Origin of the sequence: Mesorhizobium sp. M0909 (assembly GCF_040319515.1) — a bacterium.
Classification (GTDB): Bacteria; Pseudomonadota; Alphaproteobacteria; order Rhizobiales; family Rhizobiaceae; genus Mesorhizobium.
The window spans coordinates 1-113,895 of record NZ_JAMYOA010000013.1 but is presented as its reverse complement, the minus strand read 5'-3'; the positions used below and the strand labels follow the sequence as shown (position 1 = coordinate 113,895).

Here is a 113,895-nt window from a genome sequence, read left to right as displayed (position 1 = left end):
CGATCTTGCCGTTGCGGTTGACCTGGACGAAGTCCGACAGCTTGTTGCGACGCACGGTGCCACGCGTGGTGGCAAACATGACGTCGAGCTCGCCCCAACTCGTCTCATCCTCCGGCAGCGGCATGATCGTGGTGATGCGCTCGCCCTGTTCGAGCGGCAGCATATTGATCAGCGCCTTGCCGCGCGATTGCGGGTTGCCGATCGGCAGGCGCCAGACCTTTTCCTTGTAGACGATGCCACGCGAAGAGAAGAACAGCACCGGCGTGTGCGTGTTGGCGACGAACAGCCGGGTGACGAAATCCTCTTCCTTGGTCGACATGCCGGAGCGGCCCTTGCCGCCGCGGCGCTGCGCCCGGTAGAGCGACAGCGGCACGCGCTTGATATAGCCGGAATGGCTGACCGTGACGACCATGTCCTCGCGCTGGATCAGGTCCTCGTCTTCCATGTCCGCCCCGCCCTCGGCGAGCTCGGTGCGGCGCGGCGTGCCGAACTCGTCGCGCACGGCGATGAGCTCGTCCTTGACGATCTGCTGGACGCGGGCGCGGGACGACAGGATGTCCAGGTAGTCCTTGATCTCGTCGCCGATCGTGTTCAGCTCGTCGGCGATCTCGTCGCGGCCGAGCGCGGTCAGGCGCTGCAGGCGCAGTTCGAGGATGGCGCGCGCCTGCTCCTCGGAGAGATTGTAGGTACCGTCCTCGTTGATGCGATGGCGCGGGTCGTCGATCAGAAGAATCAGCGATTCCACGTCGCCCGAAGGCCAGCGCCGCTCCATCAACTGCTCGCGCGCCGTCTGCGGGTCCGGAGCGCTGCGGATCAGCTTGATGACTTCATCGATATTGGCAACAGCGATGGCAAGGCCGACCAGCACATGGGCGCGGTCGCGCGCCTTGCGCAGCAGGAATTTCGTGCGCCGGCTGATCACCTCCTCGCGGAAGGCGACGAACGCCTTCAGCATATCGGTCAGCGTCAGCAATTCCGGCTTGCCGCCGTTCAGCGCCACCATATTGGCACCGAAGGACGTCTGCAGCGGAGTGAAGCGGTAAAGCTGGTTGAGGATGACGTCGGCGACGGCGTCGCGCTTCAGTTCGATGACGACGCGGTAACCCTGGCGGTCGCTCTCGTCGCGAATGTCGGAAATGCCCTCGATGCGCTTGTCGCGCACCAGTTCGGCCATCTTCTCGATCATCGACGCTTTGTTCACCTGATAGGGAACCTCGGTGATGACGATCGATTCACGGTCGTTGCCGCGCGCCTCGACGTTGACGCGGCCGCGCATGACGATGGAGCCGCGGCCGGTCGAATAGGCGCTGTAGATGCCGGAACGGCCAAGCACGATGCCGCCGGTCGGGAAATCCGGTCCCGGAATGATCTCCATCAGCGCCGGAAGGTCGATCGCTGGATTGTCGATGAGGGCAATGGCGCCGTTGCAGACCTCGCCCAGATTGTGCGGCGGGATGTTGGTGGCCATGCCGACGGCGATGCCGCCGGAGCCGTTGACCAGCAGGTTCGGAAAGCGCGCCGGCAGGACTTTCGGTTCGCTGCCCGACGCATCGTAAGTGTCCTGGAAATCGACGGTGTCCTTGTCGATGTCTTCCAGCAACTCATGCGCGACCTTGGTCAGCCGCGATTCCGTGTAGCGCATCGCCGCGGGCGGATCGCCGTCGATCGAGCCGAAATTGCCCTGCCCGTCAATCAGCGGCACGCGCAGCGACCAGTCCTGCGCCATGCGCACCAAAGCGTCGTAGATAGAGGCGTCGCCGTGCGGATGGTATTTACCCATCACGTCGGCGACCGGGCGTGCCGATTTCACATATTTACGATTCCAGTGATAGCCGCTCTCATAGGCGGCGTAGAGGATGCGGCGATGCACCGGCTTGAGGCCGTCGCGCACGTCCGGCAGCGCGCGACTGACGATCACGCTCATGGCGTAATCGAGATAAGAGCGCTGCATCTCCTCGATGATGGATATCGGCTCGATGCCGGTGGGGCCGCCGTCGGCGCCGCGCGGTGTCTTTTGGTCAGTCAAATCGGATCACAATCTAATCAGGAATCACTTGGTGCTTATATAGGAAGCCGGCCCGAAACTCCAACAATCGCGGCAGTTTTCCAATGTGGTTTTTAGCGGCAAATTCAAAAGGATACACCAATTGCGACGATATGGCCGTGGCACCCGTTCACCGGCGTCGCCGGCGGGCGCGATAAGTACCCGGCGCCTCGCCCATCAGCCGCCGGAAACGGCGGTTGAAGGTTGATAGATCGTTGAATCCCGCCGCAAAGGCGATCGCCGAAATTGTGTTATCTGACGTCCGCAGCCGCACGGCTGCCCTGTGCAGCCGCGTTCTCAGCAGGAATTGGTAGGGCGTCATACCGGCAACGTGCCGGAAGGTGCGCAGGAAATGGTAAGGGCTTGTGGCGGTCTCGTCGGCGAGTTCGGCAAGCGAGATCGGCCGGTCGGCATCGACTTCAATGCGCCGCACCGCTTCGGCAACACGCTTCTGGTCACGGCGGCTCGGCGTCCGTCCCCGATCCGTTGCGCTGCAAGCCGCTGTTACCGCGGCACCGGCAATGCGCAGGGCGAGTTCCTCGAACGCGCCGGTGTCGGCCATCTCGCGCGCCGCCTCCGCTTCGGCGAGCAGCGGCACCAGCGCCGGCAAGGGCGGCAGGTGCGGCGTGCTGAAATCGAACGTCTTGGCGCCCGGCACGTCGGCGACGATCCGCTCCATGCAGGCCGGTCCGAAATGGAAGGAGAGGCAGCGGTCGCCGGCGCCATGCTCGTGCCCGCACTCGTAGCATGTGCCGGGATTGCCGAGCAGGAGCGCGCCCGGCGCCAGCATCGCCGTGCCCTGGCGGGCACGATAGCGGAAGGTGCCGCTGGTTACGGCAGCAACGCAGAAATCCCGATGCTCCTCCTCGAATGGCCTGTCAGCGGCGCTGGCGGTGCAGATGACATCCGACACCTGCCAGCCTCGGCCCGACGCCAGCCTATGCGCGCTCGTCGTCATCGCCCAAACATAGCAATTTTTCCCAAGCGCAGAACCCCTGCCGGCCTCTATGCTTGTCGGTCTCCTGACAAGATGAGAGCGAAGCCATGTCCAATTCCTTTGCCAAGGCCCTGCACAGCGATGGGCCCACACCGGCCCTTGCCGAGAAACTGAACCTTTACGGCCGCTTCGTCGGCGCCTGGACGTTCGACGCCACGCGCCATCTCGAAGACGGTCAGGTGCTGACCGGGCGCGGCGAGGTGCATTTCGGCTGGGTGCTTGAAGGCCGCGCGATCCAGGACGTATGGATCCTGCCAGCTCGTGACGCTGGTTCCTCCCCTTCGCTCGGCAAATGGACCTTCTATGGCACGACGTTGCGCGTCTATGACCCAGGCGTCGACGCCTGGCACATCTTCTGGAGCGACCCGCGCAACCAGTATTACAGCCGCCAGCTGGGCCGCGTCGAAGGCGACACGATCGTCCAATTAGGCGCAGACGGCACCGGCCCTTCGGTACGCTGGAGCTTTTCCCGGATCACCGGAGATTCCTTCCGCTGGCTGGGCGAGCGTTCGTATGACGACGGCGCCACCTGGCGTCTCGAAGTCGAGTTTCTGGCGCGCCGCACCGCCAGCCCCTGATCCGCACGGTTTCCACTGGCTTCGCTTTGCTCTACCAATCCCGCTAACCGGCGTTGCCGGCGGGGAGGGTCAGCATGCCGAGCTTCGACAGCCTGTTCAACGCCTTCGTCACCATACTGGTGACGATCGATCCGCCCGGCCTCGCGCCGCTCTTCCTTGCCGTGACCCGCGGCATGAACCGCGAGGAGCGCAACCAGGTCTCCGTGCGCGCCTCGATCATCGCTTTCCTGGTGATGGCATTGTTCGCAATCGCCGGCGCGTCGATCCTGTCGGTCTTCGGCATCACCCTGCCGGCCTTCCGCGTCGCCGGCGGCTTTCTGCTGTTCTTCATCGCCTTCGAAATGGTGTTCGAGCGCCGGCAGGACCGTAAGGAGAAGATCGGCGACGTCGCCATCACCAGGGACATGATCCACAACATCGCCGCCTTTCCGCTGGCGATCCCGCTGATTGCGGGTCCCGGCGCGATTTCGGCGACCGTCCTGCTCTCAAGCTCGTTTCAGGGTTTTGGCGCGCAGACAGCCCTTGTCGGCATCATCGCCATCTGCCTCGTCATCACCTACCTGGTGTTCGTGCTGTCAGAGCGCATCGACCGTATTCTCGGCCAAACCGGCCGTTCGATCCTGACACGGCTGCTCGGCGTCATCCTGGCGGCGCTCGCCATACAGTTCGTCGCCGACGGCATCAAGGCGCTGATGGCGACCTAGGAACTGCCCTACTTCGCTGTCGTTTCAATGACTTCGAAGTCATGGGTAATCTCGGCAGTCTTGGCCATCATTGCCGAGGCCGAGCAGTATTTCTCGATCGAAAGCCCGATCGCCCGCTTCACCTTGTCGTGTGACAGCGCCCGGCCCTTGACGACAAAATGCATGTGAATGCGGGTGAACACCCTGGGATCGGCTTCTGCACGGTCGGCATCGAGTTCGACCACGCAATCTTCGACCGCCTCGCGCCCCTTTTCGAGGATATGGACCACGTCATAGGCCGAGCAGCCTCCGGTGCCGATCAGCACCAGTTCCATTGGGCTCGGCCCCGGCGTCTTGCCCTCCGGCCCGAACGCCGTGCCTAGCACCAGCTTGTGCCCACTGGCGGACTCGCCAACAAAAGTGCGCTCCTCCACCCATTTGACCCTTGCTTTCACTTGATACGTCCTTTCACCGCTCAAACGCATAACGTCCCGAAAATCCAAGACCGATTTTCGGGACGCCATTTCGTGGCCAAGGTGCTGGCGCTTTTCGCCGCAAGGGCAGTCCGCCCCGAGAAATCAGAACGGGATTTCGTCGTCCAGCTCGCGCGATGAACCGCCGCCGCCGCCCTTGTTGGCGCCACCGCGATTGAAACTTTCGCCCGGGCCTGACTGGCCGAAATCGGAACCGCGGCTCGCACCACCACCGGCATAGTTGCCGACCTGGCCGCCGCCCTCGCCCCGTGCGTCGAGCATCTGCAGCTCGCCGCGGAATTTCTGCAACACAACCTCAGTCGTATAGCGGTCATTGCCGGTCTGGTCCTGCCATTTGCGCGTCTGCAGCTGGCCCTCGACATAGACCTTCATGCCTTTCTTCAGATACTGCTCGGCCACCTTGGCGATCTGGTCGTTGAAAATCACGACATTGTGCCACTCGGTCTTTTCCTTGCGCTCTCCAGATGTTTTGTCGCGCCAGCTTTCCGACGTCGCGATGCGGATATTGACGACCGGGTCACCCGAATTCAGGCGGCGGATTTCAGGGTCCGCACCGAGGTTGCCCACCAGAATGACCTTGTTGACGCTACCCGCCATGATACTTCTCCGCGCTCATCCGAAACCAGATTTTCTGTCGCTGCACCTTACAGACTATGGATAATCCCTGCCTGCTGTGGCTGCCTTTTCCCACAAGGTTTTTTGTTCTCTTTTCGTTCTAGGTTAAAGGTCCTGCACTGTCAATAGATGTCAGTAACAGGTAGTGTCTTGGCGTCGAACTTCCACGAACCCGGAGATCGAGGCGAACTCAATGAAGATGGTCGAGCATGACGATCAGCCGCAAGAAGAATGGCGGACGGGAGTAAAGACCCGCATGCATGTCTCGGCCTGCAACGGCGCAACTCAACTTTGCATATTTGAACAATGGGTCGAACCTGCGGTTGGCGCCCCGACACATTGGCACCCGGTCGAGGAAGTGCTTACCGTCATCGCCGGCAGGGCCGAGATGTGGATCGATGACGAGCATCTCGTCTTGACTGCCGGACAGTCGCTTGTTGTTGCCGCGCACAGGCAACATGGCTTCCGAAACGTCGGCTCCGAACTGCTTCATATTCATGCCGTGCTCGCGTCACCAGTTTTTGAGGCAACGTTTAACGGATCTCCAGACATGGTGAGACGCTGGCTTCCGACGCGTTTGTAAAATCTCGCTCGTCGCAAAAAACACTGCCTGTCTTAAAAACGCGACTTGCCAAACCGATAAGTATCGACTTATGCTTTTGGAATGATCGAAGCAGAGATTTTTCGGGCACTGGCCGATCCAACGCGTCGCGCCGTCTATGAGCGGCTCGCCGACGGCGAGATGACGGTATCGGAACTCCGTAATGGCATGCCGGTTTCGCAGCCGGCGGTATCGCAGCATCTCGCGGTGCTGCGAGGTGCCGGCCTCGTGGTCGAACGCCGGGCCGGCCGCAATGCCTATTATCGCGCCGATCCGAACGGGCTTGCGCCGCTGCTCGGCTGGATCGAACGCTACCGCGCGTTCTGGCCAGAGCGCATCGAAAGGCTCAAGACGGTTTTGAAGGACATGGACCAATGACCAGCCGAGGCAAAGAACGCGCGGAAATGGCGGCAGACAAGATCGAGTTCGAGTGCGAGTTGGCCGAGCCGCCGGAAAAAGTGTGGCGGGCGCTGACAGTGCCGGACCTGCTCGCGGCCTGGATGATGCCAAACGACATTGAACCAAAGGTCGGCAACCGCTTTGCCTTTAAAGCGCCGGCTGCGCCGATCGAGTGCGAAATCCTCGACGCGGATCCCGGACGGCTGCTGCGCTATTCCTGGCGGGAGCGGCCGGCGCCCGGCGATACGCAGGTGCCGCCCGACAGCCCGGTGGGCAGCCCAATGAACGATAGCCCAGTGGACAGCATCGTCACCTTTACGCTCGACCGCACCGTTTCCGGCGGCACGCATCTGCGCATCGTCCATGATGGTTTTGCTCGGGCAGCAGTGCCGGAGATCGCGATCGCAGGCGCCGGTTGCCGACTTTCGTTTGAAGCGCGCACTCCCAAGTACAAGCAGAACGCCGCAAACACCCCGCGCCTCTTTATGCGCGCGGCCTGAACGACGACAGTCAAAGGAGATAACGATGAGCGGCCTTGCCAATTTGGTGCCGATGGTGATCGAGCAGTCGAGCCGCGGCGAACGTGCCTTCGACATATTTTCGCGGCTGCTGCGCGAGCGCATCGTCTTCATCAACGGGCCGATCGACGACGGCACCTCGGCGCTGGTCTGCGCCCAGCTTCTGTCGCTGGAATCCGACAATCCCGACAAGGAGGTCTCGCTCTACATCAACTCGCCGGGTGGCGTGGTGACCAGCGGTTTCGCCATCTACGATACGATGCAGTATATCAGCTGCCCGGTCTCCACCGTTTGTATGGGCTTCGCCGCCTCGATGGCCTCGTTTCTCCTGATGGCGGGCACGCCAGGGCGGCGTATCGCGCTACCCAACACCAGCATCGTGCTGCATCAGCCTCTCGGCGGTTTCCAGGGCCAAGCCTCCGATATCCAGCGCCATGCCGAGGGCATCCTTCGCACCAAGCGGCGCATGACCGATCTCTACGCCCACCATTGCGGCCGCACCTACGAAGAAGTGGAACGCACGCTCGACCGCGACTTTTTCATGACCGCCCAGGAGGCCAAGGATTGGGGACTCGTCGACCATGTTTTCGACACTCGCAAGCAGGCCGCATGAACGAGCCGGGCCGGCGGACGCAACCGAGGCGGTTGAGCGCCCGCAATTTCAGCGCCATCGATCTGGTCTTGCCGCCATCACGGCACTATGCACTATAGTGCGGCGATGACCGCCAGCCGTTCATCCAGCCTGTTGTGCCTTGCTATCGCTACTGTGGCCGGCACGAACATGCTGGTGGACATGGCATTTGCCCAAGATAATTCGACGTCTTCGCAAAAGGGCGCCCTGCCCGGCGTGACCAGCGACTATCGCATCGCCGAGCCAGGGCCGCAGCCTGAGCCCGACGACGCGGTTCCAAGCAGCGGCAACGGCACGTTCAAGATCGGCGATACCGACGTTCGGATTTCCGGCAGCATAACCATCGATGTCGCTACCGGCGGAATCAGGCCCCCCAGCCGGTAAGTTCGCCTGGTATGCCCGACAAATGTGCGCTTCAAACGAACAGCCCCGTCATTGCTTGTGCAATTGACGGGGCTTCTTGGATCTAAAATCCAAATCGCCGGGAGTGTACTGCCGGCTTTTTATTTCGGATGCTTCGCGGCGTTCAGCCGACGATCCGACTAGCAGTCTCTGATTGTTGTGGGGATCGGCAGGTCAACGTTGGCAGGTAGCGCAAACGCCTGGCCTAGCCACTTATACCTGCCGCGGCTCCAGCGACACGTGGAGCCTCAAGGAACTGTCCGGTGGAGTCATGCCTCTGCTCTCCTTCTGTTCGTTGCGACTGTCGTCGAAGCGCTCATCGCATAACCCGCGGCGTCTCGCAGGCTAGCCCCAGGCCGCGAGGCCATCGAAAGACGGCCGGCTTCGTTGACGTTTGGAGTCTGCCCCCGTGACAGATGGACGTCAACCTTGAATGGCCGATTACCGAAAAATGTGATCGCGAGACGCTTTGTGAACCCCGGGTGAACCCAGCCGCACGGGCAGCTTTTGTCAGGAGCGTGTTCGGCCTTTGTTCTTTCCGCTTGCCCGTTCGCGCGAAAGGCGGTTAAACGCTTTGGTCGAGAGTTGTGGCGTCTCTCGAAAAGGCGGCGAAATTACCTACATAGGGGATGGTCGGGAAAACCCGCCCATCCCACGAATTCCAGATTCTGAGGCGGCGACCGGCGATGGCCGACCATAAATATCTCTCCATTCGCGGGGCACGCGAACACAATCTGAAGAATGTCGATCTCGACCTGCCGCGTGACAGCCTGATCGTCATGACCGGGCTGTCGGGGTCAGGCAAGTCGTCGCTTGCCTTCGACACGATCTATGCCGAGGGCCAGCGCCGCTATGTCGAGAGCCTTTCGGCCTATGCACGACAATTCCTCGAAATGATGCAGAAGCCGGACGTCGACCAGATCGACGGCCTGTCGCCAGCCATCTCCATCGAGCAGAAGACTACCTCGAAGAACCCACGTTCGACTGTCGGCACCGTCACCGAGGTCTACGATTATATGCGGCTTTTGTTCGCCCGCGTCGGTGTACCCTATTCGCCGGCCACCGGCCTGCCGATCGAGAGCCAGACGGTCTCGCAGATGGTCGACCGGGTGCTTGCAGTCGAGGAAGGCACCCGGCTGTTCATCCTGGCGCCGATAGTGCGCGGCCGCAAAGGCGAGTACCGCAAGGAACTGCTGGAGCTGCAGAAGAAGGGTTTTCAGCGCGTCAAAGTCGATGGCGTCTTCTACGAGATCGCCGACGTGCCGGCGCTGGACAAGAAGTACAAGCACGACATCGACGTCGTCGTCGACCGCATCGTCGTGCGCGGCGATCTGGCGACACGGCTCGCCGATTCCATCGAGACCGCGCTGAAGCTTGCCGACGGACTGGCGGTAGCGGAATTTGCCGACAGGCCGCTCGACGCCAGCCAGACCGGCGAGGATTCGGTCAATAAATCGAAGAACGAGACGCATGAACGCATGCTGTTCTCGGAAAAGTTCGCCTGCCCGGTATCCGGCTTCACCATTCCCGAGATCGAGCCCAGGCTGTTCTCCTTCAACAATCCGTTCGGCGCCTGCCCGACCTGCGATGGGCTCGGCAGCCAACGCGCCATCGATGCCAGCCTGGTCGTGCCCGACGAGAATGTCTCGCTGCGCGCCGGCGCCGTCAGCCCTTGGGCGAAATCGACGTCGCCCTATTATGCGCAAACGCTGGAAGCGCTGGGCGTTGCCTACGGCTTCAAGCTTGGCGACAAGTTCAAGGATCTGAGCGAAGAGGCAAAGCAAGCCATCCTGCACGGCACCGGCGAGCGCGAAATCACCTTCCACTACGATGACGGCCTGCGCTCCTACAAGACGACCAAGACCTTCGAGGGCGTCATCCCCAACCTCGAGCGCCGCTGGAAGGAAACCGAATCCGCCTGGATGCGCGAGGAGATCGAGCGCTTCATGTCGGCCACGCCGTGCCCGGCCTGCCGCGGCTATCGGCTGAAGCCCGAGGCGCTCGCGGTCAAGATCGCCGGCAAGCACATTGGCGAGGTCACCGAGCTGTCGATCCGCAAGGCCGACCAGTGGTTCACCGATCTGCCCGCTTCTCTCAACGACAAGCAGAACGAGATTGCGGTGCGCGTGCTCAAGGAAATCCGCGAGCGGCTGCGCTTCCTCAACGATGTCGGGCTCGATTATCTGACGCTGTCGCGCAACTCCGGCACGCTGTCAGGCGGTGAGAGCCAGCGCATCCGTCTTGCCTCGCAGATCGGCTCCGGCCTGACCGGCGTACTTTACGTGCTGGACGAGCCGTCGATCGGTCTGCACCAGCGCGACAATGCCCGCCTGCTCGATACGCTGAAGCATCTGCGCGACATCGGCAACACAGTGATCGTCGTCGAGCACGACGAGGACGCCATCCTGCACGCCGACTATGTCGTCGATATCGGCCCGGCCGCCGGCATTCATGGCGGCCACATCATCGCCCAGGGCACGCCGCAGCAGATCATGGCGACGCCCGCTTCGATCACCGGCAAATATCTGTCGGGCGAGCTCGAAGTGGCGACGCCGGCAGTGCGGCGCGAGGCCAAGAAGAACCGCCGGCTGAAGGTCGTCGGCGCGCGCAGCAACAATCTGAAGAACGTCACCGCCGAAATCCCGCTCGGCACGTTTACCGCCGTCACCGGCGTGTCCGGCGGCGGCAAGTCGACCTTCCTGATCGAGACCCTGTTCAAGGCGGCGTCGCGCCGCATCATGGGCTCGCGCGAGCATCCGGCCGAGCACGACCGCATCGAGGGGCTGGAATTCCTCGACAAGGTCATCGACATCGACCAGTCGCCGATCGGGCGCACCCCGCGCTCCAACCCCGCCACCTATACCGGCGCCTTCACGCCGATCCGCGACTGGTTCGCCGGCTTGCCGGAGGCCAAGGCGCGCGGCTACCAGCCGGGCCGCTTCTCGTTCAACGTCAAGGGCGGCCGCTGCGAGGCCTGCCAGGGCGACGGCGTCATCAAAATCGAGATGCACTTCCTGCCCGACGTCTACGTCACCTGCGACGTCTGCCACGGCAAGCGTTACAACCGCGAGACACTGGACGTCCTGTTCAAGGGCAAGTCGATCGCCGACGTTCTCGACATGACGGTCGAGGAAGGCGTCGATTTCTTCGCCGCCGTGCCCGGCGTGCGCGACAAGCTGGAGACGCTGAAACGGGTCGGCCTCGGCTACATCCATGTTGGCCAGCAGGCAACGACCTTGTCGGGCGGCGAGGCGCAGCGCATCAAGCTTGCCAAGGAACTGTCGCGCAAGGCGACCGGCAAGACGCTCTACATTCTCGATGAGCCAACCACCGGCCTGCATTTCCACGACGTCGCCAAGTTGCTTGAAGTGCTGCACGAGCTGGTCGACCAGGGGAACACGGTCGTCGTCATCGAGCACAATCTAGAGGTGATCAAGACCGCTGACTGGGTTCTCGATCTTGGCCCCGAAGGTGGTGACGGCGGCGGCGAGTTGGTGGCGTCCGGCACGCCGGAGGACATCGTCCGCGAAAAACGCAGCTATACCGGGCAGTTCCTGAGGGAATTGCTGGAGCGGCGCCCCGGAGGCAAGCGCGAAGCGGCGGAGTGATGGCAAAGAACGGTCTCATCACGGTCCAAAGCCGCTTCGGCGTGACCGAAACCATCGATCGCCTGGTCGAAACTGTCGAACGTGCAGGATTGCTGGTCTTCGCCCGCATTGATCACGCCGCTGGTGCGCGCAGCGTCGAAACATCACTGCGTCCAACCCAGCTCCTGATTTTCGGCAATCCGAAAGGCGGTACGCCACTAATGCAGGACCGGCAGCTTGCCGGCATCGATCTGCCGGTCAAGGCACTGGCTTGGGAGGACGAGCAAGGCGAGGTCTGGCTTTCCTACAATGACGCACACTGGCTCGCTGAGCGCCACGGCTTGGGCGACGCCAGTTGCAATGCCGTCGCGGCGATCGCCGACGGCATGGACAAGGTGATTGCGGCCGCTGCCGGCGCGGGCCAGTTTTGATGATGAGAGCCGCTCGGGCCGATGATCTCCCCACGGTAATTTCGCTCACCACGGACGCCTACGCGCCCTACACTGCCCTGTTCGGAGCGCCGCCGATCCCCGTCACAGAGGGCTATGCGCCGCGCATCCAACGCGGCGAGGTCTGGCTTTTGGAGCAGAACGGACAGCCGGCCGGCTTGATCGTTCTCGAACGACATGCGGACCATACAATGATCTTCAGCGTTGCCGTTGCGCCAGCCTTTCAGGGCAAGGGTTTCGGCATCGGGCTGCTCGACTGGGCCGAGCAACAGACGCGCTGTGGAGCTTGCCTGAGATCCGACTCTACACCAATGCCAGAATGGAACGGAACGTTTCGTTGTATAAGGCCTACGGCTTTCGCGAAACGGGTCGCCGGCCCAATCCATATCGGCCAGGATGGACGGTCGTCGACATGGCGAAGCCGTCGAGACGACCGCCATCGCGTGATCCTTTTCTGCAAACCGGGAGGACGACCATGACTCAATCAGGAACAATCCGCGCCGGCATGGGCGGCTGGACCTTCGAGCCGTGGGACACGTCCTTCTACCCGGACAAATTGTCGAAGGCCAAGCAACTGCATTATGCCAGCCGGCAGGTGCCCACTATCGAGGTCAACGGCACCTATTATTCGAGCTTCAAGGAACCGACCTTCGTCAAATGGGCCAACGAGGCGCCGGATGGTTTCGTCTATTCGCTGAAGGGCAACCGCTTCGTCACCAACCGCCGCGTGCTCGGCGAGGCCGGGGATTCGATCATGCGCTTCCTCGGGTCGGGCGTCGCGGCACTTGGCAACAAGCTCGGGCCAATCCTGTGGCAGTTCGCGCCGACCAAGAAATTCGACCCGGACGATTTCGAGGCCTTCCTCAAGCTGTTGCCGGAAAAGCAGGACGGCGTTGCGCTGCGTCACGCGGTCGAGGTGCGCAACGACAGCTTCGTCGTGCCGGAGTTCGCCGCCTTGGCGCGAAAGCACAAGGCCGCCATCGTCTATGCCGACCACGCCAAATATCCGGGGATTGCCGACGTTACCGGCGATTTCATCTATGCGCGGCTGCAGACCGGCAACGACGACAATCCCGATTGCTACACGCCAAAGGCGCTCGACGAATGGGCGGCGCGCGCAAAAACCTGGGCGGAAGGCAAGGTGCCGAACGACCTGTCGCGTGCCGACCCTTCAACCGAGGCGCCGGTCAAGCCACGCGATGTGTTCGTCTACTTCATCACAGAGGGCAAGGTCCGCGCTCCATTCGGCGCCATCGCCCTGATGAAGCGGGTCGCAGGCTGACGCCCCGCTGTCGGTGGTCCGCCTGGCTTGGTCCTAAACTACCGGCTATGCGGCGCGTTCGTCCGGACGCCGATCAACCCTGACGATCTCGTTAAAGGCATCGAGATCGACATAGAAGACCTTGGTGATCTCCGCGATGAGTTCGTCGTGGTCATACCCCTGCGATTTCAGAATGTTGATGGCTGTCAGGATGTCGACGCGCTCCGTGAGCCGTCGTTTCTGGTAGTCCTCGACATAGCGCTCCATTGACTGGCCCTGGCTCCCAAGCACCCGAAATGTTGGACGACAACAGATCGCTGGAAGGGAACGGCTTGCGCGCAAGCGTGCCGACGCAGCCGCGCCTTCCCCTGATCTGCCAAGTTGAAACTGGTACGGAAAGCGGCCGACTCACCAAGGCCAAGCAAAATCTAGCACGCAATCTGCAGCGCGCCAGAGTTGCAAAGTAATAGAATCAATAAGAATTCAGACGGTCAGGAATTTGCGGACGTCCGCCCGGTCGAGATCCTCGGCCGGGCCGGTATGAACGATCTGGCCACGGTCCATGATGTTGACCTCGTCGGCCAATTCCCGGCAAAAATCGAGATACTGTTCGACCAAGAGCACGGCGATGCCGGCCTGGTCGCGCAGATAGCGAATGGCGCGGCCGATATCCTTGATGATCGACGGCTGAATGCCTTCGGTCGGCTCGTCGAGCACCAGCAGCTTCGGCCGCATCACCAGTGCCCTGCCGATGGCAAGCTGCTGCTGCTGGCCGCCGGAAAGATCGCCGCCGCGGCGCGCGAGCATCTGCTTCAGCACCGGAAACAATTCGAAGATGTGACCGGGAATGTTGCGGTCGGCGCGCTTCAGCGGCGCGAAGCCCGATTCGAGGTTTTCCCGCACCGTAAGCAGCGGAAATATCTCCCTGCCCTGCGGCACGAATGCGATGCCCGACCGGGCGCGATCATACGCCGCGCTCCGGTCGAGCGCCTTCCCCTCGAAGGCAACACTTCCGCTCGTCAGCCGGTGATGGCCGACGATCGATCTCATCAAACTGGTCTTGCCGACGCCGTTGCGACCGAGCACGCAGGTGATCCTGCCGGCGCCGGCTGTCAGCGAGACACCGCGCAGCGCCTGAGCGGCGCCGTAATGCAGCGTGGCATTGGAGACTTCGAGCATGGTCAGCGCTTTCTCCAACGCGTGAAGAACGAAAGGTCGAAATGATGGAACGGAACGCGCCAGACCATGATCATCTCCCCAGGTAGACTTCGACGACGCGCTCGTCGGCCGAAACGAAGTCGAGGCTGCCCTCGGAAAGCACCGAGCCTTCGTGCAGGCAGGTAACCTTGACGCCGAGCTCGCGCACGAAATGCATGTCGTGCTCGACGACGATGACCGAATGGTCGCGCGCGATATCCCTGAGCAGCCGCGCGGTTTCCTCGGTCTCGGCGTCGGTCATGCCGGCAACCGGTTCGTCGACCAGCAGCAGCAGCGGATCCTGCGCCAGAAGCATGCCGATCTCGAGCCATTGCTTTTGGCCGTGGCTCAGATTGGCGGCGAGTTCGTCGCGCTTGTCGCCAAGCCGGATGATACCGAGGATGTCGTCGATCTGCCGCACTTCCGCGGCCGAGCGACGATGGAACAGTGCCGGGAAGATCGAGCGCGGGCCATTCAGCGCCAGCATCAGATTGTCCTCAATCGTGTGGCTTTCAAAGACGGTCGGCTTCTGGAATTTACGGCCGATGCCCATCATGGCGATTTCGGCCTCGTCGTGTTTGGTCAGGTCGACCTCACCGTTGAAGAAAACCTCGCCCGCATCGGGCCGCGTCTTGCCGGTGACGATGTCCATCATCGTCGTCTTTCCAGCGCCGTTGGGGCCGATGATCGCCCGCATCTCGCCTTTGTCGAGCACCAGCGAAAGGTTGTTGATGGCGCGAAACCCATCAAAGGAAACCGAGACGCCGTCGAGATAGAGGATGGTGTTGCTCTTCGACATCACGCCATCACTCCGCCGGCTGCGGTTCGGCGCTGGAGGCCGACCAGTCGCCCGGCCTTCTCGCCGCCGAACGGTCGGTTTTCGGCGGCACCGGCGCATCGGGATCGATCCCGGCTTCCTCGGCAACCGAGGCCGCCCGCAACGCCTTGGCGTTGCCGCGCCAGGAATCCCACATGCCGATGATGCCCTTGGGCAGGAACAGCGTGACGGCGACAAACAGTCCGCCCAGCGCAAACAACCAGAATTCCGGCAGCACGCCGGTGAACCAGGATTTACCGGCATTGACCAAAAGCGCGCCCATGATCGGCCCGACGATGGTGCCGCGCCCGCCGACGGCGGCCCACACCACCACCTCGATCGAATTGGACGGCTCGAATTCGCCAGGGTTGATAATGCCGACCTGCGGTACGTAAAGCGCACCGGCGATGCCGGCCATCACCGCCGACACGGTGAAGGCGAACAGTTTGACGTTCTCCGCCCGCCAGCCGAGAAAGCGCGTGCGGCTTTCGGCGTCGCGCACCGCCATCAAAAGCTTGCCGTATTTGGAACCGACGATTGCCCAGGTGACGAAGACGGCAGACGCCAGCATGACGGCGCTGGCCGCGAACAGCGCCGAGCGTGTCATGTCGGCCTGCACGTTGAAGCCTAGAATATCCTTGAAGTCGGTCAGGCCGTTATTGCCGCCGAAACCCATGTCGTTTCGGAAAAAGGCAAGCAGCAGCGCATAGGTCATCGCCTGGGTGATGATCGACAGATAGACGCCGGTGACGCGACTGCGGAAGGCAAACCAGCCGAAGACGAAGGCGAGCAGGCCGGGTACTGCAAGCACCATGATTGCGGCAAACCAGAAATGGTCGAAACCGTACCAGAACCACGGCAGTTCCTTGTAGTTCAGGAACACCATGAAGTCCGGCAGCAGCGGATTGCCGTAGACGCCGCGCGAGCCGATCTGGCGCATCAGATACATGCCCATCGCATAGCCGCCGAGTGCGAAGAAGGCGCCGTGGCCGAGCGAGAGGATGCCGCAATAGCCCCAGACGAGATCGAGGGCCAAGGCGAGCAGCGCATAGCAGAGATATTTGCCGGTGAGCGCGACGATATAGGACGGCACGTAAAACGCACTTGTCGGCGAGACCGCAAGATTGAGCAGCGGCACGACGATCGCAACCGCCAGCAGGATGAAGATGGTGATGGCGACGCGGCGGTCGGCGCCGGCGGCAAAGAAGCGTCGCGTGATCATGCTTCCACCGACCTGCCCTTGAGCGCGAACAGACCGCGCGGGCGTTTCTGGATGAACAGGATGATCAGCACCAGGACGACGATCTTGCCGAGGACCGCTCCGGCATAGGGTTCGAGGAATTTGTTGACAATGCCGAGCGAGAAGGCGCCGACCAGCGTGCCCCAGAGATTGCCGACGCCGCCGAAGACGACGACCATGAAGCTGTCGATGATGTAGCCGCGGCCGAGATTGGGCGAGACATTGTCGATCTGGCTGAGCGCGACACCGGCGATGCCGGCAATGCCGGACCCTAATGCAAAGGTCAGGGCATCGACCCACGGCGTCCTGATGCCCATAGAGGCGGCCATCCGGCGATTGGCGGTGACGGCACGCATCTGCAGCCCCCAGGGCGTGCGTTTCATCACGTAAAGCAGCACAGCGAAGGCGCCGAGCGCAAAAGCCAGGATCCAGAGCCGGTTCCAGGTGACCGAAAGCTGGCCGATCGCGAACGAACCTGACATCCACGATGGGTTGCCGACCTCCTGGTTGGTCGGCCCGAAGATGGTGCGCACGGCCTGCTGCAGGATCAGCGAGACACCCCATGTCGCCAGCAGGGTCTCCAGCGGCCGGCCATAGAGGAAGCGGATCAGCCCGCGCTCGATGACAAGGCCGACGAGCGCCGCCACCAGGAAGGCCAGCGGCAGTGCGATGACCAGCGACCAGTCGAACAGGCCGGGAAAGGAATTGCGGATAACCTCCTGCACGACGAAGGTCGTGTAGGCGCCCAGCATGACCATCTCGCCATGCGCCATGTTGATGACGCCCATGACGCCGAAAGTGATGGCAAGGCCAATCGCCGCCAGCAGCAGCACCGATCCGAGCGATATGCCGTACCAGATATTCTGGCCGGCATCCCACAGCGCCAGCGTCGAATTGATGTTGGATATCGCCGCAGTCGCCGCGTCCTTCACCGCACCTTCGGAAGTGGCCTCCACCGACGTGAGCAGCGACACCGCATCGCGGTCGCCGCGCCCACCGATGAGCGCGATCGCCGCCAATTTGTCGGCCTCCGGCCTGTCTGAAACGAGAACCGACGCGGCGTGGGCTTGTTCGAGCAGCGCCTTGACGCTTGCCGCGCTCTCATTGGCGATCGCGGTGTCGAGCGGCTCGATGTTTGCCGCGTCCGGCGTCTTGAACATGGTGTCGGCGGCGGCAATGCGCACCGCCGGATCCTTGGAGCCCAGCGTCAGCGTGCCCAGCGCGTCGCGGATGACGCGGCGCAGCGTGTTGTTGACCTTGATCTTGGTGATGTCGGCCTTGGCTGCTTCGCCAGACTTTTCGCCGGTGAGCGCATCGAGCAGTTCGATGCTGTCGCCGCTCTCCTTGCCGACAAAGACTACTGAATCGGCCTTGCGGACGTAAAGGCTGCCCTCCGCAAGCGCGGCAAGCGGCCGTTCGACGGCTGTGTCGCCGGTTGCCGCAAGCTCGCGCACGACGGCTTCGATCGCTGAAAAATTGGAGGCGGTGGCGAGTTTGGCGACGACCGCGCGCAGATCGGATTCGCTGGCGTTCGACGGCAGCAGCATTCCCAGAAGGAGGAGCAGCATCAGGCCAATCGCGCGGATCAGGATCATCGGTTTCCGGTGGCTCTTGGAGGTTGAATGTCGCCTCCGGGCAGGCTGGAGGACGAGCCCGCCCGGAGGCTTTTGCGGTCTGGGAGGACAGACCGGGAGGATCAGTTGGTTCCCTTGCCGCCGCATTTGCCTGTGGCGACATTGAAGTTGCCGCAGGACAGAGGCGCGCGCCAATCGGAGATCAGGTCCTTGGAGTCAGGCAGGTAGTCGGACCACTCGTCGCCCATTACCAGGCCCGACGTCTGCGAGACGGTTTCGAACTGGCCGTCGGCCTGGATTTCGCCGATCAGCACCGGCTTGGTGATGTGATGGTTCGGCATCATGGTTGAATAACCGCCGGTCAGGTTCGGCACCGAGACGCCGACCATGGCGTCGATGACCTTGTCCGGATCGGTGGTGCCGGCCTTCTCGACCGCCTTCACCCACATGTTGAAGCCGATATAGTGGGCTTCCATCGGATCGTTGGTGGTGCGCTTGTCGTTCTTGATGAACTTGTGCCAGTCGGCGATGAACTTCGCGTTCTCGGGCGTATCGACGCTTTCGAAATAGTTCCAGGCGGCGAGATGGCCGACCAGAGGCGCAGTGTCCAGACCGGCAAGCTCTTCCTCGCCGACCGAGAAGGCCATGACCGGGATGTCCTCAGCCTTGATGCCCTGGTTGCCGAGCTCCTTGTAGAACGGCACGTTGGCGTCGCCATTGACGGTCGAGACGACGGCGGTCTTCTTACCGGCCGAGCCGAATTTCTTGATCGCCGAGACTTCGGTCTGCCAGTCGGAGAAGCCGAACGGCGTGTAGTTGACCATGATGTCTTCGGCGGCAACGCCCTTCGCCTTCAGATAGGCCTCGAGGATCTTGTTGGTGGTGCGCGGGTAGACGTAGTCGGTGCCTTCGAGCACCCAGCGCTTCACCGAACCGCCATCCTCGCTCATCAGATAATCGACGGCCGGAATGGCCTGCTGGTTCGGCGCCGCACCGGTGTAGAACACGTTGCGCTCGCTTTCCTCACCCTCATACTGGACCGGGTAGAACAGGATGTTGTCGAGCTCACTGAACACCGGCAGCACCGATTTGCGCGACACCGAGGTCCAGCAGCCGAACACCGCGGCGACCTTGTCCTTCGAGATCAGCTCGCGCGCCTTTTCGGCGAACAGCGGCCAGTTGGAAGCCGGATCGACGACCACTGCCTCGAGCTTCTTGCCGAGCAGGCCGCCCTTGGCATTCTGCTCTTCGATGAGCATCAGCATGGCGTCCTTCAGCGTTGTCTCCGAGATCGCCATGGTTCCCGACAGCGAATGGAGGATGCCGACCTTGATGGTGTCGTCGGCCGCCTTGGCGGGAACGCTCATCAGCAGGCCGGCGGTGACCACGCCGGCCGAAAACATTTTTGCTATTGTCGAGAAACTGCCCCTCATACTTTTAAACTCCCAAGCTGGTTAACTGCATCGGAACAGACCATGCAACGGCTGTGCCAATCACCGGAGCAAGGTCGGAGGATTTGAGATTTCCCAGCTCTGTCAGTCGGTTAATGTATTAGCTGCAGGAGATGAACCTCGCCTGCTATGTTCGAAACGAGAAAGGATCACCCATATCAGCCTAAGTTTTGCTCACATATAGGCCAATGCCTGAATTTTGAGCAGCATCATATGAGTGCTGGCGAGGATTGCAGCGCCGCGGCGAAATGGGCAAGTTTGAACCCCTTTAACGAGCGATCAAATGGCTTTCAGAGCTTCTTGCATTTTCACTGCCATGCTTCTGCTGGCGGCGACGACCGTAGCGCGCGCCGGCTTCAGCGACGGCAAGCTGCCGGACGGCTCCTATCATTGCGAAGTCTACCTGCTTGGCATGTTCCTCAGCCTCGGCGACATCACCATCAAGGGAAACGTCTATAGCGGTCCTGTGAGCTTCGGCATCGCGCCGCAGAGCTACAATTACCAGATGGATGCAGACGGCGTGATCACCTGGCTAGGTCCGCTGGGTGGCTATACCAGTGGCGGCAATTCGATCTCGCTTACGCAGGCGACGCTGGAAAGCGGAACCACCCCGTCCTTCGACATCATCATGAAGCAGCCAGACGGCGCCTTTACCGCCTCGACCTGCACGAAGCGTTGAAAAAAGTACGGAACCTGGCGAGGTTCCGTACTCCGAAGCACAAAGCCGCCTAGCTCTCCGCCGCCAGATCGAGCGCCAGCCGGGTCATATCGGTGAAAAGCCCCTGGCGTTCGGAATAGTCGGTCTGCTCGCCGGTTGCCACGTTGTCGACGACGGTCAGGATCGACAGCGCCCGAGCGCCGAAATCGGCCGCAATGCGGTAGAGTGCGCTGGTTTCCATGTCCACGGCGAGCGCGCCCTGTGCCTGTGCTTCGGCAAAGCGTTCGCGCCCCAGCGGATGATAGAAAATATCGCTGCAAATGGTCAGCCCGGCCCGATGGTCGATGCCGAGTTCCGAAGCTCGGGCCAATGCCTGGGTCAACAATGCCGGATCGGGGCCGGCATCGGCACGATAGAGTCCAAAAACCTGGCCGCTCTCCGCATTTTCGCCACGCACCGATTGCGCGATCACCAGGCTGCGCAGCGCCATCTCGGCGGTCAGGCCACCGCAGGTACCAGTGCGGATCAGTGTTTTCGCACCATAGAAGTCCAGCAGCTCATGCACATAGACCAGGAACGAAGAGACGCCGATGCCGGTGGATTGGATGCTGACAGGTTTGCCGCGAAACAGCCCGGTAAAGCCGAGCGCGCCGCGGCGGCGGTTGACGCAGCGCGGCGCTTCCAGAAAGGTTTCCGCCATCCATTCAGCGCGCTGCGGGTCGCCCGGCAGCAGCACCGTGCTTGCGTAGTCGCCTTTGCTAGCTTCGTTGTGTGGCGTCACGGCATGCTTTCCAAAACCCGTCGCCCGTTTCGCCTGCAATCATGGCAGTCTCACGACATTGCGCAAGCGGAGCGTTGGAAGGGTCAGGATTCCAGCATGTCCTTTACGATCGTGGCCAATTGCTTGAGCGAAAACGGCTTCGGCAAGAAGCCGAAATGCGCGTCGGCCGGCAAGTTCTTGGCGAACGCGTCTTCGGCATAGCCGGACACGAAGATGAACTTGATGTCGGGCTGCCGTTTGCGCAATTCGCCGAGCAGCGTCGGGCCGTCCATTTCCGGCATCACCACGTCCGACACCACGACGTCGACCTTGCCGCCGAGCGCTTCGTAGACCTCAAGCGCCTCGACGCCGGACGACGCCTCGTGGACGGTGTAGCCGCGCGATTTCAGCGCCCGCATGCCGCCCATGCGCACGGCGTCCTCGTCCTCGACCAGCAGCACCGTGGCCGAGCCCGACAGGTCCTTGGCTGAGTCGGCGATCCTGGTAGGTGCGGCCGGCGCCTCTCCAGCCTCGCCCGCCTTCTTTGCCTCCGCAATGTGCCGCGGCAGGAAGATGCGGAACACGGATCCCTTGCCGACTTCGGAATCGCAGAAGATGAAGCCGCCTGTCTGCTTGATGATGCCATAGACCATGGACAGGCCGAGGCCAGTTCCCTTGCCAACCTCCTTTGTCGTGAAGAAGGGCTCGAAGATCTTTTTCAGCACATCAGGCGCGATGCCGCTGCCGCTGTCCTCGACCTCGACCAGCACATAGTCGGCCGGTGTAAGTTCGCGATAGGAAAAGGTCTTGCACTCCCCTGCGCTGACGTTGCGGGTACGTACGGTGAGTTCGCCGCCGGCCGGCATCGCGTCGCGTGCATTGACCGCCAGATTGACCACCACTTGCTCGAATTGCCCGATATCGACCCTGACCGGCCACAGGTCGCGGCCATGGTCGATCTTGAGCTTGACGTCGTTGCCGACCAGCCGGGCAAGCAGCATCCTTAGATCGGCGAGCACGTCGGTCAGGTTGAGCACCTCCGGCCGCAGTGTCTGCTTGCGCGAGAAGGCCAGCAACTGCCGCACCAGCGAGGCCGCCCGGTTGGCGTTCTGCTTGATGTTCATGATGTCCGGGAATGACGGATCGGACGGCCGGTGGTTGGTCAACAGCAGGTCCGAGGCCATGATGATGGCGGTCAGCACATTGTTGAAATCATGCGCGATGCCGCCGGCGAGTTGGCCGACCGCCTGCATTTTCTGGCTCTGCGCCATCTGGCCCTCGAGGGCCTTTTGCTCGGTGGTTTCCACGGCATAGACGATGGCCGATTCCTCGGCGCCCTCGCCGCCGGTGCCGTCAGCGACCGCATTGACGTAGAAGCGTATGTGGCGCTCCTCATTGCCGGGCAGCACCGTATCGATCGGCTCGATGTCAGCCTGTCGCTGGCGTGCCTTTTCAAAGGCCGCGGCGAAAGCCGGCCGGTCGCGCTCGTGGATCACCGTATCCAGCCGCACACGCCGATCGACCGCGTCGCGGTCGACGACCGAGGAAAACAGCGACAGGAACGGCGCATTGGTGCGCAGGATGCGGCCGGCATGATCGACGCCGGCTATCGCCATCGGCGTCGAGTTGAAGAACCGCGTGAAGCGTATTTCCGATGCACGGAGGTCGGCCGAAGCGTCCTCGCCTTGCGTCCGGTTGAGCACGATGGTGCGAGTCGGGCCGTTGAGCCCCTCTCGGCTGGCCGAGACACGATGCATGAAGCGCACCGGCAGCGCCTCGCCGGTCATCGTCGTCAGATCGAGGTCGATAACGGCATTGCGCGTGGTACCAGCGTCGGCCTTGACCGAACGGACCAGCGCCATGCCGTCGCCGGCGACGATCTCCGGCAGCGTGATGGCGCCGGGAGTGAAGCTGGCCAGGTCGATGCCCAGCCACTCCGCAAGGGTCGCGTTGATATAGGTGACGCGGCCTTCCTGGTCGGCCGAAAAGAAACCGGCCGGCGCGTGATCGAGGTGATCGATCGCCTTTTGCAGGTCGAGAAAGAACCGCTCCTGCTCGGCCCGTTCCTGCGAGATATCGGCAAGCTGCCAGGCAAGCATCGGCAGCCGCTGGCCTGGAACGCTGAACGCGCGGGCCCGGACGCGGTACCAGCGCGCGCCCGGTTCGGCGCCTGGCCGAATGGACTGCGCAAGCCGAAACTCGCCGTCGCCCGGCTGGCCGTCGCGCAGGCCGGACGCCAGCCGGTATATGGTCACCGAGGCCTCGGGAACGTCTGAAAGCAAACCTTCGACCGTCTTGATGTCAGCGGCCGACTCGGCACCCGTCATATCGGCATAGGTCCGGTTGGCGTAGATGATACGGCCTTTCGTGTCGGTGACCAGGAGACCTTGTGACATCGAATCGACGAAAGCTTTCGACAGTTCGTCGCTTGTCGAGCGCGGCGTGATATGCACGAAGCCGATCGCAGTGGCGAATAGAAAGCCGACGCCGATCATCGCCAGCACGCCAAGCATGCCGAGCAGGAATGGATCGCCAAGTCGCTCGCGGAAAAGGCCGAAGACGATCGCTGCCCCTGTCAGGACGACGATGAAAACGATGAGCCGGGTGACCGCGCCCGGTCGCGTGTTCTGGTCGACGATAGGTACCGGATAGAAATCGCCGCGCGCTTCCTTGGCCATGTGCCCCCTGCTCGTGAATTCCGGTGTCGGTTGAATCATATTCTCAGGGTCGGGAAAAGGCCCGGCGGCAGATGTCCGCTAAAAATGACGCCGTTCGGCTCCCGGTTTCGAGCTGTTCACGAAGCGTGAAAGGCAACTTGCGGTGGCCTGCCGCAACAGTCTAGTGTCGCCTCTCTTCGAAAGCTGATTTTGGGGGAACCAATGCTGCAATGGCTGGATGGCGTGGCGGGGCCTGGTTATGCCGCAGCAATCCTATGGACGTTTGCAGTACTTGTCCTGCTGCTCATCATTCTTCTTATCATCAGGCTGGTCCGCAGCCTGACATTCGGAACATTCGTCGCCGGCGGCAGGAACCGCAAGACGCGGCTGGCTGTCATGGATGCCACAGCGGTCGACAGTCACCGGCGGCTGGTGCTGGTGCGCCGCGACGATATCGAGCACCTGCTCTTGATCGGTGGTCCGACCGACGTCGTCGTCGAGCGCGACATCAGGCTCTCGGCGCTGCGCCGCCCGGCATTGACCGGAGACAGCAGCCACCAGCCGGCAGCAAGGCCAGCTCAGACCACAGCCGCGCCGGCGAGGCAAGCGCCGCCGCAGCCGGCAATCGCGGCCGCACCCCCTGTCCGAGCTCGCCAGACGGCGACGATGCCGGCAACAATGCCGGCGCCTACGCCGGCGCCGAAACCGGCATCGAACGTCACACCGTTGCCAAGTTATGGATCCGTCAATGCCAATGCGCCGCGGCATGCGCCGCAGCCGGCAAGACAGGACTCCCCGGCAAAATACGAGCCGCCGGCACAGCATGAGTCGATCGACGATGCGCTGATGAAGGAGCTGGAGGTTTCCCTCGACGAGCCACGCTTCAGCCAAACGGCGAGCAAGCCGGTGGCGAAGGCATCGCCCTCTCTCGACGACGAGATGACGAAGCTCCTCGGCGAGTTGTCCAATCAGAAAAGATAGGGCGATAGCGAACGGCCAATGAAAATGGCCGGAAAACCGGCCATTTTGAACGCTTTACCGATGCCGTGTTTTTCCCGCCGGCTCAGTCGTCGCGGTAGACCTTCTCGCGCCGCTCATGGCGCTCCTGTGCCTCGATCGACAAGGTGGCGATCGGGCGCGCGTCGAGCCGCTTCAGCGCGATCGGCTCGCCCGTCTCCTCGCAGTAACCGTAAGTGCCTTCGTCAAGGCGCTGGAGGGCCGAATCGATCTTGGAGATGAGTTTTCGCTGGCGATCGCGGGCGCGAAGTTCGATGGCGCGGTCGGTTTCGGAGGAGGCGCGATCGGCGAGGTCGGGGTGGTTGGCGTTTTCCTGCTGCAGGATTTCGAGAGTTTCGCGCGCTTCGCGCAAGATGTCGTTCTTCCAGGTGACGAGCTTCATGCGAAAGTAGGATTTCTGCCGCTCGTTCATGAACGGCTCGTCTTCGGAGGGTACGTAATCGGCGGTAACGATGTCGTTCATTCGACTCACCCAACAAACCCCAAATTTGGCGCCTATATATTCGCGGACCGAAAACTGCACAAGCGCAATCGACGACAGTTTCACGCATTTGTTTATGTGGGACAAACCGACATTGGCGACATCATTCGCATGAACGGCACGCCCGAATTCGCGCATGATTCATTATGCTTGAGGGGGCATCGGCATTGCGTGCGAAGCACTTCTGATGACTAATTCCTGCGGCCGCATTTGACCGGTCGGTACCCGACATATCGGGGGTTCCGTGACCAGACTTTACCTGCTGAGGCATGCGAAGGCCGGCTGGGCGCTGCCTGGCGTGACTGACTTCGACCGCCCGCTCGATCCATCCGGCTTCGCCGATGCCGAAGCGATGGGCGTGCTGATGCGTTCCCGCAAATACGCACCGGCCCTCACCCTTTGCTCAAGCGCCAGGCGCGCCCGCCAGACGCTGGAAAGCTTGGCTGGCCATACCAACACGGGCCGGGTGCTGTTCTGTGACACCTTCTACAGCGACGATGCCGCCGCGTACCTCACTGCCATCCGGCAGAATGGCGGGCTGGATGCCTTGCTCGTCATCGGTCACAATCCGATGATTGAGGATCTCGCCATGGCGCTGTCGGGCGACGGCAACGAGACCGCGCGGGCCATGCTGAACCACGGCTTCCCGACCTCCGCACTTGCCGTGGTCCGGTTCAACGGCAGACTTGCCGAGGCTGCGCCAGGCACCGGCTATCTCGAAGCCTTCCTGACGCCTGCCGATATCTGAGGCCATTTCAAAGCCGCGCATCAAAGCCTATATCGGAGCCTGACCGGCCCGCGAGAACAGATTTGGCATCATCGCTGACGACCTTTACCGACGAGGCCAAGATTGCCTTGGATACGTTGTCAGGCCGCGCTGCCGGGCTTTTCGCTCCGTCGCTGCGGCTTGGCGTGACCGGGCTGTCCCGCGCCGGCAAGACGGTGTTCATCTCGGCCCTTGTACACAATCTGGTCCATGGTGGACGCTTGCCGCTGTTTGAGGCACAAAAATCGGGGCGCATCGCCCGGGCTTTTCTCGAAGAGCAGCCGGACGACGCCGTACCACGCTTCCAGTACGAGGATCACATCGCGGCTCTTGTCGACGAGCGCGTCTGGCCGGATTCGACGCGTGCGATTTCCGAACTGAGGCTCACCATCGAATACGAATCGGCCTCTGGCTGGAGCCGCATGTTCTCCGCCGGCAAATTGTCGGTCGACATCGTCGATTATCCCGGCGAATGGCTGCTCGACCTGCCGCTGCTCGGCAAGTCCTACGCCGATTTTTCGCGTGAGGCCTTCGAGATGGCCGTGTTGCCGGTGCGTGTCGATCTTTCGCGGGAATGGCGGGCGCTCTCCAATCCGGTCGACCCCAACGCCGACGCCGACGAGATGACGGCGCGCCGTCTCGCCGAGAGCTTCGCGGCCTATCTCAAGGCCTGCAAGCTCGACGAGCGGGCGCTTTCGACCTTGCCGCCCGGCCGCTTTCTGATGCCCGGCGATCTTGAAGGCTCGCCCGCTCTCACCTTCGCGCCGCTGCCGAATCTGGACGGCCGGCGCTCCCGCTCGGGATCGCTGCAGGCTATGATGGAGCGGCGCTACGAGGCTTACAAGACGCATGTCGTTAAACCGTTCTTTCGCGAACACATCACGCGTCTCGACCGCCAGATCGTGCTCATCGACGCATTGCAGGCATTGAATGCGGGCCCCGGCGCGATGGCCGATCTGGAGCGCGCGGTCACCGAAATCCTGTCCTGTTTCCGGCCCGGCCGGGGCAACTTCCTGACCGATCTGTTTTCGAGGCGCATCGACCGCATATTGGTGGCCGCGACCAAGGCCGACCACCTGCACCACGTAAGCCACGACCGCCTGCAGGCCATCGTGCGGCGGCTAGCCGACCGCGCCGTGGCGCGGGCGAATTTCACCGGCGCCGACGTCGACGTCGTCGCCATGGCGGCCATGCGCGCGACCCGTGAAGGCACGGTCAAGCAGGGCCGCGAGACTTTGCCGGTCATTATCGGCACGCCATTGCGTGGCGAAAAAATCAACGGCGAAACCTTTGACGGAAAGACCGAAACAGCCATATTTCCCGGAGACTTGCCGGAGAAAGTTGATGCCTTGTTCGACGTTTCCGAATCGATCCGCCGGCAGAACAATGACGACCCCGCAATCCGCTTCGTGCGCTTTCGCCCGCCGAAGCTCGAGCGCACCGCCGAGGGCGTCACGCTGTCGCTGCCACATATCAGGCTCGACCGCGCGCTGCAGTTCCTGATCGGAGATTATCTCGCATGAGTGCGCCCCGCAGACCGGCGGCCTTTCGCATCGAGCCGGAGCCCCAGCAGAAGGAAGATTCGACGGCTCGCTATGCTGGGTCCGAGGCCGCGCCGGCGCGAAAGCCGCGTACCGTGAAGGCGGATCTGGCCGTGGTCACACCGGCGGAGATCGACGTCTTCGACGAGCCTGATATCGTCGCTGCCGAGCCGCCGCCGGCGATTGCGCCGCGAAAACGTTCGCTGCTTGGCAGCCTGTTCTTCGGCGCGCTGGGCGTTCTGGTTTCGCTCGCCGTCGGCCTCTGGACCGACCAGCTGATTCGCGACCTGTTCGAGCGCGCCGAGTGGCTGGGCTGGCTGGCCGCCGGCATGGCCGCGATCGCCATCCTGGCGCTTCTGATCATCCTCGTGCGCGAGTTCATGGCGATTGCCCGGCTTGCCGAGGTCGAAAAGTTGCAGAAGCGGGCGCTCGATGCGATTGCCCGTGACGATCCGAAGACCGCCCGAGCCGTGGTCGACGAGTTGTCGGTCTTTGTCTCGGCCAAGCCCGAAACCGCGGCCGGCAGGCGCTCGCTGGCCGAATTGCGCGGCGAGATCATTGACGGCGGCAATCTGGTGCGCCTGGCCGAGACCGAGATCCTCGGCCCGCTCGACGCCCGCGCGAAGGTGATGATCCTCGAGGCGGCAAAGCGTGTGTCCCTGGTGACCGCGGTCAGCCCGCGCGCGCTGGTCGACGTCGCCTATGTCGTATTCGAAGCCGGCCGGCTGATTCGGCGGCTGTCGGAGCTCTATGGCGGCCGCCCGGGCACGCTTGGCTTCTTTCGCCTGGCGCGCAGCGTTCTTGCCCATCTCGCGGTCACCGGGTCGATCGCCGTCGGCGACAGTTTCGTCCAACAGATCGTCGGCCACGGCCTTGCCGCCCGGCTCTCGGCCAAGCTCGGCGAAGGCGTCGTCAACGGCATGATGACGGCGCGTATCGGCATTGCCGCGATGGAAACCGCAAGGCCGCTGCCCTTTAACGCCGTCAGGCGGCCAGGATTGGGCGATTTCCTCTCCGCGCTGACCTCCTTTGCGGCAAAGAAAGAAAAAGAAACACCCGTTTCCGGAACGTGACAATTGCCTTGAGGTGATAAAGCATTAACCAATCTTGTTCATGGTCGGAGGCGTCCAAATCAGTCTCTTTGTTGCCGGGTGTCGTCGATGAAAAGCGTTATTCTGTCCAGCGTGCCGCCGGTGGCCCTTGCGCTTGTCGCAACAGTCGGCATTGCCGGAAAGGCTACGGGGGCGGAACCGGACAAGCAGTTCTTTCGATCGGTCGAAGGCAAATGGGTCGGCCCCGGAGAAATCGTCGCCGGCAAATACAAGGGCACGAAATTCACCTGTAGCTTCACCGGCTCGACGCCTGACGGCAAAGTCGGCATGTCACTCGACGGCGGCTGCCGGGTCGGCATGTTCACCCAGCAAATGTCGGCAACGATCGAGCACAAGGGCCGCCAGGGCTACAAGGGCACCTTCATGGGCGGCGCCGGCGGTTCCGGCCTCGACATTATCGGTGGCAATGTCGTCGATGCGCACAAGGTGGTTTTCACCATCAACCGCAATCAGTTGCGCGGCGTGATGCAGGCGCTTGTCCCAGACGACAATTCGATGACGGTGACCGTTGCCGTGCGCGTCGACCAGCAACTGGTCCCGGTCATCGGCATGAAGTTGAAGCGGGTCGATGGGGTAGAAGTTGGCTCCATCGCTCCGAACTGAGCCTCCGGCATGAAAAAGGCGGCAGCCAAACGGCGCCGCCCTTTTGACATGCAATGGGCGCTCAGCCTTTGATCGCCGCAGTCAGCTCGTCATAAGCCTTGCAGGCGTCAGCCGCTGTTGTGCCACCCGGATACTTGGTTGTGACCGCCTGGACCTTGGCTGTGAGATCGGCTGCCTTGGCCGGATCCTTGGTAATCGCAGCCTGAAGCGCTGCAGTCATGTCCTGAGCCTTCTTGGTCAGCATCTCGGTCGTGCACTCCGGTGCCTTGGAACAGGCGGAGCCGGCAAGTGCCGCGATACCAACGGCAACCAGCAAAAACGTCTTCATGTCAGTCATCTCCTCAAAAAGGGCCGCGACGTGATCGTCGCTCACCCTCCACTGGCCGAAGCCGGGCGTCCTTAGCCGGATCGCTGGAACAAGCAACGCCCGGAGGCCCATTATCCTGTGCAGTGCAATATCGCTTCCACGACGCACCGGATTCGCACTGTTCGATCCGCCCCGAAGCCCCTATCTTGGCCGCTTGTTGCAAGAGAGCGGAACGGCAGGCATGGCGGCAGAGGCATCGAACAGCGATCTGATCCAGGTGGTGGCGCTGCTTGCCGCCGGCGTCGTTGCGGTGCCGATCTTCAGGCGCATGGGACTTGGCTCCATCCTCGGCTATTTGACGGCCGGCGTCGTGATCGGCCCGTTTGGGCTGCGCATCTTTTCCGAATCGGAAGCCATTCTTCATGTCGCCGAACTCGGCGTCGTCATGTTCCTGTTCATCATCGGACTGGAGATGCAGCCGTCACGGCTGTGGGGCCTGCGCCGCGAGATCTTCGGGCTTGGCGCGCTGCAGGTCGGCGTCTGCGCGGTCCTGCTGACCGGCGTCGGGCTGGCGGGAGGTTTTCCGATCGCGCAATCCTTCGTCGCCGGCGCCGGTTTCGTGCTCACCTCGACGGCCATCGTCATGCAATTGCTGGAAGAACGCGGCGAACTGGCCACGCCCAAGGGCCAGCGCATCGTTTCGGTCCTGCTTTTGGAAGACCTGGCCATCGTGCCGCTGCTGGCGCTGATCGCCTTCCTCGCGCCGGGCGGCGCCGATATGAGCCTGTCGGATCGGTTGACGGAGGTCGGTATCGGCCTTGCCGCGATCGTCGGACTGGTGCTTGCAGGACGCTATCTGCTCAATCCGTTCTTCCGTATCCTGGCGGATGCGCGCGCCCGCGAGGTGATGACCGCAGCCGCCCTTCTGGTCGTTCTCGGATCGGCGCTCGCCATGCAGCTTTCCGGCCTGTCGATGGCGATGGGCGCCTTCCTGGCCGGTGTACTCTTGTCGGAATCGACCTTCCGCCACCAGTTGGAGGCCGATATCGAACCGTTCCGCGGCATTCTGCTCGGGCTGTTCTTCCTCGCTGTCGGCATGTCACTCGACCTGCATGTGGTCGTCGTCAACTGGCAGCTCATTGCCATCTATGTCGTCGCCTACATGATAATGAAGGCGATCGGCATCTATATCGTTGCCCGCGTCCTCAAAACCGGCCACCGGGAAGCGCTCGAGCGCGCGGTCTTCATGGCGCAAGGCGGCGAATTCGCCTTCGTCCTCTATTCCGCAGCAGCGGCAGTCGGGATCATCGATAGCCAGGCCAATGCGATGCTGACCGCCATCGTCATCATTTCCATGGTGCTGACGCCGTTGGCAATCATAGCCCTGCGGTATCTGACGCCGCGCGACGAGCAGTCGCTTGAAGGCATCGATGTCGCCAACGGCCTGACCGGCAGCGTGCTGATCATCGGCTTTGGCCGGTTCGGCCAGATCGCCAGCCAGCCGCTTTTGTTGCGCGGCATCGACGTATCGATCATCGACAATGAGGTCGAAATGATCCAGGCGGCAGCCGATTTCGGCTTCAAGGTCTATTATGGCGACGGCACGCGGCTGGACATCCTGCGTGCCGCGGGAGCCGGGCGGGCACGCGCAGTGCTGATCTGCGTCGACAAGCCCGATGCCGCCGTGCGCATCGCCGAACTGATCAAGGCGGAGTTTCCCTTGCTGACGGTGCTGGCACGGGCTTTCGACCGCGGTACGGCGTTGCAGCTCATTCGTGCCGGCGTCGACTACCAGCTCCGCGAGACCTTCGAATCGGCGCTTGTCTTCGGCGGCTCGACACTGGAAGCCCTTGGCGTCGACCCAGAAGAGGTCGCCGAGGTCATCGAGGATGTCCGTCGCCGCGACACTGCCCGTTTCGAACTTCAGCTGGCCGAAGGCATCCGCGCCGGGCGACGCTTTCTCAAAGGCAATATCGGCACCCCCATTCCGACGCCGCTCAGCACGCCACGACGCGCGGGCCAGGCGCTCAACGAAGAGACCGCCGGCGTGCTGCAGAAATCCGAACCGGCCGATTAAACCTTGGAATGACGCGAATGATGAACGAACTGGACGAGCGCGCTCTCTCCGTCACCAGATTCTGGCGCGACGCCGGGGAGGAGGCATGGTTCGAGAAGAACGACGCCTTTGATGCCGACTTTCGCACCCGGTTTTTCGATCTGCACTTCGCCGCCGCCGGCCGCGAATGTGACGGCTGGTCTGAACACGCCGAAGGGTCTCTGGCACTGATGATCCTGCTCGACCAGTTTCCGCGAAACTGCTTTCGCGGCACCGGCCACATGTACGCCACGGACCCGCTGGCGCGGCATTTCGCCGGGAAGGCGATCGCAGCCGGCCATGACCTGGCGCTCGACGAGGAACTCCGCGTCTTTCTCTATCTGCCTTATGAGCATTCGGAGGACCTCGCCGACCAGCTCAAATCGGTGGAGCTTACCGCCGCCAAGGCGCCGTCCTACCTGAAATATGCGATCGAGCATCGCGACATCATCCAGCGCTTCGGCCGTTTTCCGCACCGAAACAGGATGCTTGGCCGCGAGACGACAACGGACGAACAAATGTTCCTCGACGGAGGTGGGTTTTCCGGCTGATTTCGGGCACCGATGGCGGCAGCCTCAGGCCTTCCACCAATCCCGGCCTGAGGGCAGCCGTTCAATGCCCGATGTGTCGACGGCGGCCAGCCGCTCCGACACGCTCTTGCCGTCGACCACAAGCTCCGACGCAATTTCTGCCAGCGGTGCCAGCACGAAGGCGCGCTCCAGCATGCGCGGATGCGGCACCTCCAGCCCGGTCTCGTGGATAACGCGGTCGCCGAACACGAGAATGTCGATGTCGATCAGGCGCGGACCCCAGCGCTCCTCGCGCACCCGCTTCAGTTTTCGCTCGGCATCAAGGCAGAGATCCAGCAAGTCTCGCGGTGCGAGCGCGGTCGAGATTTCGGCCGCCGCATTGAGGAAATCCGGCTGATCGAGCTTGCCCCAGGGCGGCGTGCGGTAGAGCGACGAAACGGCAACGACGCGCGTGCTCTCATTGGCATCCAGAATTCCCAGTGCCGCAGCCATCGACCTCGCCGGATCACCGAGATTGCCGCCGAGACTGAGATAGACGGTATTATTCTGGCCAGACAACGGTCACCTCGACATGATCGAGCACACCCGGCACCGGGGCATTCGGCTTGCGCACGGTGATCTCGGCCTTTTTGATCTGCGGAAACCGCGCCGTCAGCGCCCTCGCCACTTCGAGTGCCAGCGCTTCGATCAGAAAGCGCCGCTCGCCTGTAATGATCTTCTCGATGACCGCAAAAGCGATGCCGTAATTGACGGTGTCCTCGATGGAATCCTCGACCAGCGCCCGCCCGGGATCCACCGTGAGTGCCGCATCGACATAAAAGCGCTGGCCGAGCGTCTCTTCTTCGTCCAGCACACCGTGCCGAGCGAAGAAGGCGCAGTTTTTCATGCGGATGACATACATGGCTCAGCTTTCCCCGATCTCACGCGCCAGCATAGCATCGGCAATGGCCAACACATCCACGTTGATTGCGACATCGTGGACGCGAAAAAGATGCGCGCCTTTGAGCCTCAGGATGACGCTGGTGGCCGCGGTTCCGGCGCCCCTTGCGGCTGCATCGCGGCCGGTGACGGTGCCGATAAAGCGCTTTCGCGATGTGCCGGCCATCAGTGGAAAACCCAGCGCACGAAGCTCGGAAAACCGTGCCATCAGGTCAAGATTTTCGGCGGCCGTCTCCTTGGCGAAGCCGAAGCCCGGGTCGAGCACGATATGGTCGTCGGCAACACCGCTCCGTCGCGCAACTTCCAGCGACTTCCTGAGGAAGAAGAGCTGATCGGCAATCACGTCGGGCAGTTTCTGTCGATCCCGTCCCGTGTGCATGATGACAAGCCCGGCGCCGGTTTCGGCCGCGACGCGGGCAATGCCCGGTTCGCGCTGCAGGCCCCAGACGTCATTGACGATATGTGCGCCGGCCTGGACGGCGAGCCGGGCCGTATCCTCGCGATAGGTATCGACCGAGATCAGCGTTCCGCCAGACGTCGCGAGCGCCTCGATGACCGGCAATATGCGAGCCTGCTCTTCCTTTGCGGAGATCGCAGACGCCCCGGGACGTGTCGATTCTCCGCCGATGTCGATGACGGAGGCCCCCTCCCCGACCATGCGGCGCGCCTGGTCAACTGCTCTTTCAGGCGCATCGAACAGGCCGCCGTCGGAAAAACTGTCCGGCGTGATGTTGAGGATGCCGACGACCACGGCCTTGCCACCAATGTCGAGATGGCGTCCGTGGGCTAACTGCCATCGCCCTGTCATCATTGCCCATCAACCATGTCCGATCCCGCGGCGTGGCCGGGGATCAATTCCGTTGCGCCGGAGACGGCGGTAAAGCAAGGTGGGCAAAGAGGCAACACGATGAAACGATCCTTCCTTTGCGCCCTGATGCTCGCCCTGACCGCATTCCCGGCCAGCGCTGCAACTCTCGTCAAGACATATAGTTATTTCCCGATCGGCGGCAGGACGCTCGACGACATCGAGACCCAGCTGTCGAAACTCGGGCCTCAGGTGAAAAGCACCGGGTCGCGGCATCCAGGCGCTACCCAGATGGCGTTCACCACCCGCGTCAGCTATGCGCAAAAGCCGGGCTCGTGCTGGATTGCCGACGCTGTCGTCACCGTCAAGGTCAAGGTGATCCTTCCGCAGTGGCGCCGCCCGCGCAAAGCCGATGCAGGCGTCAGGCTGTTCTGGGATACGTTGTCCGCCGACATCAAGCGCCATGAGGAACGCCACGTCGAGATTGCCAAGAACCATGGCCGCGAACTCGAAGACGCCTTGAAGGCGAGCTACCCGGAAAAGACCTGCGAACTGGCCAAGGCCAAGGCCGCAAAAATAACGGCGGCCATGCTCGCCAAGCACGACCAGGAGCAGATGCGCTTCGATCGTGTGGAAAGCGTCAATTTCCAAAGCCGCATCCTGCGGCTCTTGAATTACCGCATCGAGCGCATTGAGAACGGCCGACTCGCTCCCGGCTGAACTCCGCGTCGTCGGACAAAGCCAATTTTGCCGAAACATGGTGCCAGCTTCGAAAAACTTTCGAGCCGCTGTCGAAATCGGCCTATAGCGAACGACATATATCGAGTTCGCAGGGCTCATCTCAAGGCACGAGAACACGGCCAATCTGTACACTCGACGCAGTCCAGCGCCTCGCGGACGTGCACCCAAGCGTAATGGGATGAATGGATATGGACCAGGCTATCGACAAGCAAGCGATGGTGGAAACCAGCACGCCGCTGACCGAAACCGAGAAAAACGCCATCATCGGCGGCGTGCTTTTGTCGATGCTGCTGGCAGCGCTCGACCAGACCATCGTCGCGCCGGCGATGCCGACGATGGCACGTCTGCTCGGGCATGCCGAGTATCTGCCGTGGATCGTGACCGGCTATCTTCTGACCGCGACCGCCGTGGCGCCGCTCTACGGCAAGATCTCCGACATTTATGGTCGCCGGCCGACCGTCTATGCTGCAATCCTGATCTTTCTCGCCGGCTCGCTGGTCAGCGCCACCGCGCCCAACATGCTGGTCCTGGTTGTCGGCCGGGCGATCCAGGGCGCCGGCGGCGGCGGGCTGTTCGCCCTGACGCAGACCGTGATCGGCGACCTCGTGCCGCCGCGCGAGCGGGCTCGCTACGCCGCCTGGATCTCGGGCACCTGGGCCGTCGCCAGCATCGCCGGGCCGCTGCTCGGCGGCACCTTCGCCGAACATCTGCATTGGTCGCTGATCTTCTGGATCAACATTCCGCTCGGCCTGCTGGCGATGGCGATCATCAACAACCCGCTCAAGAAGCTGCCGATCGCCGCAAAACATCACCGCATCGACGGCCTCGGCGCGCTGCTTCTGGTCGCGGCCACCTCGCTGCTGCTGCTTGCCTTGAACTGGGGCGGCAGCGAGTATCCCTGGCTGTCGCCTGAAATCCTTGGACTGCTCTTCTGCTCAGCGGTGTTCTGGAGCGCGTTCGCGCTGAGGCTGCTGCGTGCGGCCGAACCGCTGATCTCGCTCGAAGTGCTCGGCAATCCGATCGTTCTCGCCGGGACGCTGTCGATGTTCCTGCTGCAGGCCGCCAATGTCGGCTTGTCGGTCTATCTGCCGGTCTACCTGCAATCGGTCGTCGGCCTGTCGGTCAGCGAATCGGGCACCGCGTTGCTTGGGCTGATGCTCGGCACGGTGGCCGGTGCGACCTTCAGCGCGCGAATGATCCCGCGCTTTTTCCACTATAAACGCATTGCCATGATCGGAACGGTTTTCTCGATCCTGTGCCTCGGCGTGCTCAGCCTGGTCGCCGGGCATGCCTCACTGTTGCTCGTCGAGGTGTTGACGACCTGCGTAGGCCTGGGCACAGGCACGACCTTTCCGGTTGCCACTGTCTCGGTCCAGAACGCCGTCGATCGTATGCACCTTGGCGTGGCGACCGGCGTTCTCACCTTCCTCCGCTCGCTGGGCAGTGCGCTTGGCGTCGCCATGCTTGGTGCCGTCGCCCTTGGCTACGGCCTGCCGCTGGCCAGCGAAGGCACGCAGCCGGCCGGCCATGTTGCCTCGGCCATGCCGTTCGTGATGATCTTTCTTGCAGCGGCCGCAACCTTGCTGTTGTCGTTCATCACGCTCTGGTTGATGCCGGAAAAAACGCTTCGCGGCCACGCCGAGGCTGTGGCCCCAGCGTTGGCGGAGTAGACCGGCCCCACGAAAATACAGCGAGGTTCAGTCGACCACGCCGAGCTTCTTCTGCAAGCTGGTCGACGAGGTCGTATACTGGAACACAATGCGCTCGCCGGGGCTGACGATGCGCTTGGCTGCTTGCGCCATCAAAGCGACCTCATGGAAGCCTGACAGGATCAGCTTCAACTTGCCGGGATACCAGTTGATGTCGCCTACGGCGAAGATGCCAGGCACCGACGTCTGGAATTTTTCGGTGTCGACCGGGATCAGGTTCTCGTGGAGATTGAGGCCCCATTCGGCGATTGGGCCGAGCTTCATCGTCAGGCCGAAGAATGGCAGCATCCGCGTACACGGTACTTCGATATCGCCCTCCGGTCCCTTGATGATGGCGGAGGCGAGCTGGCCGTCGGCGCCGGTCAGGCCAGTCACCTGTCCAACCTGGAATTCCAGCTGCTTCATCTCCTGCATGGCATACATCTTGTTGACGCTGTCGGGCGCTGCACGGAATTCGGGCCGCCGGTGCACCAGTGTCACGCTCTTGGCCACCGGCTGTAGATTCAGCGTCCAGTCGAGCGCCGAATCGCCGCCGCCGACGATGACGAGGTCATGGCCGCGAAAGTCCTCCATCCGGCGCACCGAGTAGAACACGCTCTTGCCTTCATAGGGTTCGATGCCCGGGATCGGCGGCCGCTTCGGCTGGAAAGAGCCGCCGCCAGCGGCGATCACGACGATTTTGGCTTCGAACACCTCGTTTTCGTCGGTAGTGACGCGGAAGCTGCCGTCCTCCAGTCTTTCCAGGCCCGAAACCATGCGGTTATAGGTGAATTCGGGCTTGAACGGCGCGATCTGCTCAAGCAGCTTGTCGACCAGACCTTGCGCCGAGATTGAGGGCCAGCCCGGAATGTCGTAGATCGGCTTTTCCGGGTAGAGTTCGGCGCACTGCCCGCCGGGCCGGTCGAGTATGTCGATCAGATGGCACTTCATGTCGAAGAGGCCGAGCTCGAATACCGCAAACAGACCGACAGGCCCTGCCCCGACAATGAGTACGTCTGTCTTGATGATAGCGGTCATGAAGCATGCGCCTTTATGGGAAACGGCGCGACACTGCATGACCATTGGTCCGCTGCCAAGCGGCAGCGGCAAAAATCGGCTTCAGCCCTGGCGGGCCGGCACGCGCACGACCAGCCCGTCGAGGGCGTCGCGCACCTTGATCTGGCATGACAGCCGCGAATTCGGCTGGACGTCGTAGGCGAAATCCAGCATGTCCTCTTCCATGGCTTCCGGCTCGCCGACCTCCGCCGTCCAGGCTTCGTCGACATAAACATGGCAGGTCGCGCAGGCGCAGGCGCCGCCGCATTCCGCTTCTATTCCCGGCACCGCATTGCGGATCGCATTTTCCATGACGGTCGAGCCGTTTTCGGCATCCACGTCAAAACGCGTGCCGTCATGGGCGATGAAGGTCAGCTTGGTCATTTGTCACCTGAAGGGAGTCTGAGCCGACATAATCACTCTGCCGGACAAGTCAACTGCGGCGCCAAAGCGCCGCTGTGTGGCGTTTCGGGAATAAGTGCTATCGGCTGATGGCGGCGACGAAGTCGCGCACTTCTTCGATCAGCGAGCCAAGCCGCTTCAGCGTGCCGGCGTCTTCGGGCCGGCATTCGATCGCACTGGCGCAATCGGCGATGGCGAAGGCGCCGACCCCGCGCGCCGAGCCTTTGAGCCCGTGTGCCAATAGCAGCCGCTGCCCGACATCCGCATCGACGATCTTGTCGCGCACCGACAGCGCCTGCTGCACGAACAGAGCCAGCACCTCCTGCTCGAGGCTCCGATCGTCCATCGTCTGGCGCGCAAGATGCGCCAGGTCGATCGGCCGCGCCCCGGCTGTCCCCGACACATCGCCGCCGGGCATCGAGAAGGCAATGCCGTTTTCGCCACGTATCACTTTGAGACTCCGTTCTTCGACCGCCGCAAAAACTAGGCGTATCCGGTGGACAACGGGTTAATGATTGGCCCCGAAAAATGTCGCGATAACGGCGCCGGAATCACGGCTGTGTTAACCTTATATTTAAAGTTTTACGTATCGGGCGGAATGCATGTTTTCTTTACCCGGCTGTGTCATTACGATACGACAGGGTCCATTTTCAGCCTCCTGCGCGGGACACGCTAGGCAGAATCAATAAGCAGAACCATAAGTCCCGCCGCAGCTTGTACAGGGTAGCGAAGGCATGGCGAAGAAACCAACGACGACAAGAACGCTCGACAGCGACGTAGCCAGAGAACTCGAAAAGGCACTCGATATCGACCTGAGCGGCGATGCCGGCGGCGACTTCGACATGGCGGCATCCATGGAAGATCTGGAAGCGCAAATATCGCAAGCCGCCGACGAGCTGGCGCGCGAAGGTCGCAGCCAGAACGAACCGCCTGCCCCGGACCAGACCCAGAGCGCGGCACAAGCCGCCAATCAAAGCCAGAACGCAAATTCCGCGCCAAAGGCCAAGCCGGCTGAGTTGCGTCCTGTCGCAACGCGCAATGGCTCGCAGCCGGCAGCTTTCTCGCCGGCCAACGACGATCGTCAAAAAGACTATAAAACGCTCCTGCACACCCTCAATCGGCGCGCCTCGAACACGATCTATTGGGTCGTGGCTTTCGTTTCGCTGGCCTGGATCGCCGGCGCTGGCGGCCTTGCGAACCTGTTGTTCGGACCTGGCATCTGGAACATCCGCACCTTCGATCAGTTTTTCGCCCGTCCCGAGCTGATCGGCCTGGCGGTCGCGGCAATCGTGCCTGTCATCCTGTTCTGGGCATTCGCAGTGATGATTCGCCGCGCTCAGGAGATGCGCCTTGCCGCGCAGTCGATGACCGAGGTGGCCTTCCGTCTGGCCGAGCCGGAAAATCTTGCCCAGGATCGCGTCATGATGATCGGCCAAGCGGTTCGCCGCGAGGTGGCAGCCATGGGCGAAGGCATCGAACGCACGCTTGCGCGTGCCGTCGAGCTCGAAACGCTGGTTCACAGCGAGGTGAACCAGATCGAGCGCTCCTATTCAGAGAACGAGTCCCGCATCCGCTCGCTGGTCGATGGGCTGGGCAGCGAGCGCGAAGCAGTCGTCACCCATGCCGAGCGCGTGCGCGCCTCGATCACCGGCGCCCACGAGACACTGAAAGACGAGATCAACGCCGCCAGCGATATCATTCGCGACAGCATTCTCAACGCCTCGACCAAGCTGTCGATGACGATCAACGAATCCGGCGACACGCTGATCGACAGGATCAACGGAAGCTCGATGTCGATCTTCGATTCGGTGGAAGGCCGGCTCGAATCGATCACCGATCGCCTGTCGACGTCGGGCGAGGCCTTCGCCAGCCTGCTCGACACCCGCATCGCCAAGCTGACGGACACCACCGATGGCCTGACGCGGTCGCTGACCGACCTGCTCGACGACCGCACGAGCGGCATGGTGTCGCTGCTCGGCGGCGCCGCCCGCACACTCAATTCGGAATTCGAAGCCAGCCTCAACGGCATCGAGCGGACGCTTGCCGAACGTGGCCAGGCGCTGATCAGCGAGTTCCAGACCCGCGCCGAGGCGCTCGACACCGGCACGCAGAAGCTCAACGCCGCGCTGGAGGCTCGCGCACGCCAGATCAACGAGACGCTGGTCGAGCGCGCGCGCGAAATCGCCCACACCTTCCAGGATAGCAAGGAGACGCTGTCGGCAATGATCGATCAGGGCAAGACCCAGATCGGTGCCGACATGGCCGACATCATTTCATCGACCTCGACCATGCTTGAAGCCCGCGCCGGCGATTTCGCCGGGCGCATGGAAGCGGCACGCCATGTCGTATCGCGTTCGTTCGACACGGACATCGAGCGGCTTGCCGATGCTCGCGCCGGCATAGAGGAAGCCGTCGAAAACCATAGCCGCAAGCTTTCCGAAAGCCGCGACCGGATGGCGGCGGCAATGCAGGCCGATTTGGCGAAGTTCGCCGAGGGTCGCGCCGAAATCGACGCAGCGGTGGCCAACCAGGTGCAGAAGCTTGCCGAAGGCCGCAGCCTTATCTCGCGCGCCCTTGAGGAGGATCTGCGCAAGGTCAACGAATCGCGCGCAGCGATCGACGCTTCACTGGGCAGCCATCTCGAAAGCCTTGAAGAGGGTCGCAACAGGCTGGCCCAGGCCCTGAACGAAGACTCCGGAAAACTCGTGCAAGCTCGTACGATAATTGATGAAATGGTTGCCGGGCACGTCGGCAAGCTCGCCGAAGGCCGCAGCATCCTTTCGCGCGCGCTCGAGGCCGACCTCGGCAAGTTGGCAGAGAGCCGCGCCGCCATCGACGGCCTCGTCGCCGGTCAGGTCGAAAAGATCGCCGAGGGTCGCGCCATACTCGCCAGTGCGCTGGAAGCCGACATCGCCGGCATCAATGGCCTCATCGAGGCGCATTCGGCGAAATTGGCGCAAGACCGCAGCGGTCTTTCCCAGTCACTCGATAACGACCTCTCCGACATCAGGAGTCTGATCGCTGATCATTCCGGCAGGCTCGCCGATGACCGCAGCCTGCTTTCGAAGACGCTTGAGGACGATCTTGCCAAGCTGGCCGAAAGCCGGTCGAGCATCGATGGGCTGGTTGCCGGCCAGGTCGAGAAGCTGGCGGAAGGCCGCGATATCCTCAAGCGCGCGCTTGAATCGGACCTGAACGCTATCAAGGGCGTCATCGCCAGCCAGTCTGAAAAGCTGGCGGAAGACCGTGGCCAGTTGTCACGGGCGCTGGAGAGCGACCTGGAGGCTGTGCGGGGCGTTGTCTCCGATCACATGAACAAGCTTGCCGAAGACCGTTCGACGCTTTCGAAGGCGCTCGAGGACGATCTCGCCAAGTTGGCCGAAAGCCGCTCGAGCATCGATGTGATGGTTGCCGGCCAGGTCGAGAAACTGGCGGAGGGCCGCGACATCCTCAAGCGAGCGCTCGAAGCCGATCTGAGCACTGTCAAGGGCGTCATCGCCAGCCAGTCCGAAAAGCTGGCGGAAGACCGTGGTCAGCTGTCGCGGGCACTGGAGACCGATCTCGAGACCGTGCGGGGCGTCGTCTCCGAACATATGAACAAGCTTACCGAAGAGCGTTCGGCCCTCTCGAAAGCGCTCGAGGACGATCTTGCCAGGCTGGCAGAGAGCCGTTCGAGCATCGACGGGCTGGTCGCCGGCCAGGTCGAGAAGCTGGCCGAGGGTCGCGACATCCTCAAGCGCGCCTTGGAAGACGATCTTGCCAAGCTGGCCGAAAGCCGCTCGAGCATCGACGGACTGGTTTCCGGCCAGGTCGAGAAACTGGCCGAAGGCCGCGATATCCTCAAGCGCGCCTTGGAGGCCGATCTCAACACGATCAGGGGCGCCATCGCCGATCAGTCGCAGCTATTGACCGATAATCGCGCGCAGTTTTCGCGTGCGTTGGAAGCCGATCTCGGCAACGTCAACAGCCTTGTCGCAACCCACGCAGAGAAGCTCGTCCAGGACCGCTCGACCCTGTCGAAGGCGCTCGAGGACGATCTCGCCAAGCTGGCCGAAAGCCGTTCGAGCATCGATGGGCTGGTTGCCGGCCAGGTCGAGAAACTGGCGGAAGGCCGCGACATCCTCAGGCGAGCGTTGGAAGCCGACCTGGAGAGGCTTGCAATGAGCCGCAGCGAGGTCGACGAGATCGTCGCCGGTCATGTCGGCAAGCTGAGCGAGGGCCGCGACATGCTGACCCGCGCATTGCAGGACGATCTCTCCAGGCTCGCCGAAACGCGCAAGGATGTCGACCGTTCGCTGTCCGGCCATATCGACCAGATCGCTGCCAGGAGCACCGACATCTCCGATGCAATCGCTGCCGACGTAGAAAAGATCGAGCAGGCGTTCAGCCGGCAGACAGGCATCATCGAGGAGCGCGCCAGCACCATGGAGCGGGCGCTGTCGACGGGTGTCGACAACGTTCGCAGTGTGCTCGAAAAAAGCGCGGTCTTCGTCGCCGGGGCGCTGCGTGAGAAGGTCCTGGAAGTCACGAGCGCGCTGCATGAGCAGGCGGGCGCGGCATTCAGCGATGCCGACCGCAAGATCGCTGAGCGCGCCGAGCAGACCTCCGCTGCCCTGCTCGCCAGGGCGGAGGACATCGCCCGCACCTTTGAAGAGGCGGATCGTCGCCTTGCCGCGCGCGCCGAGGATACGTCGAGCGCACTGATTGCCCGCGTCGACGACACGTCGAACACCCTGCTCGCGCGCGCCCAGGAAACGGCCGATCAGCTGGCAGCCAGAGCAAGTGAGATTGCCGGCACCTTCGACGCGGCGGACCACAGGCTGGTCTCTCGCGCCATCGAAACGGCCCAGTCGCTGGCGGCACGTGCCGGCGACATCCTGCGCAATTTCGAAACGGCCGACGAGCGGCTGGGCGTGCGCATCGGCGAATCCGCCGAAGCGCTCGCGGCACGCGCGTCGGATCTGGGTCGCATTTTCGATGCCGCCGACCAGCAACTTATTTCGCGCATTGCCGAAGGCTCCGAAGCACTTTCGGCCCGTGCGGCTGAGATCGGCCGCATCTTCGAGGAGGCGGATCATCGCCTGGTATCCCGTATCGCCGACAGCAGCACCGCCATCGGCGAACATGCCGACACCATTGTCGGCGCCTTCACCAGCACCGAGCAGCGGGTTGCCGAGCGCGCCAGGCAGACTGGCCAGGAACTCGCCGTCCATGCGCGTGAAATCGAGCAGGTGCTTGCCGGCGCCGACCAACGCCTGGCATCGAGTGCGGCTGCCACAGCGGCCCGCGTCGAGGAGCAGGTCGCCGGCGTCGAGAACCGCCTCGCCTACTCCGCCGAGACAATGGGCCAAAAGCTCAACGAGCAGGTTGCGAACGCCGAGGCGCAGTTGGTCTCGCGTGCCAACACGATCGCCGAAACCTTCACCGCGGTCGGCCAGCATATCGGCCAGAGCACCAATGACGCTGCAAAGACCATCGGTGCCAATACTCGCGAGCTCAATACGATGCTTGCGGCACGTTCGGCTGAAATATCGAAAATCCTGGACGAGACGGCACGGCCTCTGGTCGAGCGCTTTGCCCAGGGCGGCTCCGAGCTGCAAAAGAGCATGGAAGAGGTCACAGAACGTGCGACCGAGAAGCTGCGCACTCAAAACGCCGCCCTCGTCGACGCCCTCGCCAGCCGCACGGCCGAAACCCTGTCGGCCGTCGAAGGCGCGCGCTCGACGCTTGCCGACAGCGTTGCCGACCTCATCGGCCGCATGACCACCTCCAGCTCGCAGCTCGGTCAATTGATCGAGCAGGCGGCGGGCAATCTCGGCCAGGTTGAAGAACGCCTGACCGGGAGCACGCAAAGCTTCGCAGCGACCACGGAAAAGACCGCGCAGACCTTCGCCAGTTCGGCGCGCCTGGTCGATTCGAACACGACGCGGCTCACCGAGCTGTCGTCCTCGACCTTGCGCGAGGTTGCTTCTATCGCCACCAAGTTCGACGAGCACAGCCGGTTGCTTTCCAGTGCCTCGGACCTGTTGAGCTCGGCCCAGAGCAATCTCGAGCACACGCTCGAAAGGCAATCGTCGCTGGAGGACCTCGCCGTCGGCCTTGTCAAGAAATCGGAAGATCTCGAAAGGGTCATGCGCTCGTTCGAGAATCTGGTCGGCCAAACGCTGCAGAACGCCGAAGGCAAGACGCTGGAATCCGCCGACAAGATCCGTACCGCGATTTCCGAAGTGGTCGATTCGGCCACCAAGCGCTTTGCCGATGCGACCGAAGAGATGCGGCGTACCGCCGGCTCGATCAAGAGCGAGCTCGACCTCACCCGCGCCGAGCTCAAGAAAGGCGTCATCGAGATGCCGGAAGAAGCAAAGGAATCGACCACGGCTATCCGCCGTGCCGTTTCAGAGCAGATCAACGCGCTGAAGGAACTTTCTGAAATCGTTGCGAAATCTGGCCGTAGCGCCGACAGTTCGGAACAGCGCAACCTGCGTCCGGCGCCGCAAGCGCCTGCCGCACGCGCCGCTGAGCCGCCACGTCGCCCGGCTCCGGCTCCAGAACAGCGCCGTCCCCCGCAGGCGCCTTCGGGCGAGGCGGCGCTGCGCGGCACGCTCGACCTCGAACGTCCCGCAGACCAAGCGCCACGCCAGCGCGACCCCAACGGCCGCACGCCGCAAGGCGGCTGGGTGCGCGACCTCCTGACCGGTGCATCGCGCGAAGACGACGCCAAGCCGGCGGCGCCCGCCGAAGCGCCGCGCCCTGCTCCCGCTGCGCGTTCGCCGCTTCATGTCGTGGAATCGCTGAACTCACTCTCGGTCGATATCGCGCGCGCCATCGATCACGACGCCTCGATCGAGCTGTGGAACCGCTACCGGCGCGGCGAGCGCGACGTCTTCACGCGCCGACTTTACACGCTGAAGGGCCAGCAGACGTTCGACGAGATCCGCCGCAAATATCAGTCGGAGGCGGAGTTCCGAGCTGCTGTCGATCGTTACTGCGACGATTTCGAAAAGCTGCTCAAGGACGTGTCGCGCAACGACCGCGACAACATCATGGCACAGACCTACCTGACCTCGGATACCGGCAAGGTCTACACGATGCTGGCACACGCCAGCGGCCGCCTTCACTAGAGCGGGCGATAGAGAATAAACGAAAAGGCGGGATTTCCCGCCTTTTTCATGCCGTACTGAATTCCATTGGCGCTGTAGAGTGCCGTGCCAGCAGTTCCGGCCGCGTCAGATCACAGTGTCGGTCCAGCGGACGATTTGCCCGGCCGCATCGCCGAACGCGGCATCGAGCGCGCCGACATAGGCCTGGTTGCCATTGCCCGAAACGGGCGCGATGGCGCTAAACGTCTTCGAAGCGCGCACTTCACCGTTGCGGTCGTTCAACAGGCGCACGAACAGCTCGACCTCGGCATGTTCGCCGCCATCGACACGCACCTCGAACGAGCGGATCTCGACGATCACCTGATAGTCGATCGCCAGCCCCTCGCCTGGCTTGCCGACGCCGGTGAAGCTGCCCGAGCGCTGGAACGTCTCTGCCAGCCGCGCCTGTACGATCATCGGCAGCCGGTCGGCCCATTGCGCGCCCTTGAGATACTGGATCGATCGCGGTGATGGCTTGATGACGATGTTCTGGCTATCCAGCGCCTTGAGCGCCGAAGGCTGGGCGATGAGTATCTGGCGCCGGCTGCGGGCACGCGCTTGCAGCGACGGCGCCGAAAGCTCGAACGTATCCAGCGGCGCCGGTCTGCCGCCCGGCAAGGCTGCGCAGCTTGCAAGCGAAAGCGCCAGCAACATCGCCCCGACCTTAGACCCGCCCGATGTGATGCTGCCTGAACTGATCGACTTCAAACGCGATCCCCCCCGGATCGTGGAAACAATGCGCATCTGCCAGCTATGTTCTTGCGGTGGTCGGGGATCGAAGTCAACGGCGCACCCTGCCGTCGAACTGTCGGACCTCGCCCTCGCCGCCGGACAAGATCCTTTGTGGGTTGCGGCTGAGATCGGTTACCGCCTCTTCGATGCGGTTGATCGAACGGCGGCTGTCCTGGACCAGCGCTTCGACGTTTTGCAGCCCTTGTCCCGAGAACCGCGCCAAATTGTCGGTAATGGTACCGAGACGGGCGTTCAGCGTGTCGGCGACCTGCTTGAACGATTTCAGCGTCGCTCTGGCGTCGGCCATGACGCCGTCGGCCTGGCCGGAGCCAAGCAGTTTGTCGACCTTGGCAAGGATACCGTCGACTCGCACCGAGGCATCGTTGAGGCGTCCTGCGAGTTGGTGCGCGTCTTTGATGGTTTCATCGATGTCATCGGCTCGGTTGGCGAACTTGTTGGTCACCTTGGCGATGTCGGCGGCAGCCTCGTTGGCGTTTTCGCTGGCCTTCTGGATATTGGCCAGCGCGGTGCGCACCTCAGCCGGATCGATGCCGTCGAGAACGCCGTCGACCTTGGCCAGCGTGCCTTGCGTCTTCTGGGCGAAGTCGTTGATCGAGCCGACCGCGGTGTCGACGTTCTTGATGACCGTGTCGAACTGCTTGCTGGTTTCCTTGAGATTGGCGGTGACCGTGTCGACATTGGCGACGATGCTCTTGATCTGGTCCTTGTTGACGGCGTTGAGTAGCCCTTCCGCCGCCTTCAGGGTGCCGTCGAGCTTGCCCGAAACACCTTTTAATTCGTCCGCCAGCGAGCTGACGCTGGCCAGGAACTTGTCGACGCCGTCCGCATTCCTGGCCAGTGCATCGGAGAAGGTCTGGACATTGTTGACGGTCTGCGTCAGCGGCCCGCGAACATCCTTGGTGAAGCCTTCGAGCTCCGAAAGGACCTTGTAGGCCCGGGTGAAGATGTTCTGCGCCGTCTGCAACAGGTTGGTGACGGCCGACGGGTTGGCAACGATCTCGGCGACGCGGCCTTCCTTTTCCGCCTCGTCGAGGAGTTTTGGCTCCTTGGGGTCGGCGCCCTTGAGCTCGATGTTGGCCTGGCCGGTGAGGCCGGCAAGCCCGATATCGGCCTGCGTCGACTTGGTGATAGGCGTATTCCGGTCTATTTCGGTGTCGGCGATAGCAGCAGTCGGATTGTCGACGTCAATATAGACACGGCGCACGTCGCCGACTTTGACGCCATTGAACAGCACGAAACTGCCACGGCCGAGCCCCGAAGCGGAGCCTGGAATGCGCACGCGCAGCACCGCCGTCTCGCCCCTTTCGCCGATAGCCGCCGTCCAATAGACGAAAGCGAAAGCCGCGAGGATCGCGGCCAGCGTGAAAATGCCGACAATGACGTAGTTGGCCCTGGTTTCCATTGCTCACTTATGGCTATGCGCGCGCCGCAAGATCAAGTTGCCGGGCGCGTTTTCCGCGGAAATAGGATTTTACCCAGGGTTCCTCGCTCCTGAGCATGTCGTCGATCGTGCCCTCGACCAGCACCTTCTTGTTGCCAAGCACCGCCACGCGATCGCACGCGGTAAACAGCGTGTCGAGATCATGCGTGACCATATACACGGTCAAATCCATCGTATCGCGCAGCTTGACGACCAATTCGTCGAATTCAGCCGCACTAATTGGATCGAGGCCGGACGTCGGCTCGTCGAGGAAAACGATGTCCGGATCGAGCGCCAGGGCGCGCGCCAAGGCGGCACGCTTGATCATACCGCCGGAGAGCTCGGAGGGGAATTTCTGCGCCGCCTCCGGCGGCAGTCCGACCAACTCGACCTTGAGCATGGCAAGTTCGTCCATCAGCTTCTTCGGCAAATCGAGATATTCACGCATCGGCACCTGGACGTTTTCGAGGACCGTCAGCGCCGAAAAAAGGGCGCCATGCTGGAACAGCACGCCAAGCCGCATGTCGATTCGAAGGCGCTCCCTTTCGGTTGCCTTCTCGACGTCGACGCCGAACAGTTTGATTGTGCCCGATTGCTTGCGCGTCAAGCCAAGGATGGTGCGCAAGAGAACAGATTTGCCCGCACCGGAGGCACCAACAAAGCCGAGAATCTCCCCGCGCCAGATATCGAGCGACAATTTGTCGAGAACGACCTGGTCGGCGAACGATACGGTGATGTCGTGTGCCGACAGCACGATCTCGTCTTCTTTGACCTTCGTCGCCACCTTGGTCGTGTTTGTGCCCGGCAGCGCCATCTCAGAACTCGATCGCTGCATAGAACATGGCGAAAAGCCCGTCGAGGATAATGACCACGAAGATCGACTTCACCACTGAGGCGGTCACATGCTGGCCGAGCGATTCGGCGCTGCCGCCAACCTTCATGCCCTCGACCGAGGCGATTATGCCGATGATCATGGCCATGAACGGCGCCTTGATCAGGCCCGCAAAGATGGTGCTGAGGTCGATTGCGACACGCAGCCGGTCGATGAACGCTGCCGGTGCAATATCAGAGTAGAGCCACGCAGCCAAAATGCCGCCGCCCAGTGCTGCAAAGTTGGCGATGATCGTCAGGCAAGGCAGCGCGACGACCAGCGCGACCAGCCGCGGAAACACCAGCACGCCGATTGGATTAAGACCGATCACCTTCAGCGCATCGACCTCCTCGCGCATCTTCATCGAGCCGATCTCGGCGGTGATCGCGCTACCGGAGCGGCCGGCGATCATGATCGCCGTCATCAAAACGCCGAGCTCGCGCAGGATCAGCACGCCGACCAGGTCGACGACGAAGATGTCGGCGCCGAAATAACTGAGCTGATAGGCGCCTTGCTGGGCAACGATCGCACCGACGATGGCCGACATCAGCACCACCACCGGTATGGCGCCGACGCCCATGCGATCGATCTGGTTGAAGATCGCCGCCATATTGACGGCATGGCCACGGCCAAGCTTCATCTGAGAGCCGCGTATCGTAGCGCCGAGGATGTTCATTGCGGCCAGGAAATCGTCGCGCATCTCATAGACGCGACGGCCTACCGCCTCGAGCCCCCGAATGATGAAGTTGGGCGGCTTTGCCAGACCGGATCCGGGCTCGCGTCGAACCGCATCGCCGACGGCGCCAAGCAGGATCGAGGCAATCTCGCTTTGCCCCTGCATCTTGATCTCGACGCCCTTCTTTTCGAAGCTGCTCACCAGGCGATCGATCAGCCAGGCGCCGGCAGTGTCCATCTTCTCGATCTGCGACAGATCGAGCGCCAGCGTCTTGAAGCCGCCGCGCTTCTCGATCTTGCGCATCTCGGCATCGACCAACGCCACGGTGCGTGTCGTCCAGCTTCCCGAGAAAGCGCAGCCGAGAACGCCGCCCTCCTCGCCGATCGCGATGCGCGGCTGGTGGTCGGGCTCCTTGGCAGGGCCGCTTGCGTCGCGTTTGCGGATGGTCAACATGGCGTCCTGTTTAGCCTGACGGGGCCGAGCTGTCGATTTGCCGACATCCTCCTTGTGCACAGCCGGAGCAGAAAAATATGGCGCGTGTCATTTCGGTCGAGGCCGAGCGCTTTCCGATAGCCGGAACCTTTACCATTTCGCGCGGCTCGAAGACCGAAGCGGAGGTGATTTCCTGCGCCATCACCGAAAACGGCCGTACAGGACGCGGCGAATGCGTTCCTTACAAGCGCTATGGCGAGACCATGGAGGGTGTGCGTGGCGCGATAGAGGCGATGCGCAGTGAGATCGCGCACGGCATCAGCCGCATCGCCCTGCTCGGTGCCATGCCTGCCGGCGCGGCACGCAACGCCATCGACTGCGCGCTCTGGGACCTGGAAGCGAAGATCAGCGGAACACCGGTGGCGCATACGATACGAACCGTTCCGTTACGACCGCTTGAGACGGCGTACACATTGTCGCTCGCCGAGCCGGAAGCGATGGCGGCGCAGGCCCGCGCCAACGCCCAGCGCCCGCTGCTCAAGGTCAAGATCGGCGGCGACAACGACATCGCCCGCATCCGCGCAGTGACGGCGGCGGCACCCGACAGCCGAATCATTCTTGATGCCAACGAAGGCTGGACGAACGACAACATCGTAGAAAACCTCGCCTTTGCCGCTGCGCAAGGTATCGCCTTGATCGAACAGCCGCTGCCGGCGGGACATGACGGTATTCTTCGCCACATCGCGCATCCGGTGCCGATCTGCGCCGACGAAAGCGTGCACGAGGCGAAGGATATTGGAGCGCTTGTCGGCCTCTACGACGCCATCAACATCAAGCTCGACAAATCCGGCGGCCTGACCGCAGCACTCGTGCTTCGCGACCGCGCCCGCGAACTGGGTCTTGGCGTTATGGTCGGCTGCATGGTCGGCACATCGCTTGCGATGGCGCCGGCCGTTCTGTTGGCGCAGGATGCCGATTTCGTCGATCTCGACGGTCCGTTGCTGCTAGCCCGCGACCGCATTCCCGGTCTCGTCTATCAAGGGTCGCTGGTGTCACCGCCCGAGCCGGCGCTGTGGGGCTGAACGCGCCGCAAGTCCGATCAGCGCCAGGCCCGTCAGGGTGATCGGGATCATGGCAAAGAAGCCGTTCGCGCCGAAGCGGTCGTAAAGAGGACCGGAAATGAGCGTCGCCACCGCCATGAAGAAGCCGTTGGAAAAATAGGCGATGCCTTGCGCCGCCCCGGTGCGTTCTTCCACGACCGTCTCACCGATCATCTTTTGCAGGCCGATCAGCACCAGCGCCACCGAAACCGCGTGCAGCGTCTGGATCGCGAAAAACCCGCCAACGCCAAGTCCAAGCGGCCAGATCAAAGGGAAGGCGATCCAGCGCACGATAGCGCCTGTCCCGGCAATCAGCATGATCGACACGATCGAGAAGGAGGCGAAAGCCCGAGTGAAGACGACGAACATGCATATCTCGGCGACGACGCCCCACCCCCAGAGCAGCCCAACAACCGAATCGCTGATGCCGATCGACTTCCAGTAGATCGACACGAAGCCGTAGAGAAACGCGTGGCTGGCGGTGATGACGCCGACCCCGGTCGAAAAATAAAGAAAATACGGGTTGAGGAGTTTTGATGCCGATTGCTGGATGTCGGCAGCCGAAAGCGGCGAGGCGCGGCGCGGGCGGCCGAGGCGCGGCGCAATCAGCCCGGCGGCTAGCGCGGCGCATAACGACACGAAGATGATCACCGGGACAGCCTGAGCACCGCTCGCCGACAAGATGAAACCGCCGGCGAGATTGGCACAGAGATAGGAGATCGAGCCCCATTTGCGCATGCCGGCGTAGTTCGAGCCGAAGCGGCGAACACCAGAAAGGGCGAGTGAATCGGCAATCGGCGAATGCGGCGTCCAAACGACCGTCAGCGCCAGGGATACGGCAAGTACCATTGCGTAGGTCGGCGGCAGGAGGTAGCCGGCGGACAGGATCAGCGATGCGGCGACCAGCGCAACATAGACATTGGCGCGATCGCTCGCTTTGTCTGCCAGCGCGGTAAGAAAAGGCGTCGTTGCCACACGCAGGAACATCGGCGCGGCGAGGATCACGGCTATCTGCTCGGCGTGGAACCCCTTGGCCTGCAGCCACAGGGGAAAATACGGCACATGCGTTCCGAGCGGCACGAAGAGCGTGAAGAAGATCAAGCTCATGCGCAGTTCGAAATGGCGTGGCTTGACGAGCTGTTCGGGCGAAAGCGGCGGCAGCGAGGACATTGACAGGCGATCCGTCGGCACGGCATTCAGCCGGGTCGGCCCACCACACCTGCCGCTGCATAACACGGCGAAAAAGTCGATGAAACCGCTGGACTAACCGATTGAAGCGAGGGGGGCCGGGTTTTGGTCAAGCCGCCTGGACTGCCCTGCCCTTGATGTCGATCGGCACGAGCACCTCGCCGCCGACCGGAGTCTCCGGCAGGACATGCGCCCAGTGCAGGATCTCCATCCGGCCGTCAAAATGCTCGACCACCGCCGTGCAGCTCTCCACCCAGTCGCCGGTGTTGATGTACTGCACGTCCTCGTAGCTTTCGATCGCGGCGTGGTGGATGTGCCCGCAGATGACGCCGTCGACGTGCGAGCGGCGCGCCTCCTCGGTCAGCACGGTCTGGAACGAGCCGATGAAATTCACCGCCTTCTTGACCTTGACCTTGGCCCAGGACGAGAACGACCAGTAAGGCAGGCCGAGCACCTGGCGCAGGCGCGTGATGACGCGGTTGACCAGCATCGCCGCGTCATAGGCGTAATCGCCGAGATAGGCGAGCCAGCGCGCATTGTGGACGACGGTGTCGAACTGGTCGCCATGAATGACAAGAAGGCGTTTGCCATCGGCAGTCTCGTGGATGGCGCGGTCGGCGACGACAATGCCGCCGAAATGCACGCCCTGGAACTGGCGCGCGAACTCGTCGTGATTGCCGGCGATGTAGGTGATGCTGGCGCCCTTGCGCGCCTTGCGCAGCAATTTCTGGACGACGTCATTGTGGCTCTGCGGCCAATGCCAGCTTCGTCTCAAGCGCCAGCCGTCGACGATGTCGCCGACGAGATAGATGATATCGGCATCGTGATGGCGCAGGAAATCGATCAGGAACTCGGCCTTCGCCGCTTTCGATCCGAGATGGACGTCGGAGATGAACATGCTGCGGAAAGTGCGGGGCTCTGCGCCGGACATCATTTGTCACCGTTGCTTTCGCGTGAGGCTATGCCCCGATTCATGCAACAACCGTATGACGGTTGCGATTGGTCCAGCCATCCGGATAGGTTGCCGCGGCAATCAGAGGAGAAAATCACCATGGATCTCGGCATTCGCGGCAAGAAGGCCATCGTCTGTGCTTCGAGCAAAGGCTTGGGACGGGGCTGCGCCATGGCACTGGCGGAGGCAGGCTGCGATCTGGTCGTCAATGGCCGCAGCGCCGACGTGCTGGCCAAAACCGCCGCTGAACTGCGGGAGAAATTCGGCGTCAAGGTGACCGAGATCGTCGGCGACATATCCAAGCCCGATGTCCAGCAGGCGCTGCTTGCCGCCTGCCCCGATCCCGACATCCTCGTCAACAACAATGGCGGTCCGCCGTTTCGCGATTTCCGTGCGCTCGACCGCGAAAAGATCCTCGAGGGCGTCACCCAGAACATGGTAACCCCTGTCGAACTGGTTCAGGCCGTGATCGACGGCATGGCGGCGCGCGGCTTCGGCCGCATCGTCAACATCACCTCACTGTCCGTCTATGTGCCTATCCCCGGCCTCGACCTGTCGTCCGGCGCCCGCGCCGGCCTCACCTCGTTCCTCGCCGGCGTCGCGCGGACGGTGATCGACCGCAATGTGACGATCAACAACATGCTGCCGGGAAAACTAGACACCGACCGGCTGCGCGGCCCGCATGAACCCGGCAGTGTCGAGGATCCGGCGGCCGCTGCCGCGCGCAAGGCGCAAGCAGCAGCCAATGTTCCGGCCAAACGGCTCGGCACGCCGGAGGAGTTCGGCCAGATCTGCGCCTTCCTGTGCTCGGTCCATGCCGGCTACCTGACCGGGCAGAACATACCGGTCGACGGCGGCCTCTACGTCAGCGCGTTCTAGTGGTAGAAATCCAAACGCTTGGTTACCCTCTGGACGGCGGAAGAACGACCCTTTGCGGTTGTTGGGTGCGAGCGCCGCATGATGCGATCTGACCTTTCCTGACATTCGCAGAAGGGAGAATTCCTTTGCCAATGGATGCAACCTAGCGAGCGAATCCGATACTCGCGATCCCAATTCCGCCCACCAGGATCAGGCTCACGGCCCACACAGTGTCGAGATTGAACCAGCTTTGTGAGATGAACTTGGGTCCGAGCCATCGATAGACGGCAATGGCGATAACACCGCCACTTACAATCATCGCGGCCGTATGGACCACGGAGACGGCGGTGGCGGTGATCAGATTACCGGCCATGAGCGTGGTAGCCGCCTGGTGTCCAACATCGAGATCGCCTGCCTGGCACAGGCCGAGATAAATCGGCACCAGCATCAGTCCGGCGCCATGCGCGGTGGCGGCCGCGAAGGACCACAAGGCCAATTGCGCCGGCGGGATACGGGCAAGAACACGCGGGTGGCGCCGGTTGATCAGGAGATAGATCCCGGCTGCGATCACAATCAACCCCGCCGCGATGCGAATCTGTCGTTCCCAGACGATGAGCGTCAGCATCGCGCCGAAGGGCAGCAGGATACCGATCATCGCCACAAAGTGGCCTATTGCCAAAAGGCCGAGCGCCCGAAACAATTCGCCGGCACGTCTGTCCAAAAGGCCGGCCGAAACGGCCAACGGCCAGCCCATGCCAGGATTGATGCCGTGATAAATGCCGCTGGCGACGACGGCCAGCCAGAGACCGGCCGTCGTCCACTCGCTCATCGCTTCATTGACCCGGGCAGTCGGTTACACCGACGGATAGCAGAACGAATCCGTCGAGCAATCGCCGCCTTCCAGACGAATCTGGTGCGAGCGATACCCCTCGGGGAACTCGACATAAAAGTCCTTGTCCAGGGTGATTCCACCGTTCTCGCCGACATTGGCCTTGACCATGGCTGCCGGAATACCATCGCGATAGAACTGGTCGTCCCAAGTCGAATACAGGGAGTTGGTCCAGTAAACGCGTTTGCCGTCGCGGCTGATCTCGACCATTTGCGGTCCGCCCCTGTAGTCGCCGCCGCCGGGATGCTTGGTCTTGCGCGTGATGCCGCCAATATGGATGGACCCTGCAAGCTTAGGCTTCATCGGATCGGTCACATCGTATTGGCGCATCTCGCCGGTGCCCCAGCAGGATACGTACAGGAATCGGTCATCGAGCGACAGGTCGATGTCCGTTACTAGCGGCGGCACCGCCTCGAAGCCCTGAAGCAATGGCGGCAGGTCATCCTTGGCGGCTGCCTCGGGCGGGATGGTCGCCGTCTTTTCGCAGTGGAATTTGCCGCCCTCGCGCCACCAGGTCCAGATCGATCCCTCGAGGTTTGTCGTGTCGACGACCACTCCAAGGAAACCGTATTCCTTGACCGGGTCATGGGCGGGGCGGACTTCCAGCGCCATCTGGTGGTTGGCGCCCAGATCGATGGTCTGCACGTTCCTGCGTTCGCGCAAATTCCAGAAATGCACCCGGTGTCCATATTTGTTCGACAAGAGGTCTTCAGGCACGATGCCCTGCTCGAACTGGGGCGGAAGGGCCCACTCGCTCGACACCATGTAGTCGCGTGGCAGGTTCCACCAGAAATCATACTGCTTGTCCTGCGGCCCGCGATCGATCTCGTAGCGCCCGATGACGTCGAACGTCTGGCAATCCATGACGAAGATGCCGGGAGGTCCGTCGGTGCCGTCAGGGCCACCGCCCCCAAGCGTCGAGACATAAATACCTTCCGGACCGCAGTGAATCGTATGAGGCCTGGAATAGCCCGTCTTGGCAAACACTTCTTCTGGCTCGATGACCTTGTGGATCTTGGCCTTGGTCGGTCCGCCCTTGGTGTCTATGACGTAAATGCGCGAAGATCGAATACCGGGAATGATCAGAAAGCGGCGCTCGAGAAACGGGTGACCATTCAGCGGCGAAAGGGCCGAAGAGCACGCGTTCCAGCCGAAATGGTGAAACTCGTCGCCCTTGTTCGGCATTGTCACGCTATTGACGACCTTGCCGTAGTCCTTCGACTTCGGGTTTACGTCAATTATGGCTAGTCCATCTGGCTGAGAGAAGTCGGGACTCAACATCAAAGTGTAGGCAAAATTTTCGACTGGCGCCTGCATTGCGAGCTTGGCAGTCGCGTGGAAAGTCGGGTCTGGCCGTACAGTCATTGTCGTCCTCCCTTGGCAGGTTAAGCAGTCCGACCGACAATCAGGGGCACGATCTGTGATGCGTTTGGATGTCCGCCGAAAACGTCGGGGCGCTTTGTTGTTCGCACGCTATTTCGTGCGACTTTTCGAAGAATCTCACGGATTTTGGAGAACTGCAATGTCGACTTGTTTCGCCGCGGGGCCTCTGTGAGCGACGAGCGCCACAAGACATTCGAACTGGGCGGCGTACCTCGCCGCAGCACCCCGCCTATCGCCCCAACATCTCAATGGCAGACCGCACAGGAGGGCAGGGTGCAAGCCGCAAGCTCGCGCTTGCGACATATCACCTCTCGAAAAGCCTCGGCTGCATGCTAAGAGACTCAAAACACCAAACGGACTGAACTGAGGAGGCGGCCGTCATGACAGGCGAAAGCAAGAAGGCGGCCCGATCCGACCTCGACGAAGCGGCGCTCTATTTCCATAAGCACCCCCGTCCCGGAAAGCTTGAAATCCAGGCGACGAAGCCGCTGGGCAATCAGCGCGACCTGGCGCTTGCCTATTCGCCGGGCGTCGCCGCCCCCTGCCTTGAAATCCGCGACGACCCGGCAACCGCCGCCGACTATACAGCCCGCGCCAATCTGGTCGGAGTTGTCACCAACGGTTCGGCGGTGCTGGGCCTCGGGAATATCGGTCCGCTCGCCTCCAAGCCGGTGATGGAAGGCAAGGCGGTGCTGTTCAAGAAGTTCGCCGGCATCGATGTCTTCGACATCGAGATCGACGCACCGGGCATCGAGCGCATGGTCGAAACGATCTCGGCGCTGGAACCAACCTTCGGCGGCATCAACCTGGAAGACATCAAGGCGCCCGAATGCTTCGAAGTCGAGGAGCAGTTGAAAGCCCGCATGGGCATACCAGTCTTCCATGACGACCAGCACGGCACCGCCATCATCGTCGCCGCCGCCGTGCTCAACGGGCTGGAATTCGCCGGCAAGTCCATCTCGGACATCAAGATCGTCACGTCGGGCGCTGGTGCTGCGGCGCTTGCCTGCCTCAACCTGCTGGTCTCGCTCGGCGCGCGGGTCGAAAACATCTGGGTCACGGACCGGTTCGGCGTCGCCCATAAGGGCCGCGTCGAGGAGATGGACCGCTGGAAAGACCCTTATGTGAAGGACACCGAGGCGCGTACGCTGGCCGACGTTCTGCCCGGCGCCGACGTGTTTCTCGGCCTGTCTGCCGCCGGCGTGCTGAAGCCGGAATTACTCCACCACATGGCGCCAAAGCCGCTGATCCTGGCGCTGGCCAATCCCAATCCCGAAATCATGCCGGAAGCAGCACGGGCGGCGCGGCCCGACGCGATGATCTGCACCGGCCGCTCCGATTTCCCCAATCAAGTCAATAACGTACTCTGTTTTCCTTACATCTTCCGTGGCGCGCTGGATTGCGGCGCAAGCGCCATCAACGAAGAGATGAAGATGGCTGCTGTGCGAGCGATTGCAGCGCTCGCCCGCGAAGAGCCGTCCGACGTTGCCGCGCGTGCCTATTCCGGCGAGACGCCGATCTTTGGTCCGGAGTTCCTGATCCCCTCGCCTTTCGATCCGCGGCTGATCCTGCGCATTGCCCCTGCTGTCGCCAAGGCAGCTTGCGAGACCGGCGTCGCGACCCGGCCGATCACCGATTTCGCCGCTTATATCGACAAGCTGAACCGCTTCGTCTTCCGCTCCGGCCTGGTCATGAAGCCGGTGTTCTCGATGGCCAAGACGTCGAGCGCCAAACGCGTCATCTATGCCGACGGCGAGGACGAGCGCGTGCTTCGCGCCGCCCAGGTCGTGCTCGAGGAAGGCATTGCCGAACCGATCCTGATCGGCCGCCCGCATGTCATCGAGGTGCGGTTGAAACGATACGGGCTGCGCATCAAGCCGGGCGTCGATTTCGGCTTGATCAACCCGGAAGACGATCCGCGTTACCGCCACTATGTCGACCTTTTGATCGAGCTTGCCGGCCGGCGTGGGGTGACGACGGAAGCCGCGCGCACCATGGTGCGCACCGACAATACGGTGATCGCGGCCCTTGCCCTGAAGCGCGGCGACGCCGACGCCATGGTCTGCGGGCTCGAAGGCCGTTTCGAGCGCCATTTGCGCAACGTAACGCTGATCATCGGGCCGCGCCCCGGCATTAGGGATCGCGACCTGTCGACGCTGTCCATGCTGATCTCGCAGCGCGGCATCATTTTCCTCACCGACACCCATGTCTCCGTCGATCCGACCGCCGAAGAAATTGCGGAAATGACCGTTTTGGCGGCCGAGGAAATTCAGCGTTTCGGCATTGAGCCCAAGGCAGCGCTGCTGTCGCATTCTGATTTCGGCTCCCGCGATTCGCCAAGCGCCATGAAGATGCGGCAGGCGGCGGCGATCCTGGCGCGCATCGCGCCCGACCTGCAATGCGACGGCGAGATGCATGCCGACTCGGCACTATCGGAGCAGCTGCGCCAACGCGTCTATCCGCATTCGCGGCTGAAGGGCGAAGCCAATCTGCTGGTGTTTCCCAATCTCGATTCGGCGAACATCACGCTGACCGCGCTGCGCACGATGATGGACGCGCTGCATGTCGGCCCGATCCTGCTCGGCACCGACAGCCCAGCGCACATATTGACACCGTCGGTCACCTCGCGCGGCGTCGTCAACATGACGGCACTGGCAGTGGTCGAAGCCGCGCATAAGGCGCAAGCCATCGTCGATCTGGGCTAGCGATGGGCCTTCTCAGACTGGCTTGAACCGGAAATGCCCTGTCTGCCTGAAGGCAAACAAAGTGTCCTCTTCTCTGGCGCCGCCGCCGATGTTGTGAATAACCAGCCTTCTTGTCGGCACCACAGTGGAGTGATTGGACGACACGATGGCAATATGCGACAGATTGCTGGGCAGCATCTGGGCGACGAGATCCCCAGGCCGATAATCGGCGGGGTCTTGGCTGACGGGCAAGGCAGCACCGCGCCGCTCGAAATAGACCGCAAGATTAGGCACACGGCGGTGGTCGATGTTGCGGTCGGGCGCCTTCAAGCCCCAAGCCTTCGGATAGGCGGCGAAATTGACCCGCATATCCTCATGCACCAATTCTTGCAGGTCGAGATCGAAGGCGCGGCGATAGGCACGGATCACGACATCCGTGCACACACCCCGCTCTGGCTCAACGTCCCCGCCCGGATAGGCCAGGCGCGTATAGGTCGGATCGTAGAGCGTGGTGACGCCGATCTGCTCACGAGCGGCTTCGACCAATCTGGTGCCCCAATCCGGCGTGACGAGCTTTTCCTGCGCCATGGCGACCGGCATCGCCAGGCATAAAAGACCAAATTGCACCGCGGCTCGACGGGTAATCGAGGTCATCCCAAGCCTCCGGGCATTACTGAATCCAGGCATTCTTCTCGGCGAATACGCCTTTTTCGTGCAACGCCAGGATGTCGCGGTACTGGCTCTGTCCGAAAAGGCCGTGGGGGGTGGTCGGCATGACAGCCCTCGTCGTGATCGCGCACAGGCGCAAGCCATCGCCGATTTGAGCCGAAGCCGGAATCGGCGGTATGCTAAACGAACGGTTAACCGCGAGCGCGGTAGTTCTGAATGACAGGCAGGTGGAGGTCCGGAGGGATGACGGGCGCACATTGCAAGCTGACGCGGGCAGCCGCGCTGCTCGGCGTCCTGCTACTGTGCGGCATTGCCGTCACTCAGTCGCAGGCCGCTTCGCGCCTCTGCCGCCAGCTTGAAGCCGATCTTGGCGCCGCTTCTCGTGGTGGCGGCGGCAAGCCGGGCCTGCTCAGGAAATACGACGACGCGATCGTCCGGCAGCGCCAGCAGATTTCAAAAGCCGTCAGCCAGTCCAGCAGCGCCGGCTGCGGCTTCTCGCTGTCTCGCCGCAACGCCAACGCATGCGCGGCACTCGACGCCACCATCGATCGCATGGCTGCCAATCTCGACGCCTTGCAGGCCAAGCGCAGTGAGCTTGCCGGCGGTGGTTCGCGACGCGATCGCGCGCGCATATTGGCCTCGCTTGACGCCAATGGCTGCCGCGATGATGCGGCGTCGACGCCCACACCTGACCGCGAAGCCAGCCGTGAAAACGGCAACCGAAGCCTGCTCGACCAGCTTCTGGGCAGTGAACCTGGTGCGCCCGACCAGCCCGAAGAGCTCGACCAGGCTGAAGAGCTAAGTCAGCCGCGCAACATCCGCAGCATCCTCAACAACGCCGACGAGTTGGGCCAGCCGCGACGCGAATTCCGCACCATGTGCGTGCGGACCTGCGACGGCTATTTCTTCCCGATGTCGAATGCTGCCTCGCTGGGCGATTTCGAGCGCGACCAGAAGAACTGCGAATCGAGCTGCCCCGGCACCGAGATGCAGGTTTTCTACACGCGCGGCATGAACGACGATTCGGCGTCGATGACGTCTTCAGTGACCGGCAGGCCTTATATCGAACTGTCGACGGCCTACCTTTACAAGCAATCCGACACGCCCCGGCCGCCGACCTGCGGCTGCAATGCCGTGCAGAATTTCCAGATCATCGCCGGCAACCCGCCAACCCCGGCACAATCCAAGGCGAGCGTGGAGACCACCCCGTTCATTCCGCTGCCGGTTGCCAAGCCTGATCCGGGCGCCGACCCGGAGACCTTGGCCAATTCGCAAGGCGGCCTCAACCGTGAGGCGATCAGACGGCTTGCCGCCAAACCTGTGCCCTCGCCGACGTCGCTGCCGCCGCCGGAGCAGCGCAAGGTCAGGGTCGTCGGGCCAACGTTCCTTCCCGACCCAGCAGCGGCAACAGATCTGCAAGCTCCGGACCGGAAGACTGTCCCGTAAGCGCCAGCCTGAGCGGCATGAACAGGGCCTTGCCCTTGCGGCCGCTCGCCGCTCGGATCTTGCCCGTCCAGTCCTTCCAGACAGTGCCGTTCCAAGGCTCTTCCGGCAGCAGCTCGAATGCCTGGCGAAGAAAGTCGCGGTCCTCGTCGGAAAACTCCGCCGGCTCCTCTGGACCGTCTCGAAGCGTACGCCACCAGATCGCCGCATCGGCCAGCCTGTCGAGATTGCCGCGCACCGCCAGCCAGAAAGGCTCGGCCTGTTCGCCGGAGATGCCGAGCACGATCAGCCGGTCGCGTGCCTCTGAAAACGGCATGTGGTGCAGCAGCGTGCGGTTAAGCACGAAGAGCTCGTCCGGGTCGAATTTGGCGGCGGATTTCGATGTTGCAGCCGGATCGAAGCGCTCGGCCAGCTCGGCCATCGCCGGCACCGCTATGACGTTTTCCGAGGTACCGACGAGCACCGCCAGCGAAGCCACCGCCATCGGCTCGATGCCGCTCTCACGCAGGCTCTGGATGGACAGCGCGCCGGTGCGCTTCGAAAGTCCCTCGCCTGATGCCGTTGTCAGGAGATTGTGGTGGCCGAACGCCGGCGGCTCCGCGCCAAGCGCTCGGAACAGGGCTATCTGAACGCCGGTATTGGTGACGTGGTCGTCGCCGCGAATGACATGGCTGACGCCCATGTCGATGTCGTCGACAACCGAAGGCAATGTATAGAGGTAGGTGCCGTCCTCACGCCGCAGAACCGGGTCTGAAAGCGAGGCGAGGTCGACGGTTTCTTCGCCGCGCACCAGGTCGTTCCAGTGGATTTCGGTGCGCTCCGGCTGCAGCGGATCACCGGTGAAGTTGGGCAGCAGAAAGCGCCAGTGCGGCCGCCGCCCATCGGCCTCATATTCCGCCACCTGCTCAGCTGTCAGCGTCAACGCCTCGCGGCCATAGACTGGCGGCAGGCCACGCGTGCGGCGCACCTTGCGCCTCAGGTCGAGCTCTTCGGGCGTCTCATAGCAAGCATAGACGAGGCGCGCCTCCTTCAGCCTCTCCAGTGCGGAATCGTAGATTTCCACGCGCCGCGACTGGTACTCCGTGGCGTCGGGGAAGATGCCCAGCCAATGCAGGTCATACAGGATAGCGTCGGAAAACTCCTGCGTCGAACGGGCAACGTCGGTGTCGTCGAAGCGCTGGATGAAGCGGCCTTTGTTCTTGATGGCGAACAGCCAATTGAACAAAGCGGTGCGCGCATTGCCGATATGGATGCGGCCGGTCGGTGACGGGGCGAAACGGACGGTAACTGTCATGAGGGGGGCGTACCGGATGGTTTTGCTGTTGACAAGACGCGCCCCCGCGCTCGGCGGCAGACATAGAACATGACAAAGGCGAAGAAAAGACTGCAGCGCCGCTCGTATATCAAGACGTGGGGCGCCGCAACCGTCAGATCACCAGGCCTTTGGTCAGTTCAAGCGCCTGGCGTTCGAACAGCCGGCGGTAGATGCCGCCTTGCAGCCGGATCAGCTGGTCATGCGAGCCCTCTTCGACGATGCGGCCGCGATCGAACACCAAAAGCCTGTCCAGCGCCCGCACCGTCGACAGCCGGTGGGCAATTACCAGCGTCGTGCGGCCGACCATCAAGCGCTCCATCGCCTGCTGGATCAGCACCTCCGATTCCGAATCGAGGCTCGACGTTGCCTCATCCAGGATGAGAATGCGCGAATCGGCAAGGAAGGCGCGTGCGATTGCAACACGCTGACGCTCGCCGCCCGACAGCTTTACGCCGCGCTCGCCGACCAGCGTGCCATAGCCTTTCGGCAAATTGGCGATGAAGTCATGCGCGCTGGCCAACCGCGCCGCCTGCTCGATCTCGGCCTGCGTGGCGGCCGGCCGGGCATAGGCGATGTTTTCGGCCAGCGACCGGTGAAACAGGATCGGCTCCTGCTGGACGATTGCGATCTGTGCGCGCAGCGACGCCTGCGCCACCTTGGCAATATCCTGGCCGTCGATCAGGATATTGCCCGCAGTCACGTCGTAGAGGCGCTGGATCAGCTTGACGAATGTCGTCTTGCCGGAGCCCGAATGGCCAACCAACCCAACCCGTTCGCCCGGCGCGATATCCACCGAAAAGTCGCGATAGAGCGGCAGGCGGTGGCTGCCATAATGGAACGTTACATTGTCGAAGGTGATACGGCCATCGGTGATCCGGATCGGTTTGGCTCCGGGCCGATCCTCGATGCCGAGTGGTTCGGACTGGAAGTCGACCAGTTCCTCCATGTCGTTGATCGAGCGCTGCAGATTGCGGATATGCGTGCCGATGTCGCGCAGATAGCCTTGCAGCACGAAGAATGAGGTCAGCACGAAGGCGACATCGCCGGCGCTCGCCTGCCCCCACGACCACAAAAGCAGGGAGAAGCCGATGACAGCTGCCCTCAAAAGCAGCAGCATCGTTCCTTGCGTGGTGCCGTTGACGGTGCCGCGCATCCAGGTGCGGCGCGTGCGACCGCGCCATTTGGCGACGACCTCGGCAAGCCGCGTCTCCTCGCGTTCCTCGGCGCCAAAACCCTTGACCACGGCGTTGCAGCTCACCGCATCGGCCAGCGAGCCGCCAAGCCGTGTATCCCACGCATTGGCAAGCCTTGCCGCAGGCGCGACATAGCCAAGCGACAGCATCGTCGTCACCGCGATGAACAGAACCGAACCGGTGGCGACGACAGCACCCATCAGCGGCCAGAACCAGCCAAGCAGCAGCGTCGAGCCGACGAGCATGACGACCGATGGCAGCAGCGCGATCAGGATCGTGTCGTTGAGCAGGTCGAGCGCCCACATGCCGCGCGTTATCTTGCGCACCGTCGATCCGGCGAAGCTGTTGGCGTGCCAATCGGTGGAGAAGCGCTGTACGCGGTGGAAGGCGTCGGCGGCGATATCCGCCATCATCTTCAACGTCAGCTCGACAATGGCCATGAAGGCGAGATTGCGCAGCACGACACCGGTGAGCGCCAGGGCAACCAGCATCGAAAAGGCCGCCATCGCCGCGTTCCACGCAACATCGTCGGCCGCAGCACTGCTGGCGACGGCATCCACCAGCCGGCCGGAATAGAGCGGCGTCAGCACGTCGGCCAAGGTCGACAGCAGGAACGTGCCCATAATGCCGGCAAGCCGCCACGGCTGACGCCGCCAATGGCTGAGCGTGAAGCCAAGAACGCTGCGAAAGGCGCCCGCGCGCAAATCTATTCGAAAACGAGCCATGATGTCATTCGGGCACAAACGAGCCCGATCCCACGAAAGTAGAAATTGAAAAACCGCGTTGGCGCCGTTTGGCGCCCGGAGATGCGGAGGTTTGGCGTATTTGGCGGCCCTGTAGAGGGCGGCGACCGGCAGCGGCAAAATACCTGCCTTGGGTTCAGCCTTGCCGCGAGGCTATGTCGCGGCGCACTGACCAAGACCTAGGCTTCGCGGCCTCGCATAACGATCTCAAATCCTGGCATTCGGTTCCTCCTGAAGGGGAATCGCGGAGAGGCGTTTATAGAGACGCCTCAACGCCGCGCCAAGTCAGTAGATAGCCCAAAGCGCATCTGGTCCAAGCAGTGAGACGATTTTGCAACAACGGCCGGTTGTACGCCGCGTCTGTTCAAATTGCCGGCATACGGTCGAGGCGCATATAGCGGCCGTCGGTGGAAGGCCTGAAGCCGAGCTTCTCGTAAACCGCATGGGCGCCGTTGGTCGACAGGCTCCAATGCGTGACAGTCTTGCAATCGGGATGATCGATAAGCGCCTGGACAAGCCGGGTTCCGATGCCTTGCCCGCGATACCCGGGCCAGACAATGATGTCGGCGAGATAGGCAAATACCGTACGGTCGGTGATCGCCCGACCAAAGCCGACCTGATTGCCGCCGACATAGGCGCCGACGCACAGTGAATTGGCAAAGGCGCGGCGGTGCAGTTCATCGCTGCGGCCGCTGCCCCAATAGCTCTCCTTCAAGATGTCGGACGTCGCCCGGAAGTCGATCTGCGACATGTCAAAGCTGATCTCAAAGTTGGCCATGGCTAAACCGTTATGCAGCCAATCGCCTACCCGCCATCCCTGAACCGGTTGGTAATGGGATAGCGGCGGTCGCGGCCAAAATTCTTCCTGGTGATCTTCACGCCGGGCGCCGCCTGCCGGCGCTTGTATTCGGCGACATAAAGCAGGTGCTCGACGCGCGTCACCGTCGCCCGGTCATGGCCGCGTGCAACGATCTCGTCGACGCCCATCTCGTTCTCGACCAGGCACTCCAATATGTCATCGAGCACCGGATAGGGCGGCAGCGAATCCTGGTCGGTCTGGTTCTCTCGCAGTTCCGCCGAGGGCGCCTTGTCGATGATATTATTCGGGATCACCTCGCCGGACGGGCCTAGCGCGCCCGGCGGCACATGCGCGTTGCGCCAGCGCGATAACGCATAGACCTGCATCTTGTAGAGGTCCTTTATCGGGTTGAAGCCGCCATTCATGTCGCCATAGAGCGTGGCGTAGCCGACCGACATCTCGCTCTTGTTGCCGGTAGTGACCACCATCGAGCCGAACTTGTTGGAAATCGCCATCAGGATGGTGCCACGGGCCCGGCTCTGCAGGTTTTCCTCGGTGATGCCTTCCTTGGTGCCCTCGAAAAGCTGCGTCAGTGTGTGCAGGAAGCCCTCGACCGGCTCGAAGATCGGCACGATATCGTAGCGGCAGCCGAGCGCGCGGGCGCAGTCCTCGGCGTCCTTGAGCGAGTCCTTCGAAGTGTAGCGGTAAGGCATCATCACGGCGCGCAGCCGCTCCTCGCCCAGCGCATCGACGGCAAGTGCCGCGCAGATCGCCGAATCGATGCCGCCGGAAAGGCCAAGCACGACATTCTTGAAGCCGTTCTTGTTGACGTAGTCGCGCAAGCCCAACATGCAGGCGCGATAGTCGGCCTCCTCCTTTTCAGGGATTTTCGACATCGGTCCGTCAGAGCAGACCCAGATGTCATTCTTTCGCTTCCAGGTGGTGACGTTGACCGTCTCCTCGAACTGGCTCATCTGGAAGGCCAGCGTCTTGTCAGAACCGATGGCAAACGATGCGCCGTCGAAGACCAGTTCGTCCTGGCCGCCAAGCTGGTTGGCATAGATGATCGGCAGTCCGCATTCGATGACCTGGCGGATGACGATCTGGTGGCGGACATCGACCTTGCCGCGATAGTAGGGCGAGCCGTTCGGCACCAGCAGGATTTCGGCGCCGCTTTCGGCCAGCGTCTCGCAGACGGCAACTTCGCCCCAGATGTCTTCGCAGATCGGCACTCCCACGCGCACGCCGCGGAAATTGACCGGCCCCTGGATCTCGGGGCCGGCCTGGAAGACGCGCTTCTCGTCGAACTCACCATAATTCGGCAGATCGAGCTTGTAGCGTTCGGCAAGGATTTTGCCGCCATCAGCAAAGATGATCGAATTGTGCGTGCCGGTCTTGCGCTTCAACGGCGTGCCGATGATGAAGCCCGGGCCGCCGTCGGCGGTATCGCCGGCGAAATCCTCCGCCGCCCGCTCGCACGCCTTCAGGAATGCCGGCTTCAGCACCAGATCCTCAGGCGGATAGCCGGCAAGGAAAAGCTCGGTGAACAGCACGAGGTCGGCGCCTTGGCGGGCGGCATCCGCCCTCGCCTCGCGCGCCTTGGCGAGATTGCCGGCGACGTCGCCGACCGTCGGATTGAGCTGGGCGACGGCGATGCGCAATATGTCTGGAGCGGTCCTGTCTGTCATGCCCGTGGGTTTAGCGCGGCAAAATTCGTCGGGCAATGGCGTTCGTTTGGACCAAACAATCGATCCTATTCGCCCATATATTCGCGCAAGGCTTCCGGCGGATGGTTCTCGCCGATCGACATTGCCAGAATGCGTGAAATGTGTCGGTGCGGCAGCCCGGTTTCCGCCGCCCAGGCGTTGATCTGCGCCTGGATCCTGCCCAAATCCCTCTTCGACGTCGGGCTCTCCGCAATGTCGAATCCGGCATCGCGCAGTGCGGCCGCCATATCGGCCGAGACAACAAAAGCGTCCCACTCCAGCCAGCGCAGAAAATACTGACCGGTATTGCCGCCGAGCCGGCTGCCGTGCTTGCCGAGATAGGCCATCAACCCGACCTGGTCATCCGCCGGCCAATCGGCCAGGAACTTGCCGAAGCTGCCGTGCTCCTTCGACACACGCTCGACGAAGGCCGCGTTGTCGCGTACGGATTTGATCTTCTGCGGATTGCGCACGATGCGCTTGTCGGCGGTGAGATCGTGCCAGAAATCGTCAGGCTGGAACAGCAGCCGCTTCGGCTCGAAGCCAAGAAATGCTTCCTCGAAACCCGGCCATTTCTGCTCGATGACGCGCCAGACGAAGCCGGCGGCAAAGACCCGCTCAGCCATGGTCGACAGGATCCGGTCATCCGCAATCTTTGCCACCGCGGCATTGTCAGGCATTGGACCCAGCAGCGACGTAAGGGCTGCCTCACCGCCTTTGCGTTTTGCTGCACGGGCGCGAATTTTCTGAAAATCCACCATTGTTTCCTGATCCCATCGCGTCAATCTACCACTTCCCGTATGAACCGGCAGCTTCTACCTCATCGCTGACGACGGAGGCGACGATGAACAAAACGATCGAGGACCTGGCAAGCCGCTGGCTGAAGCGAAAGCCGGACGGCCTCAGCGCGCTCGAAAGCCGGGTACTGCAATCTACGCTCGAGCGCACCACGATCTCCAAGGACACCAACAAGGCCGTCGCCTTTCACCAGACGTTTGGAGATCGCCTGGCCGACACCATCGCCCGGATCGGCGGCTCGTGGTCCTTCATCCTGGCATTCATTGGCTTCCTGATCCTGTGGACGGCAGGCAATGTCTGGCTCTTGTCGAGCGCGGCCTTCGATCCCTATCCATTCATCTTCCTCAATCTCGTGCTTTCCATGGTTGCCGCCCTGCAGGCGCCAGTGATCATGATGGCGCAGAACCGCCAGACCGAGCGCGATCGAATCGACGCCGCCCACGACTATGAGGTTAATCTCAAGGCCGAGATCGAGATCATGGCGTTACACGAAAAGCTCGACGAACTGCGCCACAGCCAGATCATCGGCATGCGAGACGAGATCGCCCGGCTGGCCGAGCAGGTGAAGCGCATCGACGACATTCTGTCGAAGCAGCGAACGTCTTCATGACGGAAGCCATCCATCGTCTCATTGAGCAATATGGGTTGGTCGCGGTTTTCCTGGGCTGCGTGGCCGAGGGCGAAAGCGCCGCCATCCTTGGCGGTTTCTTCGCGCATCAGCATGTCTTCGTCCTGTGGCAGGCTTTCCTCGCGGCAGCGCTCGGCGCCTTCGGTGGCGACACGTTCTTCTTCATCTTGGGGCGGAGCTTCGCCGACCATAAATTCGTGATCAGGCTCCGTGCCCGGCCGGGCTTCAGCCACGCCTATCGTCTCGTCACCTCTCATCCCAACATCTTCGTGCTGTCGAACCGCTACATCTATGGCCTGCGCCTGGTCGGTGGTATCGCGGCGGGGCTGTCCGGCATCGCCGCGGCGCGTTTCGCCATCCTCAACGCCATCTCATCGGTGGTCTGGGCGGCGCTGTTCTGCACGGTCGGTTATGTGTTCGGGCTGGGTGCCGAGCGCATCGTCGGCCAGGCGCTGGCCCGCCACGAGCGGCTGCTGATCGCTCTGGCAATCGGCCTCGTTGTGGCTATCCTCGGCTGGCTGGCGTCGCACTTCCTCGCCAAGAAGGAGCTTCGCAAGGGAAGCTGATCGTCAATCTATGCCGAGCGCACGGTCACCCTTTTCCAGGATCAGCGGGATGATCAGGTCTTCCTCGTCGGCAAGATGCCTGGTCAGCATGGCGATCAGCCGGCTGTTCTCGTCGGCATAGGTGTCGGCGGCGAAGCGCTGCTTGACCTCGCTCTCCTGAAGCGTGCGGATGAAGGCATTTGCCGCCTCGGCATTGCGCTCCAGTCCCTCATGGATTGTGTGGTGATCGGCATCGAGAATCTCGAAGCCGCGCTTCAGACGGGTCTCGGCCCTGGCGAAGACCGGGAAATAATGATGGTCCTCGACATTGTGATGGCCGTCGAGATTGCCGAGGAAATGGTTGAGGCGCGGCGCGAACCAGCGCGCGAATTCCGGCGCGTTCAGCCTACCTTCTCGATAATCGCCGATACCACTGGTGAGCATGTCGCCAAGCTCGCGGAACATATCGTGCCGCCGCAGCCACATATTGGCCACGCCGTGAATGTTGGCATGCGCCTGCCAGATCTCGCGCGGATATTTTTCGGCCAGCCAGCACAGATCGTCCGGCAGGCCCTCACGTTCAAGCAGCAGAAATCCGGCGGTATTGGCCATGTCGGTCCCCTCAGACCATGATCCCGAAAAGTGGTACCGGTTTTTCGGAAGAGATCATGGTCAAAACGAGAAATGCAGTGACGGCATGTAGTGTCTGAAACGTCAGATCGGTACCCCGAGGATCCGCTCGACGATCGCGACGCCCCAGACGCCTGCAGCGATTACCACCGAAATCAGCACCGCCAGCGAACCGCAATCCTTGGCCAGTTGGATATCGATGTTGAATTCACGGCTGAACGCGTCGCATGCCGCCTCGATGCCGGTGTTCAGCACCTCGATCATGATCATGAGCAGCACCGCGCCGATCAGCAGCGCATAGCCGCGCCACGATTCCGAAAGGAACCAGCCGAGCGGCAAGGCAAGCACAAGCAGCGTCAGCTCGAGCTGGAAGGCCTCCTCGCTGGCGGCCAGTTTGCGAAACGCCCGCACCGAGTTGTAAAAAGCGTCGATCAGCCGCTGCATGCCAAAACCCTTCGGAATCACCGGCAGGGGATTAGCGCAATGGCTGGACCAAGGGAATAAGGCGACCTCTTCAAAAATCAGTCGCCTGCCACCTTGATCGACGGCGTTGACTTCTCGAACTGCGGCAGCCCGTCGTCGACCGCGTAATAGTCGCCCTTGTCGCCGACGAAGATGTGACATTCCCCTTGAAGTCCGGTTGGCGCGTCGAACAGCCCGGCCAGGACTGAAACATAGCCATCATCCGTCGGCTTCCAGAACAGCAGCGAGCCGCATATCTTGCAGAAACCCCGTCTGGCAAACGAAGATGCCTCGTACCAGGTGATGCTGTCCGCGCCCGTGATTGTGATGTCGGGGTCGGCAACATTGGTTGCAGCATAAAAATGCCCGCTCTGCTTCCGGCACTGCGAGCAATGGCAGTAGATAACACCGCGCAGCGGTCCTCGTGTCTGGAACCGCACTGCCCCGCACAAGCATGATCCGGTGTGACTGTCAGCCATATCGGCCTCCCGATGCAATTGCCGTCGCTTCGCAGGATTCCAGTTTTGCGTGCGTTAGGCACGAGCAAATGCGACACCGGCCGGACGCGTTTCGCTGACCACCTCGATGATCGAATACGTTCTAATCAGCCGTTGACGGCCTGCTTGTGCTGGACCGGATGGCTCTTCTTGAGCAGATCGGACACCAGGAACGCCAACTCGATCGCCTGGTCGGCGTTGAGGCGCGGATCGCAATGGGTGTGGTAGCGATCCTGCAATTCTTCGGCGGTGATGGCGCGGGCACCACCGGTGCATTCGGTGACGTTCTTGCCTGTCATCTCGATGTGAATGCCGCCGGGATGCGTGCCTTCGGCGCGGTGCACCTCGAAGAACGTCTGCACCTCCTTCAGGATGCGGTCGAACGGCCGTGTCTTGTAGCCGGCGGCCTCGATCGTATTGCCATGCATCGGGTCGGAAGACCACACCACACTGCGGCCTTCCTTCTGTACCGCTCGCACCAGCTTCGGCAGATGGTCGGCGACCTTATCGGAGCCGAAACGAGCGATCAGCGTCAGCCGGCCGGGCTCGTTCTCCGGATTGAGCAGATCGATGAGCTGCAACAGGCCGTCGGGCGTCAGCGACGGCCCGCATTTCAGCCCCAGCGGGTTCTTGATGCCACGGCAATATTCGACATGCGCATGGTCGGGTTGGCGCGTGCGATCGCCGATCCAGATCATGTGGCCAGAGGTGGCGTACCAGTCGCCCGAGGTCGAATCGACGCGAGTCAGCGCCTCTTCATAACCGAGCAGCAGCGCCTCATGGCTGGTATAGAAATCGGTCTCGCGCAGCGCATAATTGGTCTCCGAGGTGATGCCGACGGCCTTCATGAAGTCCATCGTCTCGGTGATGCGGTTGGCGAGCGATTCGTATTTCTCGCCCTGCGGGCTGTCGGAGACGAACCCGAGCATCCATTGATGCACGTTCTCCAGGCTGGCGTAGCCGCCCTGGGCGAACGCACGCAAAAGGTTGAGCGTCGCCGCCGACTGGCGGTACGCCATCTCCTGTCTTGCAGGATCGGGAATACGCGACTTGGCATCGAACTCGATGCCGTTGATGATGTCGCCGCGATAGCTGGGCAGCGTCACACCGCCCTTGGTCTCATTGTCGGACGAGCGCGGCTTGGCGAACTGGCCGGCGACACGGCCGACCTTCACCACCGGTTGAGCGCCGGCGAAGGTCAGTACCACCGACATCTGCAGGAAGACGCGGAAGAAGTCGCGGATGTTGTCCGCGCCATGTTCGGCGAAGCTCTCGGCGCAATCGCCGCCCTGCAGAAGGAATGCGTCACCGGCAGCGACGGCTGCAAGCTGCTTCTTCAGCTTGCGTGCCTCACCTGCAAAAACCAGCGGCGGAAAGGTGGCGAGCTGGGCTTCCGTGTTCCTCAGCGCGGCAAGGTCCGGATAGGCAGGAACCTGCTGGATCGGCTTAGCTCTCCACGAATTCGGCGACCATTTCGTCATCGAAGCACCTAACGCTCTTTCACGCGGACGCCATCGCCCGCCAATCCGGCCCATATGGGGTCGCGGCTGCATACACGAAGCCGAATTCCTATTCTAGACCGGAATCTCAGCGCTGGCGAATGGCACGGCGGGGCGAAAGTACCAGCGCCGTCATGGTCCAGAGCACCAGCGATACCTTGCTACGCAGCCTTCTCCACCAGCCGTGCCAGCTGCGTCATGACAACCGCTGAGCCTGCCAGCCGCTTTTCGGGCGTCGGCCAGTCGCGGCTGAAGACGACGCTCTGGTCCGGCCGGATCTTGGCCAGCGAACCCTGTTCGCCGATGAGTTTGACCAGCCCGACCGGATTGGGGAATTCGCGCTTGCGGAAATGGATGACGACGCCTTTCGGTCCGGCATCGAGTTTTTCGACATTGGCCTTGCGGCAAAGTGCCTTGATGAAGACGATCTTCAATAAATGCTTCACCTCTTCCGGCAGCGGCCCGAAACGGTCGATAAGCTCGGCGCCAAAAGCGTCGATCTCTTCAGTGTTTTCGAGATCGCCAAGGCGGCGATAGAGCGCCAGCCTGAGCTGCAGATCCGGGACATAGCTTTCCGGGATCATCACCGCCGTGCCGACGGCGATCTGCGGCGACCAGCCGCCGTCCTGCACCTCGCCGGAATCCTTCACTTCGGCAACTGCCTCCTCCAGCATCTGCTGGTAGAGCTCGAAGCCGACCTCCTTGATGTGGCCCGACTGCTCTTCGCCAAGCAGATTGCCGGCGCCGCGAATGTCGAGGTCGTGGCTGGCCAGCTGGAAACCGGCGCCTAGCGTATCGAGCGACTGCAGCACTTTCAGCCGGCGCTCGGCTGTATCGGTGAGCTTGCGGTTGGCGGGCAGCGTGAACAGCGCGTAGGCGCGCACCTTAGAGCGGCCGACGCGCCCGCGCAGCTGATAGAGCTGAGACAGGCCGAACATATCGGCGCGGTGTACGATCAGCGTATTGGCAGTCGGAATATCGAGGCCGGATTCGACGATTGTGGTCGACAAAAGCACATCGTACTGGCCGTCATAGAAGGCGTTCATGATGTCGTCGAGTTCGCCGGGCGGCATCTGACCATGGGCCACGGCAACTTTCAGCTCAGGCACGGATTCGCGCAGGAAATCATGGATTTCCGCGAGATCGCTGATGCGCGGTACGACATAGAAAGAATGGCCGCCACGGTAGCGCTCGCGCAGCAGCGTCTCGCGGATGACCAGCGGATCGAAGGGGGAGATGAAGGTACGCACGGCCATGCGATCGACCGGCGGCGTGGCGATCAGCGACAGCTCACGCACCCCGGTCAAGGCAAGCTGCAGCGTTCGCGGGATCGGCGTCGCAGACAGCGTCAGAACGTGGACGTCGGTCTTGAGATCCTTCAGCCGCTCCTTGTGCTTGACGCCGAAATGCTGCTCCTCGTCGATGATCAGCAGGCCGAGATTCTTGAACGAGATCGAGGAGCCGAGCAGTGCGTGCGTGCCGATGACAATGTCGACTTGGCCTTCGGCGACGCCCTTCTTGGCCTCGGCCAGTTCCTTGGCGCCGACTAGCCGCGAGGCCTGGGCGACGCGGATCGGCAGGCCGGAGAAGCGCTGCGAGAAGGTCTTGAAATGCTGGCGCGACAACAATGTCGTCGGCACCACCACCGCGACCTGAAAGCCTTCCATCGCCGCGATGAAGGCAGCACGAAGCGCGACTTCGGTCTTCCCGAAGCCGACATCGCCGCAGATCAGCCGGTCCATCGGCTTTCCTGCGCCCAGATCATCCCTGACCGAATCGATCGCCGTTTGCTGGTCGTCGGTTTCCTCATAGGGGAAACGCGCTGCAAACTCGCCATAGAGGCCTTCCGCCGGCAGCAGCGCCGGTGCGGCCCGCATTTGTCGCTCGGCGGCGATGCGGATCAGCTGCCCGGCCATGTCGAGCAGGCGTTTCTTCAGCCGTGCCTTGCGCGATTGCCAGGCGCCGCCGCCAAGCTTGTCGAGTGTCGCCTCGGCCGAATCCGAGCCATAGCGCGACAGCAACTCGATGTTTTCCACCGGCAAGAACAGCCGATCGTCGCCGGCATAGTGGATTTCGAGGCAATCGTGCGGCGCACCGAGCGCCTCGATGGTGCGCAGCCCGATGAAGCGGCCAATGCCATGGTCGGCATGGACGACGATATCGCCTGAGGACAATGCCGAAGCCTCTGCGATGAAGTCGGACGCGCGCTTCTTGCGCTTCGAGCGCCGGATCAGTCGGTCGCCGAGAATGTCCTGCTCGGCGACGACGATCAGTTTCTCCGTCTCGAAGCCGGATTCGAGCGGCAGCACGGCCAGTCCCGCTTGCCCTGGCTCAAGCTTTTCGGCTTCGGCAAGCGTCGCCACCGGCCTCAGATTGCCAAGATGATGCTCGGCCAGGATTTGGCCGAGCCGGTCGAGCGAACCTTCAGTCCAGCCGGCGACGATGACACGGCGGCCTACAGCGCGCTCGTCGGAAATGTGTTTTACGACGACGTCGAAGACGTTGGCGTTAGGGTCGGCGCGCTCCTCGACGAAGCTGCGACCATGGCGCGCGCCGGCATGGAGCACCTTTTTCGCACCGGCATCGGGCGCATCGAAGGACGTGAAGTCTATCGCTTCGCGCGGGCCAAGCGAAGCAATCAGGTTCTCGGGCGACAGATAAAGCAAATCCGGCGACACCGGCTTGTAGGGCACGGCATCCTTCAAGGCGCCGTCGGCCTGTTTTTTGCGCGCCTCATAATGATCGAGGATCAGCGCATGGCGCTCGGCCAGTGCCTCATGCGCCAGATGATCAAACACCACGGGCGCATCCGGCAGGTAATCGAACACGGTTTCCAGCCGCTCATAGAAGAACGGCAGCCAGTGCTCCATGCCGGCAAACCGCCTGCCCTCGCTGACCGCCGCATAGAGCCCATCGTCGCGCGAGGGCGCGCCAAAGGCTTCGATGTAGGCGCGGCGGAAGCGGCTGATCGTCTCTGGCGTCAGCGCCACCTCGCTCATCGCCTGTAGCGCCATCGACTTGCGCTGGCCGGTGGTGCGCTGTGTTGCGGTATCGAAGACGCGGATCGATTCCAGCGTATCGCCGAAGAAATCGAGGCGCAGCGCCTCAGTCCAGCCGGGCGCGAAGAGATCGAGAATGCCGCCGCGCACCGCGAATTCGCCGATACCGCGCACCGTCGGCACTCGCTCGAAGCCGGAATTCTCCAGCCGCGACACCAGCACGTTCATGTCTATCTGGTTGCCCGGTTTGGCGTGGAAGGTCTGCGCCTCGACGAGTTCAGCCGGCGGAATGCGTTGCAACAGCGCATTCGCGGTGGTGAGGACGACGGCGCGGTGCGGCTTCTTCACCAGCGCAATCATTGCAGCCAGTGCATCGAGCCGCCTTGCGGCGGCATCGGCGCCGGGCGAGACACGGTCGTAAGGCAGGCAATCCCAAGCCGGCAGTTCCAGCACCGGCAGGCCCGGCGCGGCAAAGGCAAGCGCCTCGACGATCGCCGGCAGGCGCTGGCCGTCGCGGGCCACGAACAGCACCGGCTTGTCCGGTGCGATCTCGCGCGCAGCCTGCACCAGCGCAAAGGCTTCGTAGCCGTCGGCGACGCCATCGACAATGAACTGGCCGGCGCGGCCTTTCGGCAGACCGATCGTAGGAATAAGGCTCATGGCTACACGTTGTTCAGAAGGTCAGGGGCCGGCGCGAGGCCAGGATTTTTTGCAGGACGGCACAATCGATAGTCGCCGGGATCGGGCGCTCGCCGGTGACGATGGGCAGGAATTCGGTGTCGGGAATGTCGAGGAGCCTCTCATATTGGTCGATTTCGTCGCCGGTCAAGGCGCCGATCTCGGCATCGGCGAAGCTGCCGAGTATAAGGTCCATCTCACGCATGCCGCGGTGCCACGAACGAAACAGAAGCTTGCGCCGGCGGGCATCGAGGCCCTCGCTGGATCGTTTCGTTCCGGTCATCGTGCAACATCCTTGCCCAGGCGGCGCATATAGCGTGGATAGAAGTCGGTGTCAGCCTTGCGCTACGGCCGGCGCAACATAAGCTGACATCATGCGTCCCTCCCTCCTCGACCCTTTGTTTGTCCCGATCACATCGCTTGCCGGCGTCGGGCCGAAGGTTGGTGCGCTGATCGAGAAAGTCGTGACGGCCGACGTCGGCGACCGGACCGCGCGCGCCGGGGACCTCTTGTTCGTGCTGCCGCATACTGTCATCGACCGCCGCAACCGGCCGGGCATCGCTGGTTCGGCCGAGGGCGCCATTGTCACACTCGACGTACGCATCGACCGCCACCAGCCGCCCCCACGCGGCAACAGGTCGGTCCCGTACCGGGTCTACGCCCATGACGACACTGGCGAGATCGCGCTGACTTTCTTCCATGCCCATGCCGCCTATCTCGAAAAAGCAATGCCCGTAGGCGAGCATGTCGTCGTCTCAGGCCGCATGGAATGGTTCAACGGCCGCCCGACCATGGTTCACCCCGACCATATCGCACTTGCCGGCGACGCGGAAAACCTGCCGTTGGTCGAGCCGGTCTATCCGCTGACCGCCGGGCTCTCGGCCAAGGTGCTGCGTCGGGCCATCGGCCAGGCGCTGGGCCGCCTGCCGGTGCTGCCCGAGTGGCAGGACGGCGAGTTCTGGCGCCGCCACGCCTTTCCCGCTTTCGGCGATGCGCTCAACCGCATCCACCATCCTGCCGACCCGATCGACGTCTCTGTCGACGGCGCGGCATGGCGGCGCCTTGCCTATGACGAGTTCCTGGCCAGCCAGGTATCGCTGGCGCTGGTGCGGGCCAAGGTCCGCCGATTATCGGGCCGGCCACTCGTCGGCGACGGCCGCATAGTCGAACAACTGCGCGTGGCACTCCCCTATTCGCTGACCATGTCGCAGGAAATGGCGCTTGCCGAAATCAACGCCGATCTCGGTGACCCCGAACGCATGCTGCGTCTTTTGCAGGGCGATGTCGGCTCCGGCAAGACGGTGGTCGCGCTGCTTGCCATGGCGCGTGCCGTCGAGGCCGGCGGCCAGGCGGCATTGATGGCGCCGACCGAAATCTTGGCGCGCCAGCATCTGGCAACTATTGCGCCGTTGGCGGAACGGGCCGGCCTGCGCGTCGCCATCCTCACCGGCCGCGAAAAGGGCCGCGAGCGCGCCGACACGCTGACCGGGCTGGCCAATGGCGACATCGACATCGTCGTCGGCACCCATGCGCTGTTCCAGGAGACAGTGACGTTCCGTGACCTCGTGTTCGCCGTCGTCGACGAGCAGCACCGTTTCGGCGTCCACCAGCGCCTTGCCATTACCGCCAAGGGCGATGCGCCCGACATGCTCGTAATGACAGCAACGCCGATACCGCGAACGCTGGTGCTGACTGCATTCGGCGACATGGATGTGTCGAAGCTGACGGAAAAGCCGGCCGGCCGCCAGCCGATCCGCACCGTCACCTTGCCGCTTGAACGGCTCGACGAACTGATCGGACGCATGCTCGACGCTGTCGCCGATGACCAGAAAATCTACTGGATCTGTCCGTTGGTCGAGGAATCCGAGGAGATCAAGCTGATGTCGGCCGAGGACCGTTTTGCCTCGCTGAAGCCGCTGTTCGGCGACCGCATCGGCCTGGTGCACGGCCGCATGAAAGGCACCGACAAGGACGAGGCGATGCGCGCCTTTAAACAGGGCGACACCCGTATCCTGATCGCCACCACGGTCATCGAGGTCGGCGTCGATGTGCCTGATGCGACGATCATGGTCATCGAGCATGCCGAGCGCTTTGGCCTCGCCCAGTTGCACCAATTGCGCGGCCGGGTCGGGCGTGGCGACAAGCCTTCATCCTGCGTGCTGCTCTACAAGGACCCGCTTGGCGAGACGGCAAAACGCCGTTTGTCGGTGATGCGCGAGACCGAGGACGGTTTCCGTATCGCCGAAGAGGATCTGAAGCTGCGCGGCGAAGGCGAGTTGCTCGGCACCCGCCAGTCCGGCACGCCGGGCTTCCAGGTGGCGCGCATCGAGGTGCATGCCGACCTGCTCGAGGCCGCTCGCGACGATGCGCGGCTGATCCTGTCGCGCGATCCGGAACTGCAGTCCGAACGCGGCACGGCGCTGCGCCTGTTGCTCTATCTGTTCGGCCGCGACGAGGCCGTGCGGCTCCTGCGTGCCGGCTGAGGCATCGTGTCGAGCGGAGGATTGGCAAGCGCGCCGTGGATCTGCTCGCCGTTCACCGTCATCATTTTGACCGCTGGCGCCACCAGGCCGGCCGACACGATCAGCTTGGCTCCGTCCTCGATCGTCATGTCGAGCGATACGATGTCGGATTTCGGCACATACATCAGAAAGCCTGTCGTCGGGTTGGGCGTACACGGCATGAATACGGCAATCAGCGGATCGCCTTCCCGGTCGAGCTTCTGGTTGATCTCGGTTTCCTTCTCGCTGGCGACGAAGACAAGCGACCAGACCCCTTTGCGCGGATATTCGACCAACCCGACCTGGCGGAACATGTCGCCCTTGTTCGACAGCACGGTCTCGAAAATCTGCTTCAGCGAACGGTAGATGCCGCGCACCAGCGGCATGCGACCAAGCAGGCGCTCGCCGAAGTTGACGATGGCGCGGCCAACGATATTGGCGGTCATAAAGCCGATGAAAGTGATGAGGATCAGGGCAACGATCAGCCCAAAGCCCGGCACTGGAAACGGCAGGTAGGTGTCCGGATTGTAGCGTACCGGAATGTAGGGTTTGACCCAGGAATCGACCCAGCCGATAAGCGACCAGGCAATGTAGGCGGTAATCGCGAGCGGCGCGCAAACAACGAAGCCGGTCAGGAAATAGTTTCTCAGCCGGGTCATGCCTGAGGTCTTGAGAGCATCCGACATGGTTCACCGCAGCGTGTGTTTGCAGCGCGACACTACTGAACCCGAAGGCGCTTTGGAATGGCGAAGTTTTTAAACGAGACCTATTCCACCGTTACCGATTTCGCCAGGTTGCGAGGCTGGTCGACGTCCGTACCCATGAACACGGCGGTGAAGTAGGCGAGCATCTGGATCGGCAGCGCGTAGATGATCGGCGAGATGATTTCCGGCACGTCCGGCAAAACGATCGTCTCCATCGTCTTCACCGTAGCGTGCGCCGCGCCCTTGCCGTCAGTGATCAGGATGATCTTGCCGCCGCGCGCCGCCACCTCCTGCATGTTCGACACTGTCTTTTCGAAGATGCGGTCATGCGGGGCGATGACGATGACGGGCATGTTCTCGTCGATCAGCGCAATCGGCCCGTGCTTCAGCTCGCCGGCAGCATATCCTTCGGCATGGATATAGGAAATCTCCTTGAGCTTCAGCGCACCTTCCATGGCCAGCGGAAAATTGGTGTCGCGGCCGAGATAAAGCACGTTCTTGTAGTGCGAGAGGTCGCGCGCGATCTTTTCAATCTGCCCGTCGAGCTTTAGCACCTGGTTGGCATAACGCGGCGCTTCCGACAACTCGCGTATCAGCGTTTTCTCGTGCTCATGCGAAATCGTTCCGCGCGCCACGCCGGCCCGCACCGCCAGCGAGGCCAGCACGGAAAGTTGGCAGGTGAACGCCTTGGTCGAGGCGACGCCGATCTCCGGGCCGGCCAATGTCGGCAGGATGACGTCGGATTCGCGCGCCATGGTCGATTCGCGCACATTGACGACCGCGCCGATCTTCATGCCAGCCTTGCGGCAGTAGCGCAGCGATGCCAGCGTGTCGGCGGTCTCACCCGATTGCGAGATGAAGAAAGCGGCATCGTTCTTCGACAGCGGCATCTCGCGGTAGCGGAACTCCGAAGCGACATCGATGTCGACCGGCAGCCGCGCATAGCGCTCGAACCAGTATTTGCTGATGAGCCCGGCGAGATAGGCGGTGCCACAGGCCGAAATCGCCAGCCGGTCGATCTTGGCGAAATCGAACGGCAGAGCCAGCGGCTTCGAGGCGCAACCGACGAAATCGACATAATGCGCCAGCGTGTGCGAGATCACTTCCGGCTGCTCATGGATTTCCTTTTCCATGAAATGGCGGCGGTTGCCTTTGTCGACCATGAAGCTCGTGCTGAGCGACTGTTGGCGTTTGCGGTCGACCTTGTTGCCGCCCATGTCGAAAATATCGACCTCGTTGCGGCGCACTACCGCCCAGTCGCCGTCTTCCAGATAGGTGATCGAATTGGTGAACGGGGCAAGCGCGATGGCGTCGGAGCCAAGGAACATCTGGCCGTCGCCGTGACCGACGGCGAGCGGCGGGCCATTGCGCGCGCCGACGATCAAATCCTCGTCGCCCTTGAACATGATGGCGAGCGCAAAGGCGCCTTCCAGCCGCTTCAGCGCCTTATGCGCCGCCTCGACCGGCTTCAGCCCCCTGGCCAGTTCGCGCGCCACCAGATGCGCGACGACTTCGGTATCGGTCTGTGAGGCGAAGCTGTAGCCGTCGCGCATCAGCTCGTCGCGCAATTCGGCGAAATTCTCGATGATGCCGTTATGGACGATGGCGACGCCGTCGGAAAAATGCGGATGCGCATTGCTCTCGTTCGGAACGCCATGCGTGGCCCAGCGCGTGTGGCCGATGCCGATCATGCCGTCGAGCGGTTCGTCCTTCAGCCGGCGCTCGAGATTGACCAGCTTGCCCTCGGCGCGGCGGCGGTCAAGCCTGCCGTGCTCGATCGTGGCGACGCCGGCCGAGTCATAGCCGCGATATTCGAGCCTTTTCAACGCATCGACGATAAGCGGCGCGACCGGCGAGTTACCGACAATTCCAACGATACCGCACATCGCGCCTGCCCCCGATTCCGACCTCAAACCCGGCGCCATTTAGAGACTGCCGGGCCGTCGCGAAAAATCACATTCCATTTCGTCCGGTATCAGCCGGACTGTCCTGCACAGATGCACCATGACAGGGCGCACTTGCAATCCGGTTACTGCAATTGCTCAGTTTCTCCGCTTCTGTATCCTATTTCGGCCCAACGGCTCCAGAAATCAGTCAAAGACATGATCCCGCTCGTCGCGCCTACACTTTTTTACGGGCCGCCGCCGCCGAAGCAAACCGTTCGCGCAACTCCTTGCCCTTGCCGGGCAGAGTCCGCTGACGGGCGCGGCCGAAGGCCAGCGCATCGTCGGGTACGCTTTCGGTAATGACGCTGCCCGAGGCGATGTAGCCGCCCTTGCCGATCGACACCGGTGCCACCAGCGAAGAGTTCGAGCCGATGAAGGCACCCTCGCCGATATCGGTGAAGAATTTCGAATAACCGTCATAATTGCACGTGATGGTGCCGGCGCCAATATTGGCGCCTGCGCCGATGCGGGCATCGCCGACATAGGTCAGATGGTTGACCTTCGCGCCCTCCTCGACGATCGCCTGCTTCACCTCGCAGAAATTGCCGACCTTGGCCTTGTTTCTCAGATCGGCCCCGGGCCGCAGCCGCGCGAACGGCCCGACATCGCAATTCGACGCGATGGTGGCGCCTTCGATATGGCTGAAGGCATGGATCTTGGCGCCCGTCGCGATTTTCACGCCTGGGCCGAACCAAACATTGGGCTCGACAATCGTGTCGGCGCCGATCTCGGTGTCGTGCGAGAAGAACACGGTTTCGGGCGCAACCAGTGTCACCCCGGAAAGCATCGCTTCCTGCCGTCGACGCGCCTGCCAGATACCTTCCGCCTGGGCAAGCTCGGCACGGTTGTTGATGCCGAGCGCATTCTCGAAACTGGCTTCGGTGGCTACGACATCAAGTCCCTGCGCAGCGGCGATCTCGACGATGTCGGTGAGATAATACTCACCCTTGGCGTTCTTGCTGCCGACTTGATCGAGCAGCTTCAGCGCGTGCCTGCCGGCGACCGCCATCAGCCCGCCATTGCAGAAGGTGATTTTCTTCTCCTCGTCCGAGCAGTCCTTCTCCTCGCGGATGGCCACGAGCTTGCCGGCCTTTTCGATAAGCCGGCCGTAGCCCGAAGGATTTTCCGTACGGAAGCCGACCACGACGACGGCCGCACCTTCGGCCAGCTTCAGCCGCGCCGCCGCGAGCGCTTCCGGATCGATCAACGGCGTGTCGCCAAACATCACCAGGATGTCGTCATACCCCTTTGATATTGCTGCGCGCGCGGCAAGCACGGCGTGCGCGGTGCCGAGACGTTTCTCCTGGACGAAAGCTTCGGCCTTGGGCGCAAACTTGAGTGCGGCCTTGCGCATGTCATCGGCGCCATGGCCGATCACCAGCGCCAGATCGCCGCTGCCGGCGGCTTCGGCCGCCTTGACGACATGGGCAACCATTGGCAGGCCGGCGATTGTGTGCAGCACTTTCGGCACGGCACTCTTCATGCGCGTGCCTTCGCCGGCAGCGAGGATGATGGACAGGCAGGATCTCTGGCTCATGGGGACAGCAACCGTTGAAAGGGATCTGGAATCGGAGCGTTAGTAGCACCGGCGCCATGCTGCACCAATGCGGTTAAATTCCGGTGAGACGGTGGAACCTCCAGCCCGCGGCACGCTCAGGCCGATCGGCTCAGGCGGCTTCCGCCTCGTTGCGTGATGCGGAGCTGGGGGCTCGGCCACGGCCGTATTGCCGTGGCGAACAGTTCATGACCCGCTTGAAAGCAGTGCTGAAGGCGCTTTCGGATTCGTAGCCGAGCGACAGCGCGATGACTGCGACGGGATCGCTGGAATTCGTCAGCCGATCCCCGGCCAGCAGCATTCGCCAGCGCGTCAAATAGTCCATCGGCGACGCGCCGACCGTCTCCTTGAATCTGAGCGCAAAGGTCGATCGCGACATGCCGGCCCGTTCCGCCAGTTCCTGTAACGTCCAGCCATGCGCCGGATCGTCATGCATGGCGCTGATCGCCGCGCCGATCTGTTTGTCCGCGAGAGCAAAGAGCCAGCCGATGCCGCCTTTCAATCCTTCCGAAAGATGCAGCCGCAGCGCCTGAACCAGCATCATGTGGGCGAGGTGCTGGATCACCAGAAAGCCGCCCGGCTGCGGCTCGCGCAGCTCCTGCATCATCCGCTCCACCGACCAGCGCAGCGCCGACTGGTCCGACTCTTTGCGGATATGCACAATGGCTGGCAGCATCCGCAACAGGATGCCGGCATGATTGCCGCCAAGCGCGAAGCGGCTGCTGACCAGAAAGAAATCACCGCCGCCATTGTGGGTCACGACACCGCCGGCTCGCGCAGGCGGAAAAATCTTGATGGCTTCAACAGGCGACAAACTCATGTCGCTTGCAAGGCGGAAAGGCCGCCCACTCGGCAACAGGAAGCAGTCCCCCGTCTCAAGGCGCACTGCGTCGGCAACGCCCTCTACTGACAGCCAGCACCGGCCGGAGACCACCGCTCCGGTCTTGATGCTTTGCTGCTGGTCGGGGAACTGGATCGACCATTCACCACCTGCATCGAAGCCGGCCGACATATAGTTTCGCGGCTTCAGCAGCGAGAGCACATCTGAAAGAGGATCCACGTGTCATTCCGGACGATTGCGAAGATAATACGGACTTTACCGCATAGATCGTATTTCCTCAAGCGCCTATCACTACGTCACCGGGCCGCGAAAATGGTCGTGGTCAGAAACGAACAAGGACAAGTCGTGATGCGTGTTTTCGTTACCGGAGCGACCGGATTCGTCGGTTCTGCCGTCGTTCAAGAACTCATCGGCGCCGGCCATCAGGTGCTCGGCCTCGCCCGCTCGGAGGCATCGGCCAAGTCGCTCGCCGCCACTGGAGCCGAGATGCATCGAGGCGACCTCGAAGACGTGGAGAGCCTGCGCAGGGGCGCGGCAGCCGCCGATGCGGTTATCCACACCGGGTTCAACCATGACTTCTCGAAGTTCGCGCAAAACTGCGAGATGGACCGGCGTGCCATCGAGGTGATGGGCGGAGCACTCGAAGGCTCCGAGCGCCTCCTGCTCGTCACCTCGGGGACCGCGCTCCAGGCGCGGGGCCGTATCGCGACCGAGGAAGATGCGCCTGTCCCCTCTTCCGCTTCATATCCCCGCGCCTCCGAAGCGACAGCCGCCGCGCTGGCGGCACGCGGGGTGCGCGCATCGGTTGTCCGCCTTCCTCCGTCGGTCCATGGCCAGGGCGACCACGCCTTTGTTCCTATTCTCATCGACCTCGCTCGCAAGAAGGGCGTGTCGGCCTATATCGGCGAAGGGCTCAATCGCTGGCCTGCCGTGCATCGGTTCGATGCCGCCCGCGTCTACCGCCTTGCGCTCGAGCATGGAGCCGGTGGCGCGCGATATCACGCGATCGCCGAAGAAGGCGTGCCGTTCAAGGACATCGCCGGCGTGATCGGCCGGCGCCTGAACGTGCCGGTCCTCGCCAAGTCCGCCGAAGAAGCCGCCGATCATTTTGGCTGGTTCGCGATGTTCGCGGCGATGGATGTCCCGACCTCAAGCGAACGGACCCAGGCGCTGCTGGGGTGGCAGCCGAGCGGACCTGGGCTGATCGCTGATATCGACCAGCCGGGCTATTTCGAAGGCTGAACAGACCACGTCGGGCGGCAAACCTAGCCCAATTGCCCCAGCACCGGAAAATTCTCGAGCAGCCAATATGACATCGTCTGCACGCCGCCGGTCAGGAAAAACACGCCGGCGACCACCAACAGCGCGCCGATGGCTTTTTCGACGCGGCCGAGATGGACGCGGAATTTCGAGAGAAAGCGCATGAAGGCGCCGGAAAACAGCGCAGCGATCAGGAACGGGATACCGAGGCCGAGCGAGTAGGCGGCAAGCAGCAGCGCGCCCTCGCCCACCGTCTCGCGACCGCCGGCGAGCGTCAGGATCGGCCCCAGCACCGGGCCGATACAGGGCGTCCAGCCAAAGGCGAAGGCCAAGCCCATGACGTAAGCGGCGATCAGGCTGGCCGGCTTGCCTTGTGACTGGAAGCGCGCCTCGCGTGAAAGCAAAGGGATACGCAGTACGCCGAGGAAATTCAGCCCCATCAGGATGATCAGCACACCGGCCGCCATTGCCAGCGGCTCCTGCCAGACCCGTAACAAATGGCCGATGGTCGAGGCGCCAGCGCCGAGCGCGACGAAGACGGTCGAGAAGCCGAGCACGAAGGCGATGGAGGAATTAACCAGCGCGCCTCGCGCACCGGCCTTTGCCGTAATGCCGGCCTCGCCGCGGAAATCGTCGACGGACACGCCGGCCATATAGCACAGGTAAGGCGGCACCAGTGGCAGCACGCAGGGGGACAGGAACGAAATTGCTCCCGCCCCGATCGCACTGACATAGCCGACGTCCAACGCCATTTCCGTCTCCAGATGACTGCACAGCCATATAGCCGCGACAACGTCCGTCCGCCAATCACCATCGCGTGGCCCCCATCACATTGGGTAGCAAGTCGACGCCGTCGCCTGGATCAATGGAAAACAGTGCGGGAAGAAAGGGCAGCCGGGCAGCGTTGACCAGAAGAAGCCGCGGTTCCGCGCGCTTTTCGAACATTCAGGGAGAGGTCCATGAAAACAATCGCAATTGGCATGGCGGCGCTTTTGCTCGGCACTGCCGGATCCTTCGCCGCCGAGGCGTGGAAGGAAGCGGAGGTCGGCGGCACCAAGATCTACACCGACGCCAGCGGCATGACGCTCTACACCTACGACAAGGACGAGGCCGGCAAGTCGAACTGTTACGACAAATGCGCCGCCAATTGGCCGCCGCTGAAGGCTGACGCCAACGCCAAGGCCGAGGGCGAATGGACGATCGTCGACCGCACCGACGGCACCAGGATGTGGGCCTACGAAGGCAAGCCGCTCTACACGTTCATCAAGGACAAGAAGGCCGGCGACGTCACCGGCGAGGGTGTCGGCGGCGCCTGGCATATCGCCAAGGCCGACTAAGCCTTGAGCTTCTGATCCGCTGTAACAGGCGGTAACACGGCTGGTCGCTAGGAGCTTGACCCAACCGCCCCGGCGGCCAACTTTTCAGCACGCCAGTTCCTTGCAACTATCCGGGCAAATGCCGGGCTACCGATTGCGCGCTTCACAGCATCTGTTCAAGCGGGGCTGGCGCGTGCTCGATGTTTCTCTTATATCCGCGGGAGAGTTTGTCCCGTTCTCCAGGATCAATTGCCGGGTTTGTCCAGCGATAGGCTGCTCATTTCCCTTGTCCAGGATTGCGGAAATCGCATGGCGCGCCGCTGGGTTGCGCATTCGGTGCAGGGCCGCATTTTGACTGCTTGGCCTTGACCGGATGCAAAAGCGCGGCCATGTGAGCGACACATTGAACGAGATTTCGTCGCGCGCAGCGGAATTCTTCTGCCGCATCACAACTGATATGAGACCGTATGGACGTCGTCGTCGTCGAATCGCCGGCCAAGGCGAAGACAATCAACAAGTACCTCGGCAAGAACTACAAGGTTCTGGCTTCGTTCGGCCATGTCCGCGATCTGCCGGCCAAGGATGGCTCGGTGCGTCCGGATGAGGACTTTGCCATGTCCTGGGCCGTCGACACCGCGTCTGGAAAGCGTCTCGCCGATATCGCCAAGGCGGTCAAGGACGCCGACGGGCTGATCCTCGCCACCGATCCGGACCGCGAGGGCGAAGCGATCTCCTGGCATGTCCTGGAAGTGCTGAAGCAAAAGCGCGCGTTGAAGGACAAGCCGGTCAGCCGCGTCGTCTTCAACGCCATTACCAAGGCGTCGGTGCTGGAGGCGATGGCCAATCCGCGCCAGATCGATGCGCCGCTGGTCGATGCCTATCTCGCCCGCCGTGCGCTCGACTATCTGGTCGGCTTCACGCTGTCGCCCGTGCTGTGGCGCAAGCTGCCCGGCGCCCGGTCCGCCGGCCGTGTCCAGTCGGTGGCGCTGCGTCTGGTCTGCGACCGCGAATCCGAGATCGAGCGCTTCGTCCGCGAGGAATACTGGCAGGTCGCCGCCATTCTCGGCACGCCGCGCAAGGAAAATTTCGAGGCGCGGCTGACCACCTTCGAGCGCAAGAAGCTGCAAAAGCTCGACATTTCCAACAAGGTGCAGGCCGACGACATCAAGGCGATGCTCGAAGGCGCCAGCTTCAAGGCGGCGTCGGTCGAAGCCAAGCCGACCAAGCGCAATCCCGGGCCGCCCTTCACCACTTCGACGCTGCAGCAGGCAGCCTCGTCGGGTCTCGGCTTTTCGGCCAACCGCACCATGCAGGTGGCGCAGCGGCTCTATGAGGGCATGGAGATCGGCGGTGAGACCACCGGCCTGATCACCTATATGCGGACCGACGGCGTGCAGATGGCACCGGAGGCGATCTCTGCCGCACGCGATGCGATCACCAAGGAATTCGGTGCCAAATACCTGCCTGAAAAGGCGCGCTACTATTCCGCCAAGGCCAAGAATGCCCAGGAGGCGCACGAAGCGATCCGTCCGACCGATTTCATGCGCACGCCGGCTTCCGTCAGGCAGTATCTCGACGCCGACCAAGCGCGGCTTTACGAGATGATCTGGAAACGCGCCATCGCCAGCCAGATGCAGCCGGCCGAGATAGAGCGCACCACGGTCGAGATCGAGGCCATCAACGGTTCGCGTACCGCCGAGCTTCGTGCTGTCGGCTCCGTTGTTCGTTTCGACGGCTTCCTTGCTGCCTACATCGAGCAAAAGGAAGAAGATTCGGAAGACGAGGAAAGCCGCCGCCTGCCCGAGATCCGTGCCGGCGAGCAGCTCACACGCGAGGCGATCAACGCCACCCAGCACACCACCGAGCCGCCGCCGCGTTATTCGGAAGCTTCGCTGATCAAGAAGCTGGAAGAGCTGGGCATCGGCCGGCCGTCGACTTATACGGCGATCCTGAAGACGCTCGAGGATCGCGATTACGTCGCCATCGACAGGCGCAAGCTGGTGCCACAGGCCAAGGGCCGGCTATTGTCAGCCTTCCTCGAAAGCTTCTTCGAGCGTTATGTCGAGTACGACTTCACCGCTTCGCTCGAGGAGAAACTCGATGAAATCTCCGACGGCAAGCTCGCCTGGAAGGACGTGCTGCGCGATTTCTGGAAGGATTTTTCCGGCGCCGTCGCCGACATCAAGGAGCTGCGGGTCACCGACGTCCTCGATGCGTTGAACGAGGAACTGGCGCCGCTGGTGTTTCCCGCGCGCGAAGACGGTTCGAACCCGCGCATCTGTCCGAAATGCGGCACCGGCAACCTGTCGCTGAAGCTCGGCAAGTTCGGCGCCTTCGTCGGCTGTTCGAACTATCCCGAATGCTCCTTTACCCGCCAGCTTGGCGACGCCGCCAATCCCAATGGCGAGAACGGCGGTGGCGAAGACGGCACCAAATTGCTCGGCAAGGACCCCTATACCGCCGAGGAGATCACGCTGCGCAATGGCCGGTTCGGCCCCTATATCCAGCGCGGCGACGGTAAGGATGCCAAGCGCTCCAGCCTGCCCAAGGGCTGGACTGCCGATTCGATCGATCATGAAAAGGCGCTCGCCTTGTTGTCGCTGCCGCGCGACGTCGGCAGGCATCCGGAATCCGGCAAGATGATTTCGGCCGGGCTGGGGCGCTACGGGCCGTTCGTGCTGCATGACGGCACCTACGCCAATCTCGACAGCATCGAGGACGTGTTCTCGATCGGCCTCAATCGCGCCGTCTCGGTGATCGCCGAGAAGCAATTGAAGGGCAAAGGCGGCCGCAATGGCGGCACAGCCGCTGCGCTCAAGGAACTTGGCGAGCATCCTTCCGGCGGCGGCAAGATCGTCGTGCGCGACGGCAAATACGGCCCTTATGTGAATTTCGGCAAGGTCAATGCGACGCTGCCGAAGGGCAAGGATCCGCAATCGGTGACGATCGACGATGCCGTGGCGCTCATTGCGGAAAAGGAAGCTAAGGGCGGCAATGGCGCCAGGAAGCCCTTCCGCAAAGCGGCCGCGCCTGCCAAGAAACCAGCTGCAGCCAAAAAACCGGCGGCCAGGAAAAAGGGATAGGACGGGTTGGCGCGCAAAGTCTCCGGAAGAAGCCACGGCGATCTGCGCACCGCCGATACCCGCGCCAAGGTCAGGGACAATTACCGGCCGTCACGCGACGAGATACTGCGTTACATCGCCGAAAATCCGGACCGCGCCGGAAAACGCGACATCGCCAAGGCGTTTGCGCTACGCGGCGAAGACCGTATCTGGCTGAAGGACGTCTTGCGCGACCTGCAGGATGAAGGCCTGCTGACCAAGGAGCGCAAGCGGCTCGCCCGTGTCGGCGCCCTGCCCCACGTCGCGGTGCTCGACATCTTCGGCCGTGACGCCGATGGTGTGCTGCTGGCGCACCCGACCGAAGCGATCGGCAATGGCGAACCTCCGGTCATAGCGATCCGCGTGTCGCGCGGCGGCAATGGGCCGACGCCTGGTATCGGCGACCGCGTGCTGGCCAAGACCTTTCCGACCGACGACCCGGCGGGCCCCGCCTATACCGGCCGGGTTATGAAGATATTCGAGAAGCGCACCGATGCGGTTCTCGGCGTTTTTCGCGTGCTGAAGGACGGCACGTTCCGCATCGAGCCGGTGGAAAGGCGCCAACCGGAGCTGGTCGTCGACAAGGAATTCCAGAACGGCGCCAAGAACGGCGACCTGGTCGAGGTCGAGCCGGCGCGGGCCTCCCGCTACGGGCTGCCGAGAGCCAAGGTTCTGGCGGTGTTGGGCTCGCTGACCAGCGAAAAGGCGGTCTCGATGATCGCCATTCACGCACATGACATTCCGCATATTTTTCCCGCCGACGTCATCGCCGAGGCGGAGGCGGTCAAGCCGGCGACGCTTGCCGGCCGCGAGGATTGGCGCGAGCTGCCGCTGCTCACCATCGATCCGGCCGACGCCAAGGATCATGATGACGCGGTGTTCGCCATGCCCGACACCGACGAGAAGAACGCCGGCGGCGTGGTTGTCACCGTCGCCATTGCCGATGTCGCTGCATACGTGCGCTATGGCACGGCGCTCGATCGCGAAGCGCTGAAGCGCGGCAATTCTGTCTATTTCCCCGACCGCGTCGTGCCGATGCTGCCGGAGCGCATCTCGAACGACCTCTGTTCACTGCGCGAGGGCCAGGATCGTCCGGCGATAGCGGTGCGGATGACTTTCTCGGCCGATGGCCACAAACTCAGACACTCGTTCCATCGCGTCATGATGAAGTCGGCGGCGAAACTCGCCTATCAGCAGGCGCAAGCGGCGATCGACGGCGCACCGGACGACACGACTGGCCCGATCCTCGATGCGGTGCTGAAGCCGCTATGGGACGCCTACGGGATCCTGAAGCGCGGCCGCGACACGCGCCAGCCGCTTGAACTCGATCTGCCCGAGCGCAAGATCCTGCTCAAGCAGGACGGCACCGTCGACAAGGTCGTCGTGCCGGAGCGGCTCGACGCGCACAAGCTGATCGAAGAGTTCATGATCCAGGCCAATGTCGCCGCAGCCGAGACACTCGAGGCGAAGCGGCAGGCGCTGGTCTACCGCATCCACGATGCGCCTTCGCTTGCCAAGCAGGAATCGCTGCGTGAATTCCTGCAGACGCTCGGCCTGTCGCTGGCGCGCGGCGCGCAGATGCGGCCGAACCAGTTCAACGGCATCCTCGCTCGCGTGCGCGGCGCCGACAATGAGGGACTGGTCAACGAAGTGGTGCTGCGCTCGCAGAGCCAGGCCGAATATTCGCCCGCCAATATCGGCCATTTCGGCCTCAACCTGAAGCGCTACGCGCATTTCACCTCGCCGATCCGTCGCTATGCCGACCTGATCGTGCATCGCGGGCTGATAGCCGCACTCGGCCTTGGTCCGGGGGGCCTGACGCAGGACGAGGCGGAGCGGCTGGAAGAGGTCTCGGCGCTGATTTCGGCGACCGAGCGGCGCGCGATGGCGGCCGAGCGCGACACGGTCGACCGGCTGATCGCCGCCTATCTCGCCGAGCGCATCGACGACCGTTTCGACGCCCGTATCTCGGGCGTCACCAAATCGGGCCTGTTTGTCCAATTGCCGCAGTATGGCGCGGATGGCTTCATTCCGGTTTCAACCCTGGGCGGCGACTACTATATATACGACGAAACTGCTCGATCGCTTTTCGGAGAACGCACCGGCAAGGGCTATCAGCTTGCTGATCGCGTCGAGGTTCGCCTGATCGAGGTGGCGCCGATGGCCGGCGCGATGCGTTTCGAGATGCTGACCGAGCCAAAGCCGCTGCCCGGCTCCAAACGGTCGTTCCACAAGGCCAAAGGCCGCGCCCGGGCGTCGCAATCGCGTCCAGGCTCCCGCGGCAGGAGACGGTAATGCCAACAGAACTGCAGGTGGAAGAACGGGTTTTCGGCGGCGAACATCACTCGGGCCGGACCGCCCGGCCGCTATGGACGGCAATGAAGCGCGGCATGCTCGGCCGCTGCCCGCATTGCGGTGAGGGCAAGCTGTTTCGCGCGTTCGTCAAGACGGTCGACAAATGCGATCATTGCGGCGAGGAGCTCCACCACCATCGCGCCGACGACCTGCCGGCCTATCTTGTGGTGGTCATTGTCGGCCACATCGTGCTTGGCGCTTTCATGGGTGTCGAGGCGACCTCGACGCTGTCGACCTGGCAGCACATCGCCATCTGGGTGCTATTGACCATCATTCTCGCCGTCGTCCTGCTGCAGCCAGTCAAGGGCGCTGTCATCGGCTTGCAATGGGCGTTTTATATGCACGGCTTTGGCGGTGACGAAGATCTGATCGAGTCGCATCCCGAGGCTTGAAACCGAGGCTGGCGCAATCGGCATGGCTGGACGCCACTTTCGCATCGGAGAAGATTCCGCTAGGTCGAGCGCATGGACGTTGTGACCAAGGCGGAAGTCGACAAGGTTGAGCGGGTCGCGCTCGACGCCAAGCCTATACGCCCGCGCGACGCCGCGACGCTGATCCTGCTCGACGGCAAGGGCGACGAGATCCTGGTGCTGATGGGCCGCCGCCACGCCCGTCATGCCTTCATGCCGGGAAAATTCGTGTTTCCGGGCGGCCGCACCGATCCGGCCGACAGCCACATCCCGACAGCCACCGCACTTCATCCCGACGAAGAAGCGAGATTGACCGCTGGCATCGGCCGCACCAGCCCGGCCCGCGCCCGCGCCATTGCCCTGTCGGCAATCCGCGAAACCTATGAGGAGGCTGGCCTGCTGATCGGCCAAAAAGGGGTCTTCGCAACCGCCAAGCGCGACTGGCAGGGCTTTGTCGAGCACGGCGTCATCCCATCACTGCAAGCGCTGCGCTTCGTCGCACGCGCCATCACCCCGCCCAACCGGGTGCGCCGGTTCGATACGCGCTTTCTCGCCGCATGGCGCGACGATGTCGCCGTGGAACTGCCGGATGGCGGTCCGACCAACGAATTGGAGGACGTCGTTTGGCTGCCGCTGGCCAAGGCCAGGCAAGCAGATATCCCAGACATCACGCGCACGGTCCTGGAGGGACTGGAAACCCGCCTCGCCCAGGATCCGCTGCTGAGCCCCGGCGGTCGCGTGCCGTTCTACCGGCTTGTCCGCAATCGCATCGTCCGCGAAATTCTCTAGAGCAGCCAGGCATTCCATGACAGTCGACATCCAGCCGCAGGGCAAGGAACGCGTACACTGGCTGCCGATGGTCGCGGCGATCTCGTCGATCAGCGTCGTCGGCATTGCCATCGGCCTCGGCATGCCGCTGCTCAGCGTGATTCTTGAAACGCGCGGCCACTCCGCGTCGATGATCGGCCTCAACACCGCGGTCGCCGGCCTCGCCTCGATCGCCGGCGCACCGCTCGCCACTCCGCTTGCCATGCGGTTCGGGGTCGCCTGGACAATGCTTGCCATGATTGCGGCCGGAGCGCTGGCCTTTGTCGGTTTCCATTTCGCGCCAGCTTTCTGGATGTGGTTTCCGCTGCGGGTCCTGCTGCATATCGCGCTGACGGTGCTGTTCATCCTGTCGGAATTCTGGATCAGCACCTCGGCGCCACCACACCGGCGCGGACTGGTCCTCGGCATCTATGCCACCGTGCTGTCTCTCGGCTTTGCCGCCGGGCCTTGGCTGTTCGCCCACCTTGGCAGCAGCGGTTTCCTCCCTTTCGGCGTCACCATCGCGCTGGTTACGCTGGCTGCCATACCGGTGCTGGCGGCACGCAACGAGAGCCCGACGATCGTCTCGGACGGCGAAACCAGCAATTTCCTGCGTTATATCTGGCTGGTGCCGACGGCGACCGCCGCCGTGCTGGTGTTCGGCGCGGTCGAGACCGGCGGCTTTGCGCTGTTTCCCGTCTATGGTAGCCGCATCGGCTACTCAGAGGCGGACGCAGCCCTTTTGCTCACCATGATCGGCCTCGGCAACGTGCTGTTGCAGATCCCGATCGGCATGATCAGCGACCGCGTCAGCGACCGCCGCTATTTGCTGATGGCTTGTGCCACCGTCGGGCTTGCCGGCACAATCTTCATGCCGTTCTTCGCGCAGAACTGGCATATGATGGCAGCGCTTCTGTTCGTCTGGGGCGGTGTGGTCGCTGCCATGTACACAATCGGCCTGGCGCATCTCGGCTCGCAGCTTTCCGGCCATGAATTGGCCTCCGCCAACGCCGCCTTCGTGCTCTGCTACGGCGTCGGCATGGTGCTTGGCCCGCAGGCAATCGGCATCGGCATGGACGCTTTCGGGCCGTCGGGCTTCGGTTGGGCGCTCGGCCTGTTCTTCGCCTGCTATATCGTGCTGGTCGGCACCAGGCTGCTCCGCAAAATCCTCTGAGTCGGTCCAGCTTCCGACATCGCTCCCACTGCTGACCAACTACTGACATAACCATGTCAGGAGGGCTCGAGTATATGCTCCCCCAAAGTGCATAAGCAGGGAGACCTCGGATGATCGATAGTGGCTTTGAAACGAAATCGCTGCGGATGGAATTGCTGCTGCTGGTGACCTTTCAGGCACCGGCAGCTGATGTCGATCGCATCATGGAAGCGGTGGTCGCGATCGCGCCGCTCAGAATGGGCAAATATGACAGCAATGCCTTTCAGTCGGCGGACGGCATCGAACGCTACCGGCCGCTTGAAGGCGCCGCCGCCGGCGCCGAGACGGAATTGCGCAGGCGGCCTGGGACTGTCGAGGTGTCGTTCGAACTGCCCGATGATCAGAAGCTCGCCGCTCGCGTCGTCGAAGCGATTTACCAGGTTCACAGCTATCAGGAGCCGGTGATCCGCATTCAGCCACTGCTTGCCAGCCGCTCCAAGGGTCTCGACGACCGCGCCAACCCGAACCGCTGGTGGAACACGACGGGCGATTGGAAGAAGGTGTTGCCAGTCACGGAAGACGCATGAGCCTGGACAAGGGTTGACTTTCCGGGCGCGTTCTTTATGTGTCGCGGCAAGTTTCCCGCGTCCGGGTGTTTCCCGTGCTCCAGCGGCCAAAACTCCACGAACATTAACGGACGAACATCATGGCCAAAGCCGCAAACATCAAGATCAAGCTTCTGTCGACCGCCGACACCGGTTTCTTCTACGTGACCAGCAAGAACAGCCGCACCAAGACGGACAAGCTGTCGTTCCGCAAATACGACCCGGTCGCCAAGAAGCACGTCGAATTCAAGGAAACCAAGATTAAGTAATCGGGTTTCTCTCGCAGTACTGAAACGCCGCCTTCCGGGCGGCGTTTTTCGTTTCGGGAATTCAGGACTACAGCATTTTGCAGCCAAATGGAATCATTTGGCGTCCGCATAAATGCGGCAAAACAGATAGTTAGAGCGAGTTACCGGTTCCAAGAGAACCGGAACGGCTCTAGTCGATGCGATCGCCGCTTGCCGGATCGAACAGATGCAGCGACGCCGGATCAGCCGACAGGCGCACACCCTCACCCGGTTTCACGCTGGCCCGGCCCATGGCAAACACGCAGACCTGCTGGCCGGCAAGCCTGGTATAGAACTGGGTCGACAAGCCGAGCGGCTCCACCACGCCCACCTCGCTTTTCAGCGCGCCATTGTCGGCGAGCCGGATATGCTCGGGCCGCAAGCCTACGGTGATCGCATCGCCATCCCTGAGCGGCAGGCCGTCGGGCAGCCTCAGCTTCTGGCCGTCGGCCAGGATGGCATCCGGCCCGGCGCCCTTTTCAACCACGGCAGGCAGAAAATTCATGCCGGGCGAGCCGATGAACCCGGCGACGAACATGTTGACCGGCCGGTCGTACAGATCGAGCGGCGCGCCGACCTGCTGGACTAGGCCGTCATGCATGACGACGATACGGTCGGCCATTGTCATCGCTTCGGTCTGGTCATGGGTGACATAGACCGAAGTGGTCTTCAATTGCTGGTGCAGCGCCTTTATCTCGGCACGCATGTGGACGCGCAGCTTGGCGTCGAGGTTCGAAAGCGGCTCGTCGAAGAGAAAGACCTTCGGGTCGCGCACGATGGCCCGCCCCATGGCGACGCGCTGGCGCTGGCCGCCGGACAATTGCCGCGGCAGGCGTTGCAGAAGGGCATCGAGCCCGAGCCGCTTGGCGGCGGCGTCCACCCTTGCTTCGATAGCTGGCTTGCCGGCCTTCCTCAACATCAGGCTGAAGCCCATGTTCTTCGACACGTCCATATGCGGATAGAGCGCGTATGACTGAAACACCATGGCGATGTCGCGGTCCTTTGGCGCGATGTCGTTAACCAGGCGCTCGCCAATATGGATCTCGCCGCCGGAGACCTCCTCCAGCCCGGCGATCATGCGCAGCAGGGTCGATTTCCCGCAGCCGGACGGGCCGACCAGGACCACGAACTCGCCGTCGGCGATTTCGAGATCGACCGCGTGCAGGACGCGCACGGCTCCATAGTCTTTGCGGACTTTGTCGAGTGTGACGGAGGCCATCGATCTATCCCTTGACGGCGCCGGCGGTAAGGCCGGTGACGAGGTAACGTTGCAGGAAGGCAAAGAAGACGCAGACGGGGATCAGCGCCAGGATGGAAGCCGCCATCATTTGTCCCCAGTCGACCGCGAATTTGCCGATGTAGGTGAGCAAGCCGACCGCGAAAGTCTTCTGCTCGTCGCTGGAAATCAGCATCAGCGCAAACAGCAACTCGCTCCACGCGGCGGTAAAGACGAAGCCAAGCGTCGCCCCCATGCCGGGCAGCGTCAGCGGCACGATCACCTTGCGCATCGCCTGCAGGCGCGTGCAGCCGTCGATCATCGCTGCCTCTTCCAGGTCTCGCGGGATGCCGTCGAAGAACGACTGCATCAGGAAGGTTGCAAAGGCTGTATTGAAGGCGGTGTAGATGATGACGAGGCCGGTCAGGCTGTTGATGAGACCGATCTGCCCCATGATGCGGTAGATCGGCGGAATGACCATCACCAGCGGGAAAGTCTGGGTGAGCAAAAGCAGGATAGCCAGGGTCGCCTTGCCGCGGAACGAAAAACGCGACATGGCGTAGCCGGCAAGCGTGGCAATGACCGTTACGAAGGCAGCCGTCGACACCGAAACGATAACGCTGTTTAGGAAATAGCGCGGAAAATCGGTGGCTTCGAGCACGGTGACGAAGTTCTGCAGCGTCGTTTGCGACGGCCAGAAAGTGATGCCTTCGGAATAGAGCAGCCGCTCCGGCGTGACCGAGATCTTCAACGTCCAGAAGATCGGGAACAGCGCGAAGGCCATGTAGGCTCCGATCGCGCCGTAAAGGCCGATGCCGCCGAGAACGCGCGAGGAGACGGAGCGTCCGGCAATCATCAGACGTGCCTTACCAGCGAACGGCGGATGCCGATCAGCGCAACCGCATAGACGATGAGCAGCACAAGCAGCAGCACCGCCACAGCGGAGGCATAGCCCTTGTCCAGCGACTTGAACGCGCTGACGTAGATATAGACCGGCACCGTGGCCGTCGAACCGGCAGGCCCGCCTTCAGTCATGACGAAGATCAGGTCGGCGAAGGTGGCGATCCATATCGTGCGCAGCATGACGGTAATGACGATGGTTGGCGCCAGGAACGGCAACGTCACCTTGGTAAAGCGTTGCCACGGCGAGGCGCCGTCGATGGCCGCCGCCTCATGCAGTTCTGACGGGATCGACTTCAACGCCGCCAAAAGCGTGATGGCAAAAAAGGGAATGCCGAACCAGACATTGGCGACGATCGGTCCCCACATGGCTGTCGAGGGATCGGAGAGCACGTTGGTTGGCTCGGTCTTCAGCCCCGAGGCGTAGAGCCAATGCGGCAGCGGCCCGATGATCGGGTTGAACAGCCAGGCCCAGGTCAGGCCCGAGAGGAAGGACGGCACCGCCCAGGGCAGGAACACCACCGCCTGCACGATCTTTCTGCCCCGGAACGGCGTGTCTAGCAGCAGCGCCAGGCCAAGGCCGAGGAAGAACTGGAAGAACAGGCTGGCTGCCGTCCACCACAGCGTGTTGACGAGCGCCTGCCCGAGCACGGGATCCGACAGCATCGCCTGATACTGCCCAAGTCCGACATATTCGGATTTGAAAGCGGAGAATTTGCGGAACGAGTAACCGATACCGATAACCAGCGGCACCAGCAGCACGACGACCAGCAGCACGATCGCCGGGCTGAGATAAAGCCAGGGCTCGATTGCGGCATGGGATAGCCGCTTTTTTCGCGGCCTGCCGACGGATCGTATTTCGGACACGGCGTAGGTCATGGGTGCTGGATTGTCTCCTGGGGCAAGCATGGGCTGGCGACAGCGCCTTTCCCGTTTACGGGGAGATGCCGGTCCACCCTCCGCAGCTGCAGCGCAGCTGCTGCGGGGGACGGGCAGGCAGATGAGAGGCAACACGAGCCACGACGGGTTGGCGCCGCCCCTCATCCGTCACTTTGTGATACCTTCTCCGCGTGAACGGGGAGAAGGGAGGAAAGCTATTTCTTGTTCTTGGCCATCCAGTCCTGCTGTTCCTTGGTCAGGAACTTGGCCCATTCGTCGGCCACGTCCTTTGCCGCCTTCTGACCAAGCAGCACTTCCTGAAAATTCTTGATCGCTACCTGGTCGACGAAATTGCCGAGATTTTCCAGATGCGTCGGAGGCGTCACCATCTCGTATTTGTCGCCGTTGTTCAGTTCCTCGAACCAGCCTTTGAACTGCTCGGTCCTGAAGTGAGCATCCTGGTCGGCGCCATTGTGGATTGGAATGACTCCGACTTCCTTTGCCCATTCCAGATTGTCCTTGGGCGACAAAAGCGTTGCCATCAGCTTCCAGGCATCGTCCTTGTGCTGGGAATTGGCGAACATCGCCCAGCCGGCATAACCGAGCGTCGGATAGGATTTGCCGCTCGGCCCGACTGGCATCGGCGCCACGGCGAAGTCGTCGGCGCTCATCTTGTCGGCGATGCCGAGCAGCGCGTCGGGATCCTGGTTCAGCATGGCGCAGGTGCCGCTATAGAACCCGGTGACGGTCTCGTTAAAACCCCAGCTCACCGCGTCCTTAGGCGCCAGGCCGTTCTTGTACATGTCGGCGAGCATCTGCAGGCCCTTGACCGAGCCTTCCTCGTTGATGGTCGAGGTGCCGTCCTCGTTGAAATAGCCGCCCTTGCCCGCGGCAATGTTCATGAACATGTGCATGCCGTTGAAGGCGCCAGGGCCGCCGCGCAGGCAGTAGCCGTATTTGCCTGGTATCGCGGAGATCTTCTTGGAGTCCTCGACGAACTCGTCGAGCGTCGCCGGCGGACCGTCCAGACCAGCCTCCTTGAACAGCTTCTTGTTCCAGAACAGCGCGTTCAGGTAATAACCGTAAGGGATCATGTACTGCTTGTTGTCGACCGTCGAGCCGAACTGCTTGGCACGCTCGCCCAGCGTTTTGGCATCGTCCCATTTGGCCATGTATGGCCCGAGATCCTCGAGCTGGCCATTGGTCGCATAGAGGCCCATCCAGCGTTCCGGCATCTCGACGATGTCGGGCGTGTCGCCGGCCTGCACCATGGTAAGGAACTTCTCGAACGCCTGGCCCCAGGGCAGCGATACCAGCTCGACCTTGACACCCGGATTGGCCGCCTCGAACTCGGCGATCTGTTTCTTGAGGAATTCGGTACGCGGCGGGCTGGTGATGACCTCGACCATCTTGACCGTGGAATCGGCCAGCACGCTGCCGGCGGAAATCGCCAGACCTGCGACGGCACCAAGAAGGATGCTCAGTTTTTTCATGTTCAGCACTCCCATTTTGAACGGCTCCATTTATCTTTTTGCTTTGTCGAACGCCTGGGCAACGTCAGCCCACAGGTCTTCGACACTTTCCAATCCGACACTGAACCGGATGGTTCGCGGGCTGACGCCGAAGCGCGCCATCGAATTCAGGCCCGGCGTCTGCTCGAGCGAGGCCTTTGCTGGAACGACCAGGCTCTCATGGCCGCCCCAGCTGACGCCGATGCGAAAGAGTTTCAGCGCATCGACGAAAGCCGGGATGTCGACGTCTTCCGTCACCTCGAATGAGAACAGCCCGGCATAGCCGGCAAGCGTCGCCTTGCCCGGATGGTTGGAATAGGCCGGGTGGTTGACCCGCTCGACATGGCCATGCGCTTTCAGCCGTTCGGCGATGGTCAGCCCGCTCTTCATGTGATGCGGCAACCGCAGCGGCAATGTGCGCAGCCCGCGCAGCAACAGCCAGGCCTCGAAAGGCGAAAGTTTGCCGCCGAGGTAGGAATAGGTCTGCTCGTTGATATGTCGGATATGGGCAGCCGAACCGGCCACCACACCGGCGACGGTATCGCTGTGGCCGCCGAGATATTTCGAGGCCGAATGCAGCACCAGGTCGACACCGTGCGAAATCGGCTTCTGGAACACCGGCGTCGCCCAGGAATTGTCGATCGTGGTGACGATGCCCTGCCCTTTGGCCAGCCGCGCCAGGTAGGTTATGTCCTGGAGCTCGAACATCATCGACGTCGGGCTTTCCAGGTAGAGCAGCTTGGCGCCGGGGAGTGCCGCGGCGACCGCGTCCGGATCGGAACCGTCGACATAGTCGACCTTGATGTTGAGCCGAGGCAACAGCCGTTCGAACAGCCGGTAGGCATCGCCGTAGCAATTGCGCACGACAACCATGCGCTCGCCGGCACCGACGAAAGCAAGCACCGTGGCGCTGATCGCCGCCATGCCGCTGGAAAAGCCGCGCGCGGCCTCCGCGCCTTCGAGAGCGGCGACACGCGCCTCGAACTCCATGACCGTCGGGTTGTCGCCGCGCGAATAGATCGGCTGGCGTCGCCTGCCGGCGAATGTATCGGCCATCTCCGAATAATTGGAGAAGGTGAAGAGCGAAGTCTGGTAGATCGGCGGCACCACGGCACCGCCGGGGAAAGGCTCGTCATGGGCGAGAAGCGTCGCTGCCTCGGCGAGATAGTCGTTTTCGAAACCGGCGGGATGATCGCTCATTTCTGGCCTGAAAGTTCGAGTTTGGCCGCGCCGCGCTTCAGATCGTCCTCGACGGTGGCGATCAGCTTGAGCGCCTCGGCCCGGGCCCCCTCCGGATCGTGCGCGGCAATGCGTTCGTAGATGGTGCGGTGGTAAGGAAAGCTGGCGTGGCCGAAATCACGCACGCCGAGCGGATGTTCCCAGAAACGGTGGAACAGTTCGTGCATGGCGGCGATGATCTGCTCGAAGAGCGGATTGCCGGAACTGCGGTAGATCGACTGGTGGAATTCCCAGTCCTCCTCCGCCGACATGCCGGCGCGCATGTGGAAGGCCTGCTCCATAGTGTCGAGCTTGCGCCCGATCTCGGCGATCTCGGCCTGGTCCGCGCGAACGGCGCACAGGGCGGCGGCTTCCGCTTCCAGTGCCCGGCGGATTTCCAGCGTCTGCATCAGGCTTGTGAAATCATTGCCGCCGGCCAGCGTCAGCGGCATGTGCAGCATGTCCAGCGAGACCACTCCCTTGAGATAGGTGCCGCTGCCTTGCCGCCGTTCGACCAGGCCGAGCCCCTCCCAGCGCGTCAGCGCCTCGCGCACGGTGTTGCGGCTGACCTTGAGGCGCTCGGCCAGGATGCGTTCGGTCGGCAGTCTCTGGCCGGGCCCGAGAGCTTCCCGCATTACAAAGCCGGCCAGCGCCTTGAGCACCGCGTCGTCGCGAGCAGTTGCCTGTATGGGGGAAAGGCCGAATTCGGTCATGCCAACGGGTCACCAAATGGCTCAATGGTCCAACCAATTTCTGCATAGAAGACAGGCCCTGTCAACCGACTGCGGGCGCATACGCTCTGCCCAGCCGGCTATTTCAAAGGGCGCTGTCGCTGCCGCAACAAAACCAAAGCGTTTTCCGGGTCTTGGCGCAGAATCCTGATGTGTTTTGAAATTGGGGGCCGGCCGGCGTTTGGCAGCGGTACGAGGAGGCCACTATGTGCCAGCGCCGGCCAGCCGACCCCACGGACCCAGGAGATGCGGCGGACCTGAGCATCATGGGGTATTCTTTGGGTCGAACCGGCGATCTAGACCTCGTGCCGGTTACGTCTAAGGGCTGCACATTTGCGCAACAACTTATGAAAATCAACAGTTTCTTAACCAAGCCTCGCAACTCGCTTGGATTAAGGTAAATTCGTAACCTTGTCGGGTTGACTGGCTAATTCGTCTATGGTGCTACGCCGCCTTGGCGACGACGCGATTGCGGCCGCCGCTCTTGGCCTCATAGAGCGCGAGGTCGGCTCGTTTCATCAGCGCCGCGACCGTGTCCACGCCTTTCAGCACCGACGACACGCCGACGCTGACGGTGACTTCGATCGCTTTGCCCTCGCTGCCAACGGCAAACGGCAGTTGGGCGATTTCGGCGCGAATGCGCTCGGCGACCTTTTCGGCTACCGCGCCGTCCGTGTCCGGCATCACCACCACGAACTCCTCGCCACCGAAGCGGCAGGCTAGATCGATGCCGCGCACATTCTTGCGCAGCCGCCGCGCGAATTCGCGCAGCACGTCGTCGCCGCCGTCATGGCCATGCGCGTCGTTAATGCTCTTGAAGCGATCCAGATCGGTGATCATCACCGACAGCGGCCGGCGCCGTGCCACGGCGCGGTCGAACAGCGTCTGCAGATGGCTGTCGAGATAGCGGCGGTTGTGCAGGCCGGTCAGGGCATCGGTCACCGCCATCTCGATGGTCTGGGTGACGCTGGCGCGAAGCTGGTCGTTGTAGCGCTTGCGGCGAACCTGCGTACGCAGCCGCGCCGTCAGCTCCTGCTGGTCGATCGGCCGCATCAGATAGTCGTTGATGCCGAGTTCGAGGCCGCGGATGATGCGTCCCTCTTCGCCCTCGTCCGCCAGAAGGATGATCGGCAGGAAACGGGTGCGATCGAGCGAGCGCAATTGCGAGCAGAGCCTCAGCGGGTCGAAATCGGCGAAGGCCGTCGAGATCATCACGCATTCGTAGGGCAGCTCGGCGGCCTGGAAGAAGCCGGCGTGCGGATCGTTGGCGACGTCGAGAGCGGCACTGCCGCGCAGCATCTTCTGGATGCGCTCGAACGAGGATTTGCGCTCGTCGACCAGCAGCACCTTTGGCACCGCGTCATCGGTAGCGAAGTTGCGGCTCAAAAGCTCCTCGATGCCGATATTGCGTGTCGTCGAGGCGCGCAGCCGCAGCTCGTCGGTCAGCGACTTCAGCCTGACCAGGCTCTTCACGCGCGTCATCAGCTGCAGATCGTTGACCGGCTTGGTCAAAAAATCGTCGGCGCCGGCCTCGAGGCCGCGCACCCGGTCCGAAACCTGGTCGAGCGCGGTGATCATCACGACCGGGATGTGCGATGTCGCCGGGTCGCCCTTCAGCCGCCGGCAGACCTCGAACCCGTCCATATCGGGCATCATCACGTCGAGCAGCACGACGTCGACCTTGCCGTTCTCGCAGATCTCGATCGCGTCCGGCCCGTTGGTGGCGGTCAGAACCTCGAAATATTCGGCGAGCAGCCGAACCTCCAGCAGCCTGACATTGGCTGGGATGTCATCGACGACGAGGATCCGCGCGGTCATTTCACAAAAGCTCCGGCTCGGCTGGAAAAATACATCAGGCATCGCCCAGGTAGGATTTGATGGTTTCGATGAAACGCGGCACCGAGATCGGCTTGGAGATATAGGCTTCGCAGCCGCCCTGGCGGATGCGTTCCTCGTCCCCCTTCATGGCGAAGGCGGTGACCGCAATGACCGGGATGACGTGGAGATCGTCGTCCTCCTTCAGCCATTTGGTGACCTCGAGGCCCGACACTTCCGGCAGTTGGATGTCCATCAGGATGAGGTCCGGCCTGTGCTGCCGCGCTAGATCCAGCGCTTCGAGGCCGTTGCGTGTGCGCACCGTCTCGTAGCCGCTCGCTTCGATCAGGTCGCGAAAGAGCTTCATGTTGAGCTCGTTGTCTTCGACGATCATAACCTTCTTTGGCATCGATTTCCCGTCCCGGCCGGCCTTCCACTCGAAGGGTGCCGTCATGCGCCCCTTGTCGGCACGCACCAAACCTGTTCCCACTATACGGCAATATGATTGACGAAACGGAAACCGGCGGCCCTAAAAGCTTTCGGATTCCAGGTCGGCGAGCTTGCTGCCGACGACACTTGCCACTACTGCGAAAACAGAACGATTCCGCCCACGAAGGAAGGTAGCGATGGCAAACGCAGCGTCAATGCGCGAGGAAGCGGAAACCATTGCCGTAAAGGCACTGGGCTTCGTCGCCGCCGATCCGGAACTTCTGCCGCGCTTCCTGGCGATCACCGGCATCGAAGCCCATTCCATCCGCCAGGCGGCGGGTGAGCCGGGATTCCTGGCCGGCGTGCTGCAGTTCATCCTTGCCCACGAGCCGACGCTGATGCGTTTTTCCGAGGAGACCGGAACGCCGCCCGCCGCAATCGGTAAGGCATTGCGGGCGCTGCCGCTCGGCGACGACAATCATGAGCGTTCGATATAAGGGACGATCCCGAGACAGATCGCCGCGCCGAAAATCGTGAGTGCACTCGGGCTTTGACGCCAGCCGCGTGGAGAGCAATTCCAGGAAAAGGGTGAAACGGTTTTCCGTCTGGAATTGCGCAAAAACAAAGACATGGAGCGGATCGGCGTTTTCGTGAAACGATGAACCGCTCCAACCTCGGCATTTAGGGTTTCAACTTCGCCCCTGCCCCGCCATCGTCATTCTCGCCCGAGCCATGATCCGGAACGGTAACATCGCTTGGGTCCATGATGGGGTTGTCCTGAACGGCATCGGCCGGCTTCAGCATGGCGCCGTTGACCGTGACCGAGCCGTCTGCCTTGGCGTTGATGATCCATTCCAGTCGACCATCCGGCAGTGCCTTGCCGAACCCTTTGACGGCGAGTGCGAACGGAAAATACTGTGCCGCTTCCGGTTCGGTCTTGGCCGCCGTCTGCAGAGCCTCCACGATCTTGTCATAGCCCGCGACATCGATGGTCATGCTCGTCTCGGGCTTCTTGCCGGGGAACGTCATTTCACCTTCCATCGCAATCTCGATGTTGCCGTTCTTGATCGTGCTGTGTCCGAGAATGGCCTTTGGCGTCTTGGCCAGGAAATCGGCGAAGATCTGCTTGCCGAAATCTGCCGGCAGCGGTGGATCCTTGCTGAAATCAAGGGTTTCGATGGTTTTCTTCGCCATGCTGTCCAGATCGATGTTGGTGCCGTCGAAGTTGAGGTCGATATCTGTCGGCAGCAACGCAACGCTCCAGCTGGGCAGCACCTGCTGTGGCATTGTCAGGCCGGAAACCTTGAACGAGTAGTTGATCTTGCCGTCCTTGGCGATGCCGTCCATGCCGACGGCGGTCTTCAGTTGCGTCGCACCGAACTTGCCTACCGGGCTCTCCACCACAAAGTCCTTGAAGCCGTAGGTGCCGTCGATCCGCTCCCACAATGGCAGTGCTGCCGTCAGAAGCGATTTGAACTCCGCCTCATCCGCCTTGAATTTGGCTGCATCATCAGTCGCCACGATGAAAGCAAGCAGGTCGAGCAGCGGCTTTGTCCGCAAACCCTTGCCGGTCGCGTCCACGGAAAGTTCAGGCGCTTTTACAGCAGCCGGAAAACTCAACCCATTTTTGGGATCGTTGACTTTGATCGTTTCGGCGAAGTTTGTTATTTTTTCCGTCACCGTGAAATCGATGCCGCCATTTGCGGATTTGGTCGAAACTATTGCGGCAGTGCCAGCGCCGACCGTGACATCCGCCTGCTGCTTAGGCTCTCGGGTGGTCATCGTCATGCCAGCCATCGAACCGGTTGCGCTCGCGAAAGCGGCCAGGTCAGGGTCATAAACTCCGGTGAACTTGTTGTCCGACACGGAGAAGTCGATGTGCTGCGCCCCCTCAGGGCCAACGAAATCGATAGACCCCTTCGGAGACACGTCCGCCGAAACGTCCCAGTGTCCATCTTTGCGTGGCTTGACCAAGATGAAATAAGGCGTGACGTCGAATTTTAAGGCTTGCTGCTTTGCCATCAAATCCGTGACTGGCTTGAAGTCGAAAGCGAGCTTGTAGGCATCGCCGTCGACTGAAATTTTCACGAACCCAATGTCGAACGGCTTCTTGCCGATGTAGTGCGCCAGATCGTCTGAAAGCTGCTTTGCGCCTTGCCTGTCGACCGCTTGGCCGAAGGCCGGTGCGCTGCAGGCAAGAAGTAAAACAACTGGCAAAACGCGCTTCATGTCGATCCTCACTTAATCGCGGCCCTCAAGCCGTTCTATCACTGGTAGGCAAATACCATCGCAGCCGCAAGACAAGGTCTATGTGTTGCGGCGGCTGTCACAGCACCAGCCGCACCAGCGGTCGGCCTGGCTTGCGTTCGACCAACCGCTGGAACCCGGCCTTTTCGAAGACCCGCGACGAGCCGACGAACAGCCCGATCGACCGCGAATCCTTCGACAGGTCGATGGGGCAGGCCTCGATCAGGCGCGCGCCGTTCTGGCGGGCGAACTCGATGCCGCCCGCGACCAGGCGGTGCGACAGGCCCCTGCCGCGTGCCTTGGTGCGGATGAAGAAGCAGGAGATCGCCCAGACGCCCGGATCGGCGGCGTCGGCGGGATCGATCGGCGCCGACCCCCTGCCCTGGTTGTTCCATTCGGGCACGTCGGCACGCGGGCCGATCTGCATCCAGCCGACCGCCTGGCCACCCTCGAAAGCCAACAGGCCGGGCGGCGGCCCGGCCTCGATTCGCGCCTTGATGTGGTCCTTGTTGCGCTCGCGATTGCTCGCGCGGCGCACCGCAGGCGCTAACCGGAAATGCGTACACCAGCAGCCGTAACAGGCGCCCTGCTTGCCGAAAAGATCCTCGAAATCCGCCCAAAGCTCAGGCACTAGCGGCGCTATGGTCGTATTCATGAGCTCTCTCCCGGCCCACCGCCTTGTCGTGGCGTCCGTCCTGACGTACCATTGCATTTGTTCTCTTTATGTTCGCAGCGATGGCGGCTCCTGTCAACAACCCCGAACACGGTTTTTGCCGCGACTGCCTGAATTTTCAGCGCAGCGAGGCACGCCGTTGCGAGCGCTGCGGCAGTCCAAGGCTCGCCCGCCATCCGGAGCTCTACCGGTTGCGCCTTGCCCATATCGACTGCGACGCGTTCTACGCGGCGGTCGAAAAGCGCGACAACCCGGCGTTGAAGGACCGGCCATTGATCATCGGCGGCGGCAAGCGTGGCGTCGTATCCACCGCCTGCTACATCGCCCGGATCCATGGCGTGCGCTCGGCAATGCCGATGTTCAAGGCGCTCGAAGCCTGTCCCGAAGCGGTGGTCCTGCCGCCGGACATGGAAAAATACGTGCGCGTCGGCCGCGAGGTGCGCGCCATGATGCAGGCGCTGACGCCGCTGGTCGAGCCGCTCTCGATCGACGAGGCCTTTCTCGACCTCGCCGGCACCGAGCGCTTGCATGGCCTGCCGCCTGCGGTGGTGCTGGCGCGCTTCGCACTCGGCGTGGAAAAGGAGATCGGCATCACCGTTTCGGCCGGCCTTTCCTATTGCAAGTTCCTGGCCAAGGTGGCATCGGACTTCCGCAAGCCGCGCGGCTTTTCGGTGATCGGCGAGACCGAGGCTATCGGCTTCCTGGCCGAGCAGCCGGTGACGCTGCTCTGGGGGGTCGGCAAGGCCTTTGCTGTCACGCTCGAGCGCGACGGCATCCGCACCATCGGCCAGTTGCAGCGCATGGAACGCGGCGATCTGATGCGCCGCTACGGCGTTATGGGTGACCGGCTCTACCGGCTTTCGCGCGGCGAGGACGACCGTCGCGTCGTTCCCGACCAGGACGCGAAAAGCGTCTCGGCGGAAACCACTTTCGACACCGACATCGCCTCCGTCGACGACCTGGTCTCGGTGTTGAGGGCGCTGTCGGAAAAAGTCTCGGCCCGGCTGAAGAAATCCGGCATTGCCGGACGCACCGTCGTCCTCAAGCTGAAGACCCAGGATTTCAAGATCCGCACGCGCAATCGCCAGCTCGGCGATCCGACCCGGCTGGCCGACCGCATTTTTTCGACCGGGCTCGAACTGCTGCGCAAGGAGGCCGACGGCACGAAATACCGGCTGCTCGGCATTGGCGTCAGCGACCTCTCCGACGATGACCGGGCGGACCCGCCCGATCTGGTCGACGTCCAGTCACGCAAGCGCGCCATGGCCGAAGGCGCTATCGATACGCTGCGCGGCAAGTTCGGCCGCAGGGCGGTGGAAACCGGCTATACCTTCGGCAAGGGCCGCGATGCCCATCCGCCCGAACCGGTCGAGGAGTGATAGTCAGGTGCGCCGCAGATCGATCCTGCTGGTCACCACACTCTTGCCGGTTTTCGGATCGGTATCGACGACGGTCAGCCGCATGCCGTCCTCGCCGGTTTTCTCAACAGTCATTTGCGCCCTGCGATCGCCATTGACCTCCTTGGCCCAACGGATGCCGAGATTTATCGCGTTGCCGGAGCGGCTGCCGCTCAATTGCGCCGGCCCGGTGCGCGATCCGACATAGGTGCCGGTGTATTTCGTCCCGCTCGATTTGAGATCGGCGCTGATGGCGCGCGTCACCACGATAAGACCGCGGCAGCTGCCGTCGAGCGATAGCGAGCTCGATGTTGCGTCGGAATTGAAATGACAGGAGACATTCACCGTCGGCGCATCGGTGGTGACCTTGACGGTGCCTTTGCCGGCGAAATTCCCCTGGAATGAGCGAAGAAAATCCGGATCGTCGGCATGCGCTGCGCCGGCCCCGGCCGTCAGGCACCCGGCAAGTATAAATCGTGCAAGTGATTTCATCGGACCGCTCCTCGTTGGTATCCAAAACACAGCACGCAAACACTGAGGGACCAACGCTTCCCTCAGCAGCGGGTTCCGGCTTCAACATCACTGTTTGCAACGCTTCACGGCTGGCCCAGTCGAATGCGCCGGCTAGCGGTTGCGATGAAAGCGCCGGCTTGCGACATAGCGCCCATGGCACCCGCACCCTCGATCCCCAAGGCCGCGTTCTGGATGGCGCTGTCGATCGCCTCGTTCCTGGCGATGTCGGTGGCCGGCCGCGCCACGACGGCAGAACTCAACGTCTTCCAGGTGCTCGAGCTGCGCTCGGTGATCGGCTTTTTCATCCTGCTGCCGCTGGTCATGATGTCAGGCGGTTTTCCGGCGATGCGCACCGGGCGTCCGCTGGCTCATATCGCCCGCAACGTCGTCCATTATACCGGCCAGGCTGCCTGGCTTTATGCCTTGACGCTGATCCCGCTTGCGGTGCTGATCTCGATCGAATTCACGACGCCGATCTGGACTGCGCTGCTGGCGGTAGCTTTCCTCGGCGAAAGGCTCTCCCGGCCAAGGCTGGCGGCGATCGTGCTGGGGCTGATCGGCGTGGTGATCATCGTGCGTCCGGGCGTCGGCGCGGTCAATCCGGGGCATGTTATCGTGCTGGGAGCAGCGGTCTGCTTCGGCGTCTCGGTGGTTCTCGTCAAGTCGCTGACGCGGACGGACAGCGTCGTGCGCATCATCTTCTGGATGCTGATCATCCAGTCGGTGCTTGGCCTCGTCCCGGCGCTGTACGAATGGCGCAACCCGCCGCTCGAGCTCTGGCCGTGGATCCTGCTGATCGCGTTTACGGGCATGTCGTCGCATTTCTGCATGGCGCGCGCACTTGTCTACGCCGATGCGACGGTCATCTCGCCAATGGACTTTTTGCGCGTACCGCTGTCGGCGATGATCGGATGGCTGCTCTATCACGAGCAGATCGACGCCTTCACCGCCGGCGGCGCCCTGCTGATCCTGCTTGGCAATCTGCTCAATCTGCAGAAAAAAGCCGCCAAACCTGCGGAAGTGGCGGCAGCGTAGCCCTGCGTTTCAATCGCCGTCGTCGGGTATGTTCAGAACGTGCCCACAGGCCTTGCAATGAACGGCGTCGGGCTCGTGCCGCTGCAGCCCGCATTGCGGGCAAGGAAAGAACACCTTGGTGGGACGGAAGAGCGCCTGTGCAAGCCGGACGAACAGCGATATGCCAATGATCATGGTGGCGATCGCGGTGAGCTTGCCGGCCACACCGGGCAGGACGATGTCACCGAAACCGGTCGTGGTGACCGTGGCGACCGTGAAATACAGCGCATCGACATAGCCCTCGAGACCACCCACGGTGCGGAAGAAGAAGGTGTAGACGAAACCCGTGATGACAAAGAGGAATGTCAGGAAATTGATGACCGCACGGCTCGCCTCGCGCCATTGCCTGAAGCCGCGCATCTCGAGAAATCGCCACAGCGCGCCGCTACGCGACAGCGACCACAGCCGCAGGATGCGCAAAAAACCGAGATTGGCCAGCGCCGTAGGCATCAGCAGAGTCAGCAGGATGAAGGCATCAATCCACGACGCCGGCTGTTTCATCAGGCGCAGCATGTCGTTGGAGGCAAGCAGCCGGGCAATCATGTCGGCGGCGACAAGTGCTGCCACGGAGTAGTCCAGCCAGAGGAACGAAGACGACTTCTGGATCACCGGCGTGGCGATGAAAAAGGCAATGATGGCAAGGTCGATGACAACGGCCGCAAGCTGAAACCGGAACGCCGCCGCTGTGCGCCCGTGATACAGCTTGCGCAACATGTCGCGCAGCCGGGCCAAGGCTGACATATCTTGGGCTCCGTTCTTGTCAGCTACCTTCATGACGATCGCGATAGCCTTCGCTGCGACAGCCGTCCAGTCGACAAGGCAGGCGGAAGCTTGCGCCATCCGACCGATCCCGGCGGTTGCGGCAAATGGCGCCAGCCGCGATCAAACCGGCCTTGCCTCTACAACGCTGATGCGTGGCCCCGCCTGGATGATCTCGGTCACCTCGAAGCCACCCTTTGCCAGCAGCGACTTGAATTCATCGGCCGTCCGCTCCTGGCCATCGGGCGCGACCAGCATGTTGAGGTCGGAGAATTTGGCATTCGCCCCCTGATTTGGCGGCTCAAGCACGGCCTCAAAAACCAGCAACTTGCCGCCCGCACGGATCGCCTGGCGACAGTTTTGCAGGATCGCGACGTTGGTCTCGTCGTCCCAGTCATGCAAAATCCATTTGAGCAGCAGCGCGTCGGCCGCCACGGGCAGCTCGGCAAAGAAATCGCCTCCGACGATCTCACAGCGATCGGCGACACCTTTCGCCGCCAGCACCGAGGCGGCCGGCGCTACCACATGCGGCTGGTCGAAAAGGATGCCGCGGCTGCCCGGGGTCGCGGCCAGGACTTCGGCAAGCAGCGCGCCCTGGCCACCGCCGACGTCCATGATGACCGGAAACGACGAAAAATCATACGCCGCCAGGATGGCTGCCGCCACGCCGCGCGAATTCGCTGCCATGGCGCGATCGAAGATAGCGGACTCCTCTGGATGCTCTGCCCGGTATTCCCAGACGCCCTTGCCATGCGCGTGGCGAAATGCGTTCTTGCCGGTTTGGATGCTGTAGAGCAGTTCGCTCCACGCTTGCCGGTAATAGGGCCTCCCGACGAAGGCGGCCCAGGGTGCAGCGGAAAACTCCGCATCGGAGCGCAAGGCGGCGCCAAGCGGCGTTAGCGAGAACTGCCCGTCCTCGGCCTCGTGAAATATGCCGACCGCCGCAAGCGCCCGCAGCAACCGATAGAGCGCGCGCGGATGTGTGTCGGTCAGGCTTGCCAGATCTGCTGCGGAGCGCTTGCCGTCCTTGATGTGGTCGGCGATGCCGAGCGTCGCGGCGACCGAGATCGCCTGCGAGACGCGGTACCCGTTGACCATCCGTGTTAGTTCGAAAGCGGCTGCGCGTTCATCCATGGCGCCCCCCAATCGCCAAAACCCGAAGGTTTCGGTATTTTAAACCAGCTCCACTTCAACCACGCCCGGCACCGCGCGCATGGCTGACGCGATCTGAGGCGAGATACGATAACGACTGGGCAATTCGATCTCGACCTCCCCCTGGCCGTCATCCTTTATCAGCACAAAGCTTACCTGTCCCTCGCCCTTGACGGCAAGCTGGCCGGCAAGCGTGCCGATCGGTGCTGCGTCGCGCACGAAGATGCGTAGCGCTTTCTGGACGCGGCTTGCCTCGTCCTCCAGCGACTGCACGGTCTGGATGCGCAGATTGACGCCTTCCGGCCTGTCCTCGGCCGAAACGGTGATGACCACCGAGCGGCCGGGCTCGAGCAGGTCGCGATATTGCGCCAGTCCCTCGGAAAACAGCACCGCTTCATACTGGCCGGACGTGTCGGAAAACTGCACGACGCCCATCTTGTTGCCGGTGCGCGTCTTGCGTTCCTGCTTGGTGGTGACAGTACCAGCGAGCCGGCCGGCGGCCGCACCGCGTTTGACGGCGGCCGAGAATTCGGCCCAGGTCTGCACCCGCATTTTCTGCAGCGCCGCCTTGTATTCGTCGAGCGGATGCGCCGAGAGATAGAACCCGACCACCTGGAACTCGCGGTGCAGGCGGTCGGCGGCGAGCCAGGGGTCGGTCGCCGGCAAGTTGAGTGCCTGCGACTGTGCGCCCAGCGAGGCGCCAAAGATGTCGTGCTGGCCGGTGACGGCATTCTGCTGCGCCAAGGACGCCAGCCCCATCATCCGCTCGACGCCGGCCATCATCGCCGCCCGGTCGAGACCGAAGCAGTCGAGCGCGCCGGCCATGATCAGGCTCTCGAAGACGCGTTTGCCGACGATCTTCGGATCGACCCTTTCGCAGAAATCGGCGAGGCTCTTGAACGGTTTTTCGCCGCGCGTGGCGACGATGTGCTCGACTGCGGCATCACCGACGCCCTTGAGCGCGGCCAGCGAATAGAAGATGCGGTTCTCGCCGACCTCGAAATCCCGGAACGACGTCATCACCGACGGCGCCACCACTTCGATGCCGAGGCGCAGCGCATCCTGGCGGAAATCGGCGAGCTTGTCCGTATTGCCCATGTCGAGCGTCATCGATGCCGCCAGGAATTCGACGGGGTAATGCGCCTTCAGATAGGCGGTCTGGTAGGAGACGACGGCATAGGCGGCGGCATGCGATTTGTTGAAACCGTAGTCGGCAAACTTTGCCAGCAGGTCGAAGATGAAGTCGGCTTGCGGCTTGCCGACGCCGCGCTCGACCGCGCCAGAAACAAAGCGCTCGCGCTGCTTGTCCATCTCGGCGCGGATCTTCTTGCCCATGGCGCGGCGCAGCAGATCGGCTTCGCCCAGCGAATAGCCGGAGAGCTCCTGCGCAATCTGCATCACCTGTTCCTGGTAGACGATGACGCCTTGCGTCTCCTTGACGAGATGGTCGATCTTCGGGTGGATCGACGCCATCTCCTCCTCGCCGTGCTTTCTGGCGTTGTAGGTCGGGATGTTCTCCATCGGTCCCGGCCGGTAGAGCGCAACCAGCGCGATAATGTCCTCGATACAGTCGGGCCGCATGCCGATCAGCGCCTTGCGCATGCCGGCACTTTCCACCTGGAACACGCCGACCACTTCGCCGCGCGACAGCATGGCGTAGGTTTCCGGGTCGTCGAGCGGAATGTGGGCGAGATCGATCTCGATGCCGCGGCGGCGGATCAGCTTGACCGCCCTGTCCAGCACGGTCAGCGTCTTCAGGCCAAGGAAGTCGAACTTCACCAGCCCGGCCTGCTCGACATATTTCATGTTGAACTGGGTGACCGGCATGTCCGAGCGCGGATCGCGGTACATCGGCACCAGTTCCGACAGCGGCCGGTCGCCGATGACGATGCCGGCGGCATGAGTCGAGGCGTGACGGTACAGACCTTCCAGCTTCTGCGCCGTGTCGAGCAGCGTCTGTACGATCGGCTCGCGCTCGGCCTCCTCGGCAAAGCGCGGCTCGTTGGCGATGGCGTCGGCGAGCTTGACCGGATTGGCCGGGTTCGACGGCACCATCTTGCTCAGCTTGTCGACCTGCCCGTAAGGCATCTGCAGCACGCGGCCGACGTCGCGCAGCACGGCGCGCGCCTGCAGGGTACCGAAGGTGATGATCTGGCCGACCTGGTCGCGGCCGTATCTCTGCTGGACGTAGCGGATGACCTCCTCGCGCCGGTCCTGGCAGAAGTCGATGTCGAAGTCGGGCATCGACACGCGATCGGGATTGAGGAAGCGCTCGAACAGCAGCGAAAAACGCAGCGGATCGATGTCGGTGATGGTCGTCGAATACGCGACCAGCGAGCCGGCGCCTGATCCGCGGCCCGGGCCGACCGGAATGCCTTGCGCCTTGGCCCATTTGATGAAGTCGGCAACGATCAGGAAATAGCCGGGATATTTCATCTTCTCGATGACCCCGAGCTCGAAATCCAGCCTCTCGCGATATTGCTCGACTGTATAGCCGGGCGTCGGCCCGTGCGCCGCCAGCCGCGCCTCCAGTCCTTCATGCGCCTGCCTGGCAAGCTCCTGCGCCTCCGCCTTGACCGCCGCATCGGCGTCGGCGACATCGCGGCCGGCAAAGCGCGGCAGGATCGGGTTTCGTGTCTTCGGATAGTAGGAGCAGCGCAGTGCGATCTCGACGGTGTTGTCGATCGCTTCCGGCAGGTCGGCGAACAGCCTCGCCATGTCGGCCTGGCTTCTCAGGAAATTGTCGGGCGACAGGCGGCGGCGATTATCGGCCGCAACCACGGAGCCTTCGGCGATGGCGATCAGGGCGTCATGCGCCTCATAGTCTTCACGAGAGAAGAAAAACGCTTCGTTGGTGGCAACCAGCGGCAGATCGTGGCGGTAGGCGAGATCGACCGACGACTGCTCGATCGCGCGGTCGTAGCCGGAGACCCGTTCCAGTTCGACATAGAGCCGGTCGCCGAACAGGCCCTTGAGCGCCAGCAGCCGGGTCTCGGCGAGTTCACGGCGGTCCTCTTTCAAGGCATTGCCGATCGGACCGCGCGGCCCGCCGGTAAGGCAGATCAGACCGTCGGAATGGCCTTGCAGCATCTCGCTCGTCAGATGCACCGCCTCGCCGGGCGGTGTCTCAAGGTAGACGCGGCTGACCAGCCTGACCAGATTGCCGTAGCCGGCCTCGGTGGCGGCGATCAGGACCACCGGCCGCATCTCCGGCCCCTGCCGCCTGCGGTCGCGCTGGCTGTCGTTCGCCTCACCGGAAAAGGCGAGGTCGATCTGGCAGCCGATGATCGGCTGGATGCCGTCCTTCACAGCCTTTTGCGCGAATTCCAGCGCACCGAACAGATTGTTGGTGTCGGTGACGGCGATTGCCGGGCATTCGTCCTGCACCGCATGGCCGACGATCTTCCCGAGCTGCAAGGCACCTTCGAGCAGCGAATAGGCCGAGTGCACGCGCAGATGGATGAACCGACGCGCCGTCGCCTCCGCCCGCGACGCCTTTGCATAGGCCTCTCGCAGCAAGGGGTCGCGTGGAAGTCTCTCATCCGTCATGGTTTTTTCGCGCCGCCTCACAGGGACTCAGTCGATCAAGATGTATTGTCCGGCACCGGGTAACACGAGTCCAGCAGAAGCGATTGGAGCTTTGAACGTTTAGAGCAACCGCCGAAGCTGCCGATCTCCCCCTCGTGGGCCTGTTGCGCAGTAACCGGGGATGTTTGGATGGGGCGGGATCGCAGGGATTTCGCTCGTCTTTGTGAGCTCCGCCCCCTTGTTTGGGGTTTCGGCGGCGGTTTCGGCCCGGGCGGCCGGGCGGCGGGCGCACCTATCCCGTGATGGCGGCCCATCGGCGCATGTTGAAGGCGATCGCCGCCAATGTCACCTGGGCGGTGGCCTTCGC

General features: G+C 62.5%; 100 protein-coding genes and 1 pseudogene (1 of these 101 only partly in view). 41 read left to right on the top strand and 60 right to left on the bottom strand.

The genetic code is table 11. The features are described from left to right. Positions 1 to 2,026, bottom strand: partial view of a DNA gyrase subunit A gene (gyrA, locus tag NKH83_RS20520; RefSeq protein WP_352806995.1) — the 5' portion only. It extends 782 nt beyond the left edge of the window; the window shows 2,026 of its 2,808 coding nt (coding positions 1–2,026); its start codon is at positions 2,024 to 2,026; its stop codon lies beyond the left edge, outside the window. A 148-nt stretch (positions 2,027 to 2,174) separates the two neighbouring features. Further along, positions 2,175 to 3,002, bottom strand: a complete 828-nt coding sequence (locus NKH83_RS20515) for a helix-turn-helix transcriptional regulator (RefSeq protein ID WP_352478970.1) — start codon at positions 3,000 to 3,002, stop codon at positions 2,175 to 2,177. Positions 3,003 to 3,088: 86 nt separating this feature from the next. On the opposite strand from NKH83_RS20515, the gene NKH83_RS20510 reads away from it, so the two are divergent. Both NKH83_RS20510 and NKH83_RS20505 read left to right on the top strand, forming a co-directional pair. Next, positions 3,089 to 3,619, top strand: a complete 531-nt coding sequence (locus NKH83_RS20510; protein ID WP_352478971.1) for a hypothetical protein — start codon at positions 3,089 to 3,091, stop codon at positions 3,617 to 3,619. 74 nt (positions 3,620 to 3,693) lie between these two features. Continuing rightward, positions 3,694 to 4,323, top strand: coding sequence for a MarC family protein (locus tag NKH83_RS20505; RefSeq protein ID WP_254817370.1), 630 nt, complete (start codon positions 3,694 to 3,696; stop codon positions 4,321 to 4,323). Between the two features lie 8 nt (positions 4,324 to 4,331). Here the strand turns inward: NKH83_RS20505 and NKH83_RS20500 are convergent, their stop codons facing one another. After that, the gene (locus NKH83_RS20500) at positions 4,332 to 4,757 is read right to left on the bottom strand and encodes an OsmC family protein (protein WP_352455706.1); all 426 of its coding nucleotides are present in this window, start codon (positions 4,755 to 4,757) and stop codon (positions 4,332 to 4,334) included. 123 nt (positions 4,758 to 4,880) lie between these two features. Beyond that, positions 4,881 to 5,393 (bottom strand): single-stranded DNA-binding protein, encoded by a 513-nt coding sequence (locus NKH83_RS20495; RefSeq protein WP_023674867.1) that lies wholly within the window; start codon positions 5,391 to 5,393, stop codon positions 4,881 to 4,883. Between the two features lie 211 nt (positions 5,394 to 5,604). On the opposite strand from NKH83_RS20495, the gene NKH83_RS20490 reads away from it, so the two are divergent. The 9 genes and pseudogenes from NKH83_RS20490 to NKH83_RS20450 all read left to right on the top strand — a co-directional run bounded on the left by NKH83_RS20490 (position 5,605) and on the right by NKH83_RS20450 (position 13,280). After that, positions 5,605 to 5,994: a cupin domain-containing protein gene (locus tag NKH83_RS20490; RefSeq protein ID WP_352478972.1), complete on the top strand. Its 390-nt coding sequence runs from the start codon at positions 5,605 to 5,607 to the stop codon at positions 5,992 to 5,994. 81 nt (positions 5,995 to 6,075) lie between these two features. Further along, positions 6,076 to 6,390, top strand: coding sequence for an ArsR/SmtB family transcription factor (locus NKH83_RS20485; protein ID WP_352478973.1), 315 nt, complete (start codon positions 6,076 to 6,078; stop codon positions 6,388 to 6,390). Then, positions 6,387 to 6,911 carry an SRPBCC family protein gene (locus tag NKH83_RS20480; RefSeq protein ID WP_352478974.1) on the top strand — a complete coding sequence of 175 codons (525 nt, stop codon included), beginning with the start codon at positions 6,387 to 6,389 and terminating at the stop codon, positions 6,909 to 6,911. The genes NKH83_RS20485 and NKH83_RS20480 overlap by 4 nt, the downstream gene beginning before the upstream one ends. Before the next feature lie 25 nt (positions 6,912 to 6,936). Then, the gene (locus NKH83_RS20475) at positions 6,937 to 7,542 is read left to right on the top strand and encodes an ATP-dependent Clp protease proteolytic subunit (protein ID WP_254817374.1); all 606 of its coding nucleotides are present in this window, start codon (positions 6,937 to 6,939) and stop codon (positions 7,540 to 7,542) included. A gap of 105 nt (positions 7,543 to 7,647) precedes the next feature. Then, the gene (locus NKH83_RS20470) at positions 7,648 to 7,944 is read left to right on the top strand and encodes a hypothetical protein (RefSeq protein WP_352479042.1); all 297 of its coding nucleotides are present in this window, start codon (positions 7,648 to 7,650) and stop codon (positions 7,942 to 7,944) included. Positions 7,945 to 8,648: 704 nt separating this feature from the next. Continuing rightward, positions 8,649 to 11,570 carry an excinuclease ABC subunit UvrA gene (uvrA, locus tag NKH83_RS20465; protein ID WP_352806990.1) on the top strand — a complete coding sequence of 974 codons (2,922 nt, stop codon included), beginning with the start codon at positions 8,649 to 8,651 and terminating at the stop codon, positions 11,568 to 11,570. After that, a complete protein-coding gene (locus NKH83_RS20460) occupies positions 11,570 to 11,980 on the top strand; it encodes a DUF302 domain-containing protein (RefSeq protein ID WP_352801768.1) in 411 nt (136 codons plus the stop codon). The genes uvrA and NKH83_RS20460 overlap by 1 nt, the downstream gene beginning before the upstream one ends. Next, positions 11,977 to 12,419, top strand: a pseudogene (locus tag NKH83_RS20455) (GNAT family N-acetyltransferase); the annotation flags it as partial. The gene NKH83_RS20460 and the pseudogene NKH83_RS20455, both read left to right, overlap by 4 nt. A gap of 54 nt (positions 12,420 to 12,473) precedes the next feature. Beyond that, the gene (locus NKH83_RS20450; protein WP_352807106.1) at positions 12,474 to 13,280 is read left to right on the top strand and encodes a DUF72 domain-containing protein; all 807 of its coding nucleotides are present in this window, start codon (positions 12,474 to 12,476) and stop codon (positions 13,278 to 13,280) included. Positions 13,281 to 13,325: 45 nt separating this feature from the next. Here NKH83_RS20450 and NKH83_RS20445 read toward each other — a convergent pair whose 3' ends face one another. The 6 genes from NKH83_RS20445 to urtA form a co-directional block, all read right to left on the bottom strand. After that, on the bottom strand, positions 13,326 to 13,526 hold the full coding sequence (locus tag NKH83_RS20445; protein ID WP_023674857.1) for a hypothetical protein: 201 nt from the start codon (positions 13,524 to 13,526) through the stop codon (positions 13,326 to 13,328). A gap of 216 nt (positions 13,527 to 13,742) precedes the next feature. Next, a complete protein-coding gene (gene urtE / locus NKH83_RS20440) occupies positions 13,743 to 14,438 on the bottom strand; it encodes an urea ABC transporter ATP-binding subunit UrtE (RefSeq protein ID WP_352478978.1) in 696 nt (231 codons plus the stop codon). Positions 14,439 to 14,508: 70 nt separating this feature from the next. After that, positions 14,509 to 15,255 carry an urea ABC transporter ATP-binding protein UrtD gene (gene urtD, locus NKH83_RS20435; protein ID WP_254817380.1) on the bottom strand — a complete coding sequence of 249 codons (747 nt, stop codon included), beginning with the start codon at positions 15,253 to 15,255 and terminating at the stop codon, positions 14,509 to 14,511. A gap of 7 nt (positions 15,256 to 15,262) precedes the next feature. After that, on the bottom strand, positions 15,263 to 16,495 hold the full coding sequence (urtC, locus tag NKH83_RS20430) for an urea ABC transporter permease subunit UrtC (protein WP_352806986.1): 1,233 nt from the start codon (positions 16,493 to 16,495) through the stop codon (positions 15,263 to 15,265). After that, positions 16,492 to 18,108: an urea ABC transporter permease subunit UrtB gene (gene urtB / locus NKH83_RS20425; protein WP_352806985.1), complete on the bottom strand. Its 1,617-nt coding sequence runs from the start codon at positions 18,106 to 18,108 to the stop codon at positions 16,492 to 16,494. Before urtB ends, urtC begins: the two co-directional genes overlap by 4 nt. A 101-nt stretch (positions 18,109 to 18,209) precedes the next feature. Then, a complete protein-coding gene (gene urtA, locus NKH83_RS20420; protein WP_502895595.1) occupies positions 18,210 to 19,520 on the bottom strand; it encodes an urea ABC transporter substrate-binding protein in 1,311 nt (436 codons plus the stop codon). Between the two features lie 301 nt (positions 19,521 to 19,821). On the opposite strand from urtA, the gene NKH83_RS20415 reads away from it, so the two are divergent. Further along, on the top strand, positions 19,822 to 20,217 hold the full coding sequence (locus NKH83_RS20415; protein ID WP_023674851.1) for a hypothetical protein: 396 nt from the start codon (positions 19,822 to 19,824) through the stop codon (positions 20,215 to 20,217). 49 nt (positions 20,218 to 20,266) lie between these two features. Here the strand turns inward: NKH83_RS20415 and NKH83_RS20410 are convergent, their stop codons facing one another. Continuing rightward, positions 20,267 to 20,977 (bottom strand): purine-nucleoside phosphorylase, encoded by a 711-nt coding sequence (locus NKH83_RS20410; RefSeq protein WP_254817383.1) that lies wholly within the window; start codon positions 20,975 to 20,977, stop codon positions 20,267 to 20,269. Between the two features lie 83 nt (positions 20,978 to 21,060). Beyond that, the gene (cckA, locus tag NKH83_RS20405; RefSeq protein ID WP_352806983.1) at positions 21,061 to 23,634 is read right to left on the bottom strand and encodes a cell cycle histidine kinase CckA; all 2,574 of its coding nucleotides are present in this window, start codon (positions 23,632 to 23,634) and stop codon (positions 21,061 to 21,063) included. 201 nt (positions 23,635 to 23,835) lie between these two features. Between cckA and NKH83_RS20400 the strand changes: the two genes are divergently transcribed. Then, complete coding sequence (locus tag NKH83_RS20400) at positions 23,836 to 24,594, top strand: hypothetical protein (protein WP_352806981.1); 759 nt, start codon at positions 23,836 to 23,838, stop codon at positions 24,592 to 24,594. A gap of 82 nt (positions 24,595 to 24,676) precedes the next feature. On the opposite strand, the gene dksA is transcribed toward NKH83_RS20400, so the two are convergent. Beyond that, the gene (gene dksA / locus NKH83_RS20395) at positions 24,677 to 25,093 is read right to left on the bottom strand and encodes an RNA polymerase-binding protein DksA (RefSeq protein WP_023674847.1); all 417 of its coding nucleotides are present in this window, start codon (positions 25,091 to 25,093) and stop codon (positions 24,677 to 24,679) included. Positions 25,094 to 25,355: 262 nt separating this feature from the next. On the opposite strand from dksA, the gene NKH83_RS20390 reads away from it, so the two are divergent. The 4 genes from NKH83_RS20390 to NKH83_RS20375 all read left to right on the top strand — a co-directional run bounded on the left by NKH83_RS20390 (position 25,356) and on the right by NKH83_RS20375 (position 29,133). Beyond that, positions 25,356 to 25,859, top strand: coding sequence for a SixA phosphatase family protein (locus NKH83_RS20390; protein WP_352806979.1), 504 nt, complete (start codon positions 25,356 to 25,358; stop codon positions 25,857 to 25,859). Positions 25,860 to 25,921: 62 nt separating this feature from the next. Next, complete coding sequence (locus tag NKH83_RS20385) at positions 25,922 to 27,400, top strand: YcjX family GTP-binding protein (protein ID WP_352806976.1); 1,479 nt, start codon at positions 25,922 to 25,924, stop codon at positions 27,398 to 27,400. Next, positions 27,397 to 28,491, top strand: coding sequence for a YcjF family protein (locus tag NKH83_RS20380; protein ID WP_352806974.1), 1,095 nt, complete (start codon positions 27,397 to 27,399; stop codon positions 28,489 to 28,491). Before NKH83_RS20385 ends, NKH83_RS20380 begins: the two co-directional genes overlap by 4 nt. An 87-nt stretch (positions 28,492 to 28,578) precedes the next feature. Next, complete coding sequence (locus NKH83_RS20375; protein ID WP_352806971.1) at positions 28,579 to 29,133, top strand: hypothetical protein; 555 nt, start codon at positions 28,579 to 28,581, stop codon at positions 29,131 to 29,133. Positions 29,134 to 29,194: 61 nt separating this feature from the next. On the opposite strand, the gene NKH83_RS20370 is transcribed toward NKH83_RS20375, so the two are convergent. Further along, positions 29,195 to 29,461, bottom strand: a complete 267-nt coding sequence (locus tag NKH83_RS20370; protein WP_352478988.1) for a hypothetical protein — start codon at positions 29,459 to 29,461, stop codon at positions 29,195 to 29,197. Positions 29,462 to 29,681: 220 nt separating this feature from the next. Between NKH83_RS20370 and NKH83_RS20365 the strand changes: the two genes are divergently transcribed. Beyond that, positions 29,682 to 31,517, top strand: coding sequence for a monovalent cation:proton antiporter-2 (CPA2) family protein (locus NKH83_RS20365; RefSeq protein WP_352806967.1), 1,836 nt, complete (start codon positions 29,682 to 29,684; stop codon positions 31,515 to 31,517). Positions 31,518 to 31,534: 17 nt separating this feature from the next. Next, positions 31,535 to 32,086 (top strand): DUF924 family protein, encoded by a 552-nt coding sequence (locus NKH83_RS20360; protein ID WP_502895594.1) that lies wholly within the window; start codon positions 31,535 to 31,537, stop codon positions 32,084 to 32,086. Between the two features lie 24 nt (positions 32,087 to 32,110). Here NKH83_RS20360 and folK read toward each other — a convergent pair whose 3' ends face one another. From folK to folP, 3 genes are read right to left on the bottom strand one after another with little or no spacing between them, the layout of a single operon-like run. Beyond that, positions 32,111 to 32,623 carry a 2-amino-4-hydroxy-6-hydroxymethyldihydropteridine diphosphokinase gene (gene folK, locus NKH83_RS20355; RefSeq protein ID WP_352806964.1) on the bottom strand — a complete coding sequence of 171 codons (513 nt, stop codon included), beginning with the start codon at positions 32,621 to 32,623 and terminating at the stop codon, positions 32,111 to 32,113. Next, entirely contained in the window at positions 32,607 to 32,966 is a 360-nt protein-coding gene (folB, locus tag NKH83_RS20350; RefSeq protein WP_023674838.1) for a dihydroneopterin aldolase, read from the bottom strand. The genes folK and folB overlap by 17 nt, the downstream gene beginning before the upstream one ends. Before the next feature lie 3 nt (positions 32,967 to 32,969). Then, the gene (folP, locus tag NKH83_RS20345; RefSeq protein ID WP_352806961.1) at positions 32,970 to 33,815 is read right to left on the bottom strand and encodes a dihydropteroate synthase; all 846 of its coding nucleotides are present in this window, start codon (positions 33,813 to 33,815) and stop codon (positions 32,970 to 32,972) included. Positions 33,816 to 33,911: 96 nt separating this feature from the next. Between folP and NKH83_RS20340 the strand changes: the two genes are divergently transcribed. Both NKH83_RS20340 and NKH83_RS20335 read left to right on the top strand, forming a co-directional pair. Further along, entirely contained in the window at positions 33,912 to 34,529 is a 618-nt protein-coding gene (locus tag NKH83_RS20340) for a DUF922 domain-containing Zn-dependent protease (protein ID WP_352645545.1), read from the top strand. Between the two features lie 209 nt (positions 34,530 to 34,738). Beyond that, on the top strand, positions 34,739 to 36,220 hold the full coding sequence (locus tag NKH83_RS20335) for an MDR family MFS transporter (protein ID WP_352507856.1): 1,482 nt from the start codon (positions 34,739 to 34,741) through the stop codon (positions 36,218 to 36,220). Between the two features lie 27 nt (positions 36,221 to 36,247). On the opposite strand, the gene NKH83_RS20330 is transcribed toward NKH83_RS20335, so the two are convergent. From NKH83_RS20330 to NKH83_RS20320, 3 genes are all read right to left on the bottom strand, one after another. Then, positions 36,248 to 37,276 carry an NAD(P)/FAD-dependent oxidoreductase gene (locus NKH83_RS20330; protein ID WP_254817396.1) on the bottom strand — a complete coding sequence of 343 codons (1,029 nt, stop codon included), beginning with the start codon at positions 37,274 to 37,276 and terminating at the stop codon, positions 36,248 to 36,250. A gap of 81 nt (positions 37,277 to 37,357) precedes the next feature. Next, positions 37,358 to 37,678: a 2Fe-2S iron-sulfur cluster-binding protein gene (locus tag NKH83_RS20325; protein ID WP_254817397.1), complete on the bottom strand. Its 321-nt coding sequence runs from the start codon at positions 37,676 to 37,678 to the stop codon at positions 37,358 to 37,360. A gap of 97 nt (positions 37,679 to 37,775) precedes the next feature. Then, entirely contained in the window at positions 37,776 to 38,144 is a 369-nt protein-coding gene (locus tag NKH83_RS20320; protein WP_352807096.1) for an Hpt domain-containing protein, read from the bottom strand. 286 nt (positions 38,145 to 38,430) lie between these two features. On the opposite strand from NKH83_RS20320, the gene NKH83_RS20315 reads away from it, so the two are divergent. Next, the gene (locus NKH83_RS20315; protein WP_352806956.1) at positions 38,431 to 44,817 is read left to right on the top strand and encodes an apolipoprotein A-IV repeat region-like domain-containing protein; all 6,387 of its coding nucleotides are present in this window, start codon (positions 38,431 to 38,433) and stop codon (positions 44,815 to 44,817) included. Between the two features lie 105 nt (positions 44,818 to 44,922). Here NKH83_RS20315 and NKH83_RS20310 read toward each other — a convergent pair whose 3' ends face one another. The 4 genes from NKH83_RS20310 to NKH83_RS20295 form a co-directional block, all read right to left on the bottom strand. Further along, positions 44,923 to 45,489, bottom strand: coding sequence for an ABC-type transport auxiliary lipoprotein family protein (locus tag NKH83_RS20310; RefSeq protein ID WP_352807093.1), 567 nt, complete (start codon positions 45,487 to 45,489; stop codon positions 44,923 to 44,925). Positions 45,490 to 45,616: 127 nt separating this feature from the next. Continuing rightward, positions 45,617 to 46,990, bottom strand: coding sequence for an MlaD family protein (locus NKH83_RS20305; RefSeq protein ID WP_352806953.1), 1,374 nt, complete (start codon positions 46,988 to 46,990; stop codon positions 45,617 to 45,619). 13 nt (positions 46,991 to 47,003) lie between these two features. Further along, complete coding sequence (locus NKH83_RS20300; RefSeq protein ID WP_254820179.1) at positions 47,004 to 47,822, bottom strand: ABC transporter ATP-binding protein; 819 nt, start codon at positions 47,820 to 47,822, stop codon at positions 47,004 to 47,006. Position 47,823: 1 nt separating this feature from the next. Continuing rightward, positions 47,824 to 49,008 (bottom strand): ABC transporter permease, encoded by a 1,185-nt coding sequence (locus NKH83_RS20295; protein ID WP_352806949.1) that lies wholly within the window; start codon positions 49,006 to 49,008, stop codon positions 47,824 to 47,826. Between the two features lie 77 nt (positions 49,009 to 49,085). On the opposite strand from NKH83_RS20295, the gene dgcA reads away from it, so the two are divergent. Beyond that, on the top strand, positions 49,086 to 50,069 hold the full coding sequence (dgcA, locus tag NKH83_RS20290) for an N-acetyl-D-Glu racemase DgcA (protein WP_254820177.1): 984 nt from the start codon (positions 49,086 to 49,088) through the stop codon (positions 50,067 to 50,069). Here dgcA and NKH83_RS20285 read toward each other — a convergent pair. Both NKH83_RS20285 and NKH83_RS20280 read right to left on the bottom strand, forming a co-directional pair. After that, a complete protein-coding gene (locus NKH83_RS20285) occupies positions 50,040 to 51,257 on the bottom strand; it encodes an MFS transporter (RefSeq protein WP_352806946.1) in 1,218 nt (405 codons plus the stop codon). The genes dgcA and NKH83_RS20285 overlap by 30 nt on opposite strands. 127 nt (positions 51,258 to 51,384) lie before the next feature. Continuing rightward, on the bottom strand, positions 51,385 to 52,206 hold the full coding sequence (locus NKH83_RS20280) for a UDP-2,3-diacylglucosamine diphosphatase (protein ID WP_352645534.1): 822 nt from the start codon (positions 52,204 to 52,206) through the stop codon (positions 51,385 to 51,387). A 120-nt stretch (positions 52,207 to 52,326) separates the two neighbouring features. Here NKH83_RS20280 and NKH83_RS20275 point away from each other — a divergent pair, with 120 nt between their 5' ends. Then, positions 52,327 to 53,106 carry an SDR family oxidoreductase gene (locus NKH83_RS20275; RefSeq protein WP_352806943.1) on the top strand — a complete coding sequence of 260 codons (780 nt, stop codon included), beginning with the start codon at positions 52,327 to 52,329 and terminating at the stop codon, positions 53,104 to 53,106. 142 nt (positions 53,107 to 53,248) lie between these two features. Here the strand turns inward: NKH83_RS20275 and NKH83_RS20270 are convergent, their stop codons facing one another. Both NKH83_RS20270 and NKH83_RS20265 read right to left on the bottom strand, forming a co-directional pair. Next, the gene (locus tag NKH83_RS20270; RefSeq protein ID WP_352806940.1) at positions 53,249 to 53,914 is read right to left on the bottom strand and encodes a hypothetical protein; all 666 of its coding nucleotides are present in this window, start codon (positions 53,912 to 53,914) and stop codon (positions 53,249 to 53,251) included. Between the two features lie 24 nt (positions 53,915 to 53,938). Beyond that, on the bottom strand, positions 53,939 to 55,339 hold the full coding sequence (locus NKH83_RS20265; RefSeq protein WP_352806937.1) for a selenium-binding protein SBP56-related protein: 1,401 nt from the start codon (positions 55,337 to 55,339) through the stop codon (positions 53,939 to 53,941). A 398-nt stretch (positions 55,340 to 55,737) separates the two neighbouring features. Here NKH83_RS20265 and NKH83_RS20260 point away from each other — a divergent pair, with 398 nt between their 5' ends. Continuing rightward, positions 55,738 to 58,062: an NADP-dependent malic enzyme gene (locus tag NKH83_RS20260; protein WP_254820171.1), complete on the top strand. Its 2,325-nt coding sequence runs from the start codon at positions 55,738 to 55,740 to the stop codon at positions 58,060 to 58,062. Between the two features lie 12 nt (positions 58,063 to 58,074). Here NKH83_RS20260 and NKH83_RS20255 read toward each other — a convergent pair whose 3' ends face one another. Next, positions 58,075 to 58,695 carry a DUF1287 domain-containing protein gene (locus tag NKH83_RS20255; RefSeq protein WP_352806933.1) on the bottom strand — a complete coding sequence of 207 codons (621 nt, stop codon included), beginning with the start codon at positions 58,693 to 58,695 and terminating at the stop codon, positions 58,075 to 58,077. A 258-nt stretch (positions 58,696 to 58,953) separates the two neighbouring features. On the opposite strand from NKH83_RS20255, the gene NKH83_RS20250 reads away from it, so the two are divergent. After that, the gene (locus NKH83_RS20250; RefSeq protein WP_352806931.1) at positions 58,954 to 60,156 is read left to right on the top strand and encodes a DUF2865 domain-containing protein; all 1,203 of its coding nucleotides are present in this window, start codon (positions 58,954 to 58,956) and stop codon (positions 60,154 to 60,156) included. On the opposite strand, the gene gltX is transcribed toward NKH83_RS20250, so the two are convergent. From gltX to NKH83_RS20225, 5 genes are all read right to left on the bottom strand, one after another. Then, positions 60,074 to 61,447 carry a glutamate--tRNA ligase gene (gene gltX / locus NKH83_RS20245; protein ID WP_352806928.1) on the bottom strand — a complete coding sequence of 458 codons (1,374 nt, stop codon included), beginning with the start codon at positions 61,445 to 61,447 and terminating at the stop codon, positions 60,074 to 60,076. The two genes, NKH83_RS20250 and gltX, sit on opposite strands and share 83 nt — an antisense overlap. Positions 61,448 to 61,580: 133 nt before the next feature. Further along, positions 61,581 to 63,386, bottom strand: a complete 1,806-nt coding sequence (locus tag NKH83_RS20240; RefSeq protein WP_352806926.1) for an ABC transporter ATP-binding protein — start codon at positions 63,384 to 63,386, stop codon at positions 61,581 to 61,583. Between the two features lie 382 nt (positions 63,387 to 63,768). Continuing rightward, on the bottom strand, positions 63,769 to 64,182 hold the full coding sequence (locus NKH83_RS20235; RefSeq protein ID WP_352806923.1) for a GNAT family N-acetyltransferase: 414 nt from the start codon (positions 64,180 to 64,182) through the stop codon (positions 63,769 to 63,771). Between the two features lie 26 nt (positions 64,183 to 64,208). Beyond that, positions 64,209 to 65,891, bottom strand: coding sequence for an NAD+ synthase (locus tag NKH83_RS20230; RefSeq protein ID WP_352806920.1), 1,683 nt, complete (start codon positions 65,889 to 65,891; stop codon positions 64,209 to 64,211). A 65-nt stretch (positions 65,892 to 65,956) separates the two neighbouring features. Continuing rightward, a complete protein-coding gene (locus tag NKH83_RS20225) occupies positions 65,957 to 66,670 on the bottom strand; it encodes a DNA-3-methyladenine glycosylase I (RefSeq protein WP_352806917.1) in 714 nt (237 codons plus the stop codon). A gap of 83 nt (positions 66,671 to 66,753) precedes the next feature. On the opposite strand from NKH83_RS20225, the gene NKH83_RS20220 reads away from it, so the two are divergent. After that, positions 66,754 to 67,317 carry a DUF1003 domain-containing protein gene (locus tag NKH83_RS20220; RefSeq protein WP_254820163.1) on the top strand — a complete coding sequence of 188 codons (564 nt, stop codon included), beginning with the start codon at positions 66,754 to 66,756 and terminating at the stop codon, positions 67,315 to 67,317. Beyond that, positions 67,314 to 67,901 carry a DedA family protein gene (locus NKH83_RS20215; protein ID WP_352636793.1) on the top strand — a complete coding sequence of 196 codons (588 nt, stop codon included), beginning with the start codon at positions 67,314 to 67,316 and terminating at the stop codon, positions 67,899 to 67,901. Before NKH83_RS20220 ends, NKH83_RS20215 begins: the two co-directional genes overlap by 4 nt. Positions 67,902 to 67,904: 3 nt before the next feature. Here NKH83_RS20215 and NKH83_RS20210 read toward each other — a convergent pair whose 3' ends face one another. The 6 genes from NKH83_RS20210 to NKH83_RS20185 form a co-directional block, all read right to left on the bottom strand. Then, on the bottom strand, positions 67,905 to 68,492 hold the full coding sequence (locus NKH83_RS20210; protein ID WP_352806913.1) for a hemerythrin domain-containing protein: 588 nt from the start codon (positions 68,490 to 68,492) through the stop codon (positions 67,905 to 67,907). A gap of 102 nt (positions 68,493 to 68,594) precedes the next feature. Further along, entirely contained in the window at positions 68,595 to 68,954 is a 360-nt protein-coding gene (locus NKH83_RS20205; RefSeq protein ID WP_254820160.1) for a diacylglycerol kinase, read from the bottom strand. A gap of 77 nt (positions 68,955 to 69,031) precedes the next feature. Next, complete coding sequence (locus NKH83_RS20200) at positions 69,032 to 69,451, bottom strand: GFA family protein (RefSeq protein WP_352806910.1); 420 nt, start codon at positions 69,449 to 69,451, stop codon at positions 69,032 to 69,034. 125 nt (positions 69,452 to 69,576) lie between these two features. Further along, entirely contained in the window at positions 69,577 to 70,950 is a 1,374-nt protein-coding gene (locus NKH83_RS20195; RefSeq protein WP_254820158.1) for a class II 3-deoxy-7-phosphoheptulonate synthase, read from the bottom strand. 179 nt (positions 70,951 to 71,129) lie between these two features. Continuing rightward, the gene (gene mfd, locus NKH83_RS20190) at positions 71,130 to 74,627 is read right to left on the bottom strand and encodes a transcription-repair coupling factor (protein ID WP_352806908.1); all 3,498 of its coding nucleotides are present in this window, start codon (positions 74,625 to 74,627) and stop codon (positions 71,130 to 71,132) included. Between the two features lie 13 nt (positions 74,628 to 74,640). Continuing rightward, complete coding sequence (locus NKH83_RS20185) at positions 74,641 to 74,928, bottom strand: FAD assembly factor SdhE (RefSeq protein ID WP_254820156.1); 288 nt, start codon at positions 74,926 to 74,928, stop codon at positions 74,641 to 74,643. A 91-nt stretch (positions 74,929 to 75,019) separates the two neighbouring features. Here NKH83_RS20185 and recG point away from each other — a divergent pair, with 91 nt between their 5' ends. Then, positions 75,020 to 77,128: an ATP-dependent DNA helicase RecG gene (recG, locus tag NKH83_RS20180; protein WP_352479016.1), complete on the top strand. Its 2,109-nt coding sequence runs from the start codon at positions 75,020 to 75,022 to the stop codon at positions 77,126 to 77,128. On the opposite strand, the gene NKH83_RS20175 is transcribed toward recG, so the two are convergent. The 4 genes from NKH83_RS20175 to NKH83_RS20160 all read right to left on the bottom strand — a co-directional run bounded on the left by NKH83_RS20175 (position 77,080) and on the right by NKH83_RS20160 (position 82,411). Further along, entirely contained in the window at positions 77,080 to 77,832 is a 753-nt protein-coding gene (locus NKH83_RS20175) for a DUF502 domain-containing protein (protein WP_352479017.1), read from the bottom strand. The genes recG and NKH83_RS20175 overlap by 49 nt on opposite strands. A gap of 80 nt (positions 77,833 to 77,912) precedes the next feature. After that, positions 77,913 to 79,736, bottom strand: a complete 1,824-nt coding sequence (glmS, locus tag NKH83_RS20170; RefSeq protein ID WP_352479018.1) for a glutamine--fructose-6-phosphate transaminase (isomerizing) — start codon at positions 79,734 to 79,736, stop codon at positions 77,913 to 77,915. 235 nt (positions 79,737 to 79,971) lie between these two features. Beyond that, entirely contained in the window at positions 79,972 to 81,333 is a 1,362-nt protein-coding gene (gene glmU / locus NKH83_RS20165) for a bifunctional UDP-N-acetylglucosamine diphosphorylase/glucosamine-1-phosphate N-acetyltransferase GlmU (RefSeq protein WP_352479019.1), read from the bottom strand. A 130-nt stretch (positions 81,334 to 81,463) separates the two neighbouring features. Further along, positions 81,464 to 82,411, bottom strand: a complete 948-nt coding sequence (locus NKH83_RS20160) for an AraC family transcriptional regulator (RefSeq protein ID WP_352479020.1) — start codon at positions 82,409 to 82,411, stop codon at positions 81,464 to 81,466. A gap of 129 nt (positions 82,412 to 82,540) precedes the next feature. Between NKH83_RS20160 and NKH83_RS20155 the strand changes: the two genes are divergently transcribed. Further along, complete coding sequence (locus NKH83_RS20155) at positions 82,541 to 83,434, top strand: SDR family oxidoreductase (RefSeq protein WP_352479021.1); 894 nt, start codon at positions 82,541 to 82,543, stop codon at positions 83,432 to 83,434. A 23-nt stretch (positions 83,435 to 83,457) separates the two neighbouring features. Here the strand turns inward: NKH83_RS20155 and NKH83_RS20150 are convergent, their stop codons facing one another. Both NKH83_RS20150 and NKH83_RS20145 read right to left on the bottom strand, forming a co-directional pair. Continuing rightward, a complete protein-coding gene (locus NKH83_RS20150; RefSeq protein WP_352479022.1) occupies positions 83,458 to 84,204 on the bottom strand; it encodes a cytochrome c biogenesis CcdA family protein in 747 nt (248 codons plus the stop codon). 55 nt (positions 84,205 to 84,259) lie between these two features. Next, positions 84,260 to 84,397 carry a hypothetical protein gene (locus NKH83_RS20145; protein ID WP_352806902.1) on the bottom strand — a complete coding sequence of 46 codons (138 nt, stop codon included), beginning with the start codon at positions 84,395 to 84,397 and terminating at the stop codon, positions 84,260 to 84,262. 14 nt (positions 84,398 to 84,411) lie between these two features. On the opposite strand from NKH83_RS20145, the gene NKH83_RS20140 reads away from it, so the two are divergent. The 8 genes from NKH83_RS20140 to rpmG all read left to right on the top strand — a co-directional run bounded on the left by NKH83_RS20140 (position 84,412) and on the right by rpmG (position 93,468). Next, on the top strand, positions 84,412 to 84,789 hold the full coding sequence (locus tag NKH83_RS20140; protein ID WP_352479023.1) for a COG4315 family predicted lipoprotein: 378 nt from the start codon (positions 84,412 to 84,414) through the stop codon (positions 84,787 to 84,789). A 446-nt stretch (positions 84,790 to 85,235) separates the two neighbouring features. After that, positions 85,236 to 87,851 carry a type I DNA topoisomerase gene (topA, locus tag NKH83_RS20135; protein ID WP_352806898.1) on the top strand — a complete coding sequence of 872 codons (2,616 nt, stop codon included), beginning with the start codon at positions 85,236 to 85,238 and terminating at the stop codon, positions 87,849 to 87,851. A 6-nt stretch (positions 87,852 to 87,857) separates the two neighbouring features. After that, positions 87,858 to 90,164 carry a ribonuclease R gene (gene rnr / locus NKH83_RS20130; RefSeq protein WP_502895593.1) on the top strand — a complete coding sequence of 769 codons (2,307 nt, stop codon included), beginning with the start codon at positions 87,858 to 87,860 and terminating at the stop codon, positions 90,162 to 90,164. Continuing rightward, complete coding sequence (locus NKH83_RS20125) at positions 90,164 to 90,616, top strand: DUF983 domain-containing protein (protein ID WP_352806896.1); 453 nt, start codon at positions 90,164 to 90,166, stop codon at positions 90,614 to 90,616. Before rnr ends, NKH83_RS20125 begins: the two co-directional genes overlap by 1 nt. 72 nt (positions 90,617 to 90,688) lie before the next feature. Continuing rightward, a complete protein-coding gene (locus NKH83_RS20120) occupies positions 90,689 to 91,423 on the top strand; it encodes an NUDIX hydrolase (RefSeq protein WP_352806895.1) in 735 nt (244 codons plus the stop codon). 16 nt (positions 91,424 to 91,439) lie between these two features. Next, a complete protein-coding gene (locus NKH83_RS20115; protein WP_352508826.1) occupies positions 91,440 to 92,615 on the top strand; it encodes an MFS transporter in 1,176 nt (391 codons plus the stop codon). Between the two features lie 110 nt (positions 92,616 to 92,725). Continuing rightward, positions 92,726 to 93,181, top strand: a complete 456-nt coding sequence (locus tag NKH83_RS20110; protein ID WP_352650484.1) for a YqfO family protein — start codon at positions 92,726 to 92,728, stop codon at positions 93,179 to 93,181. A gap of 119 nt (positions 93,182 to 93,300) precedes the next feature. Continuing rightward, positions 93,301 to 93,468, top strand: a complete 168-nt coding sequence (gene rpmG, locus NKH83_RS20105) for a 50S ribosomal protein L33 (protein WP_006201775.1) — start codon at positions 93,301 to 93,303, stop codon at positions 93,466 to 93,468. Positions 93,469 to 93,637: 169 nt separating this feature from the next. Here rpmG and NKH83_RS20100 read toward each other — a convergent pair whose 3' ends face one another. The 8 genes from NKH83_RS20100 to NKH83_RS20065 form a co-directional block, all read right to left on the bottom strand. After that, positions 93,638 to 94,705 (bottom strand): ABC transporter ATP-binding protein, encoded by a 1,068-nt coding sequence (locus NKH83_RS20100; protein WP_352806892.1) that lies wholly within the window; start codon positions 94,703 to 94,705, stop codon positions 93,638 to 93,640. 4 nt (positions 94,706 to 94,709) lie between these two features. Next, on the bottom strand, positions 94,710 to 95,558 hold the full coding sequence (locus NKH83_RS20095) for a carbohydrate ABC transporter permease (RefSeq protein WP_352508829.1): 849 nt from the start codon (positions 95,556 to 95,558) through the stop codon (positions 94,710 to 94,712). Further along, the gene (locus NKH83_RS20090) at positions 95,558 to 96,481 is read right to left on the bottom strand and encodes a carbohydrate ABC transporter permease (protein WP_254820141.1); all 924 of its coding nucleotides are present in this window, start codon (positions 96,479 to 96,481) and stop codon (positions 95,558 to 95,560) included. Before NKH83_RS20090 ends, NKH83_RS20095 begins: the two co-directional genes overlap by 1 nt. A gap of 215 nt (positions 96,482 to 96,696) precedes the next feature. Beyond that, positions 96,697 to 97,974, bottom strand: coding sequence for an ABC transporter substrate-binding protein (locus tag NKH83_RS20085; protein ID WP_254820140.1), 1,278 nt, complete (start codon positions 97,972 to 97,974; stop codon positions 96,697 to 96,699). A gap of 30 nt (positions 97,975 to 98,004) precedes the next feature. Next, the gene (locus NKH83_RS20080) at positions 98,005 to 99,192 is read right to left on the bottom strand and encodes a PLP-dependent transferase (RefSeq protein WP_352806888.1); all 1,188 of its coding nucleotides are present in this window, start codon (positions 99,190 to 99,192) and stop codon (positions 98,005 to 98,007) included. Then, complete coding sequence (locus NKH83_RS20075) at positions 99,189 to 99,923, bottom strand: FadR/GntR family transcriptional regulator (RefSeq protein ID WP_352806885.1); 735 nt, start codon at positions 99,921 to 99,923, stop codon at positions 99,189 to 99,191. Before NKH83_RS20075 ends, NKH83_RS20080 begins: the two co-directional genes overlap by 4 nt. A gap of 462 nt (positions 99,924 to 100,385) precedes the next feature. Further along, a complete protein-coding gene (locus NKH83_RS20070) occupies positions 100,386 to 101,759 on the bottom strand; it encodes a PleD family two-component system response regulator (RefSeq protein WP_352650476.1) in 1,374 nt (457 codons plus the stop codon). 34 nt (positions 101,760 to 101,793) lie between these two features. Then, positions 101,794 to 102,165, bottom strand: a complete 372-nt coding sequence (locus NKH83_RS20065; RefSeq protein WP_006334976.1) for a response regulator — start codon at positions 102,163 to 102,165, stop codon at positions 101,794 to 101,796. A gap of 217 nt (positions 102,166 to 102,382) precedes the next feature. Between NKH83_RS20065 and NKH83_RS20060 the strand changes: the two genes are divergently transcribed. Then, positions 102,383 to 102,682 carry a DUF3572 domain-containing protein gene (locus tag NKH83_RS20060; RefSeq protein ID WP_254820136.1) on the top strand — a complete coding sequence of 100 codons (300 nt, stop codon included), beginning with the start codon at positions 102,383 to 102,385 and terminating at the stop codon, positions 102,680 to 102,682. A 184-nt stretch (positions 102,683 to 102,866) separates the two neighbouring features. Here the strand turns inward: NKH83_RS20060 and NKH83_RS20055 are convergent, their stop codons facing one another. Both NKH83_RS20055 and NKH83_RS20050 read right to left on the bottom strand, forming a co-directional pair. Then, positions 102,867 to 104,414, bottom strand: coding sequence for a hypothetical protein (locus NKH83_RS20055; protein WP_352806880.1), 1,548 nt, complete (start codon positions 104,412 to 104,414; stop codon positions 102,867 to 102,869). A gap of 97 nt (positions 104,415 to 104,511) precedes the next feature. Further along, the gene (locus NKH83_RS20050; protein WP_352706581.1) at positions 104,512 to 105,087 is read right to left on the bottom strand and encodes a GNAT family N-acetyltransferase; all 576 of its coding nucleotides are present in this window, start codon (positions 105,085 to 105,087) and stop codon (positions 104,512 to 104,514) included. 68 nt (positions 105,088 to 105,155) lie between these two features. On the opposite strand from NKH83_RS20050, the gene NKH83_RS20045 reads away from it, so the two are divergent. Then, a complete protein-coding gene (locus tag NKH83_RS20045; RefSeq protein WP_352806876.1) occupies positions 105,156 to 106,484 on the top strand; it encodes a DNA polymerase IV in 1,329 nt (442 codons plus the stop codon). Positions 106,485 to 106,487: 3 nt separating this feature from the next. Here the strand turns inward: NKH83_RS20045 and NKH83_RS20040 are convergent, their stop codons facing one another. Beyond that, entirely contained in the window at positions 106,488 to 106,994 is a 507-nt protein-coding gene (locus NKH83_RS20040; protein WP_254820132.1) for a hypothetical protein, read from the bottom strand. Between the two features lie 174 nt (positions 106,995 to 107,168). Between NKH83_RS20040 and NKH83_RS20035 the strand changes: the two genes are divergently transcribed. Then, on the top strand, positions 107,169 to 108,050 hold the full coding sequence (locus tag NKH83_RS20035) for a DMT family transporter (RefSeq protein WP_352806873.1): 882 nt from the start codon (positions 107,169 to 107,171) through the stop codon (positions 108,048 to 108,050). Between the two features lie 9 nt (positions 108,051 to 108,059). On the opposite strand, the gene NKH83_RS20030 is transcribed toward NKH83_RS20035, so the two are convergent. The 3 genes from NKH83_RS20030 to dnaE all read right to left on the bottom strand — a co-directional run bounded on the left by NKH83_RS20030 (position 108,060) and on the right by dnaE (position 113,549). Further along, positions 108,060 to 108,863 carry an ion channel gene (locus NKH83_RS20030; protein ID WP_352807088.1) on the bottom strand — a complete coding sequence of 268 codons (804 nt, stop codon included), beginning with the start codon at positions 108,861 to 108,863 and terminating at the stop codon, positions 108,060 to 108,062. 108 nt (positions 108,864 to 108,971) lie between these two features. After that, positions 108,972 to 109,982 (bottom strand): methyltransferase, encoded by a 1,011-nt coding sequence (locus tag NKH83_RS20025; RefSeq protein ID WP_352806870.1) that lies wholly within the window; start codon positions 109,980 to 109,982, stop codon positions 108,972 to 108,974. Between the two features lie 39 nt (positions 109,983 to 110,021). Beyond that, positions 110,022 to 113,549, bottom strand: coding sequence for a DNA polymerase III subunit alpha (gene dnaE, locus NKH83_RS20020; protein WP_352806867.1), 3,528 nt, complete (start codon positions 113,547 to 113,549; stop codon positions 110,022 to 110,024). Positions 113,550 to 113,895: the final 346 nt, after the last annotated feature.

What these genes read in the sequence shown, in the direction of transcription:
- NKH83_RS20515 (WP_352478970.1), bottom strand. Translation starts at nt 3,002, where the DNA reads ATGACGACGAGCGCGCATAGGCTGGCGTCGGGCCGAGGCTGGCAGGTG.
- NKH83_RS20510 (WP_352478971.1), top strand. Translation starts at nt 3,089, where the DNA reads ATGTCCAATTCCTTTGCCAAGGCCCTGCACAGCGATGGGCCCACACCG.
- NKH83_RS20505 (WP_254817370.1), top strand. Translation starts at nt 3,694, where the DNA reads ATGCCGAGCTTCGACAGCCTGTTCAACGCCTTCGTCACCATACTGGTG.
- NKH83_RS20495 (WP_023674867.1), bottom strand. Translation starts at nt 5,393, where the DNA reads ATGGCGGGTAGCGTCAACAAGGTCATTCTGGTGGGCAACCTCGGTGCG.
- NKH83_RS20490 (WP_352478972.1), top strand. Translation starts at nt 5,605, where the DNA reads ATGAAGATGGTCGAGCATGACGATCAGCCGCAAGAAGAATGGCGGACG.
- NKH83_RS20485 (WP_352478973.1), top strand. Translation starts at nt 6,076, where the DNA reads ATGATCGAAGCAGAGATTTTTCGGGCACTGGCCGATCCAACGCGTCGC.
- NKH83_RS20480 (WP_352478974.1), top strand. Translation starts at nt 6,387, where the DNA reads ATGACCAGCCGAGGCAAAGAACGCGCGGAAATGGCGGCAGACAAGATC.
- NKH83_RS20475 (WP_254817374.1), top strand. Translation starts at nt 6,937, where the DNA reads ATGAGCGGCCTTGCCAATTTGGTGCCGATGGTGATCGAGCAGTCGAGC.
- NKH83_RS20470 (WP_352479042.1), top strand. Translation starts at nt 7,648, where the DNA reads ATGACCGCCAGCCGTTCATCCAGCCTGTTGTGCCTTGCTATCGCTACT.
- uvrA (WP_352806990.1), top strand. Translation starts at nt 8,649, where the DNA reads ATGGCCGACCATAAATATCTCTCCATTCGCGGGGCACGCGAACACAAT.
- NKH83_RS20460 (WP_352801768.1), top strand. Translation starts at nt 11,570, where the DNA reads ATGGCAAAGAACGGTCTCATCACGGTCCAAAGCCGCTTCGGCGTGACC.
- NKH83_RS20450 (WP_352807106.1), top strand. Translation starts at nt 12,474, where the DNA reads ATGACTCAATCAGGAACAATCCGCGCCGGCATGGGCGGCTGGACCTTC.
- NKH83_RS20445 (WP_023674857.1), bottom strand. Translation starts at nt 13,526, where the DNA reads ATGGAGCGCTATGTCGAGGACTACCAGAAACGACGGCTCACGGAGCGC.
- urtE (WP_352478978.1), bottom strand. Translation starts at nt 14,438, where the DNA reads ATGCTCGAAGTCTCCAATGCCACGCTGCATTACGGCGCCGCTCAGGCG.
- urtD (WP_254817380.1), bottom strand. Translation starts at nt 15,255, where the DNA reads ATGTCGAAGAGCAACACCATCCTCTATCTCGACGGCGTCTCGGTTTCC.
- urtC (WP_352806986.1), bottom strand. Translation starts at nt 16,495, where the DNA reads ATGATCACGCGACGCTTCTTTGCCGCCGGCGCCGACCGCCGCGTCGCC.
- urtB (WP_352806985.1), bottom strand. Translation starts at nt 18,108, where the DNA reads ATGATCCTGATCCGCGCGATTGGCCTGATGCTGCTCCTCCTTCTGGGA.
- urtA (WP_502895595.1), bottom strand. Translation starts at nt 19,520, where the DNA reads ATGAGGGGCAGTTTCTCGACAATAGCAAAAATGTTTTCGGCCGGCGTG.
- NKH83_RS20415 (WP_023674851.1), top strand. Translation starts at nt 19,822, where the DNA reads ATGGCTTTCAGAGCTTCTTGCATTTTCACTGCCATGCTTCTGCTGGCG.
- cckA (WP_352806983.1), bottom strand. Translation starts at nt 23,634, where the DNA reads ATGGCCAAGGAAGCGCGCGGCGATTTCTATCCGGTACCTATCGTCGAC.
- NKH83_RS20400 (WP_352806981.1), top strand. Translation starts at nt 23,836, where the DNA reads ATGCTGCAATGGCTGGATGGCGTGGCGGGGCCTGGTTATGCCGCAGCA.
- dksA (WP_023674847.1), bottom strand. Translation starts at nt 25,093, where the DNA reads ATGAACGACATCGTTACCGCCGATTACGTACCCTCCGAAGACGAGCCG.
- NKH83_RS20380 (WP_352806974.1), top strand. Translation starts at nt 27,397, where the DNA reads ATGAGTGCGCCCCGCAGACCGGCGGCCTTTCGCATCGAGCCGGAGCCC.
- NKH83_RS20375 (WP_352806971.1), top strand. Translation starts at nt 28,579, where the DNA reads ATGAAAAGCGTTATTCTGTCCAGCGTGCCGCCGGTGGCCCTTGCGCTT.
- NKH83_RS20370 (WP_352478988.1), bottom strand. Translation starts at nt 29,461, where the DNA reads ATGAAGACGTTTTTGCTGGTTGCCGTTGGTATCGCGGCACTTGCCGGC.
- NKH83_RS20365 (WP_352806967.1), top strand. Translation starts at nt 29,682, where the DNA reads ATGGCGGCAGAGGCATCGAACAGCGATCTGATCCAGGTGGTGGCGCTG.
- NKH83_RS20360 (WP_502895594.1), top strand. Translation starts at nt 31,535, where the DNA reads ATGATGAACGAACTGGACGAGCGCGCTCTCTCCGTCACCAGATTCTGG.
- folB (WP_023674838.1), bottom strand. Translation starts at nt 32,966, where the DNA reads ATGTATGTCATCCGCATGAAAAACTGCGCCTTCTTCGCTCGGCACGGT.
- folP (WP_352806961.1), bottom strand. Translation starts at nt 33,815, where the DNA reads ATGATGACAGGGCGATGGCAGTTAGCCCACGGACGCCATCTCGACATT.
- NKH83_RS20340 (WP_352645545.1), top strand. Translation starts at nt 33,912, where the DNA reads ATGAAACGATCCTTCCTTTGCGCCCTGATGCTCGCCCTGACCGCATTC.
- NKH83_RS20335 (WP_352507856.1), top strand. Translation starts at nt 34,739, where the DNA reads ATGGACCAGGCTATCGACAAGCAAGCGATGGTGGAAACCAGCACGCCG.
- NKH83_RS20330 (WP_254817396.1), bottom strand. Translation starts at nt 37,276, where the DNA reads ATGACCGCTATCATCAAGACAGACGTACTCATTGTCGGGGCAGGGCCT.
- NKH83_RS20325 (WP_254817397.1), bottom strand. Translation starts at nt 37,678, where the DNA reads ATGACCAAGCTGACCTTCATCGCCCATGACGGCACGCGTTTTGACGTG.
- NKH83_RS20315 (WP_352806956.1), top strand. Translation starts at nt 38,431, where the DNA reads ATGGCGAAGAAACCAACGACGACAAGAACGCTCGACAGCGACGTAGCC.
- NKH83_RS20310 (WP_352807093.1), bottom strand. Translation starts at nt 45,489, where the DNA reads ATGTTGCTGGCGCTTTCGCTTGCAAGCTGCGCAGCCTTGCCGGGCGGC.
- NKH83_RS20305 (WP_352806953.1), bottom strand. Translation starts at nt 46,990, where the DNA reads ATGGAAACCAGGGCCAACTACGTCATTGTCGGCATTTTCACGCTGGCC.
- NKH83_RS20300 (WP_254820179.1), bottom strand. Translation starts at nt 47,822, where the DNA reads ATGGCGCTGCCGGGCACAAACACGACCAAGGTGGCGACGAAGGTCAAA.
- NKH83_RS20295 (WP_352806949.1), bottom strand. Translation starts at nt 49,008, where the DNA reads ATGTTGACCATCCGCAAACGCGACGCAAGCGGCCCTGCCAAGGAGCCC.
- dgcA (WP_254820177.1), top strand. Translation starts at nt 49,086, where the DNA reads ATGGCGCGTGTCATTTCGGTCGAGGCCGAGCGCTTTCCGATAGCCGGA.
- NKH83_RS20285 (WP_352806946.1), bottom strand. Translation starts at nt 51,257, where the DNA reads ATGTCCTCGCTGCCGCCGCTTTCGCCCGAACAGCTCGTCAAGCCACGC.
- NKH83_RS20280 (WP_352645534.1), bottom strand. Translation starts at nt 52,206, where the DNA reads ATGTCCGGCGCAGAGCCCCGCACTTTCCGCAGCATGTTCATCTCCGAC.
- NKH83_RS20275 (WP_352806943.1), top strand. Translation starts at nt 52,327, where the DNA reads ATGGATCTCGGCATTCGCGGCAAGAAGGCCATCGTCTGTGCTTCGAGC.
- NKH83_RS20270 (WP_352806940.1), bottom strand. Translation starts at nt 53,914, where the DNA reads ATGAGCGAGTGGACGACGGCCGGTCTCTGGCTGGCCGTCGTCGCCAGC.
- NKH83_RS20265 (WP_352806937.1), bottom strand. Translation starts at nt 55,339, where the DNA reads ATGACTGTACGGCCAGACCCGACTTTCCACGCGACTGCCAAGCTCGCA.
- NKH83_RS20260 (WP_254820171.1), top strand. Translation starts at nt 55,738, where the DNA reads ATGACAGGCGAAAGCAAGAAGGCGGCCCGATCCGACCTCGACGAAGCG.
- NKH83_RS20255 (WP_352806933.1), bottom strand. Translation starts at nt 58,695, where the DNA reads ATGACCTCGATTACCCGTCGAGCCGCGGTGCAATTTGGTCTTTTATGC.
- NKH83_RS20250 (WP_352806931.1), top strand. Translation starts at nt 58,954, where the DNA reads ATGACGGGCGCACATTGCAAGCTGACGCGGGCAGCCGCGCTGCTCGGC.
- gltX (WP_352806928.1), bottom strand. Translation starts at nt 61,447, where the DNA reads ATGACAGTTACCGTCCGTTTCGCCCCGTCACCGACCGGCCGCATCCAT.
- NKH83_RS20240 (WP_352806926.1), bottom strand. Translation starts at nt 63,386, where the DNA reads ATGGCTCGTTTTCGAATAGATTTGCGCGCGGGCGCCTTTCGCAGCGTT.
- NKH83_RS20235 (WP_352806923.1), bottom strand. Translation starts at nt 64,182, where the DNA reads ATGGCCAACTTTGAGATCAGCTTTGACATGTCGCAGATCGACTTCCGG.
- NKH83_RS20230 (WP_352806920.1), bottom strand. Translation starts at nt 65,891, where the DNA reads ATGACAGACAGGACCGCTCCAGACATATTGCGCATCGCCGTCGCCCAG.
- NKH83_RS20225 (WP_352806917.1), bottom strand. Translation starts at nt 66,670, where the DNA reads ATGGTGGATTTTCAGAAAATTCGCGCCCGTGCAGCAAAACGCAAAGGC.
- NKH83_RS20220 (WP_254820163.1), top strand. Translation starts at nt 66,754, where the DNA reads ATGAACAAAACGATCGAGGACCTGGCAAGCCGCTGGCTGAAGCGAAAG.
- NKH83_RS20215 (WP_352636793.1), top strand. Translation starts at nt 67,314, where the DNA reads ATGACGGAAGCCATCCATCGTCTCATTGAGCAATATGGGTTGGTCGCG.
- NKH83_RS20210 (WP_352806913.1), bottom strand. Translation starts at nt 68,492, where the DNA reads ATGGCCAATACCGCCGGATTTCTGCTGCTTGAACGTGAGGGCCTGCCG.
- NKH83_RS20205 (WP_254820160.1), bottom strand. Translation starts at nt 68,954, where the DNA reads ATGCAGCGGCTGATCGACGCTTTTTACAACTCGGTGCGGGCGTTTCGC.
- NKH83_RS20200 (WP_352806910.1), bottom strand. Translation starts at nt 69,451, where the DNA reads ATGGCTGACAGTCACACCGGATCATGCTTGTGCGGGGCAGTGCGGTTC.
- NKH83_RS20195 (WP_254820158.1), bottom strand. Translation starts at nt 70,950, where the DNA reads ATGACGAAATGGTCGCCGAATTCGTGGAGAGCTAAGCCGATCCAGCAG.
- mfd (WP_352806908.1), bottom strand. Translation starts at nt 74,627, where the DNA reads ATGAGCCTTATTCCTACGATCGGTCTGCCGAAAGGCCGCGCCGGCCAG.
- NKH83_RS20185 (WP_254820156.1), bottom strand. Translation starts at nt 74,928, where the DNA reads ATGACCGGAACGAAACGATCCAGCGAGGGCCTCGATGCCCGCCGGCGC.
- recG (WP_352479016.1), top strand. Translation starts at nt 75,020, where the DNA reads ATGCGTCCCTCCCTCCTCGACCCTTTGTTTGTCCCGATCACATCGCTT.
- NKH83_RS20175 (WP_352479017.1), bottom strand. Translation starts at nt 77,832, where the DNA reads ATGTCGGATGCTCTCAAGACCTCAGGCATGACCCGGCTGAGAAACTAT.
- glmS (WP_352479018.1), bottom strand. Translation starts at nt 79,736, where the DNA reads ATGTGCGGTATCGTTGGAATTGTCGGTAACTCGCCGGTCGCGCCGCTT.
- glmU (WP_352479019.1), bottom strand. Translation starts at nt 81,333, where the DNA reads ATGAGCCAGAGATCCTGCCTGTCCATCATCCTCGCTGCCGGCGAAGGC.
- NKH83_RS20155 (WP_352479021.1), top strand. Translation starts at nt 82,541, where the DNA reads ATGCGTGTTTTCGTTACCGGAGCGACCGGATTCGTCGGTTCTGCCGTC.
- NKH83_RS20150 (WP_352479022.1), bottom strand. Translation starts at nt 84,204, where the DNA reads ATGGCGTTGGACGTCGGCTATGTCAGTGCGATCGGGGCGGGAGCAATT.
- NKH83_RS20145 (WP_352806902.1), bottom strand. Translation starts at nt 84,397, where the DNA reads ATGTTCGAAAAGCGCGCGGAACCGCGGCTTCTTCTGGTCAACGCTGCC.
- NKH83_RS20140 (WP_352479023.1), top strand. Translation starts at nt 84,412, where the DNA reads ATGAAAACAATCGCAATTGGCATGGCGGCGCTTTTGCTCGGCACTGCC.
- topA (WP_352806898.1), top strand. Translation starts at nt 85,236, where the DNA reads ATGGACGTCGTCGTCGTCGAATCGCCGGCCAAGGCGAAGACAATCAAC.
- NKH83_RS20125 (WP_352806896.1), top strand. Translation starts at nt 90,164, where the DNA reads ATGCCAACAGAACTGCAGGTGGAAGAACGGGTTTTCGGCGGCGAACAT.
- NKH83_RS20120 (WP_352806895.1), top strand. Translation starts at nt 90,689, where the DNA reads ATGGACGTTGTGACCAAGGCGGAAGTCGACAAGGTTGAGCGGGTCGCG.
- NKH83_RS20115 (WP_352508826.1), top strand. Translation starts at nt 91,440, where the DNA reads ATGACAGTCGACATCCAGCCGCAGGGCAAGGAACGCGTACACTGGCTG.
- NKH83_RS20110 (WP_352650484.1), top strand. Translation starts at nt 92,726, where the DNA reads ATGATCGATAGTGGCTTTGAAACGAAATCGCTGCGGATGGAATTGCTG.
- rpmG (WP_006201775.1), top strand. Translation starts at nt 93,301, where the DNA reads ATGGCCAAAGCCGCAAACATCAAGATCAAGCTTCTGTCGACCGCCGAC.
- NKH83_RS20100 (WP_352806892.1), bottom strand. Translation starts at nt 94,705, where the DNA reads ATGGCCTCCGTCACACTCGACAAAGTCCGCAAAGACTATGGAGCCGTG.
- NKH83_RS20095 (WP_352508829.1), bottom strand. Translation starts at nt 95,558, where the DNA reads ATGATTGCCGGACGCTCCGTCTCCTCGCGCGTTCTCGGCGGCATCGGC.
- NKH83_RS20090 (WP_254820141.1), bottom strand. Translation starts at nt 96,481, where the DNA reads ATGACCTACGCCGTGTCCGAAATACGATCCGTCGGCAGGCCGCGAAAA.
- NKH83_RS20085 (WP_254820140.1), bottom strand. Translation starts at nt 97,974, where the DNA reads ATGAAAAAACTGAGCATCCTTCTTGGTGCCGTCGCAGGTCTGGCGATT.
- NKH83_RS20080 (WP_352806888.1), bottom strand. Translation starts at nt 99,192, where the DNA reads ATGAGCGATCATCCCGCCGGTTTCGAAAACGACTATCTCGCCGAGGCA.
- NKH83_RS20075 (WP_352806885.1), bottom strand. Translation starts at nt 99,923, where the DNA reads ATGACCGAATTCGGCCTTTCCCCCATACAGGCAACTGCTCGCGACGAC.
- NKH83_RS20070 (WP_352650476.1), bottom strand. Translation starts at nt 101,759, where the DNA reads ATGACCGCGCGGATCCTCGTCGTCGATGACATCCCAGCCAATGTCAGG.
- NKH83_RS20065 (WP_006334976.1), bottom strand. Translation starts at nt 102,165, where the DNA reads ATGCCAAAGAAGGTTATGATCGTCGAAGACAACGAGCTCAACATGAAG.
- NKH83_RS20060 (WP_254820136.1), top strand. Translation starts at nt 102,383, where the DNA reads ATGGCAAACGCAGCGTCAATGCGCGAGGAAGCGGAAACCATTGCCGTA.
- NKH83_RS20055 (WP_352806880.1), bottom strand. Translation starts at nt 104,414, where the DNA reads ATGAAGCGCGTTTTGCCAGTTGTTTTACTTCTTGCCTGCAGCGCACCG.
- NKH83_RS20050 (WP_352706581.1), bottom strand. Translation starts at nt 105,087, where the DNA reads ATGAATACGACCATAGCGCCGCTAGTGCCTGAGCTTTGGGCGGATTTC.
- NKH83_RS20045 (WP_352806876.1), top strand. Translation starts at nt 105,156, where the DNA reads ATGTTCGCAGCGATGGCGGCTCCTGTCAACAACCCCGAACACGGTTTT.
- NKH83_RS20040 (WP_254820132.1), bottom strand. Translation starts at nt 106,994, where the DNA reads ATGAAATCACTTGCACGATTTATACTTGCCGGGTGCCTGACGGCCGGG.
- NKH83_RS20035 (WP_352806873.1), top strand. Translation starts at nt 107,169, where the DNA reads ATGGCACCCGCACCCTCGATCCCCAAGGCCGCGTTCTGGATGGCGCTG.
- NKH83_RS20030 (WP_352807088.1), bottom strand. Translation starts at nt 108,863, where the DNA reads ATGAAGGTAGCTGACAAGAACGGAGCCCAAGATATGTCAGCCTTGGCC.
- NKH83_RS20025 (WP_352806870.1), bottom strand. Translation starts at nt 109,982, where the DNA reads ATGGATGAACGCGCAGCCGCTTTCGAACTAACACGGATGGTCAACGGG.
- dnaE (WP_352806867.1), bottom strand. Translation starts at nt 113,549, where the DNA reads ATGACGGATGAGAGACTTCCACGCGACCCCTTGCTGCGAGAGGCCTAT.